At 42.1% G+C, this 115,343-nt stretch carries 101 protein-coding genes and 1 pseudogene (1 of these 102 running past the window's edge); 76 read left to right on the top strand and 26 right to left on the bottom strand.

Annotation, left to right across the window (positions count from 1 at the left end; all coding sequences use genetic code 11):
• The 4 genes in view from smc to ftsY are tightly spaced (each overlapping or abutting the next) and all read left to right on the top strand, a layout consistent with a single transcriptional unit that may run on beyond the window.
• Window positions 1-3,190: the 3' portion of a chromosome segregation protein SMC gene (smc, locus tag I2F76_RS08760; RefSeq protein WP_155169943.1), read on the top strand. The gene continues 347 nt to the left of window position 1, outside the view; 3,190 of the gene's 3,537 nt are visible here — the last part of the coding sequence; its start codon lies off the left edge, out of view; the stop codon is at window positions 3,188-3,190.
• The gene (locus I2F76_RS08755) at window positions 3,180-3,986 is read left to right on the top strand and encodes a Cof-type HAD-IIB family hydrolase (RefSeq protein WP_155169941.1); all 807 of its coding nucleotides are present in this window, start codon (window positions 3,180-3,182) and stop codon (window positions 3,984-3,986) included. The genes smc and I2F76_RS08755 overlap by 11 nt, the downstream gene beginning before the upstream one ends.
• Window positions 3,983-4,804: a Cof-type HAD-IIB family hydrolase gene (locus tag I2F76_RS08750; RefSeq protein ID WP_125826493.1), complete on the top strand. Its 822-nt coding sequence runs from the start codon at window positions 3,983-3,985 to the stop codon at window positions 4,802-4,804. Before I2F76_RS08755 ends, I2F76_RS08750 begins: the two co-directional genes overlap by 4 nt.
• On the top strand, window positions 4,805-6,436 hold the full coding sequence (gene ftsY, locus I2F76_RS08745; protein ID WP_195487684.1) for a signal recognition particle-docking protein FtsY: 1,632 nt from the start codon (window positions 4,805-4,807) through the stop codon (window positions 6,434-6,436).
• A gap of 91 nt (window positions 6,437-6,527) precedes the next feature.
• Here the strand turns inward: ftsY and zwf are convergent, their stop codons facing one another.
• The 4 genes from zwf to I2F76_RS08725 all read right to left on the bottom strand — a co-directional run bounded on the left by zwf (window position 6,528) and on the right by I2F76_RS08725 (window position 10,054).
• Window positions 6,528-7,994, bottom strand: coding sequence for a glucose-6-phosphate dehydrogenase (zwf, locus tag I2F76_RS08740; protein WP_023918710.1), 1,467 nt, complete (start codon window positions 7,992-7,994; stop codon window positions 6,528-6,530).
• 193 nt (window positions 7,995-8,187) lie between these two features.
• On the bottom strand, window positions 8,188-9,003 hold the full coding sequence (locus I2F76_RS08735) for a TIGR03943 family putative permease subunit (protein ID WP_195487683.1): 816 nt from the start codon (window positions 9,001-9,003) through the stop codon (window positions 8,188-8,190).
• On the bottom strand, window positions 9,000-9,905 hold the full coding sequence (locus tag I2F76_RS08730; RefSeq protein ID WP_070846006.1) for a permease: 906 nt from the start codon (window positions 9,903-9,905) through the stop codon (window positions 9,000-9,002). Before I2F76_RS08730 ends, I2F76_RS08735 begins: the two co-directional genes overlap by 4 nt.
• A complete protein-coding gene (locus I2F76_RS08725) occupies window positions 9,905-10,054 on the bottom strand; it encodes an SPJ_0845 family protein (protein WP_173018898.1) in 150 nt (49 codons plus the stop codon). Before I2F76_RS08725 ends, I2F76_RS08730 begins: the two co-directional genes overlap by 1 nt.
• Before the next feature lie 154 nt (window positions 10,055-10,208).
• On the opposite strand from I2F76_RS08725, the gene I2F76_RS08720 reads away from it, so the two are divergent.
• The 8 genes from I2F76_RS08720 to I2F76_RS08685 all read left to right on the top strand — a co-directional run bounded on the left by I2F76_RS08720 (window position 10,209) and on the right by I2F76_RS08685 (window position 16,262).
• Window positions 10,209-12,335: a Tex family protein gene (locus I2F76_RS08720; protein WP_195487689.1), complete on the top strand. Its 2,127-nt coding sequence runs from the start codon at window positions 10,209-10,211 to the stop codon at window positions 12,333-12,335.
• Window positions 12,322-12,774, top strand: a complete 453-nt coding sequence (locus I2F76_RS08715) for a SprT family protein (protein WP_195487682.1) — start codon at window positions 12,322-12,324, stop codon at window positions 12,772-12,774. The genes I2F76_RS08720 and I2F76_RS08715 overlap by 14 nt, the downstream gene beginning before the upstream one ends.
• 74 nt (window positions 12,775-12,848) lie before the next feature.
• Window positions 12,849-13,130 carry a PspC domain-containing protein gene (locus I2F76_RS08710; RefSeq protein WP_013903896.1) on the top strand — a complete coding sequence of 94 codons (282 nt, stop codon included), beginning with the start codon at window positions 12,849-12,851 and terminating at the stop codon, window positions 13,128-13,130.
• 12 nt (window positions 13,131-13,142) lie between these two features.
• Window positions 13,143-13,511 (top strand): hypothetical protein, encoded by a 369-nt coding sequence (locus tag I2F76_RS08705; protein WP_195487681.1) that lies wholly within the window; start codon window positions 13,143-13,145, stop codon window positions 13,509-13,511.
• Window positions 13,512-13,690: 179 nt separating this feature from the next.
• Entirely contained in the window at window positions 13,691-14,623 is a 933-nt protein-coding gene (gene hprK / locus I2F76_RS08700) for an HPr(Ser) kinase/phosphatase (RefSeq protein ID WP_049507438.1), read from the top strand.
• The gene (gene lgt, locus I2F76_RS08695) at window positions 14,620-15,402 is read left to right on the top strand and encodes a prolipoprotein diacylglyceryl transferase (protein ID WP_195487680.1); all 783 of its coding nucleotides are present in this window, start codon (window positions 14,620-14,622) and stop codon (window positions 15,400-15,402) included. The genes hprK and lgt overlap by 4 nt, the downstream gene beginning before the upstream one ends.
• Window positions 15,403-15,405: 3 nt before the next feature.
• Window positions 15,406-15,789: a DUF948 domain-containing protein gene (locus I2F76_RS08690; protein WP_134974102.1), complete on the top strand. Its 384-nt coding sequence runs from the start codon at window positions 15,406-15,408 to the stop codon at window positions 15,787-15,789.
• Between the two features lie 14 nt (window positions 15,790-15,803).
• Entirely contained in the window at window positions 15,804-16,262 is a 459-nt protein-coding gene (locus tag I2F76_RS08685) for a YtxH domain-containing protein (RefSeq protein ID WP_195487679.1), read from the top strand.
• A 130-nt stretch (window positions 16,263-16,392) separates the two neighbouring features.
• Here the strand turns inward: I2F76_RS08685 and I2F76_RS08680 are convergent, their stop codons facing one another.
• On the bottom strand, window positions 16,393-16,695 hold the full coding sequence (locus tag I2F76_RS08680; protein WP_195487678.1) for a DUF3270 family protein: 303 nt from the start codon (window positions 16,693-16,695) through the stop codon (window positions 16,393-16,395).
• 129 nt (window positions 16,696-16,824) lie between these two features.
• Here I2F76_RS08680 and I2F76_RS08675 point away from each other — a divergent pair, with 129 nt between their 5' ends.
• Together I2F76_RS08675 and I2F76_RS08670 are read left to right on the top strand one after the other, a co-directional pair.
• Complete coding sequence (locus I2F76_RS08675; protein ID WP_195487677.1) at window positions 16,825-17,754, top strand: peptidase U32 family protein; 930 nt, start codon at window positions 16,825-16,827, stop codon at window positions 17,752-17,754.
• Between the two features lie 96 nt (window positions 17,755-17,850).
• A complete protein-coding gene (locus tag I2F76_RS08670; RefSeq protein ID WP_003002878.1) occupies window positions 17,851-19,137 on the top strand; it encodes a peptidase U32 family protein in 1,287 nt (428 codons plus the stop codon).
• A 243-nt stretch (window positions 19,138-19,380) separates the two neighbouring features.
• Here the strand turns inward: I2F76_RS08670 and I2F76_RS08665 are convergent, their stop codons facing one another.
• Together I2F76_RS08665 and I2F76_RS08660 are read right to left on the bottom strand one after the other, a co-directional pair.
• A complete protein-coding gene (locus I2F76_RS08665) occupies window positions 19,381-20,751 on the bottom strand; it encodes an MFS transporter (protein WP_195487676.1) in 1,371 nt (456 codons plus the stop codon).
• Between the two features lie 40 nt (window positions 20,752-20,791).
• Window positions 20,792-20,917 carry a 3-hydroxyacyl-ACP dehydratase gene (locus I2F76_RS08660; protein ID WP_013903887.1) on the bottom strand — a complete coding sequence of 42 codons (126 nt, stop codon included), beginning with the start codon at window positions 20,915-20,917 and terminating at the stop codon, window positions 20,792-20,794.
• 102 nt (window positions 20,918-21,019) lie between these two features.
• Here I2F76_RS08660 and I2F76_RS08655 point away from each other — a divergent pair, with 102 nt between their 5' ends.
• Window positions 21,020-21,349, top strand: a complete 330-nt coding sequence (locus I2F76_RS08655) for a winged helix-turn-helix transcriptional regulator (protein ID WP_195487675.1) — start codon at window positions 21,020-21,022, stop codon at window positions 21,347-21,349.
• A 263-nt stretch (window positions 21,350-21,612) separates the two neighbouring features.
• Here I2F76_RS08655 and I2F76_RS08650 read toward each other — a convergent pair whose 3' ends face one another.
• Window positions 21,613-21,945: a hypothetical protein gene (locus tag I2F76_RS08650; RefSeq protein ID WP_003008097.1), complete on the bottom strand. Its 333-nt coding sequence runs from the start codon at window positions 21,943-21,945 to the stop codon at window positions 21,613-21,615.
• Window positions 21,946-22,035: 90 nt separating this feature from the next.
• Here I2F76_RS08650 and I2F76_RS08645 point away from each other — a divergent pair, with 90 nt between their 5' ends.
• The 3 genes from I2F76_RS08645 (at window position 22,036) to I2F76_RS08635 (ending at window position 24,296) form a co-directional block, all read left to right on the top strand.
• Window positions 22,036-22,248 (top strand): YdbC family protein, encoded by a 213-nt coding sequence (locus tag I2F76_RS08645; protein WP_003002541.1) that lies wholly within the window; start codon window positions 22,036-22,038, stop codon window positions 22,246-22,248.
• A gap of 161 nt (window positions 22,249-22,409) precedes the next feature.
• On the top strand, window positions 22,410-23,552 hold the full coding sequence (locus I2F76_RS08640; protein WP_021153584.1) for a 5-methyltetrahydropteroyltriglutamate--homocysteine S-methyltransferase: 1,143 nt from the start codon (window positions 22,410-22,412) through the stop codon (window positions 23,550-23,552).
• A gap of 12 nt (window positions 23,553-23,564) precedes the next feature.
• Window positions 23,565-24,296: a cyclase family protein gene (locus I2F76_RS08635; RefSeq protein ID WP_003015569.1), complete on the top strand. Its 732-nt coding sequence runs from the start codon at window positions 23,565-23,567 to the stop codon at window positions 24,294-24,296.
• Between the two features lie 193 nt (window positions 24,297-24,489).
• On the opposite strand, the gene gorA is transcribed toward I2F76_RS08635, so the two are convergent.
• Complete coding sequence (gorA, locus tag I2F76_RS08630; protein ID WP_195326761.1) at window positions 24,490-25,839, bottom strand: glutathione-disulfide reductase; 1,350 nt, start codon at window positions 25,837-25,839, stop codon at window positions 24,490-24,492.
• 179 nt (window positions 25,840-26,018) lie between these two features.
• On the opposite strand from gorA, the gene I2F76_RS08625 reads away from it, so the two are divergent.
• From I2F76_RS08625 to lysS, 4 genes are all read left to right on the top strand, one after another.
• Window positions 26,019-27,176, top strand: a complete 1,158-nt coding sequence (locus I2F76_RS08625) for an efflux RND transporter periplasmic adaptor subunit (RefSeq protein ID WP_003008081.1) — start codon at window positions 26,019-26,021, stop codon at window positions 27,174-27,176.
• On the top strand, window positions 27,160-27,855 hold the full coding sequence (locus I2F76_RS08620) for an ABC transporter ATP-binding protein (RefSeq protein WP_195487674.1): 696 nt from the start codon (window positions 27,160-27,162) through the stop codon (window positions 27,853-27,855). The genes I2F76_RS08625 and I2F76_RS08620 overlap by 17 nt, the downstream gene beginning before the upstream one ends.
• Window positions 27,855-29,198 (top strand): ABC transporter permease, encoded by a 1,344-nt coding sequence (locus I2F76_RS08615; RefSeq protein WP_195487673.1) that lies wholly within the window; start codon window positions 27,855-27,857, stop codon window positions 29,196-29,198. Before I2F76_RS08620 ends, I2F76_RS08615 begins: the two co-directional genes overlap by 1 nt.
• 268 nt (window positions 29,199-29,466) lie before the next feature.
• On the top strand, window positions 29,467-30,957 hold the full coding sequence (gene lysS, locus I2F76_RS08610; protein ID WP_003016025.1) for a lysine--tRNA ligase: 1,491 nt from the start codon (window positions 29,467-29,469) through the stop codon (window positions 30,955-30,957).
• 36 nt (window positions 30,958-30,993) lie between these two features.
• On the opposite strand, the gene I2F76_RS08605 is transcribed toward lysS, so the two are convergent.
• The 3 genes from I2F76_RS08605 to I2F76_RS08595 all read right to left on the bottom strand — a co-directional run bounded on the left by I2F76_RS08605 (window position 30,994) and on the right by I2F76_RS08595 (window position 33,129).
• On the bottom strand, window positions 30,994-31,617 hold the full coding sequence (locus I2F76_RS08605) for a histidine phosphatase family protein (RefSeq protein ID WP_151191498.1): 624 nt from the start codon (window positions 31,615-31,617) through the stop codon (window positions 30,994-30,996).
• A 22-nt stretch (window positions 31,618-31,639) separates the two neighbouring features.
• Window positions 31,640-32,113, bottom strand: a complete 474-nt coding sequence (locus tag I2F76_RS08600; RefSeq protein WP_049497416.1) for an aminoacyl-tRNA deacylase — start codon at window positions 32,111-32,113, stop codon at window positions 31,640-31,642.
• Window positions 32,114-32,253: 140 nt separating this feature from the next.
• A complete protein-coding gene (locus I2F76_RS08595; protein WP_049497418.1) occupies window positions 32,254-33,129 on the bottom strand; it encodes a GH25 family lysozyme in 876 nt (291 codons plus the stop codon).
• 248 nt (window positions 33,130-33,377) lie between these two features.
• Here I2F76_RS08595 and ftsW point away from each other — a divergent pair, with 248 nt between their 5' ends.
• The 4 genes from ftsW to tpiA all read left to right on the top strand — a co-directional run bounded on the left by ftsW (window position 33,378) and on the right by tpiA (window position 39,882).
• Window positions 33,378-34,619, top strand: a complete 1,242-nt coding sequence (gene ftsW / locus I2F76_RS08590; protein WP_195487672.1) for a cell division peptidoglycan polymerase FtsW — start codon at window positions 33,378-33,380, stop codon at window positions 34,617-34,619.
• 38 nt (window positions 34,620-34,657) lie between these two features.
• A complete protein-coding gene (ppc, locus tag I2F76_RS08585; RefSeq protein ID WP_195487671.1) occupies window positions 34,658-37,483 on the top strand; it encodes a phosphoenolpyruvate carboxylase in 2,826 nt (941 codons plus the stop codon).
• 279 nt (window positions 37,484-37,762) lie between these two features.
• On the top strand, window positions 37,763-38,959 hold the full coding sequence (tuf, locus tag I2F76_RS08580; RefSeq protein WP_003008055.1) for an elongation factor Tu: 1,197 nt from the start codon (window positions 37,763-37,765) through the stop codon (window positions 38,957-38,959).
• A 164-nt stretch (window positions 38,960-39,123) separates the two neighbouring features.
• Window positions 39,124-39,882 (top strand): triose-phosphate isomerase, encoded by a 759-nt coding sequence (tpiA, locus tag I2F76_RS08575; RefSeq protein ID WP_003002560.1) that lies wholly within the window; start codon window positions 39,124-39,126, stop codon window positions 39,880-39,882.
• A gap of 75 nt (window positions 39,883-39,957) precedes the next feature.
• Here the strand turns inward: tpiA and I2F76_RS08570 are convergent, their stop codons facing one another.
• From I2F76_RS08570 to I2F76_RS08555, 4 genes are read right to left on the bottom strand one after another with little or no spacing between them, the layout of a single operon-like run.
• A complete protein-coding gene (locus tag I2F76_RS08570; protein WP_195487670.1) occupies window positions 39,958-41,193 on the bottom strand; it encodes an aminoacyltransferase in 1,236 nt (411 codons plus the stop codon).
• 5 nt (window positions 41,194-41,198) lie between these two features.
• Window positions 41,199-42,410, bottom strand: a complete 1,212-nt coding sequence (locus I2F76_RS08565) for an aminoacyltransferase (protein ID WP_195487669.1) — start codon at window positions 42,408-42,410, stop codon at window positions 41,199-41,201.
• A 3-nt stretch (window positions 42,411-42,413) separates the two neighbouring features.
• Window positions 42,414-43,220 (bottom strand): sugar-phosphatase, encoded by an 807-nt coding sequence (gene yidA / locus I2F76_RS08560; RefSeq protein WP_195487668.1) that lies wholly within the window; start codon window positions 43,218-43,220, stop codon window positions 42,414-42,416.
• Window positions 43,210-44,520 (bottom strand): HD domain-containing protein, encoded by a 1,311-nt coding sequence (locus I2F76_RS08555; protein ID WP_195487667.1) that lies wholly within the window; start codon window positions 44,518-44,520, stop codon window positions 43,210-43,212. The genes yidA and I2F76_RS08555 overlap by 11 nt, the downstream gene beginning before the upstream one ends.
• Before the next feature lie 115 nt (window positions 44,521-44,635).
• On the opposite strand from I2F76_RS08555, the gene I2F76_RS08550 reads away from it, so the two are divergent.
• The 3 genes from I2F76_RS08550 (at window position 44,636) to I2F76_RS08540 (ending at window position 48,698) form a co-directional block, all read left to right on the top strand.
• Entirely contained in the window at window positions 44,636-45,019 is a 384-nt protein-coding gene (locus I2F76_RS08550; RefSeq protein WP_155169457.1) for a DUF1934 domain-containing protein, read from the top strand.
• A gap of 205 nt (window positions 45,020-45,224) precedes the next feature.
• A complete protein-coding gene (locus tag I2F76_RS08545) occupies window positions 45,225-47,909 on the top strand; it encodes a cation-translocating P-type ATPase (protein WP_195487666.1) in 2,685 nt (894 codons plus the stop codon).
• A gap of 120 nt (window positions 47,910-48,029) precedes the next feature.
• Window positions 48,030-48,698, top strand: a complete 669-nt coding sequence (locus I2F76_RS08540) for an MIP/aquaporin family protein (protein ID WP_195487665.1) — start codon at window positions 48,030-48,032, stop codon at window positions 48,696-48,698.
• 30 nt (window positions 48,699-48,728) lie between these two features.
• Here the strand turns inward: I2F76_RS08540 and I2F76_RS08535 are convergent, their stop codons facing one another.
• Window positions 48,729-49,586, bottom strand: a complete 858-nt coding sequence (locus I2F76_RS08535) for a metallophosphoesterase (RefSeq protein WP_195487664.1) — start codon at window positions 49,584-49,586, stop codon at window positions 48,729-48,731.
• Between the two features lie 175 nt (window positions 49,587-49,761).
• On the opposite strand from I2F76_RS08535, the gene prfB reads away from it, so the two are divergent.
• The 3 genes from prfB to ftsX all read left to right on the top strand — a co-directional run bounded on the left by prfB (window position 49,762) and on the right by ftsX (window position 52,513).
• A protein-coding gene (gene prfB, locus I2F76_RS08530) for a peptide chain release factor 2 (RefSeq protein ID WP_195487663.1) occupies window positions 49,762-50,857 on the top strand; the annotation gives its coding sequence in 2 pieces (ribosomal slippage) (window positions 49,762-49,833 and window positions 49,835-50,857; 1,095 coding nt in all).
• A 44-nt stretch (window positions 50,858-50,901) separates the two neighbouring features.
• Window positions 50,902-51,594: a cell division ATP-binding protein FtsE gene (gene ftsE, locus I2F76_RS08525; RefSeq protein ID WP_195487662.1), complete on the top strand. Its 693-nt coding sequence runs from the start codon at window positions 50,902-50,904 to the stop codon at window positions 51,592-51,594.
• Window positions 51,587-52,513 (top strand): permease-like cell division protein FtsX, encoded by a 927-nt coding sequence (gene ftsX, locus I2F76_RS08520; RefSeq protein WP_070588819.1) that lies wholly within the window; start codon window positions 51,587-51,589, stop codon window positions 52,511-52,513. The genes ftsE and ftsX overlap by 8 nt, the downstream gene beginning before the upstream one ends.
• A 69-nt stretch (window positions 52,514-52,582) precedes the next feature.
• On the opposite strand, the gene I2F76_RS08515 is transcribed toward ftsX, so the two are convergent.
• Complete coding sequence (locus I2F76_RS08515) at window positions 52,583-53,224, bottom strand: MBL fold metallo-hydrolase (RefSeq protein WP_195487661.1); 642 nt, start codon at window positions 53,222-53,224, stop codon at window positions 52,583-52,585.
• Between the two features lie 118 nt (window positions 53,225-53,342).
• On the opposite strand from I2F76_RS08515, the gene I2F76_RS08510 reads away from it, so the two are divergent.
• The 9 genes from I2F76_RS08510 to I2F76_RS08470 all read left to right on the top strand — a co-directional run bounded on the left by I2F76_RS08510 (window position 53,343) and on the right by I2F76_RS08470 (window position 64,998).
• Window positions 53,343-55,805, top strand: a complete 2,463-nt coding sequence (locus tag I2F76_RS08510) for a bifunctional DnaQ family exonuclease/ATP-dependent helicase (protein ID WP_195487660.1) — start codon at window positions 53,343-53,345, stop codon at window positions 55,803-55,805.
• Window positions 55,802-56,782 carry a YeiH family protein gene (locus I2F76_RS08505; protein ID WP_195487659.1) on the top strand — a complete coding sequence of 327 codons (981 nt, stop codon included), beginning with the start codon at window positions 55,802-55,804 and terminating at the stop codon, window positions 56,780-56,782. The genes I2F76_RS08510 and I2F76_RS08505 overlap by 4 nt, the downstream gene beginning before the upstream one ends.
• Window positions 56,783-56,815: 33 nt before the next feature.
• A complete protein-coding gene (locus tag I2F76_RS08500; RefSeq protein ID WP_195487658.1) occupies window positions 56,816-58,045 on the top strand; it encodes an FtsW/RodA/SpoVE family cell cycle protein in 1,230 nt (409 codons plus the stop codon).
• 19 nt (window positions 58,046-58,064) lie between these two features.
• Window positions 58,065-58,616: a DJ-1 family glyoxalase III gene (locus I2F76_RS08495; protein ID WP_195487657.1), complete on the top strand. Its 552-nt coding sequence runs from the start codon at window positions 58,065-58,067 to the stop codon at window positions 58,614-58,616.
• A 164-nt stretch (window positions 58,617-58,780) separates the two neighbouring features.
• Window positions 58,781-59,344 (top strand): HAD-IA family hydrolase, encoded by a 564-nt coding sequence (locus tag I2F76_RS08490; RefSeq protein WP_195487656.1) that lies wholly within the window; start codon window positions 58,781-58,783, stop codon window positions 59,342-59,344.
• 12 nt (window positions 59,345-59,356) lie between these two features.
• Complete coding sequence (gyrB, locus tag I2F76_RS08485) at window positions 59,357-61,306, top strand: DNA topoisomerase (ATP-hydrolyzing) subunit B (protein ID WP_195487655.1); 1,950 nt, start codon at window positions 59,357-59,359, stop codon at window positions 61,304-61,306.
• 86 nt (window positions 61,307-61,392) lie between these two features.
• Entirely contained in the window at window positions 61,393-63,117 is a 1,725-nt protein-coding gene (ezrA, locus tag I2F76_RS08480) for a septation ring formation regulator EzrA (protein ID WP_195487654.1), read from the top strand.
• Between the two features lie 112 nt (window positions 63,118-63,229).
• Window positions 63,230-63,898: a phosphoserine phosphatase SerB gene (gene serB / locus I2F76_RS08475; protein ID WP_195487653.1), complete on the top strand. Its 669-nt coding sequence runs from the start codon at window positions 63,230-63,232 to the stop codon at window positions 63,896-63,898.
• Complete coding sequence (locus I2F76_RS08470; protein WP_195487652.1) at window positions 63,883-64,998, top strand: glycerate kinase; 1,116 nt, start codon at window positions 63,883-63,885, stop codon at window positions 64,996-64,998. Before serB ends, I2F76_RS08470 begins: the two co-directional genes overlap by 16 nt.
• Before the next feature lie 43 nt (window positions 64,999-65,041).
• Here the strand turns inward: I2F76_RS08470 and I2F76_RS08465 are convergent, their stop codons facing one another.
• The gene (locus I2F76_RS08465; RefSeq protein ID WP_195487651.1) at window positions 65,042-65,494 is read right to left on the bottom strand and encodes a DUF1694 domain-containing protein; all 453 of its coding nucleotides are present in this window, start codon (window positions 65,492-65,494) and stop codon (window positions 65,042-65,044) included.
• 210 nt (window positions 65,495-65,704) lie between these two features.
• On the opposite strand from I2F76_RS08465, the gene eno reads away from it, so the two are divergent.
• Window positions 65,705-67,009: a surface-displayed alpha-enolase gene (gene eno, locus I2F76_RS08460; protein ID WP_003018962.1), complete on the top strand. Its 1,305-nt coding sequence runs from the start codon at window positions 65,705-65,707 to the stop codon at window positions 67,007-67,009.
• A gap of 102 nt (window positions 67,010-67,111) precedes the next feature.
• Here the strand turns inward: eno and I2F76_RS08455 are convergent, their stop codons facing one another.
• Window positions 67,112-67,297 carry a hypothetical protein gene (locus I2F76_RS08455; RefSeq protein ID WP_195487650.1) on the bottom strand — a complete coding sequence of 62 codons (186 nt, stop codon included), beginning with the start codon at window positions 67,295-67,297 and terminating at the stop codon, window positions 67,112-67,114.
• Window positions 67,298-67,392: 95 nt separating this feature from the next.
• Window positions 67,393-68,403, bottom strand: coding sequence for a lactonase family protein (locus I2F76_RS08450; RefSeq protein ID WP_195487649.1), 1,011 nt, complete (start codon window positions 68,401-68,403; stop codon window positions 67,393-67,395).
• A 165-nt stretch (window positions 68,404-68,568) separates the two neighbouring features.
• Here I2F76_RS08450 and I2F76_RS08445 point away from each other — a divergent pair, with 165 nt between their 5' ends.
• The 3 genes from I2F76_RS08445 (at window position 68,569) to budA (ending at window position 71,752) form a co-directional block, all read left to right on the top strand.
• Window positions 68,569-69,744 carry an AI-2E family transporter gene (locus I2F76_RS08445; RefSeq protein WP_195487648.1) on the top strand — a complete coding sequence of 392 codons (1,176 nt, stop codon included), beginning with the start codon at window positions 68,569-68,571 and terminating at the stop codon, window positions 69,742-69,744.
• Entirely contained in the window at window positions 69,734-70,963 is a 1,230-nt protein-coding gene (locus tag I2F76_RS08440; RefSeq protein ID WP_195487647.1) for a tetratricopeptide repeat protein, read from the top strand. The genes I2F76_RS08445 and I2F76_RS08440 overlap by 11 nt, the downstream gene beginning before the upstream one ends.
• 72 nt (window positions 70,964-71,035) lie before the next feature.
• Window positions 71,036-71,752, top strand: coding sequence for an acetolactate decarboxylase (gene budA, locus I2F76_RS08435; RefSeq protein ID WP_195189484.1), 717 nt, complete (start codon window positions 71,036-71,038; stop codon window positions 71,750-71,752).
• A gap of 296 nt (window positions 71,753-72,048) precedes the next feature.
• On the opposite strand, the gene I2F76_RS08430 is transcribed toward budA, so the two are convergent.
• Window positions 72,049-73,710, bottom strand: a complete 1,662-nt coding sequence (locus I2F76_RS08430; protein WP_045759654.1) for an Rqc2 family fibronectin-binding protein — start codon at window positions 73,708-73,710, stop codon at window positions 72,049-72,051.
• Window positions 73,711-74,224: 514 nt separating this feature from the next.
• On the opposite strand from I2F76_RS08430, the gene trpX reads away from it, so the two are divergent.
• The 7 genes from trpX to I2F76_RS08395 all read left to right on the top strand — a co-directional run bounded on the left by trpX (window position 74,225) and on the right by I2F76_RS08395 (window position 83,030).
• On the top strand, window positions 74,225-75,226 hold the full coding sequence (trpX, locus tag I2F76_RS08425; RefSeq protein WP_031574527.1) for a tryptophan ABC transporter substrate-binding protein: 1,002 nt from the start codon (window positions 74,225-74,227) through the stop codon (window positions 75,224-75,226).
• A 122-nt stretch (window positions 75,227-75,348) separates the two neighbouring features.
• Window positions 75,349-75,768, top strand: a complete 420-nt coding sequence (locus I2F76_RS08420) for a chromosome partitioning protein ParB (RefSeq protein WP_195487646.1) — start codon at window positions 75,349-75,351, stop codon at window positions 75,766-75,768.
• A 315-nt stretch (window positions 75,769-76,083) separates the two neighbouring features.
• Window positions 76,084-77,130: a phenylalanine--tRNA ligase subunit alpha gene (gene pheS, locus I2F76_RS08415; RefSeq protein WP_031574521.1), complete on the top strand. Its 1,047-nt coding sequence runs from the start codon at window positions 76,084-76,086 to the stop codon at window positions 77,128-77,130.
• 2 nt (window positions 77,131-77,132) lie between these two features.
• Window positions 77,133-77,657, top strand: a complete 525-nt coding sequence (locus tag I2F76_RS08410; RefSeq protein WP_031574518.1) for a GNAT family N-acetyltransferase — start codon at window positions 77,133-77,135, stop codon at window positions 77,655-77,657.
• Window positions 77,658-77,730: 73 nt separating this feature from the next.
• Complete coding sequence (gene pheT, locus I2F76_RS08405) at window positions 77,731-80,136, top strand: phenylalanine--tRNA ligase subunit beta (protein WP_195487688.1); 2,406 nt, start codon at window positions 77,731-77,733, stop codon at window positions 80,134-80,136.
• A gap of 184 nt (window positions 80,137-80,320) precedes the next feature.
• Window positions 80,321-81,550 (top strand): hypothetical protein, encoded by a 1,230-nt coding sequence (locus I2F76_RS08400; RefSeq protein ID WP_229289732.1) that lies wholly within the window; start codon window positions 80,321-80,323, stop codon window positions 81,548-81,550.
• Window positions 81,537-83,030, top strand: a complete 1,494-nt coding sequence (locus tag I2F76_RS08395; RefSeq protein WP_195487645.1) for a hypothetical protein — start codon at window positions 81,537-81,539, stop codon at window positions 83,028-83,030. Before I2F76_RS08400 ends, I2F76_RS08395 begins: the two co-directional genes overlap by 14 nt.
• Before the next feature lie 403 nt (window positions 83,031-83,433).
• Here I2F76_RS08395 and I2F76_RS08390 read toward each other — a convergent pair whose 3' ends face one another.
• The gene (locus I2F76_RS08390; RefSeq protein WP_049482275.1) at window positions 83,434-83,904 is read right to left on the bottom strand and encodes a GNAT family N-acetyltransferase; all 471 of its coding nucleotides are present in this window, start codon (window positions 83,902-83,904) and stop codon (window positions 83,434-83,436) included.
• A gap of 236 nt (window positions 83,905-84,140) precedes the next feature.
• Here I2F76_RS08390 and I2F76_RS08385 point away from each other — a divergent pair, with 236 nt between their 5' ends.
• From I2F76_RS08385 to I2F76_RS08335, 11 genes and pseudogenes are all read left to right on the top strand, one after another.
• Entirely contained in the window at window positions 84,141-84,449 is a 309-nt protein-coding gene (locus I2F76_RS08385) for a hypothetical protein (protein WP_049482296.1), read from the top strand.
• Between the two features lie 13 nt (window positions 84,450-84,462).
• Window positions 84,463-84,672: a helix-turn-helix transcriptional regulator gene (locus tag I2F76_RS08380; RefSeq protein WP_023918610.1), complete on the top strand. Its 210-nt coding sequence runs from the start codon at window positions 84,463-84,465 to the stop codon at window positions 84,670-84,672.
• Window positions 84,669-85,448: pseudogene (locus I2F76_RS08375) on the top strand (DUF3169 family protein). Before I2F76_RS08380 ends, I2F76_RS08375 begins: the two are co-directional and overlap by 4 nt.
• 11 nt (window positions 85,449-85,459) lie before the next feature.
• Window positions 85,460-86,353 (top strand): ABC transporter ATP-binding protein, encoded by an 894-nt coding sequence (locus tag I2F76_RS08370; protein WP_049482268.1) that lies wholly within the window; start codon window positions 85,460-85,462, stop codon window positions 86,351-86,353.
• Window positions 86,350-87,564 (top strand): ABC transporter permease, encoded by a 1,215-nt coding sequence (locus I2F76_RS08365; RefSeq protein WP_195487644.1) that lies wholly within the window; start codon window positions 86,350-86,352, stop codon window positions 87,562-87,564. Before I2F76_RS08370 ends, I2F76_RS08365 begins: the two co-directional genes overlap by 4 nt.
• A gap of 97 nt (window positions 87,565-87,661) precedes the next feature.
• The gene (locus I2F76_RS08360; RefSeq protein WP_195487643.1) at window positions 87,662-88,585 is read left to right on the top strand and encodes an aldo/keto reductase; all 924 of its coding nucleotides are present in this window, start codon (window positions 87,662-87,664) and stop codon (window positions 88,583-88,585) included.
• A gap of 148 nt (window positions 88,586-88,733) precedes the next feature.
• Window positions 88,734-89,309 carry a TetR/AcrR family transcriptional regulator gene (locus I2F76_RS08355; protein WP_195487642.1) on the top strand — a complete coding sequence of 192 codons (576 nt, stop codon included), beginning with the start codon at window positions 88,734-88,736 and terminating at the stop codon, window positions 89,307-89,309.
• A complete protein-coding gene (locus I2F76_RS08350; protein WP_049522584.1) occupies window positions 89,306-89,986 on the top strand; it encodes an ABC transporter ATP-binding protein in 681 nt (226 codons plus the stop codon). The genes I2F76_RS08355 and I2F76_RS08350 overlap by 4 nt, the downstream gene beginning before the upstream one ends.
• A 3-nt stretch (window positions 89,987-89,989) precedes the next feature.
• Window positions 89,990-91,135: an FtsX-like permease family protein gene (locus I2F76_RS08345; protein WP_195487641.1), complete on the top strand. Its 1,146-nt coding sequence runs from the start codon at window positions 89,990-89,992 to the stop codon at window positions 91,133-91,135.
• Window positions 91,136-91,520: 385 nt separating this feature from the next.
• Window positions 91,521-93,266: an ABC transporter ATP-binding protein gene (locus I2F76_RS08340; protein ID WP_045759643.1), complete on the top strand. Its 1,746-nt coding sequence runs from the start codon at window positions 91,521-91,523 to the stop codon at window positions 93,264-93,266.
• Complete coding sequence (locus I2F76_RS08335; protein WP_195487640.1) at window positions 93,256-95,124, top strand: ABC transporter ATP-binding protein; 1,869 nt, start codon at window positions 93,256-93,258, stop codon at window positions 95,122-95,124. The genes I2F76_RS08340 and I2F76_RS08335 overlap by 11 nt, the downstream gene beginning before the upstream one ends.
• Window positions 95,125-95,422: 298 nt before the next feature.
• Here the strand turns inward: I2F76_RS08335 and I2F76_RS08330 are convergent, their stop codons facing one another.
• Window positions 95,423-95,905, bottom strand: coding sequence for a glutathione peroxidase (locus I2F76_RS08330; RefSeq protein WP_195487639.1), 483 nt, complete (start codon window positions 95,903-95,905; stop codon window positions 95,423-95,425).
• Between the two features lie 159 nt (window positions 95,906-96,064).
• Here I2F76_RS08330 and rexB point away from each other — a divergent pair, with 159 nt between their 5' ends.
• From rexB to I2F76_RS08310, 4 genes are all read left to right on the top strand, one after another.
• A complete protein-coding gene (rexB, locus tag I2F76_RS08325; protein WP_195487638.1) occupies window positions 96,065-99,331 on the top strand; it encodes an ATP-dependent nuclease subunit B in 3,267 nt (1,088 codons plus the stop codon).
• Window positions 99,328-102,993 (top strand): helicase-exonuclease AddAB subunit AddA, encoded by a 3,666-nt coding sequence (gene addA / locus I2F76_RS08320; protein ID WP_195487687.1) that lies wholly within the window; start codon window positions 99,328-99,330, stop codon window positions 102,991-102,993. The genes rexB and addA overlap by 4 nt, the downstream gene beginning before the upstream one ends.
• A gap of 3 nt (window positions 102,994-102,996) precedes the next feature.
• The gene (locus I2F76_RS08315) at window positions 102,997-103,314 is read left to right on the top strand and encodes a DUF4298 domain-containing protein (protein ID WP_195487637.1); all 318 of its coding nucleotides are present in this window, start codon (window positions 102,997-102,999) and stop codon (window positions 103,312-103,314) included.
• A gap of 505 nt (window positions 103,315-103,819) precedes the next feature.
• Window positions 103,820-105,742, top strand: a complete 1,923-nt coding sequence (locus I2F76_RS08310; protein ID WP_195487636.1) for an LPXTG cell wall anchor domain-containing protein — start codon at window positions 103,820-103,822, stop codon at window positions 105,740-105,742.
• Between the two features lie 44 nt (window positions 105,743-105,786).
• Here I2F76_RS08310 and I2F76_RS08305 read toward each other — a convergent pair whose 3' ends face one another.
• Window positions 105,787-105,957, bottom strand: a complete 171-nt coding sequence (locus I2F76_RS08305; protein WP_003002781.1) for a DUF3042 family protein — start codon at window positions 105,955-105,957, stop codon at window positions 105,787-105,789.
• Window positions 105,958-106,040: 83 nt separating this feature from the next.
• Between I2F76_RS08305 and miaA the strand changes: the two genes are divergently transcribed.
• The 9 genes from miaA to I2F76_RS10595 all read left to right on the top strand — a co-directional run bounded on the left by miaA (window position 106,041) and on the right by I2F76_RS10595 (window position 114,200).
• On the top strand, window positions 106,041-106,928 hold the full coding sequence (miaA, locus tag I2F76_RS08300; protein WP_195487635.1) for a tRNA (adenosine(37)-N6)-dimethylallyltransferase MiaA: 888 nt from the start codon (window positions 106,041-106,043) through the stop codon (window positions 106,926-106,928).
• Entirely contained in the window at window positions 106,921-108,168 is a 1,248-nt protein-coding gene (hflX, locus tag I2F76_RS08295) for a GTPase HflX (RefSeq protein ID WP_195487634.1), read from the top strand. Before miaA ends, hflX begins: the two co-directional genes overlap by 8 nt.
• Window positions 108,152-108,781, top strand: coding sequence for a cystathionine beta-lyase (locus I2F76_RS08290; protein ID WP_195487633.1), 630 nt, complete (start codon window positions 108,152-108,154; stop codon window positions 108,779-108,781). The genes hflX and I2F76_RS08290 overlap by 17 nt, the downstream gene beginning before the upstream one ends.
• Before the next feature lie 3 nt (window positions 108,782-108,784).
• A complete protein-coding gene (rnz, locus tag I2F76_RS08285; protein WP_003011107.1) occupies window positions 108,785-109,714 on the top strand; it encodes a ribonuclease Z in 930 nt (309 codons plus the stop codon).
• A gap of 1 nt (window position 109,715) precedes the next feature.
• Window positions 109,716-110,471 (top strand): SDR family NAD(P)-dependent oxidoreductase, encoded by a 756-nt coding sequence (locus I2F76_RS08280; protein ID WP_155124763.1) that lies wholly within the window; start codon window positions 109,716-109,718, stop codon window positions 110,469-110,471.
• 10 nt (window positions 110,472-110,481) lie between these two features.
• Window positions 110,482-111,192 (top strand): class I SAM-dependent methyltransferase, encoded by a 711-nt coding sequence (locus I2F76_RS08275; RefSeq protein WP_195487632.1) that lies wholly within the window; start codon window positions 110,482-110,484, stop codon window positions 111,190-111,192.
• Between the two features lies 1 nt (window position 111,193).
• A complete protein-coding gene (locus I2F76_RS08270; RefSeq protein ID WP_155124765.1) occupies window positions 111,194-111,598 on the top strand; it encodes a GNAT family N-acetyltransferase in 405 nt (134 codons plus the stop codon).
• 238 nt (window positions 111,599-111,836) lie between these two features.
• Window positions 111,837-113,315 carry a hypothetical protein gene (locus I2F76_RS08265; RefSeq protein WP_229289731.1) on the top strand — a complete coding sequence of 493 codons (1,479 nt, stop codon included), beginning with the start codon at window positions 111,837-111,839 and terminating at the stop codon, window positions 113,313-113,315.
• A gap of 198 nt (window positions 113,316-113,513) precedes the next feature.
• A complete protein-coding gene (locus I2F76_RS10595) occupies window positions 113,514-114,200 on the top strand; it encodes a hypothetical protein (protein ID WP_229289730.1) in 687 nt (228 codons plus the stop codon).
• Window positions 114,201-114,255: 55 nt separating this feature from the next.
• Here the strand turns inward: I2F76_RS10595 and I2F76_RS08250 are convergent.
• Window positions 114,256-115,343 (bottom strand): Spy0128 family protein (locus I2F76_RS08250; RefSeq protein WP_195487630.1); only part of this gene is annotated, 1,088 nt, incomplete at its 5' end.

The following is a 115,343-nucleotide window of genomic DNA, read 5'->3' as shown; positions in this document are numbered from 1 at the left end:
CAAGAAAGTACGTCTCAGAGATGTTCATGATTTGTTCATGGATACGGGATTGGGACGTGATTCCTTCTCCATTATCTCCCAAGGTCGGGTAGAGGAGATCTTTAACTCCAAACCGGAAGAACGCCGGGCAATCTTTGAAGAAGCTGCAGGTGTCTTGAAATTTAAGACGCGGCGCAAGGAAACCGAGACCAAACTCAACCAAACCCAGGAGAATTTGGACCGTCTGGAGGATATCCTCTATGAATTAGAAGGACAAATCCAACCTCTTGAAAAGCAAGCGACTGTCGCTCGTCGTTTCTTGGAATTAGACCAAGAACGGCAGGTTCTCTTGCTAGATGTTTTAGTTGCTCAAGTCGATCTGACAAAAGAGCTCTACGAAAAGGCTGATCAAGAAGAAAAAGCCATTCAAGAACAGTTGGCTTCTTATTACCAACGTCGTCAGGTCTTAGAAGAAGATAATGTACGCATCAAGAAAGCCCGCCATCAGTTGGATGAAAGCTTAGCTGAGGACCAGGCCAGCTTACTTGAGGTCACTCGTTTGATCAGTGATTTGGAAAAGCAAATCGAAGTAGCTAAGTTGCAATCGAGTCAAGCAGCCCATAGTCGTAGGGAAAATCTTGAGCGTCTGGATGCTATTTTGGCCCGTCTGGAAGAAGCGAAAAATGAGCTGGCTCAAAAACAAGAGACGCTAGCTGTGCTTCAACAAAGACTGACAGAGAACCGTCAGCAACAAGAAGAGTTGGAAAAAGAATTAGCCAACTACGAAGAAGATCCGGAACAAGTCATTGAGCATCTACGAGAGCAGTATGTCGCGCTCTTGCAGACAGAGGCTGAAAAATCGAATGAGCGAACAGCCATTGAGAGCCGGATCCAAGCACTCTTGCAAGAATCAAGCCATCGTCAAGAGGATTTGACCAAGGCACAAACAAACTTTGAAACTGCCAAGGAAAAAGAAGTCCGACAATTGGAAGAGTTGGAGCAGGCACAAGCGACGGTCAAAGGCCTATTAGCAGAATACCAAGAGCAATTGGTAAAAGTGGAGCAGGCCAAAGCTGCCTACCAAGAGGCTCAAGCGGCCATGTTTGACTTGATGGATGAGAGCAAGAATAAGCGGGCGCGGATCAATAGCTTGGAAGCTATTCAGAAGAACCATAGTAACTTCTATGCAGGAGTCAAGAGCGTTTTGCAAGAAGCAGAACGGTTAGGAGGCATCTGTGGGGCTGTTAGTGAGAATTTGAGTTTCTCAAAAGACTACCAGACGGCGCTTGAAATTGCTCTGGGAGCTAGCAGCCAACAGATCATTGTCGAAGATGAAAAGGCTGCAACGCGAGCGATCGATTTCTTGAAACGCAATCGCTTGGGACGGGCAACTTTCCTTCCGCTCACGACGATCAAAGCTCGTCAACTATCCCCTCGGAATCTAGAATTGATTCAAGCCAGTGCAGGATTTCTAGGAATTGCGAGTGACTTAGTGACCTATGAGCATCGTTTTGAACAGATTTTCCAAAACCTGCTTGGCGTAACGGCTATCTTTGACACGACGGAGCATGCGCGTGAGGCGGCTCGTAAAGTCAACTATCAAGTTCGGATGGTGACCTTGGATGGGACCGAATTGCGGACCGGAGGATCGTATGCCGGTGGTGCCAATCGCTCTCAAAATACGGTCTTTGTCAAACCAGAATTAGATAGTTTGAAACAGGAAATGCAAGCTCTGGATGCTCGTTTAAGAGAAGCAGAGCAGGAGGCCGAGACCAAGGACAATCTGCTTAAGCAAGCGCAAGAATACTTGGCCTCTATTCAAAGCCAGGGTGAGCAAGCGCGTCTGGAGCAACAGCGGGCCCAATTGGCCTACCAACAAAGCCAAGAGCAACTGAAAGAAATTCAGGAACTCTTAGAGGCTTTGAAGTCAGAATTGGCAACAGATGCGACCCAGTCTCTTCAAGAAGAGCAGGAGTCCCTTACTGAGCAATTGGCAGCCATTGAGCTTCAAAAAGAAAACTTGAATCGCGACATTGAAACCATGAAGTCGGATAAAGATGTCCTGCAACAAAAAGTACAAAACCTGCAAGAGCAATTGGCAGAACTGCGACTCCAACAGACGGAATATAAAAGCCAACAAAGCTACGAGCAAACAGATGCTCGGCGTTTGGAAGAAACAATCTCCCGGTTGGAAGTAGAGGAGCATCAGTTGCAATTGCTGATTGAACAAGGCGAGGCTCAAGTTCAGACAGTCGATGTGGAGCAGCTAGCCAACCAATTGACGCAGGCTCAAGCCAAGAAAACGGACTTGGAACAAGGGGTTATTCGGAAACGCTTTGAGCTGGATGATTTGGAAGGCCAGGCCGAAGATGTGGCAGAACAGATGGAACAAGCGCGCAAGAAAAATGAAGAGTGGATTCGTCAACAAGCCAAGGCTGAAGCGACACGTGAAAAGCATGCAGACCGCTTGAACAAGCTCTTAACGCAAATTACTGATGAATTCATGCAAAGCTTTGACCAAGCCAAAGAACAGGCTAAACCGGTTGAAAATCTTGCGGCAGCTGAGAACCAGCTCAAGAGTATCGAAAAAGACATTAAGGCACTTGGTCCAGTCAATGTGGATGCGATCGACCAATACGATGAAGTGAAGGGACGCTTTGATTTCCTTTCTAGCCAGCGGGAGGATGTCTTAGCCGCGAAAAACATGCTTCTGTCGACCATCAACGACATGAATGACGAAGTCAAGGAACGCTTTAAATCAACCTTTGAAGCCATTCGTGAATCTTTTAAAGTTACTTTCCGTCAAATGTTTGGAGGGGGTTCTGCTGATTTGATTCTGACAGAGCCAGATCTTCTGACAGCTGGGGTTGAGATTTCTGTGCAGCCACCTGGTAAAAAGATCCAATCCTTAAACCTCATGAGTGGTGGAGAAAAAGCCTTATCAGCTTTGGCCCTCTTGTTCTCGATCATTCGTGTCAAGACCATTCCATTTGTCATTCTGGATGAGGTAGAGGCTGCTCTGGATGAGGCCAATGTCAAGCGCTTTGGTGATTATCTCAACCGCTTTGATAAGGAAAGCCAATTTATTGTCGTGACGCACCGGAAGGGAACCATGTCAGCTGCAGATTCCATCTATGGAGTGACCATGCAGGAATCTGGGGTTTCTAAAATCGTCTCAGTAAAATTGAAAGACTTAGAAAATGAAGAATAAAGATATTAAATTGATCGCTACGGACATGGATGGAACCTTTTTAAATGACCAACATCAGTACGATCAAGACCTTTTACGCAAGGTGTTAGCAAGCTGCAAAGAAAAAGACATTTATTTTGCTGCTGCGAGTGGCCGTGCCCTCCTTTCGCTCAAATCCCTCTTTAAAGGGTTTGAAGACCAGATGATTTTCATTGCTGAAAATGGCAGCGTGGTTGAATTTCATGGAGAAGACCTCTACGAAGCGACCATGTCCAAAGACTTTTATTTGGGTGTTTTTGAAGCTCTGAAATCTTCCCCTTATGCAGATCCTGATAAACTGCTTTTGACAGGGAAAAAGGGAAGTTATGTCTTGGAAACAGTAGATCCCGACTATCTGGCCTTGAGTCAGCACTACAATGAAAACATTCAAAAAGTGAAAAGCCTAGTGGATATTCAAGATGAAATCTTCAAATTGACCACCAACTTTGATGCAGCTCTTGTGCTTGAAGGTGAACAATGGGTCACTGAGAATATTCCTGGTGTCAAAGCGATGACGACAGGTTTTGAATCGATTGATATTGTCCTCGATTATGTCGATAAGGGAGTGGCGATTACTGCCTTAGCGGATAAACTAGGGATTTCGATGGATCAGGTGATGGCTTTTGGAGATAACCTAAATGACCTTCATATGATGCAGGTCGTGGGCCATCCTGTAGCGCCAGAAAATGCACGTCCTGAAATCTTAGCGATTGCTGAAACAGTCATCGGCCACCATGCGACTGGCTCTGTCTTGCGCTACATGGAGGAAATTGTATGAGTAAGATTTCCTTGATTGCGCTGGATTTAGATGGGACCCTTCTCAATTCGGAAAAAAAGATCTCCCCTCGCAATAGAGCAGCTCTCGCTGCTGCACAGGCCCAAGGTGTCAAGGTGGTTCTAACCACTGGTCGCCCCTTGAAAGCCATGGATTTTCTTTTGGAAGAATTGGGAACAGCAGGCCTCAAAGAAGAGTATACGATTACCTTCAACGGTGGTCTAGTGCAGCGAAATAATGGAGAGATTCTCTCAAAAGTGGTCTTGGCACCAGAAGATGTCGCAACCATCCATGATGAAACAGCTCGTCTCGGCCTTCCGCTGGATGCGATCAGTGAGGGAACGGTTTATGAGATTTATTCGGAACGGAAGTCCCTCTATTCCCATTACAATCCCTACCTGAATTTTATTGAGACAGATTTTAAAGACCTGCCATCCACGATTTCCTACAACAAGTGTGTGACAGCCGTTGATCAAGAATTTTTAGATGTGGCGATCAAGCAGATCAGGCCGGACTTATTTCAAGACTATGAAATTTTTAAATCTCGGGAAATGTTGCTGGAATGGTGCCCCAAAAATGTTCACAAGGCAACAGGTTTAGAAGCATTGGCAGCCATTTTGGGTCTTACATCTGATCAAGTCATGGCCTGTGGAGATGAGGCCAATGACCTGTCTATGATCCAGTGGGCTGGACTAGGGGTTGCTATGGGCAATGCGGTCCCAGCAGTGAAAGAGGTGGCGGCGCTTGTTGCACCCGTGACCAATGACCAAGACGCTGTCGCATGGGCAATTGAAAATTATGTGCTAAAGGAGAGTGAATAAATGGGATTATTTGATCGATTATTTGGAAAGAAAGAAGAAACTGAAAAAGTGCTTCCGTCTACTGAAGAAGTGACGGAAAGTAATGAGATTGAAGAAGTTGTCAAAGAGGAGCCGACGACGGCTGTCTCAAATGACAAGGAAGAGCAAAAAATCGCTGATATGGAGGCTTACTACCAAGAGCTTAAAGCGCGGATTGCAGCCACTCATCAACCTGTTTCAACCGTCACTCAAGAAGAGTCACCAGAGGAACCTCTTCTTGAAGAAAATGTGACTTCAGAGACTCATAAAGACCAAACAGCGGGAGAGGAGTCTCCGGTTGTCTTTGAATCCGCTCAAACAGAAACAACTCCTGAAGAAGTTTCACCTGTAGCTGATGAAACGGAGACGGAGCCTCTTGAAGAAGTGAAAATTGAAGCGGAAGAAACTGAAGATGGTGAGGAAGCAGATGGGGCTAACGGTTCAGAAATGGAAGAAGAGTCACCAATTGCCTCTCCATCATCTGACGCTGAGCCAGTAGAAGTGAGCACGACAGAAGAGAAGGTTCCAGAACCTGAAGTGTCAGAAGCGATCGCTGAAGTGGAGGAAACTTCAGAAGTAGCGGAAGCCGAGTCTAGCTTTCCTGAAGGAGAAGCTGCATCAGCTATTGAGGAAAGAACTGTTGAAGAGGCAGAGGAGCCAATTCAAGATGAGGTCGCACCTCAGCAAGAAACCATCCAGGAAAAATATGATCGTAGCTTGAAAAAGACACGGACTGGATTTGGAGCACGCCTCAATGCCTTCTTTGCAAACTTCCGTTCAGTCGATGAAGAATTCTTTGAAGAATTGGAAGAACTCTTGATCATGAGTGACGTTGGGGTTCAAGTTGCCTCTAATTTAACCGAAGAGTTGCGCTATGAAGCACGTTTGGAAAATGCCAAAAAACCAGATGCTCTCAAGCGCGTGATTATCGAAAAATTGGTAGACTTGTATGAAAAGGATGGCCAATTTAATGAAGCCATTCGTTTTCAAGACGGTCTTACGGTCATGCTCTTTGTTGGGGTCAATGGAGTTGGTAAAACAACCTCTATCGGGAAGTTAGCCCACCGCTACAAACAAGAAGGCAAGAAAGTCATGTTGGTTGCAGCAGATACTTTCCGTGCAGGAGCAGTAGCTCAACTGGCAGAATGGGGACGCCGCGTAGATGTTCCAGTTGTGACAGGTCCTGAAAAATCAGATCCTGCTAGTGTCGTCTTTGATGGAATGGAACGCGCGATCGCTGAAAACATTGATGTTCTGATGATTGATACAGCTGGTCGTCTGCAAAACAAGGACAACCTCATGGCCGAGCTGGAAAAAATCGGTCGCATTATCAAGCGTGTGGTACCTGATGCTCCGCATGAAACCTTGCTAGCCCTCGATGCATCAACCGGTCAAAATGCCTTGGTGCAAGCTAAAGAATTTTCAAAAATTACACCTGTGACAGGAATTGTATTGACCAAGATCGATGGAACGGCTCGAGGTGGGGTCGTCCTTGCGATCCGTGAAGAGTTGGACATCCCAGTGAAGTTGATTGGATTCGGAGAAAAGATTGATGACATCGGACCATTCCACTCAGAAAACTTCATGAGAGGCCTCTTGGAAGGCTTGATTTAAGAGTCAAATAGAAAAAGACAAATTGTTTAAAAGACAATTTGTCTTTTTGTTTCCTTGCGCTATCAAAAAAACCACCCGAAGGTGGCTTTCCTTAATTCTTAGGTTCAGGTTTCCAAACCCATTCGGCTCCGTATTCTGCAAGGAGATCATCGGATGCAGTTGGTCCCATGGATCCAGACTTGTATTCATAGAGCGGTGCTCCATTTTCGGCCCATAGTTTTTCAATCCGGTCAATCAATTGCCATGAAGCACGGACTTCGTGCCAGTGGCTGTAATTGGTTGAGTCATTGTTCAAAACGTCGAAAATTAATTTTTCATAAGGCTCTGGTGAAGCCCCAGTTGCAGTCGCATCTGTTTCATAATCAAAGGAAATTGGTGCGATGCTGAATTTTTCTCCGACCTCTTTTCCGTTGATGCTCAATGAGAAACCTTCATTTGGTTGGATATAAATTGTCAAGACATTTGGTTGCAAGCTATGTCCAAAGATGGAGTCGGTTTGCTTGAAGACCACATTGACCATGGTTCCTTTTTGCGTCAAGCGTTTTCCGGTACGGAAGAAGAAAGGCACACCGCGGAAGCGATCGCTATCAACAAAGAACGTACCAGAAGCATAGGTCTCCGTAGTAGATTCAGGGTCGACATTGGGCTCACTGCGATAAGAGATATCTTTTTTCCCTTTGATCGTACCTGAATGGTATTGACCACGGATAAAGAATTTCTTCAATTCGTCATCTGTTGGATTGTGCAATTGCTCAAATACTTTTACTTTTTCAGCCCGAATCGCATCCTTGGTAAAGGTAGCTGGTTTATCCATGGCAAGCAAAGACAAAAGCTGAAGGGTATGGTTTTGCACCATATCTCGAAGGGCCCCCGAGTGATCATAGTAGCCACCGCGTTCTTCAACTCCTAAGCGTTCAGCGAAGGTAATTTGGATATTGTCAATAAAATCTCGATTCCAAAGATTATCAAAAATAAGATTTCCAAAACGAATGGCAAAGATATTTTGGATCATTTCTTTTCCAAGGTAATGGTCGATACGGAAGATTTGTTCTTCATCAAAGGTTTCTTCCAATTCCTTGTTGAGCTGACTAGCCGTTTCTAGGTCTGTACCGAAAGGTTTTTCAACGATCAAGCGCTCAAAACCTTGTCCATCCACAATGCCTTCTGATTTGAGGTGTTTAGCAATGGTTCCAAAAAATTGAGGAGCCATGGACAAGAAGAAGACCTTGTTGTGTTCCGTTTGGTATTTTTCATCCAAGCTATTTTGCAATTCGCGCAGGGCGATGTAATGTTCGGTATCATTAACATCATGACTTTGGTAGTAGAAATGACTGGCGAATTCTTGGGCTTGTTGAGGGCTATCTGCCAGGTCTGTGATGGATTCTACCACGACTGATTCAAAGTATTCCTTGCTCCATGGTCTGCGGGCTGTTCCGATAACCGCAAAGTTTTCAGATAGATTTCCTGATTTATAGAGTCTAAAAAGGGATGGATAGAGTTTGCGCTTGGCTAAATCTCCACTGGCCCCGAAAATGGTTACAATAACTTTTGAAGACATTTAAGTACCTATTTCCTATTTTATTAACCATATTTTACCATAAAATCCACAAGATTTCTTTGATGGAATCGTTGTTCCGAATATTTTCCGCTTGGATTAGAGGATTTGAGAGGAAAGCATAGAAAAAGCTAGAACGAAGGAGCGTTCTAGCTTTCATGGGGTTAAGGCCTATCGAAGGAACTTAGTCTATTCATTAAAATACGCGGTAGACATAAGGATTATCTGGTTGTGTAATGGTTTGACAATCCGTCACGTGGAGGACAGGCAAGCTTTGCTTGAGCTGTTTGTGGTATTCAATGGATAAGGTTCCTTTTGCATGGATCCAGGTATTGTTTTCAAAATGTTGAGGGGCACCGGTTGTTAAAAGACCGTAAACACCCGAGTCTGCGATACAGTGGATGATCCCAAAGCGAAAGAGAAATTGACTTTCTTTGTTATTAGGGTCATTGTAAACAAAACCGGTCAACTCAATGGTCTTTCCTGCAAATTGGTCAGGATAATCATAAATCACTTCCATGACTTCCATGTAATTCTCAGTGGTCACCTGAATCACTTTTTTATCAACATATTTCTTTGCCGCCTGCTTCATTTCTGACTCATAGGCAGATTTGGTAAAATAGCTACTAGTATCTGGTTTGAGATACTGGGTTGTTGTCCCTTCGTCCTGCTGGATTTCCTTGGAAGATCCAGCCGCAACCGGGAAGTGGTAGCCTTTGGCAGAGACTGTTTGGGAATCCAGTGTCACTGTAGGAAAAAATAGCCCGACAAACAAAGGAATACAGAGCAAGAAAATACTCGCCACTTTTGCCCAGAAGCCAGAGAGATGACTGTGGATCTTCATCTGCTTGACCCAGATGATCAGCTGCACAAGAGCTAAAACAAAGGACAAGAACATGGAAATATAAGCCAAGTAAGAATAGTGTAAGTTGATGTATTGATTGAGCTTACCAGATAATTGCAGGTACATGGTGAGCTCAAAATAGCCAGCTAATATCAAGAAACGAATCATAGCACTACCCCCACAAACCAAGCATAAAGGAGCACAACTCCACTCACAATTCCGATAAATTGCCAGATAAAACGGGTCTTGAGATAATTTTTCATCATGAGGAGATTTTTGACATCAAGCATAGGCCCAATCACCAAAAAGGCAAGAACCGGCGCTACTCCAAAACTCGTCAGAAGAGAGGATCCAACAAAGGCGTCCGCCTCGCTACAAAGTGAGAGGAGAAAGGACAAGAGCATGAGAAGGAGAATAGCAATAACTGGTGTCGCGCTGATCGAAGTGAGGATCCGTGTTGGGACATAGACTTGGACGAGGCTGGCAAAGAGGCAACCAAATACCAGGTAACGTCCCGTATCAAAGAATTCATCAATGGCTTGTACCAAGACTTGGAAGAGCTTTTGACCTTTGCTCAAGTCCCTAAAATCATGTTCATGTACAGCCTTACGATGTTCTTTTTGGATCGAATCTGTCTGAATAAAACCAAGAAAGATCCCTAGCACCGTTGCGACCAATAAGGAACCAAGGGCGCGGTAGAGGGCCATCTTGACAGAATTCCCAAAGGCTGAGTAGGTCGCAAAGAGAACGATAGGATTGATGACCGGTGCTGTCACCAAAAAGGGAACAGCAGTATAACTTGGAACTTTCTTTTCTAGAAAGCGATTGATAATGGGAACAATCCCACATTCACAGGAAGGAAAGATAAAGCCGATAAAGGTCCCAAAGAAGATCCGCCCAAATTTATTCTTGGGAAGAAAGCGGTAGACCCTCTCGGGGGTGATATAGACCTCAATAATCCCTGAAATGATACTTCCGATTAGGACAAACGGTAGGGCCTCGATAATAATCGAGAGAAAAATAGCCCCAGCCTGCAAGACGCTAGAGGGAAGGTGTTGAAAGAATGTCATTACTTAGCCTTCTTTGCTTCTTTAGTGGTAGCAGTTTCTGCCTTCTTTTTTTCTTCGGGGAATTCGACTGTTTTTTCTACATCTGGAAAACTTGCAAAGTTTTCAAACATTTTATCAAGATCATCTGTTTTTGAGAATTTAATAGCCATTGTTGGGCCTCCTTTTTATTTTCTTTCATTATAACAAAAAGGAAAGAGCAAGGGGGAAATGGAGCATAAAAGACAAGGAGGAAGCTTCTATCAAACCCTATCAAATAGGTGGCTAGAAGCCTTGGCTACGGTAAAATATGCTATAATAGAAGCTATGGATAAATATGAAAAAATAGCCCAAGAATTGGGTGTTAGCTTAAAACAAATCGATACCGTATTGAGTCTGACCGCAGAAGGCTCAACCATTCCCTTCATTGCCCGCTATCGAAAAGATATGACGGGAAATTTAGATGAAGTAGCGATCAAGGCCATTATTGACCGGGACAAATCGTTAACGGCTCTAGCTGAACGAAAGGAAACTGTCCTTGCTAAGATTGAGGAACAAGGCAAATTGACAGAGGCGCTCAAGCAGGCTATTGAGGCCGCTGAAAAATTAGCGGATGTCGAAGAGCTTTATCTCCCATATAAGGAAAAACGGCGGACCAAGGCGACGATTGCCCGAGAAGCAGGACTTTTTCCTTTGGCACGTCTCATTTTGCAAAATAGTCCAGACTTGGAAGCAGAGGCTCAGAAATTTACCTGTGAGGCCTTCCCAACTGAAACAGCGGCTTTAGCTGGTGCAGTGGATATTCTGGTAGAAGCTATTTCAGAGGATACCCAATTACGGGCCCTCACCTATCAAGAAATTCATGGGCATTCCCTCATGACGTCAACCTTGAAGGATGAAAGCTTAGATCCTAAGAGAACCTTTGAAATCTATTATGATTTTTCTGAGAAGATCAAGAATATGCAAGGCTACCGGACTCTAGCTCTCAATCGTGGGGAAAAATTGGGCGTTCTCAAAGTCGGATTCGAGCACCAACTGGATCGGATCATTCGTATTTTTGAGGCTCGTTTTAAAACTAAAAATGCCTATGTGGATGAGGTTATTCAACAAGCGGTTAAGAAAAAAATCGTTCCTGCGATTGAACGTCGGATTCGGACAGAGTTGACGGAGGTGGCAGAAGACGGGGCCATTCAATTGTTCTCTGAGAATCTACGGAATCTATTGCTCATTCCTCCGTTAAAAGGGCGCGTGGTCCTTGGATTTGACCCAGCCTTTCGGACTGGTGCTAAACTAGCCGTTGTCGATGAGACAGGAAAGATGCTCGCTACCCAGGTTATCTATCCAGTTGCTCCTGCAAAACCAGCTCAGATCGAGCAGGCTAAAAAGGATCTGTCCTCCTTGATCAAGGAGTTCGGAGTAGAAATTATTGCGATTGGAAATGGAACCGCCAGCCGTGAAAGTGAGGCCTTTGTCGCAGAGGTCCTCCATGACCATCCAGGAGTTCGCTATGTTATTGTCAATGAAAGCGGAGCCTCTGTCTACTCAGCTAGTGAGTTGGCCCGTCATGAGTTCCCAGAGCTAACCGTTGAAAAACGCTCGGCCATCTCGATTGCCCGCCGCTTGCAAGATCCGCTAGCAGAATTGGTGAAAATCGATGCCAAATCCATCGGTGTCGGTCAATACCAACACGATGTCAATCAGAAAAAACTGACAGAAAGCTTGGATTTCGTGGTAGATACCGTAGTCAACCAAGTTGGGGTCAATATCAATACGGCTAGTCCCTCTCTCTTAGCGCATGTAGCAGGACTCAATAAGACCATCTCTGAAAATATTGTGAAATACCGGGAAGAAGAAGGAATGATTCTTTCACGAGCGCAAATAAAAAAAGTCCCTCGTCTCGGTGCCAAGGCTTTCGAGCAGGCGGCTGGATTCTTACGCATTCCTGAAAGTAAAAACATCTTGGATAATACCGGCGTTCACCCTGAAAGTTACAAGGAAGTTGAAAAACTTTTTCAACTTCTTGAAATTACCGACCTCGATGCATCAGCTCAGGAAAAATTAAAAGCTGTGAACATCGAGGAGATGTCTACTCAGCTGGATCTGGGACCAGAAACTCTGAAAGATATCATTGCCGATCTCCTAAAACCAGGTCGCGATTTGCGGGATTCCTTTGATGCACCTGTGCTCCGTCAGGATGTCTTGGATATTAAAGACTTGCATATTGGCCAAAAATTAGAAGGGGTTGTGCGCAATGTGGTTGACTTTGGAGCCTTTGTCGATATTGGCATTCACGAAGATGGCTTGATTCATATCTCCCATATGAGCAAGCAGTTTATCAAGCATCCAAGCCAGGTCGTCTCAGTAGGTGATTTGGTTACCGTCTGGGTGAAGAAGATTGATGTGGAACGCGAAAAAGTCAATCTCAGTTTGGTAGCTCCGAATGAATCTGACTGAGTATGTACGCCAAGTATCCCTAGAAGATTTTGGTAGGGAATTCCGCCATCAAGCAGTGTGGAATCCGCGTCTCCAAACCACCGGAGGCCGTTTCTTTCCTAAGGATCGGCATCTTGATTTCAACCCCAAGATTTATCAGACTTTAGGATTAGAGACCTTTCGGAAAATCGTCCGCCATGAGCTCTGCCATTACCATCTTTACGACCAAGGAAAAGGCTATCGCCACAAAGATCTAGCCTTTAAACAGCTCCTTCAGCAAGTGGATGGACTTCGATTCACACCACCGCTACCAGAAAAATCGAGAAAAAAGCGAGTTTATCTCTACCGATGTTCTCATTGTAGACAAGAGTATAGGCGAAAGCGAAAAATCGATCTGAAGAAATATGCTTGCGGTCGCTGTCGCAGCCACCTGCAATTCCTTGAAATGAGACAAGAGTAAGAATCGGTCTTTAGGCGGATCTCTTTCCAGTTCGACTCTGCTAAAATAGGTCTAACTAGAAAGAGGAAAATCAAATGACAGCATCATTTTACAAATTAAAACGACATCGCCTGGTTTCAGGTGTGCTAGCTGGCTTAGCCGATAAATTTGGTCTTAGTGTAACTCTCCTACGCTTCTTGTTTATTCTTTTTACGGTTTCTCATGCCTTTATCGGTGTGATTATCTATTTACTGTTAGATACGACCTTACCTTATAAGGACGAGGAGGAGCAGGAAATGTTTGACTATGGCCCTCGACCTCGTCGAAGAAAAGAGGCTGAACCCATCCATGATCAGAATGATAGTCCATTTTTCTAAAAGGAGATCCGAGTGAAGCAGAAGTTCTATTCCCTTGCTTTTATTCTATATCTCTTCTTCAGTTTTATAGGACAGTTTTTCATTTTAAATCGTTTTTTTGGGGAAGGAGTTGGAACAGTTTTGATGGGAATGCTCCTTTTTCCACTGGGCATTTGGAATAGTCTCTTCTACCTCTTGTTTCTGCCAACAGAAATGGCTAGAAAGCCACAAATTTATCGGTTTTCGATTTTATTTCTGCCGGTTTTGTATCTGGTTTTCTCCTTGTTGGGGGGAGGTCCTTTCGCCTTTATGCACGGCTTGATCGCATTTCCTTCAAATGCGGTGGTCTATGCGGTCTCTATCGGAATCAAATCTATGATTAAAGATTTCTTGCAAGGCTGAAGGCTGGAGCATTCTTCAGATGTTACCATCATTTTCTAGAGGTTAGAGACATTTGTCTTGGCCTCTTTTTAGTCGCATTAAAAAGGAGTTGAAAATGGATCTTTCAAATGACACTTCAGTCTCTCGTCTGAAGAGAAAATCTGCTATAATAGAGAGAGAATTTTAAAAGGGAGAATGATATGGCAGTTACTGTTCGCGATATACAGGAAAAGCTTCGTCTGTCAGTTGTTTATGGGGATGATAACCTCTTAAGCAAGGAAATTACGACTGCGGACATCTCACGTCCAGGTCTTGAAATGACGGGCTATTTTGATTATTACACACCTGAGCGGATTCAGCTTGTAGGAATGAAAGAATGGTCCTACCTGGTGAAGATGAGCTCTCACAACCGTCATCAGGTCCTGCGCAAGATGTTCCAGCCAGAGACACCTGTCATCATTGTCGCGCGGAATTTAGAAATTCCAGAAGAAATGTTGCGAGCTGCGGAAGAAAAGCAACTAGCCATTTTGAAGAGCAATGTTGCAACGAGTCGTTTATCTGGAGAGCTTTCTAGCTATTTAGATAGTCGGCTAGCAGAACGTACGAGTGTACACGGTGTCTTGATGGATATTTATGGGATGGGTGTCTTGATCCAAGGAGATAGCGGAATCGGAAAAAGCGAGACAGGTCTGGAACTTGTCAAACGGGGTCACCGCCTCGTAGCAGATGACCGAGTCGATATCTATGCGAGAGACGAGATGACCCTTTGGGGAGAGCCAGCTGAAATCCTACGCCACTTACTAGAGATCCGTGGTGTCGGGATTATCGATGTCATGAGTCTCTACGGTGCCAGTGCCGTCAAGGATTCTTCACAAGTCCAAATCGCTGTTTACTTGGAAAATTATGCTAAGGATCAGGTTTATGATCGTTTGGGTAATAATGCAGAAGAGTTAGAAATCGGTGGTGTGACCATTCCTCGGATTCGCATTCCTGTGAAGACTGGTCGGAACATTTCGGTCGTGATTGAAGCAGCAGCTATGAATGTTCGGGCCAAAGAAATGGGCTATGATGCTACCAAAACTTTTGAAGAACGTTTGTCCCAGTTGATTAGTCAAAATGAGGTGAAGGAATGAATCCAGTAGCCCTTCAATTAGGTCCGATCAGTATTCGTTGGTATGCAATTTGTATTGTCTCTGGCTTGATTCTAGCTGTTTATCTTTCCATGAAAGAAGCGCCCCGTAAAAAAATTGATCCAGATGCTATCATTGATTTCATTTTGATCGCCTTTCCGCTTGCGATTTTGGGGGCCAGACTCTATTACGTTATTTTCGAATGGGGTTACTATAGCCAGCACCTTGGTGAGATTTTTGCGATCTGGAACGGAGGAATCGCGATTTATGGTGGCCTCTTGACAGGTGCCCTTGTCCTCTATCTATTCTCTCGTAGACGCTTGATTGAGCCAATTGATTTCTTAGATATTGCGGCCCCAAGCGTCATGATTGCACAGAGTATTGGTCGCTGGGGAAACTTCTTTAACCAGGAAGCTTATGGAGCTGCTGTTAAAAGTCTCAACTACCTGCCCTCTTTTATTCGAGATCAAATGTATATAGATGGTAGTTACCGTCAGCCAACCTTCTTATATGAATCCATTTGGAATCTGCTAGGATTTCTCTTGATCTTGATTCTTCGTAGGAAGCCCCAATTTTTGCGGCAAGGTGAGGTCACAGCCTTTTACCTTATCTGGTATGGTTTTGGTCGGATGATCATCGAAGGAATGCGGACGGATAGCTTGATGTTTGCAGGCTTACGTGTTTCCCAGTGGTTGTCGATGATCCTGATTCTAGTTGGACTTGCCATTATCCTTTACCAACGTCGCAAAAAAGCCCCTTATTATGTAGAAGCAAAGGAGTAATATATGTTTATTGAAATTGCCTACGGCCTCTTAGGCCTTGCCTTAGTAGCGCTTGTCATTTATATGATTTTTTTCCTCTCAAAGATTGGAAAAGTTGTAGATGAGACGCAAAAAACCATCCAAGTTTTGACATCAGATGTCAATGTCACCTTGCATCAGACCAATGATCTATTGGCAAAAGTCAATGTTTTAACGGATGATTTGAATCAAAAAGTTGCAACGATTGACCCACTCTTTACAGCCGTGGCGGATCTTTCAGAGTCTGTTTCAGATTTGAATGATCAAGCCCGTCAATTGAGTGTCAAAGCTGTATCAGCTGGTGGAAAAACAGTGAAAGCCTCTATCGGATTAAAAGCGATTCAGATGGCTTCAAAATTATTTAAATAGAATCGAGGAAGAATATGGGACGTTTATCTAGTTTATTAATTGGTGTGATTTCAGGTGCTTCAGCAGCCTACTATTTATCAACTGAGCAAGGAAAGAAAGTCACTAAAAAAGTGGTGCGCTTCGTAAAAGATTATCAAGAAGATCCTCAAGAAGTACATGAATCTGTGAAACAAACCGCTAAGGATGTTTCAAAACAAGCAGCAGAAGTGATCCAACAAACCAAAGAAAAAGTTGGTTCTGGAGAAATTACGACAGGAACTGTTTTGGAATCTGTCAAAGAAAAAACGCAAGATGTGGTTGAAAAATCTCAAGAAGTCTATCACTCATTTAAGGATAAACTTCAAAAAGAAAATCTAAGTGGCAATGACTTGGTTCAATCCATTCGCAAACAAACAGAATCAGAAGACATCGTTTTAGAATTGGATGAAAAAGATTCTGAAGAAGCAGCTGAAGAAGATATAAAAGAAGCATAAAAAAATGAGGCTCACTGAGCCTCATTTTTTTTGGAAGGTAAGATGGCAATTGGCAGTTAAGTTTTGTCTTCCAATTGTTATTCCAATTAAAAAAATTCGAGTAAATAAAAAAATCAGGAAAACCTGATTTTTATTTTTTTCGTTTATTGTAGTAAATTCGGAATCCTTGAATACTAGCAAAGCTAGAACCAATCGCTAAAGCAAACGCAAAGAAGGTATTCATTTTTGTTGCTAAAAAGATAAAACTAAATACAACCGTCAACACACAGAAAACAGCGATATTCAAAAAATATAGCAATTCACTTAATTGAGGCGCGGGTTCAACTTCAGGAGCATAGTCCTGAATAGGGGTTTCTTGGGTTTGTTGGGTTTGTTTGGTTAATTCGATATAATCGAATTCTTCATCATAGTGTCTTAAATTTCTTACGGGCATTTTCTCTCTCCTAACAGTACTCTATTATTCTATCATGAATTCAGGTATATAAATGTTACAAAAATGTTACAAATTTTACAAAATGAATAAATTTTTCTAGAATATCGGAATTTTTGTTATAATGGTTCTATGAAAAATATTATTATTACAGCAACAGCAGAGAGTGTTGAGCAAGCGCAAGCCCTGATTGATGCAGGGGTTGACCGAATCTATGTCGGTGAAAAAGATTACGGATTACGATTGCCTCAAACTTTAAGCTATGACGAAATAAATCGAATTGCCCAACTTGTCCATGCTGCTGGCAAAGAATTGACAGTAGCTGTAAATGCACTCATGCACCAATCGATGATGGATTCAATCAAGCCTTTCCTAGATTTTCTAAAGGAAATTCAGGCTGATTATATTACTGTCGGAGATGCGGGCGTTTTTTATGTCTTGAAACGAGATGGCTATCCATTCAAAACCATCTACGATGCATCAACCATGGTTACTTCTAGTCGCCAGATCAATTTCTGGGGAAAACAAGCAGGAGCTTCTGAGGCTGTTTTGGCTCGTGAGATTCCATCTGCCGAATTATTCGTAATGGCTGAGAATCTTCAGATTCCAGCAGAAGTCTTGGTCTATGGTGCTAGCATTATCCACCATTCGAAACGACCTCTTCTTCAGAATTATTACAACTTTATCAAGACAGAAGAATCTGTGACCAAAGATCGCGATCTGTTCTTAGCTGAACCAGGAGATCCCAATTCCCATTATTCAGTCTATGAAGACAAACATGGAACCCATATCTTCTCAAATAATGACTTGAATATGATGACCAAATTGTCTGAGTTGGTAGAACATGGCTTTGATCATTGGAAACTCGATGGTGTCTACTGTCCGGGTGAAAACTTTGTCAAGATTACAGAGTACTTTGTCAAGGCCCGTGAGTTGATTCAAAATGGAACATTTACACAGGATCAAGTCTATCTGTTTGATGAAGAAATCCGCAAATTACATCCAGCTAATCGTGGTTTGGATACTGGTTTCTATGATTATGAACCTGATCGTGTAAAATAACAAATAATACTAGGGCTTCTTCGTTTGTGAGTTTTCCTTTTTCAGGGAACGAAGAGGCTATTCATCATATCGACAATCTTGTAAATTGGAGAAAACATGACAAATACAAAAAAACGTCCAGAGGTTTTGGTACCTGCTGGAACATTAGAAAAATTAAAAGTTGCCGTTAATTATGGGGCAGACGCTGTGTTCGTTGGTGGACAAGCCTATGGTTTGCGTAGCCGTGCCGGAAACTTCACCATGGATGAGCTTCGTGAAGGAATTGAGTATGCTCATGCCCGTGGAGTGGATGTGCACGTGGCTTCGAACATGGTAACTCATGAGGGAAATGAACAAGGGGCTGGTGAGTGGTTCCGTGAATTACGAGATATGGGACTTGACGCCGTGATCGTCTCAGACCCGGCCTTGATTGAAATCTGTGCAACCTATGCACCTGGCCTCAATATCCACTTGTCTACACAAGCTTCTGCAACCAACGTGGAGACCTTCCATTTCTGGAAAGAATATGGCTTGACCCGTGTCGTCTTGGCCCGTGAGGTATCCATGGAAGAGTTGGCAGAGATCCGTAAGCGTACTGATCTTGAGATCGAAGCTTTCGTTCATGGAGCCATGTGTATTTCCTATTCCGGACGTTGTACCCTTTCTAACCACATGTCTGACCGGGATGCCAACCGTGGTGGCTGTTCTCAATCTTGTCGTTGGAAATACGATCTCTACGATATGCCATTTGGCCAAGAACGCAAGAGTATCAAAGGGCAAGTCCCAGAAGAATACTCTATGTCAGCCGTGGACATGTGTATGATCGAAAATATTCCAGACATGATTGATAATGGGGTTGATAGCTTGAAGATCGAAGGTCGGATGAAATCTGTCCATTACGTATCAACAGTTGCCAACTGTTACAAGGCAGCTTGTGATGCCTATATGGAAAGCCCAGAAGCCTTTTATGCCATCAAGGATGATTTGATCAATGAATTGTGGAAAGTCGCTCAACGTGAATTAGCAACTGGATTCTACTACCAAACACCGACTGAAAATGAACAATTGTTTGGGGCACGTCGTAAGATTCCTCAATACAAATTTGTAGGAGAAGTGGTGGACTTTGATCCATCTACCATGACAGCGACGATTCGCCAACGGAATGTCATCAATGAAGGCGACCAAGTGGAATTCTACGGACCAGGCTTCCGTCATTTTGAATGCCAGATCCAAGACTTGCATGATAAGGATGGAGTGAAGATTGATCGCGCGCCAAATCCGATGGAACTTCTCACGATCACCGTCCCACAAGAAGTCAAGCCAGGAGATATGATTCGTTCTTGCCAGGAAGGTTTAATCAATCTCTACTCAAAAGATGGGGCAAGTAAAACTGTTCGAGTATAACAAAAAAAAAGAGAGGGTTAAACCTCTCTTCAGAATATAGACAAACTCTATTAGGACTAGAAAATCTTCTCTTTTAGAGTTTGATTACCATATAGTAAAAACTCTTTGAATGCCTATATAATAGCATTTGTAAGAGTTTTTTTCTTTATATAATTATGAAAAAAGATTGAAGAAAATTGTCCAAATGGACTTTTCCTTCAATCTGTATAATCAACTTTTAAATTGAATGCATTCTGTTTGGTTTTATTCTTTTCCATAAAGGTAACGACTAGCAATTAACCAAGTAGCAATATACATTATCACGTTAACCAAAAATGCGACAACGATAACCATATTCCAATTATGGGATAAATTAGTAGTTAGAATCCCCATAATTGTTGTACCAAAAAGTCCACCAATCTGTTTGTTAGCGTTTAGAGTAGCACCAGCAATTCCAGATAATTCTTGACCAGCAGCTTCCATAAGAATGGTAGTAGTCGCTGGAGTTAACACTCCGATACCTAGACTCATTAAAGAAAATAAAGGGATTAGGATGTATAGTTGAATTTCATGAAAAAGGACTCCAATTCCATAAATTCCTGCTGCTCCTACAATGGCAAAAATAATTGAGACAGTAGCGAGGCTTCCCACGGAAAATCGTTTTACAGCACGTGCGTAAAATAAATTACCAATAATTAAGACAATCATTCCTGGTAGAATGAGGAGTCCAGAAACCATTGAGGAGAAGTTTAAATAAGTTTGAAAATAAAGTCCTAGCACCAAAACAATACCATATAATGAAATGTTAACTACTAAACCTAACAGATTAGAGACAATAAACTTAGCATTTTTTAATAGTTGGTGGGGAACAATAGGTGCTTTACTTTTTTTATCGTGGACTACTAAACCAATAGTAAATAATATAAACAGGAGAAGAAACAATAAAAGATTTAGGTTACTATAGCCATATTGATTCCCTTCAACAAGGTAAATACCTAGACTTCCGATAGTTGCAACAAGAAATATATTACTGAAAATGTCAATTCTAGTCTTTGGATTGGCAATATTGTTTTTCACAAGAAGTAATATTGAAATTACTGTCAAAATTCCCAATGGAATATTGATTAAGAAAATACCCCTCCATCCGAAGTAGTTAATAATTAGTCCACCAATAAAAGAACCAGTACCGGTTGCAACAGAAATAATTGCTGTCCAAATTCCTAACATACGTGCTCTTTTAGTAGAATCAGGGTATGAAATGAATAAAAGTGCTAATGAACTAGGCATAAACAAAGAAGCACCGAAACCTTGAACGAATCTAAGTATGATTAATGTTTCAATATTTGGTGAAAAAGAGCACCCAAATGAGGCAAGTGTAAAAATTGTCATTCCAAATAATAAAATTCGTTTAGCACCATATTTTGTTGTTAGATTTCCTGAAAGTAGGAGTAAAGAGCCTAAAGCTAGTGTATAGGCGTTAATAATCCAAATGGATTGCTCTAATGAGACGCTCATAGCTGTTTCAATATGGGGAACAGCAAGAACCACTCCGGTTGTATCTAGGACCGCCATAATGTATCCTAGTGAAAGAATAAAAAGTAGATAAGCTGGCGCTTTTGTATTTGTTTTTTTCATCAAGCTTCCTCCGTTATTTCATCAAACCAATTTTCATTTATCAATCAAAAGCAATATATTTAACTTTCTGAAAATATTTTACTTGAGTATATCCAGTGCCAAAGTATCTTCCATCAGCGCAACCGAGAATATCTTTGATACGGTCAAACTTAGTTGTAATATCCATAGTAATTTCCCCTTTCAAATGATATAATTAGCTTATCATGTAATAATTTCTGAAACAAGAAGGGAAAAAAAGTATAGTAACTATCAAAAAAGGAGGAAATGAATGGAGACTTGCAAGAAGCAATCTTTGAAAAAATCAATTTGTCCAGAAAGAAGGGTCTTGAATTTACTAAAAGGTAAATTTACTCTTGAGATCTTATCTGAAATTATTGATGGTAATATACATTATAGTAGTCTTTTGCGTAGTGTAGAAGGTATTAATCCTAGAATATTAGCTCAACGATTACATGATTTTGAGCAAGAAGGTATTTTATCAAGAAAAGTTTTACCGACATCGCCTCCACAGGTTGAATATAAAATGACAAAAAAAGGTATTGCTCTAAGAAGTATCGTTGAAGAAATGAAAAAATGGGAGCATACTTATGGTGATTAGAGATTAGATTGAATTTACATAATTTATTACTAATATTTTTCTTTAAATAGATAATGTAATTATGAAAGATTTGGTGACCTTTTTAATCAAGGCAACGTCAATACTAGTAGTATGTACTGGAACTTTAACTTTTTACTAGGTTCAAAAGTTAAAGTTAAAATTTGATAGAATTTTTTTGATACTCTAATAAATTTAGAAATGAGATTAAAAGTAATAAAAACAAACGCCAAAAATGACGTTTGTTTTCAATATAAAAGAGAGGGTTAAACCTCTCCTTTTTGTTGAGCGATGCGAATATTATTGGGGACCAAACTGATTTTCTGGATCTCAGAAATCCGAATAATCGTGGACATACTCTTTTTAAAATTTTTCACGATCAGTTGTCGGCGTTCTTGGTCATACTTGACAATGTCGCCTGTAAAACTCTTATTTGAAAAAATAACATGTACCCCTTGTTTTTTTCGCAATGCTTGTTGAATGATGTCAATAATTCTCTCATCTTCTAATGGGGCAGGGGTACTGACTTTTCCATTGAAAAATTCATTTGCTCGGTCTTTAACGATCTCGAGAAATTTTTTCATAGCTAAATTCTCCATAACTTGATACAATATATTATAGATAATTTAAACGATTTTGTAAATGATTTACGAATATTAGAGATGAGAAGGCAAGAAAGGAGTCGTGAAATGGCAGAATTTTCATTCCAAATCGAAGAACATTTGCTGGTCTTGTCAGAAAATGACAAGGGTTGGACCAAAGAATTGAACCGTGTGAGTTTTAATGGTGCTCCTGCTAAGTATGATATCCGGACCTGGAGTCCCGACCATACAAAAATGGGGAAAGGCATTACACTCACAAACGAAGAGTTCCAAGTCATGCTCGATGCATTTAAAAATTAAGAAAAGGGGTCCTTCAAGGACTTCTTTTTTTGTTATAGTCTAAGGCTATATAGATATCAAAGATATTAGATTATCCCAAACCCTTGTTTATCAGGTGTTGGACTGCTATAATGGTTGCATTGATGAATTAATGTAAAACTTATAGGAAAGAGGGAATCATATTGACACATACACATGCACCTTATCGCGTAGACCATGTTGGTTCATTTCTTCGTCCAGCTACTTTGGTTCAGGCTCGTGAAGATTTCGCAGCTGGAAAAATCAGTCAGGCTGACTTAACAAAAGTAGAAGATCAGGCGATTCGTGACCTCGTTGAAAAAGAAATTGCCGCTGGTCTGAAGTCAGTAACTGATGGAGAATTCCGCCGAGCTTATTGGCATTTGGATTTCTTCTGGGGCTTTGGGGGCATTGATCATGTCCAAGCTGCTCAAGGCTATCAATTCCATGATGAAACAACCAAGGCGGACTCAGCGCTTGTCGTTGGAAAAATCACAGGAGCCAATCATCCATTTGTAGAGCATTACAAGTTCTTGCGGGATCTTGTGGCAGATGTAGATGGTGTAGAGGCTAAATATACCATTCCAGCACCTGCACAATTCTATTTTGAATTGATCCGTGATGCAGAACATGTAGAACAATTGAATACCATCTATCCTGATTTTGCGGCTGTTCGTGAAGACATCAAGCAAGCCTATCTTCAAGTGATTCAAGATTTGTATGATGCAGGTCTTCGGACTCTTCAAGTAGATGATTGTACTTGGGGTGTCTTGGTAGATGATAATTTCTTGACGGCTTGGGGAGCAGCTCAAGGCAAGTCAAAAGATGAGGTTCGCCGGGAACTCGCTGATCTCTTCTTGACCTTTAACAACGATGTCTACCAAAATGTTCCAGCTGGTTTGACCGTCAATACGCACGTTTGTCGTGGGAACTTCCATTCCACTTGGGCGTCATCAGGTGGCTATGCGCCGATTGCCAAAGAACTCCTTGGAGAAGAAGCCGTTAATGCTTACTTCCTAGAGTTTGATACCGATCGGGCTGGTGGTTTTGAACCACTTGCAGAAGTAACCCCTGGTAAAGGAGTGGTGTTAGGCCTCTTGACATCTAAGAGTGGTCAACTGGAGAATAAGGACGAAGTGATTGCTCGTATTAAAGAAGCGAGTCAGTATGTACCGTTGGAAAATCTTTACCTGTCTACTCAGTGTGGCTTTGCTTCGACAGAAGAAGGAAACATTTTGACAGAAGAAGACCAATGGAAAAAAATCGGTTTGATTAAGGAAATTGTCGCTGAAGTTTGGGGCGAATAAGGAGGAAGAAACATGTCAGATTTACTAAGTATTTATAAAGAATTGCAAGCTAAAAAATGGGTGGACTTGAGTCACCAAATCAATGCGGAAAGTCCACACTTCCCAGCCCTTCCTGCTTTGCAACAAGAAGATCTTTTCACATTAAAAGATGGTTTCCATGTTCAAAAATTTACAGTGGTTGGTCAATACGGAACGCATATTGATGCACCGATTCACTTTGTAGAAGGGGGTCGTTGGTTGGATGAGATTGACCTCAAAGATCTCCTCTTGCCACTCTATGTTATCGACAAGTCTAAAGAAGTTGCTGCCAATCCAAACTTTATCTTGAGTAAACAAGATATCTTAGACTTTGAGGCAGAGCATGGACAAATTGCTGAGGGTGCTTTTGTTGCCTTCCGTAGTGATTGGTCAAAACGTTGGCCAGATCAAGATGCTATGCGCAATCTTGATGAAAATGGGGTTCAACAAAGTCCAGGATGGAGCCGTGAAGCCTTGGAATTCTTGATTCATGAACGCCATGTTAAGGCTGTGGGTCATGAAACCTTTGATACCGATGCAGGTATTCCAGCAGCAGAGCATGGCTTGGTCAATGAATACTACCTCTTGGAACAAAATATCTACCAAGTTGAAGTCTTGAACCAATTGGACCAAGTTCCAGCTGTAGGTGCTTTGATTTCGATTGCTTTCCCTCACTGGGACAAGGCAACTGGTTCACCTGTCCGTGCCATTGCCATCTTACCATAAACAAAGAAAAAGAGAGTGGGACAGAAATCGGTAATTTGATAGAATTCGATTTCGTCGTCCCACCTCCGCACAGTTGAGTAGGGCTGTAAAAGCTGATGAAATCAGCGTATTAGAGCCCACTCAACCACTGCGTCTTGCTCGACAATCCAAAAACAATTGAGAGGCTAGGACTTTTGTCCCAGCCTCTTATTTTTTATCTCATAGTTACAAATTCTTCGGATCCGGTTGGGTGAATGGCGACAGTTGCATCGAAATCGGCTTTTGTCGCTCCCATCTTGATAGCAACTGCAAATCCTTGGATCATTTCATCGACTCCGTAGCCAAGACCATGAAGGCCAACGACCCTTTCCTCGGGACCAGCAGTGATGAGTTTGAATTTTGCTTGCTGGCGGTGTTGGGTTACAGCAGTGTACATGGAAGCAAATTGAGAAGTATAGACTTTGATATTCTCTTTACCATAAGTTTGCTGGGCTTCTTCCTCCGTTAGGCCAACGGTTCCGATAGCCGGGTGAGAAAAGACAACAGTCGGGATGTTTGTATAATCCATTTTGGCATTGACTTTTCCATTGAATAGTCGTTCAGAAAGAGTGCGTCCAGCTTTTATAGCGACAGGAGTTAATTCTTTTTCTCCTGTGACATCCCCAAGAGCATAGATTCCTGGAATAACTGTATTCTGGTATTCATCCACTGCAATGAATCCTTTTTCATTTAAGGTGACGCCTGCAGCTTCTAGATTGAGATCCTGGACATTTGGTTTTCGTCCTGTTGCCCAGATAACATGATCTGCCACGTGGCTGGTCATATCCTCAAAATAAATCTTCACACGACCGTCTTCTAATTTTTCAAGCTTCATGGGAACCTTGTGTTTGTGAAGCGGAAGGTTTTGTTTTTCCATTTCTTCCATTAAGCCATCGACAATGTAGGAATCAAACTTTCTTAATGGACGATCACCGCGAACGAAGAGATCGGTCTGAACACCAAGGGCATGGAGCACACCGGCTAGTTCCACTGCGATGTAGCCAGCTCCAATAATGGCAACAGATGTAGGAAGTTCTTCCCAAGCAAAGACATCATCAGAAGTTTCGCCAAATTCAGCTCCAGGAACAGAAGGAATAAAGGGATGGGCACCGGTCGCAATTACGATATGCTTGGCCTTAATGGTTTCTCCATTTACCTCAACCGTATGAGCATCCACAAAACGGGCACGTCCTTCAATTCGTTCAACCCCATTGCGTTTGAAACTGCCATCATAGGAATTACGGGAACGGTCAATATAGGCTTCGCGATTTTTTCTTAAGGTTGCAAAATCAAATTTTGTCTGTTCAGAAGTAAATCCATAGTCTGGTCCATAATCGCGAATTGCTTCTGCAATTTGTGCACCATACCACATAATCTTTTTAGGCACACATCCTCTGTTGACACAGGTGCCACCCAATTGTTTTTCTTCAATGACAGCAGCGCGCGCTCCGTACTCTCCAGCCCGGTTCATGGTAGCGATTCCTCCACTACCTCCACCGATTGAAATAATATCAAATTCTTTCATGTTTTCCTCCTAAATGGGACTTCAGTTTGATTGTAATATCAACTGTTACAAAAGTCAAGGGTTTAGCATGTTACCAAGCATTTAAATTTCATGTTGCCGTGTCAATTTTAGATAGAAAAGTAAGGAAATATGGTATACTATGGTATAGAATAAAACGCTTTCTTTGATGGAGAAAAACGATGAAGAAATTGAAAAAATGGCAACTATTTGCAGCTGCAGGTGCAGCTATTGCGGTGATTGGAACAGGAAGTGTGATGGTGTTTTCGCACCCAAGTACTCCTGATCAAGCAATCACGAAAGAAACTCCAATGGTGCAAACGGTCAAGGATGGATCGATCGCTTCTTCAGTCTTGTTAACTGGGAAAGTCACTGCCAACCAGGAGCAGTATGTCTATTTTGATGGAACCAAAGGGGATTTGCAGTCGATTTTGGTCAATGTAGGAGATCAAGTGACGGCCGGTCAGCCAATTGTTCAGTATAGTAGTACAGAGGCCCAAACCGCTTATGATGCAGCCGTTCGTGCTGTCAATAAGGCAGATCGTCAGTTAAATGACTTACTGACAAATGGTGTGACCATTGATACGACAGGCGATGAAGAAGCAGATGCCAAATCAGCTTCGCAGACCCAGCGAACAGTCGATTCTCAAGCTAGCGATTTACGAGATGCTAAGTCGGATGCGGTCGATAATATGAACAAGGCTAAGGCTCTTCTGGATGCGACAACAGTTAGGAGTAATACAGATGGTACCGTGGTCGAAGTCAATAAAGATGTTTCAAAATCGACTACAGGGACCAACCAAACTCTGGTTCACATTGTGAGCAACGGAAATTTACAAGTCAAAGGGGAATTGTCTGAATACAATTTGGCCAATATTTCTGAAGGTCAGGAAGTGGTCCTCACTTCCAAGGTTTATCCGGATAAAACCTGGACAGGAAAGATTTCTTATGTAGCCAACTATCCGACTGACGCGGGTCAAGCAGGTGCCAATGCAGCAGGTGGAACACAAGGAAGCGGAGGAGCCAAGTACCCATTCACAGTAGATATTACCAGTGAAATTGGAGAACTCAAACAAGGCTTTTCTGTCAATATTGAAGTCAAAAGTTCTACTCAACATCCCCTTGTTCCCGTGACAAGTGTCATGGCTGATGGGGACACGAGTTATGTATGGACGGTCGAAAATGGCAAGGCTAAGAAAGTAAAAGTAACGCTTGGTAACGCCGATGCTGAAAACCAGGAAATCTTGTCAGGCTTGAAGAAAGATGCTCAAGTTATTGTGAATCCTAATGAGAAACTGGAAGATGGAAAAGAGATCGGAAAATATGACAAAATTGATTGAACTAAAAGGAATCAATAAAACCTATAAAAATGGGGATCAGGAACTTCGTGTCTTAAAAGACATCGATTTAGAAGTCGAAGAGGGAGAATTTATGGCCATTATGGGTCCATCTGGCTCAGGGAAATCGACCTTGATGAACGTCATTGGCTTGTTGGACCGCCCGACCAGTGGAGAGTATTTCCTAGAAGGTCAGGAGGTTGGAAATCTCAGTGAGAAAAAATTAGCACGTGTTCGAAATGAACAGATCGGTTTTGTCTTTCAACAATTCTTTCTTCTCTCCAAGCTCAATGCCTTTCAAAATGTAGAACTGCCTCTCATTTATGCAGGAGTTCATCCTGCTAAACGGAAGGAATTAGCTGAGCAGTACCTTGAAAAGGTAGAGCTCCATTCTCGCATGCACCATTTGCCTTCAGAGCTCTCAGGGGGTCAAAAACAGCGGGTTGCGATAGCTCGAGCTCTCGTCAATCAGCCAGCCATCGTCTTAGCAGATGAGCCGACTGGAGCCCTAGATACCAAGACAGGGGAGCAAATAATGGACTTGTTAACCAAGCTAAACCAAGAAGGAAAAACCATTATCATGGTTACACACGAGCCAGAAATTGCAGCCTTTGCGCATCGTCGCATCGTCATTCGTGATGGAGTGATCTCCTCAGATAGCAAGCTGGAAAGGGGGACCTAATGCAAAATTGGAAATTTGCGATCAGCTCAATTATGAGCCATAAATTACGGTCTTTCTTGACCATGGTGGGGATCATTATTGGGGTCGCTTCTGTGGTTGTCATCATGGCTCTGGGAGATGGTATGAAAGCTGGTGTCACCAAGACCTTCACCAAGGACCAAGAGTATGTACAAATCTCTTATTCTCCCAACAAGAGTGGCTATGTGACTGGGATCAATATTGGCCCTTCTGATGATACTGGAGAAGGAGAAGGCGGAGGCGAAAGTGGCCCTGCAGCTGAAGACCGAGGGATGGCTGCTCCATCGGATATCGATGGGGAAAACGCTGAAGATGTTGATGGTCAAGTCCAAGAAGCACCACCAGTTGTGCAAGAATCTTGGGTTAAGGAATTAACCAAGATTCAAGGCATCGATGGTTACTATGTTAGCAATACCTCCAATGCAACCATTGCTTTTCAAAAGAAAAAAGCAGAAGGGGTAAACATCCAAGGAGTAAATGAAACCTATTTTTCTGTCAAAAAGGTTGAGCTCTTATCTGGACGAAAATTAACCCCTTCAGACTATAGTAATTTCTCCCGGGTGGTGCTCCTTGATGAAGGATTGGCCCAACAATTATTTGGAACGGAGAATCCACTGAATCAGGTGGTCTCTGTTGGGGATAACAATTATCGCGTCGTTGGTATTTTCAAGGATCCAAATGCAGGAACAGCTCTTTACGGAGCTTCCTCAGGTGGAAGTGCCTTGATGGCCAATACCCAACTCGCCTCTGAATTCGGAACGGATGAAATTCAAAATATTGTCGTCCATGTGCCAGATGTGAAGCAGATTAAAACCGTTGGGATTGAGGCTGCTCAAAAGTTAACAGAACTTTCAGGTGTTCGCCAAGGAGAATTTCAAATCTTTAATTTGGATAGCATCCTAGAGGAAACCAAAAAAGTAGTAGGAATTATGACGTCAGTGATCGGTGCCATTGCAGGGATTTCCCTTTTGGTTGGCGGGATTGGAGTCATGAATATCATGTTGGTTTCTGTGACAGAGCGGACGAGAGAAATTGGTCTTCGCAAAGCATTGGGAGCAACTCGAGGTAAGATTCTGGTTCAATTTTTGATTGAGTCGATGGTCTTGACCATCATTGGTGGGCTGATTGGACTTGGACTTGCTTATGGTGTGAATAGCTTGATTACTACACTCGCAGCAGCCTCCCTAGAAGGCCCACCGATTATTTCCTTAAATGTCGCTATCGGCAGTATTATTTTCTCTGCTTTTGTAGGCATCATCTTTGGAATTTTACCAGCGAATAAGGCTTCTAAGTTAAATCCGATCGAAGCACTGCGTTATGAATAAAAATAGGAGCGAGTCAGGATGAATGGTTTAAGATTCTCCACGCTCCTTTTTGCTGCTGTTGTTGAATAGTTTGTCGAAACCTTTTCAATTATCTCGCCCTGTACAGGTTAAACAGTTTAAGCAGTCAACGACAGTTTTCGGATATTATTTGAGTATAGCTTCGAGAGGTTACATTTTACCTAGCCTTATTTTTGTTTAATTGGTAAATATTAGTGAATTTCTGGTCCAAATATGATAGAATAGGGGAGAATAACTTAGGAGGTTCCAAATGACTACTGAACACATGGAAGAATTGAATGACCAGCAGATTGTCCGTCGTGAGAAAATGGCGGCCCTTCGTGAACAAGGAATCGATCCATTTGGGAAGCGATTCGAACGCACTGCAAATTCAGGTCAATTAAAAGAAAAATATTCAGAATTAGATAAAGAACAACTCCACGACTTGAACGAAACAGCTATTATTGCTGGTCGTCTCGTAACAAAACGTGGAAAAGGAAAGGTTGGCTTTGCCCATCTTCAAGACCGTGAAGGTCAAATTCAGATCTACGTTCGTAAGGACGCTGTTGGAGAAGAAAACTACGAAATCTTCAAAAAAGCAGACCTTGGTGATTTCCTTGGTGTTGAAGGGGAAATCATGCGCACAGACATGGGTGAACTTTCGATTAAAGCAACTCATATCACTCACTTGTCAAAAGCCCTTCGTCCCTTGCCTGAAAAATTCCACGGACTTTCAGATGTTGAAACCATCTATCGCAAACGTTATTTGGATTTGATTTCAAACCGTGAAAGCTTCGAACGCTTTGTAACCCGTTCAAAAATCATCTCTGAAATCCGTCGTTATTTAGATGGTCAAGGATTCCTTGAAGTGGAAACACCAGTGCTTCACAATGAAGCTGGGGGTGCGGCTGCTAAACCATTTATCACTCATCACAATGCACAAAACATTGATATGGTGCTTCGTATCGCGACGGAGCTTCACTTGAAACGTTTGATTGTTGGTGGGATGGAACGTGTTTACGAAATCGGACGGATTTTCCGTAACGAGGGAATGGATGCTACTCACAACCCTGAATTCACTTCGATCGAAGTGTATCAAGCTTACGCTGATTTCCACGATATCATGGACTTGACAGAAGGTATCATCCAACATGCTGCGAAAGCTGTCCATGGTGATGGTCCAATCGACTACCAAGGAACAGAAATCAAAATCAACGAACCATTCAAACGGGTTCACATGGTTGATGCGATCAAAGAAATCACAGGTGTTGACTTCTGGCAAGACATGACCTTTGAAGAAGCTGTAGCACTTGCAAACGAAAAACATGTACCAGTTGAAAAACACTACACAGAAGTGGGACAAATTATCAATGCCTTCTTCGAAGAATTCGTTGAAGAAACCTTGACACAACCAACTTTTGTTTACGGTCACCCAGTAGCAGTATCTCCATTGGCTAAGAAAAATCCAGAAGATCCACGCTTCACTGACCGTTTCGAACTCTTCATCATGACCAAAGAGTATGCCAATGCCTTCACGGAATTGAATGATCCGATCGATCAATTACAACGGTTCGAAGCGCAAGCGCGTGCCAAAGAATTGGGAGATGACGAAGCTACAGGCATCGACTATGACTATGTTGAAGCCCTTGAATATGGTATGCCACCAACAGGTGGACTTGGAATTGGTATTGACCGTCTCGTTATGTTGTTGACCAATGTGACAACGATTCGCGACGTCCTTCTCTTCCCAACTATGAAATAAGCTAAAAGAAAACACTGATCGCAAGATCAGTGTTTTTTAGTCTTCCATATAAGAGGTGTCGTTCCAAGTATCTAAGTGATAGTGCTCAAAATCATCTGTTGTTAGAATCGTCACGCTGGCATTATCTAGTCCGCCATTTTTGCGGAGTTCTCCTGTTTCATAACCAAGCAAGGTTCGAATAGAAGCTGTCAAATTAGCCCCATGTCCAACGATGAGAACAGTATCGAGCTCTTTTCCTTTCAGGCTTTTTACAAAATCACAGGTACGTTTAGTTGTTTCATAGACAGATTCTGCATCAAAGATTTCATTTTGAAAGCGGGCGAGGTTATGGCGAAAGGCATCCATTTGTTGGGGATAGATAGCTGAAATGGTAGAAATTTTAGCCCCTTCCAGTTTTCCTAAATTCCACTCACGAAGAGCAGGCGTTGCTTGCAATTCTAGAGGTGTCTCCAATTGATCGAGGATGATCTGTGCGGTATGGACTGTTCGTGGCAGATCACTTGCAAAGGCTGCATCAAAAGGAACACTAGCTAGGTGCTTTCCTAATTTTTCAAGCTGATGAATGGAGGCTGGTAACAGCGGAGAATCGCCATTTGATCCCTGAAAACGTCCTTCTTCATTCCATTCTGTCCGTCCGTGTCGAATAAAATATAGTTTCACAATCTTGTCTCCTTCTCTGTCATTATTCTAAAATATCTGCAAAAGTCGCTTGTACGAAGTCTGCTAGAAGTTGTGGTTTGATTTGAATACTATGGCCGATTTCCCCAGCAGATACGATCATGCTCTCTAACTGAAGGGCTGATTCATCGATAAAGATTGGGAAAGGATGCTTTTGACGAATGCCCACCGGATTATTGGCACCATGAATATAACCTGTGGTTTTTTCGAGATCCTTTTGAGGAATCATAGCCACTTTCTTATTTCCCGATAATTTGGCCAATTTTTTCTCTGAAAGATGCTCCGTAATAGGAATGATCCCAATCACGGGCCCCGTTTTATCTCCTTTGAGAGCTAGGGTTTTGAAAATAGTAGAGCGATCAATCCCTTCTGGTAAGATCCCTTCTAAAGCGTTGATTTGTAGGCCTACGTGCTCAATTTTTGCTTTTGTCAAGATCTGCTCGACCAAGGTTTTTTTTACTTTATTTTTTTTTGCCATGGCTTTCTCCTTTTCTCTTTTTCTCTACAAAATCAGATTTCATTAGACCATTATAACATATAATAGCGGCAATATTGCCTTCTCCTGAAAAATAGAAAACAGCAGAAAAAGTGAAGATCACTTGATCTGCTGTTTTAAGGCTATGAGGAAGAGTTATCTTTTTGTACCTTGAAAAGTTTCCGATAAATCGCTTCTTGGTCTTGCGTCGGAGCAATTTGGTTGAGATCCAAGTAGTGTGAGAATCCATTTAATTGCCCTTGAGAGGTATATTGATGCAAGTCGTATTCCGTGTTGGTATCTGGTGCAGCATTATAGTAGCCATCATCAAATCCATAAGTAGGAATCCAAAGAGCCGTAAATTTATCAGTGGAGATACTGTGTTCTTCCATGAAGTAAGTTCCGATATAGAGTCCAATATTTTTTGCACCCAAAGCTTGTAGTTTTGCTCGGAAAGCTTCAACGCCTGCATTCATATCCTTCATGGTTTTTTCCTCAACGTCTAACCAATAGTAGGTCGGTTTGTAAGGAGAAGCAGCCTTGTAAAATTCTTCTGCTTCTTTTTCCATTTCTTTTTTATCCTTAGCAGCGACATAAGCATAGACTGCGACAGGGATATTTCGTTTTTGGAATTCTTGGATATGGGTTTTAAAAGATTTATCCAGACCATTTAAGTAGGTTGCTGCATTTTCCTTTTTCGCTTGAGCCCCACTATGGACACGAACGATTACACCTCCCACATTTTGGGAGAGGACATCGTAATCAATTTCACTAGGCAATTGCCAGCCTGAAATATCAATGATCGGGCGGCCAACCAGTTCTGGATTGATGTCTTCTTCTTTTTTAGAAGAAGAGCTTGCAGTAGTTGTTTTTCGAGGTGTATTGGAGTTCGGAATGGTTTTGGTTGTTTCTTGTCGCTCTCTGGCTTGTAGATCGGCAATCGTTCGTGAAAGAACGAGAAAAGAAATGATACCGATAAAAAAGACCAAGAGAACAACGGGTTTTATCCTTTTTCTCATACAGAAACATTTTACCGTAAAAAAAACGAAAAGGCAAAACTTAATGCTTAAAAGATGCTGATTTCAGCCATTATTTTCAAAAAAAAGGAATCTTTTCATCGAAAAAGGATAAAAATATATGAAAATAAGAAGAATGATTAGAATATTTCTTGAAAATTGGGAAGAAGCCGAATCTTTTCTGGACTTTTCTTGGTTTTGCTTCTTAAAAATGATATAATGAAGGTTGAACATTAGGAATATGGTGAATTATGAAAATTGAAAAAAGACATCTTTTAAATTATTCCATCCTCATTCCCTATTTGATTTTATCCATCATTGGCTTGATTGTTGTCTATTCGACAACAAGTGCCTTGGCAATTCAAAGTGGAGTGAGTTCGATTCGGATGGTACGGACACAGGGGCTCTTTTTCATCCTAAGTCTTCTAACCATCGCCTTGATTTATAAATTTAGCCTAAACTTCCTTCGAAATAAAAAGGTGCTGGCTTTTGTCATTTTTATTGAAGTGATTTTGTTGATTCTGTCTAGGTTTATCACAGATACGGTCAATGGAGCTCACGGTTGGTTGACCATTCCTGGAGGGTTTAGTATCCAGCCAGCTGAATACCTTAAGGTGATCTTAGTCTGGTATCTGGCCTTGATCTTTTCGAAACGACAAGATGAAATCCGTGATTATGATTATCAAGCCTTGACCCATAATGAATGGATTCCAAGGAATTTAAACGATTGGCGTTGGCTGACCTTGATTCTGATTGGAATCGTTGTGATTATGCCGGACTTGGGAAATGCGACGATCTTGGCCTTAACGGTCTTGATCATGATTACGGCTAGTGGAGTGGGTTACCGTTGGTTTACCTCTTTACTTGGTTTAGTTGTTGGGGTATCCACCATTGTCCTTGGTTCAATATGGATCATCGGTGTGGATCGTGTCGCTAAAATTCCTGTCTTTGGTTATGTGGCCAAACGTTTTAGTGCCTTCTTTAACCCCTTTAATGACTTGTCTGGCGCAGGTCACCAATTAGCTAATTCTTACTATGCCATGAGTAACGGTGGTTGGTTTGGCTTGGGGCTAGGAAATTCCATTGAAAAACAAGGTTACTTACCAGAAGCGCACACAGACTTTGTGTTTGCCATCGTGATTGAAGAATTAGGTTTTGTTGGAGCTAGCTTGATCCTTGCTCTCCTATTTTTCTTAATTCTTCGGATCATTTTAGTCGGTATTCGAGCAAAGAATCCTTTTAATTCGATGATGGCCATTGGGATCGGTGGGATGATCTTAGTGCAAACCTTCATTAACATCGGAGGAATTTCTGGTTTGATTCCGTCTACAGGAGTGACCTTCCCCTTCTTATCCCAAGGGGGAAATAGCTTATGGGTCTTATCCGTAGCGATTGCTTTCGTTTTGAATATCGATGCTAGTGAAAAACGGGCTAAGATGGAACAAGAAGGCATGGTTTTTGAAGAAAAAGGTAAAATCAAACCTTATTATTAAAAGGGAATTGTTGAATGGCTATTCAAAAAGGAGAAAAAATGGTCTTACAAAAATTAGAGAACTTCACAAATAAAGATATTATCAAAGAAGAAGCCGAAATCTTAACCAATTTATTAGATGATATTACGAAAAATTTGGTTCGTCCGGAAACCTTTGATAAAATTACGCAGTTGAAGGATCTATCAAAAACACAGAACTATCGTGAGTTGAATCAAATAGTGGAACAATTGACAAATGAAGAAATGACAGTGATTTCACGTTATTTTGCCATTTTACCACTCTTGATTAACATCTCAGAAGATGTCGATTTGGCCTATGAAATCAATCATTTGAATAACGTGGATGGTGAATACCTCGGAAAACTTTCTTCAACCATTAAAGAAGTTGCAAAAAATGAAGATGCACAAGAAATTCTTGAAAATCTCAATATTGTACCTGTTTTAACAGCCCATCCAACTCAAGTGCAACGAAAAACCATGCTGGATCTAACCAATCATATTCATGCTCTTCTTCGTCAGCACCGGGATGTTAAAGCTGGTTTAATGAATGAGAATAAGTGGTATAACAACCTCCGTTGTAATATCGAAATCATGATGCAAACGGATATGATTCGTGACAAAAAATTGAAGGTTACTAATGAAATCACCAACGTCATGGAATATTACAATAGCTCCTTCTTGCAAGCTGTTCCAAACCTGATGTTGGAATACAAACGCTTGGCAAAAGAGCATGGATTAGAGCTTGAACAACCACGTCCGATCACAATGGGTATGTGGATCGGGGGAGACCGGGACGGGAATCCATTTGTAACAGCTGAGACCTTGAAGCGTTCAGCAACTATTCAAAGTGAAGTCATTTTGAACTATTACATCGAAAAGATTTCAAAATTATACCGTCATTTCTCCCTTTCAACGAGTCTTTCTAAAACAAGTGAAGCAGTAGCTGAAATGGCCGCCCTATCCAGTGATACATCCGTCTTTCGTGAAAAAGAACCTTACCGTCGGGCTTTCCACTATATCCAGTCAAAATTGATCCAAACCTTGGTCAATTTAAAAGAATGGACTATGGTTGGGGAAACTAGAGAAGATCGTTATGCTGTCGAGAGGTTATTAGGAGCAAATGCTCATCAACAAGGGCCAGTTTCTGATTATATCGGCAATCGTATCTCTGGGGCTCTAAAGAAAATTTCTGAGAAAGAAGCTCCAGCTTATGCATCAGCTCAAGAATTTAAAGAAGACCTTGAAAAGATAAAAGATTCCTTGTTAGAAAACAAATCAGAGTATTTGATTTCTGGTGAATTTGCAGAACTTCTAGAAGCCATCGATGTTTTTGGATTCTATCTGGCCTCTATTGATATGCGCCAGGATTCGAGTGTGCATGAAGCCTGTGTGGCAGAATTGCTGAAATCAGCTGGAATTAATGACCATTATTCTGATTTATCAGAGGATGAAAAGTGTCAAGTTCTCTTGAAAGAACTTTTAGAAGATCCACGTATTTTATCAGCAACTCATGCTGAAAAATCTGAACTGCTTGAAAAAGAATTAGCGATTTTCCAAACGGCCCGTGAATTGAAGGATCGTTTAGGAGAAGAAGTCATTCGTCAAAACATCATTTCTCATGCAACCAGTGTGTCAGATATGTTGGAATTGGCTGTGATGTTGAAAGAAGTGGGCTTAGTCGATACGGAAAAAGCTCGTGTGCAAATCGTGCCTTTGTTTGAAACCATCGAAGATTTGGATCACTCAGAAGAAACCATGAGAAGTTACTTGTCTCTTCCGATTGCCAAACGTTGGATTGCTTCTAAGAACAACTACCAAGAGATTATGTTAGGTTATTCTGATTCCAACAAAGATGGTGGATACTTGTCTTCTTGCTGGACCCTCTTTAAAGCCCAACAACAATTGACCGCTATCGGAGATGAGTTTGGAGTGAAGATTACCTTCTTCCATGGTCGTGGTGGTACTGTTGGTCGTGGTGGAGGTCCTACTTATGAAGCCATCACGTCTCAACCATTGAAATCCATTAATGACCGTATCCGCTTAACTGAGCAAGGGGAAGTAATCGGCAATAAATATGGAAATAAAGATGCTGCTTACTACAACCTTGAGATGCTCGTCTCTGCAACCATTAACCGAATGATTGCCGAACAAAAGAGTCCATTCTCTATGTTTGATCGTTTCGGGGAAGTCATGGATAAAGTCGTGAATCGCAGTTACGATATCTATCGTGATTTGGTCTTTGGAAATGAGCACTTCTATGACTACTTCTTTGAATCAAGTCCGATCAAAGCAATTTCAAGCTTTAATATTGGTTCACGTCCTGCTGCTCGTAAGACCATTACAGAAATCGGTGGTTTGCGTGCTATCCCATGGGTCTTCTCATGGTCACAAAGTCGGGTGATGTTCCCTGGTTGGTACGGAGTAGGTTCTAGCTTTAAGGAATTTATCGATGAGGATCCTGAGAATATCGAAACCCTTCGATACATGTATAAAAACTGGCCTTTCTTCCAATCTCTCTTGTCAAATGTGGACATGGTCTTATCCAAAGCCAACATGGACATTGCCTTTGAGTACGCCCAATTGTGTGAAGAAGAAGAAGTTCGTAATATCTATCAGATCATCTTACATGAATGGCAATTGACCAAGGACATCATCTTGATGATTGAAGAGCAAGACGAGTTGCTCGCTGAAAACCCTTATCTGAAAGAAAGTTTAGATTATCGGATGCCGTACTTTAACGTTTTGAACTATATTCAGTTAGAATTGATTCGACGTCAACGGACCGGAGAATTATCAGCCGATCAAGACAAGCTAATCCATATCACCATCAACGGTGTGGCGACAGGATTACGTAATTCAGGTTAAAAAAATCGGAACGACTGTTCCGATTTTTTTATTCCCTGAACCCAAAGAAGCAAAAGGTACAGAAAGGCTTAAATAGCAGATTTTAAATGAGAATTTTCAAAGCTAGATCAGGATCTTTCAGCAAGCTGATAAAATAAAAGAAAAGAAGAGGAATAATTAAGAAAATATAGGTAAAAGGCTTGCAATTTTATCTAAAATTCGATAGAATAGTAAGGAAAGTTAGACTGTATTGCCTACTGTCTATCTATAAAATATATTTTATTGGAGGCTTTTACTCAAATGGCAAAAGAAAAATACGATCGTAGTAAACCGCACGTTAACATCGGTACAATCGGACACGTTGACCACGGTAAAACTACCCTAACTGCAGCAATCACAACTGTTTTGGCACGTCGCTTGCCTTCATCAGTTAACCAACCTAAAGACTATGCGTCTATCGATGCTGCTCCAGAAGAACGCGAACGCGGTATCACCATCAACACTGCACACGTTGAGTACGAAACTGCTAAACGTCACTACGCTCACATCGACGCTCCAGGACACGCGGACTACGTTAAAAACATGATCACTGGTGCCGCTCAAATGGACGGAGCTATCCTTGTAGTAGCTTCAACTGACGGACCAATGCCACAAACACGTGAACACATCCTTCTTTCACGTCAGGTTGGTGTTAAACACTTGATCGTCTTCATGAACAAAGTTGACTTGGTTGACGATGAAGAATTGCTTGAATTGGTTGAAATGGAAATCCGTGACCTTCTTTCAGAATACGATTTCCCAGGTGATGACCTTCCAGTTATCCAAGGTTCAGCTCTTAAAGCTCTTGAAGGTGACTCTAAATATGAAGATATCATCATGGAATTGATGGATACTGTTGATGAGTACATCCCAGAACCAGAACGCGATACTGACAAACCATTGCTTCTTCCAGTCGAAGACGTATTCTCAATCACTGGACGTGGTACAGTTGCTTCAGGACGTATCGACCGTGGTGTTGTTCGTGTCAACGATGAAATCGAAATCGTTGGTATCAAAGACGAAATCCAAAAAGCAGTTGTTACTGGTGTTGAAATGTTCCGTAAACAACTTGACGAAGGTCTTGCAGGGGATAACGTTGGTGTGCTTCTTCGTGGTATCCAACGTGATGAAATCGAACGTGGACAAGTTATCGCTAAACCAGGTTCAATCAACCCACACACTAAATTCAAAGGTGAAGTTTACATCCTTACTAAAGAAGAAGGTGGACGTCATACTCCATTCTTCAACAACTACCGTCCACAGTTCTACTTCCGTACAACTGACGTAACTGGATCTATCGAACTTCCAGCTGGAACTGAAATGGTAATGCCTGGTGATAACGTGACTATCGACGTTGAGTTGATCCACCCAATCGCCGTTGAACAAGGTACTACATTCTCAATCCGTGAAGGTGGACGTACTGTTGGTTCAGGTATGGTTACTGAAATCGAAGCTTAATTCGATCTAGTTCCCAGATTAACAATTATATAGACAGACAGAAAACCCCGTGAAGACGGGGTTTTTATTTTGGTAAAAAGTAAAATGAGCTTGTGCAACCTTTCATTATGACGAAAATTATGGTAAAATAGATAGTATAAAATTAGAAAAAAGAGGTATGTGAAATGTCACGTAAACCATTTATCGCTGGTAACTGGAAAATGAACAAAAATCCAGAAGAAGCAAAAGCATTCGTTGAAGCTGTAGCATCAAAACTTCCTTCAGCTGACCTTGTTGAAGCTGGTATCGCAGCTCCTGCAGTTGACTTGACAACTGTTCTTGCTGCTGCTAAAGGTTCAAACCTTAAAGTTGCTGCCCAAAACACTTACTTTGAAAATGCTGGTGCCTTCACTGGTGAAACTAGCCCACAAGTTTTGAAAGAAATCGGTACTGACTACGTTGTGATCGGTCACTCAGAACGTCGTGACTACTTCCATGAAACTGATGAAGATATCAACAAAAAAGCAAAAGCAATCTTTGCGAACGGTATGCTTCCAATCATCTGTTGTGGTGAAAGCCTTGAAACTTACGAAGCTGGTAAAGCAGCAGAATTTGTAGGGGCTCAAGTTTCAGCTGCTCTTGCTGGATTGACTGCAGAACAAGTGGCTTCAACAGTTATCGCATACGAACCAATCTGGGCGATCGGTACTGGTAAATCAGCTTCACAAGACGACGCACAAAAAATGTGTAAAGTTGTTCGTGACGTTGTAGCTGCTGACTTTGGTCAAGAAGTGGCTGACAAAGTACGTGTTCAATACGGTGGTTCAGTGAAACCTGAAAACGTTGCTGAATACATGGCTTGTCCAGACGTTGACGGAGCTCTTGTAGGTGGTGCATCACTTGATCCAGAAAGCTTCTTGGCATTGCTTGACTTCGTTAAATAATGACATATAAAAAGGCGAGAGGTTTCTCGTCTTTTTTATAGTAGAAAAGACCAGCTACAAAGCTGGTCTTTTAAGTTAGGAACGTCCTAATAGTTTCTTAACGAGAGAAATCAGTTTGTATTTCAGAGGACTTGGGTAATAACGGAAGGTCCCCATCTTACGGACGATGTAGCCGTTGAAGTTTTGTTTGAAACGAAGAACACCGTCTGACCCGTCAAAGATTCCTTGAATACCAAGGAAGTTATATCTTGGGATACCACGTTTGATGGTTTCAAGCATCATATATTCCTGGAGAACAGCAGGAGCATAGAACTTATTAAATTCTGTATAAGAGCCACTGAATAAATAGGTGGATTCTTGTGGCATATAGACGAAGAGGCTACCTGCAAGAATGACGTCTTGATCTCCATATTTTTCAATATATTCTTTTGCGTCCCTCTTTCTCACCTCAAAGGTATCAAACTGGCTAGAGAATTCACGAAGTTGATTTTGTTTTTTCTCTGAATTGGGGTTGACTTCAAGATCCTTCTGTAATTTCTCAATCTTCTGTGCTAGTTTTCCTTGGTCTTTTTCAAGATTCGTGTAGTAATGGTGGAAGTTCAGTGTTGCGATCATGAAATCTGCATTGTCGCCAAAACTGTCATAGAAAGTTTGGTAATAATCCAAGGTCTTATCCTGATAGTCGCGACGGTCACTGGTAGAGGAAGTAATATCCTTAAAGAGTTGCAGTTCATCTCGGTTTAATCGTTTCAGTTCAATACCGAAAGATTTGGCTTTCTTGACAAGTGGCTTTCCTTTTTTACTGAAGCTCTTGAGAAGATTTTTCTCGGTGATACCCTCCATATCTTTCACATAATGCCAATCACCTTCTCCACCTGGATAACCTGTTGTTAAACCATCATGCTGATAGCCCAATTTTTTTAGGGTATCCATAAAATGGGTTTGCTCTTCACTGGTTGGATTGCCGTCACTGTCAAAGGTTTGATAGGTATCATAGGGCTTGATAACGAGTTCAATAGCCCCATTTTCTTTCGCATAGTCTTTTAAGGCTGCATAGAAGGGTTCTAGCATAGCTTCCTCTTGGTAAAGGGGGCCAGAATTGATTTCCATATGGAGACCACCTGTCATAGGAAGACTGTACAAGATTGCTGCCACTTGGACTTGATCTTCTTGCTTCCAAGCGATAAATTGGACGGTATTTCCTCGCTTTTCAAGCAGATCTGCCATTTCAGCAGACTGGATAAAAGAGCGATGGGAGACAGTATTTGCAAATGAGGTAAATTCTTCTTTTGAAATTGTCGTAAGAGTCATGTAACTTATTTACTCCTTAATTTTTTCCGGATCTTGTAAGCTGTGTTAACAAGTGGATAGAGTGGACTTGTTGGAAGGTTGAATTCCCCAACAAATTCTTCAATAATAGGATTAAATTTAGATTTAAAATGATAGAGTCCACCATCTAGTGAATTTTCAATGCCTCCCATATTTTGCCAAGAAGCACCACGGTCGAAAGCGTGTTGGGCAGTTTCATACCAGGTGAGGATGGCGGGTTGGTAACGGCGGAATTCTTCATCCATCCCTGCATAAACATTTTCAGATGTCCCACCGAATTCAAGGCTTAAGGTACCAGATAAAGGAACGACCTTTTTACCTGCCTGGAGATGGTGCTCAAGAAATTGCAGTTCTTCCTCTATACGCTCTTTTTCTTTTTGATTGTTCTCAACTTTGCCAGGCTTTGTTTTTTCGGTGAATTTTTCAGCCTCGGCCTTGTTTTTTTCAAGATCTTTTGTAAGGGAGGCTTTCCGTTCTGTGAGATCAAGAGTAGACAAAGTAATGTAGGATTGTCCTTGGTAGGTCGTGAGCAGTTTTTCGTAGTAATCTTTTCCACGTAAATGAATGCTTTTACGTGCTTCTGTCTTTTTCATGAGAGAAGCAAAGTCCTTTAACAATTCAGTCCCGCCAAATTGGACTTGGATCCCTTTGTTTCGAGCAGTTCGGATGGCTTGTCGAGTAGATTTTGAAAGGTCTTGTTCGGTGAAAAACTCTTTGTGGATATTCGCTTGAAAGCGTGGTTGGATATTTTCTGCCAGATCACTTGTTCGGCCAGTCCATTCAACCCCTTCTTTAGTTAAGGTATCGATCACCGCTTGTACATCAGTGGTTTCCGTATTTTCTTGTCCAATCAAGTGTTTGCTCAAGAAAAGACTTGGATCAAATTTAACAAACAAGGCCTTGTGTTGTTTGGCTATCTTTTTAAGGGATTGGATCACATATGAAACCAGCTCCTTGTTTTGGTAATCCATAATAGGGCCTCGAGGAATGTAGAGCATGGAAAAGCCAAGTGGCAGGGGTTGAATCAAGATGCTTGCAACAGCGACTAATTGATCTTCTTGATAAAAACCAACACGTTCATTTCCCCAATTATCTTTAATTTTTGCCCATGAACTGCTTTGTAAGAGATTGGTTTGGTCACTCTGAATAACAAAGTCATCATGCTCACTAGCAGAAATTCCTAGCTGGTAATGGTACATTTCTTATAATACCCACTTTCTAATGGCGTATGCAACGCCAGATTCATCATTTGATTTGGTAATAGTTGTAGCAATTTTTTTAAGAGCTGGATTGCCATTTTCCATAACGACAGCATGTTCCACGACTTCTAGCATGGAACGGTCATTTTCTTCATCTCCGATAGCCATGGTTTCTTCTTGCTGGATTCCAAGTCGTTCAGCTAGATGAAGAACAGCTGATCCCTTATTAGTTGTTTTCCCTAGAATTTCTAAATAAAAAGGGGCTGATTTGACCATGGTGAAGCGGTCCTTGAATTCTTTAGGGATTTTTGCAATCGCAGCATCTAGAATATCTGGTTCATCGATATACATGGCCTTGACAAATTCTTTCTCACGAACTTCTTCAGGCGTCCGGTAATAAAGGGGCATGTTGACCAGTTGAGATTCATGAATGGTGTAGCGTCCGATATCTCGATTGCTGGTATAGATGCCGTCTTTAGTAATAGCATGAGAGTGGATTTTGAGTTTGTTAGCAAGAGACTCGATATCGAGATAGTCCTCATAATGTAAAAGGTCCTTGATGAGTTCTTTTCCAGTAGCGGTTTCTTGAACCAGACCACCATTAAAGGTAATGACATAGTCTCCAGGATCCATCAAATGGAGTTCTTTTAAAAGTTTTGAGACCCCTGCGATAGGGCGACCGGTTGTGATAACGATTTTAACGCCTGCGGCTTTAGCATCTTGAATGGCTTCAAATACAGAAGGTGTGATCTCTTTTTTTGAATTGAGAAGTGTACCGTCGATATCGATCGCAACTAATTTAATGGACATCCGTCTCTCCTGTAAAATAATCATTGGTAATATAGGAAGTGAATTCCTCTACCTGCTTACTGAAAAGTCCATTAACCTCCAGCATTTCTTTGGGGAAATAGAAGCGGTTGTCCCCATAGCGTGTTCCTGCAAGAGCAGCGACGAGTGGTGACAATTGAGACAATTCTGCGAGACTCCCATCTTTTCGAATCATCTCGATCTGGGTCCGCGGTTTTTCAAGCTCTGGTCGATAAATATCGTAGGGAAGGTCGAAATTTTGATGAATAGCGGTGTAGTAGGTTGGATTAAACCCAACCTCTTTAATCAAATTTTCAAGGATTGCTAAGTCTTTTCGCTTATCTTCTGTAAATAGAATCGATTTAAAGACTTTCCGATTAATATAGCGCTGAGCAAGATCAGACAAGATGGTATCCGGACTATCCATCCAGACTTGGAAATAGGTATTCATCACACCGTCATCTAGATTTAGGTAGTCTTGAATGGTGACCTCTTCTTCAAAAAATGGAATCAAGCGAGGTGAAGTCAGTTGAAAATACTCTTTCTGATCTGGATAAATGGTTCTAGCTCGTTTGAGTAGATTTTGAAGGAGGACTTCCATGGCACGAGTAGCCGGGTGGAAGTAGACCTGCATATACATTTGGTAACGGCTGACCACGTAATCCTCGACAGCGTGCATGCCATTTTGTTGGAAGACAATGCCATTTTCAATCGGTCGAATGACGCGCAAAATACGGGTCAAGTCAAATTTTCCATAGGAAGCACCCGTAAAGTAGGCATCCCGCAGTAAATAATCCATCCGGTCCACATCAATTTGACTAGAAATCAATTGCACCACTTGTTTATTGGGATAGGTATGATCAATGACGCTGGCTACACGATTTGGGAAATCAGGTGCTACCTGTAAGAGGATTTGATTGACCTCCGTCTCTGGGCTGGTGATGATCAGCTGGGTCATTTTTTCATGATCGGTCCCAAAGAGTCCTTCGAAGGTATGGGAATAGGCACCATGTCCAATGTCATGAAGAAGGGCGGCTGTCATGGTCAGTAAGTTTTCATCAGAATTCCATTGCTCTGCATACTTTTCCTCAAAAATAGACAGAATCCGTCTTGAAATTTCATAGGCACCAAGACAGTGAGAAAAACGACTATGCTCCCCACCGTGGAAGGTAAAACCAGATGTCCCCAGTTGTTTGATGCGGCGTAGTCGTTGAAATTCTTTACTATTAATTAATTGATAAATGATGGGATGATCCACATGAACGTAATCATGCACGGGATCGCGAAAGACTTTTTCATTCATGGGTCTATTATAGCAAAAAAAAGCCTATTTTGCGATCTAGAGGCTAATAGGGGCAGTCAAAATGCGTAAAATTTGATAGAATAGTAAGGCAAGAAAAGAAGAGAAGGAGACAAAGATGCAGATTCGCATTCAAAATACCATTCGATTTGGAGAAGAAATGGAAATCGTTGATCAGTACTATCAAGGTGAATGGAAGGAAAAAGCAGGTTTTCAATATCTCTTATATACCAATGAAGAAGATGAAAAGGTTGCTTTGAAATTTTCCAACGATGAATTGGTCATGACACGATTCTCAAGTCCTAAATCCATCATGCGTTTCTACAAAAAAGAAGATGGTGGGGCAATCATCCCAACTCCGATGGGCATTCAGCAGTTTTTGATTACAACAGACCTCTTTCAATTAGAAGCAGGTCATTTGCAAGTCTCTTATCGCTTGTTAACTCTCGATGGAGAACAGGAATTTGCTAATTATCAATTACTGGTGGAATGGGAAGAATAGACCTCATTAAATTATTAGAGATCCCGCTTGCTTTATTCTATAAAAATGGTATAATGAAACCACTCAAGGGAGTAGCTGGCGGATTTCCCGCGATAGTGTCGTCATTCCGAATTATTTCCGGCACTATATTAAACAGCGAGACTTATTTTTTTAAAAAACAGGTCTCTTTTTTTTGTAAAAAGAGGCCAAAAAGGAGGAGACTGTTTTGTCAAAAGAACAAAATAAAGATTTGTTTTACACGCAATCTTCTGAGGAAGTCCTAAAGAACTTGGACTCATCTGTCGAAGGTTTGTCAACCGCCCAGGCTCAAGAACGCTTAGCGACTTATGGTCGTAATGAGTTGGAAGAGGGCGAAAAACGTAGCCTACTAGCTAAATTCCTTGATCAATTTAAGGATTTGATGATTATCATCTTGCTTGCGGCAGCGGCACTTTCTGTGATTACAGAAGGAATGGACGGTCTAACGGATGCCATTATCATCTTGGCCGTTGTTGTCTTGAATGCTGCCTTTGGTGTTTACCAAGAAGGGCAAGCTGAAGCAGCCATTGAAGCGCTGAAAAATATGTCTAGCCCGATGGCCCGTGTTCGTCGTGACGGTCATGTCATTGAGATTGACTCAAAAGAATTGGTGCCTGGGGACATCGTCTTGCTAGAAGCAGGGGATGTCGTGCCTGCTGATATGCGCTTGTTTGAAGCAGCTTCCCTTAAAATCGAAGAAGCAGCTCTTACAGGGGAATCTGTCCCAGTTGAAAAAGATGTGACAGGACTTGTTGAAGCAGATGCTGGTATTGGGGACCGCGTTAATATGGGTTACCAAAACTCAAACGTAACTTACGGTCGTGGTATTGGTGTCGTGACTAACACTGGTATGTATACAGAAGTTGGTAAGATTGCGGATATGTTGGCTAATGCCGATGAGACAGAAACACCATTGAAGCAAAGCTTGGAACAATTATCTAAAGCCTTGACTTACTTAATCGTTGTGATTGCTGTTATCACTTTCTTGGTTGGTGTCTTCGTTCGTGGTGAACATCCGTTGGAAGGCTTGATGGTTGCGGTAGCCCTTGCGGTTGCGGCGATTCCAGAAGGTCTTCCTGCCATTGTAACCATCGTTCTATCTTTGGGAACGACAACCCTTGCTAAACGCAATTCAATCGTTCGTAAATTGCCAGCCGTTGAAACACTTGGTTCAACAGAAATCATCGCATCTGATAAAACAGGTACCTTGACCATGAACCAAATGACGGTTGAAAAGGTTTATACCAACGGTCAATTGCAAAGCTCGGCAGCTGAGATTGCTGCTAGCAACAATACCCTTCGCATCATGAACTTTGCCAATGATACCAAGGTAGACCCATCTGGCAAATTGATTGGGGACCCAACTGAGACAGCCCTTGTACAGTTTGGTTTGGACCACAATTTTGATGTCCGTGACGTCTTGAAGGATGAGCCACGTGTGGCTGAATTGCCATTTGACTCAGACCGTAAGCTCATGTCTACTATCCATAAGGAAGCAGACGGTTCTTACTTTATCGCTGTTAAAGGTGCCCCTGACCAATTGCTCAAACGTGTGACACGTATTGAAGTCAATGGGGAAGTTCGCCCTATCACAGAAGAAGACAAGAAAGCTATTCTTGCTACCAACAAAGACTTGGCTAAACAAGCCCTTCGTGTCTTGATGATGGCTTATAAGACAAGCAAGGAAATCCCAACCTTGGAATCTGAAATTGTTGAGTCTGACCTCATCTTCTCTGGTTTGGTCGGCATGATTGACCCTGAGCGTCCAGAAGCAGCAGAAGCTGTTCGTGTCGCTAAGGAAGCAGGTATCCGTCCGATCATGATCACGGGTGACCACCAAGATACAGCTGAGGCCATTGCCAAACGTCTCGGTATCATCGATCCAAATGACACAGAAGATCACGTCTTTACAGGAGCTGAGTTGAATGAACTCTCTGATGAAGAATTCCAAAAGGTCTTCAAACAATACTCTGTTTATGCTCGTGTATCACCTGAACACAAGGTTCGGATCGTAAAAGCATGGCAAAAAGAAGGTAAAGTTGTTGCCATGACAGGTGACGGAGTCAACGATGCGCCATCACTTAAGACAGCTGATATCGGTATCGGTATGGGGATCACTGGTACAGAAGTTTCTAAGGGAGCTTCAGACATGGTCCTTGCAGATGATAACTTTGCAACCATTATCGTAGCGGTAGAAGAAGGACGTAAGGTCTTCTCAAATATCCAAAAATCTATCCAATACCTCTTGTCTGCCAATATGGCTGAAGTATTCACCATCTTCTTTGCAACCCTCTTTGGTTGGGATGTGTTGCAACCAGTACACCTTCTCTGGATTAACTTGGTAACAGATACCCTACCAGCTATCGCTCTTGGGGTGGAACCAGCTGAACCAGGTGTCATGACCCACAAACCTCGTGGACGTAAATCTAACTTCTTTGATGGCGGAGTCTTCGGAGCTATCCTCTATCAAGGGATCTTCCAAACTATCTTGGTACTTGGTGTTTACGGTTGGGCCATTCTCTTCCCAGAGCACCAAGGTCATGCAGAGATGCATGCAGATGCCCTTACTATGGCCTTTGCGACTCTCGGTTTGATCCAATTGCTCCATGCCTTTAACGTCAAGTCCGTTTACCAATCGATCTTTAAAGTGGGACTCTTCAAGAACAAGACCTTTAACTGGTCTATTCCAGTAGCCTTTATTCTCTTAATGGCGACGATTATGGTACCTGGATTCAATAAACTCTTCCACGTTTCAAACTTGAGTTTGACGCAATGGTTGGTGGTTGCTGTAGGTGCAATTATGATCGTGTTCCTTGTTGAGATTGTCAAAGCTGTTCAACGATCTCTTGGTAAAGATAAAAACGCGATTTAAGCATAAAAAGTCATCTTCGGATGGCTTTTTTATCTGACAGAAAATGACTAGGCATATTTCTTGAGGCAAGAGTCGATTTTTGATAAACTAGACAACAGTTTTAAGAAAGGAAACTTGATTATGAAAAAGTTTATTGCTGAAGTCATCGGCACATTTATGCTCGTCTTTATCGGGACTGGAGCAGTTGTTTTTGGGAATGGGACAGAAGGACTTGGGCATTTAGGAATTGCCTTGGCATTCGGTTTGTCAATTGTTGCAGCTGCATACTCCATTGGGACTGTTTCTGGTGCTCACTTGAACCCAGCTGTTTCCATTGCTATGTTTGTAAACAAACGCTTGTCTTCAAAAGACTTGGTCAACTACATTGTAGCGCAAGTAGTGGGAGCTTTCATTGCGACTGCTTCTGTCTTCTTCCTTTTGTCCAATTCAGGTATGTCAACAGCTAGTCTTGGTGAAAATGCCTTGGCTAAAGGAGTGACTCCATTTGGCGGTTTCTTGTTTGAAGTGATTGCTTCCTTTATCTTTATCTTGGTCATCATGACAGTGACATCAGCTTCTAAAGGAAACGGGAAAATCGCTGGTCTTGTGATCGGTTTGAGCTTGACCTTGATCATTCTTGTTGGTTTGAACATTACAGGTCTTTCTGTTAACCCAGCTCGTAGCTTGGCACCTGCCCTCTTTGTTGGTGGTGCAGCACTTCAACAAATTTGGATCTTTATCTTGGCTCCAATTGTGGGAGGAATTCTCGCAGCAATCGTTGCAAAAAATCTCTTAGATACAGAAGAGTAAAAAATTGGTCCCAGAGGGGCCAATTTTTTATTATAGTTCAAGGATGGTCATGGCTTGAGAAAATTCATGAGCCAGTTGTTTTTTCTTGTATGCTTTAAATTCAGGAAGGTCTTTGATTCTGCGATAGCGTTTGTAGGGATCGTATCGTTTTGGAAAATCATATTCAGGAAAAGCTTCGAAAAATTGTTTGCAAAGATCCCATTCTCGGACATAGCCTAAAGGTCTGGCATGATAGGTGATCGTGTCAATCGTTGTTGCTGGCATTCGGTGGTGGCTATGACCAAAAATCGCCTCTCTGACAGGATATTGTCTAAAGAGTTCATGAAAGGCTTGGCTCCCTAGAAAAGCATTAAAGCGTTCAAAATAAGGGTGGCGCAGGAGAAACTGACTATGAGGCACAAAGTGCATAGCGATGATCAAGGGTTGATCCACTTGCATGAGTTCTGTTTCGAGCTCTCGCAACAGACGTTGGGTAATGGCTGGATCAGATCCCATTCGTTGGAGGCGTCTATCAAACCAAAACAGATTCTTGGTTTGGAGATGTTTTTGGGGAGAGAGAGTAGGAACAAAGCTGTAGTCATACCAGCCGGAAAAGGCAAGGAGTGTATGCTTTGAAAAAGGAATCTTTTGAAATTCAAAAGGACTTATGGCGTTTTCTGATAGCCCAAGCATATCATGGTTCCCCAGACTGAAGGTTACGGGGACTTGGTGTTGAAGTTGGGCTATAAAATCTTGTGAGATCTTTTCAAAGCCATTGGCAATATCTCCTGCGATATGGAGGTGTTGAATCTCTTCTTGCTTGAAAAGGGTGATGAGGGTCTCTATTTCTTCTTGGCCAAAGAGGTTTGAATCAATATGTAAATCGGACATAAAAGCTACTCTTGTCATGCTAACAAGTCTAGCATATCTGGCTCTTTTTTTCTAACAATTAGGTTACAAATAAATAGAAAAACGCTGAAAATCAGCTGGATTCGCAATGGTCAACTAGCAGTTCCAATATTGAAAGGTGGGCAAATAGTGAAGGTTATGATATAATAGACTAGATACATAGAAAGAGGTACTTATGGACATTTCAGAAATTCGTCAAAAAATTGACGCAAATCGTGAAAAATTAGCTTCTTTCAGGGGGTCTCTTTGACTTAGAGGCATTGGAAGAAGAAATTGCCATTTTAGAAAATAAAATGACAGAACCTGATTTTTGGGATGATAACATTGCTGCGCAAAAGACATCCCAAGAATTAAATGAACTCAAGCAGACCTATGAAAATTTCCATCAAATGGTGGATCTCTTTGATGAGTCAGAAATCCTGTTAGACTTTTTGACCGAAGATGATTCGGTCAAAGAAGAATTGATTGAGAAGTTGGAGGAGCTGGATAAACGTATGACCAGCTATGAGATGACCTTGCTATTGTCTGAACCTTATGACAATAATAATGCCATCTTAGAAATCCACCCAGGTTCAGGAGGGACAGAAGCTCAGGACTGGGGCGACATGCTTCTTCGGATGTATACTCGTTTTGGAAATGCCCACGGCTTTAAAGTTGAAGTCTTGGACTATCAGGCTGGAGATGAGGCCGGAATCAAGTCTGTGACTTTATCCTTTGAAGGGCCACATGCATACGGTCTTCTGAAATCTGAAATGGGGGTACACCGTTTGGTTCGAATCTCTCCATTTGATTCTGCTAAACGACGTCACACCTCCTTTACTTCTGTTGAAGTCATGCCTGAATTAGATGATACCATCGAAGTCGAAGTTCGGGATGATGATATCAAGATGGACACCTTCCGCTCTGGTGGAGCTGGTGGACAAAACGTCAATAAGGTCTCTACAGGGGTACGCTTGACCCACATCCCGACAGGAATTGTTGTCGCATCTACTGTGGACCGGACCCAATACGGAAACCGTGATCGAGCAATGAAGATGTTGCAAGCTAAACTCTACCAATTGGAGCAAGAGAAAAAGGCTGCAGAAGTAGACTCTCTTAAAGGGGATAAAAAAGAAATCACCTGGGGAAGTCAAATTCGCTCCTATGTCTTTACCCCTTATACCATGGTTAAGGACCACCGGACCAACTACGAAGTAGCACAGGTGGACAAGGTAATGGATGGAGATATTGATGGCTTTATTGATGCCTATCTCAAATGTCGTCTCCAATAAGCTTGAGAGAATCACCCAGAAAAGAATGAAAGGAATTTCATTACATGTCAATGATTGAAATGAAAGATGTTGTCAAAAAGTATGACAACGGGACAACAGCCCTTCGCGGGGTAACGGTCTCAATTGAACCAGGAGAATTTGCCTACATTGTAGGACCTTCTGGTGCAGGGAAGTCGACCTTTATTCGACTCTTATATCGTGAAGTCAAACACGATAAAGGAAGCTTGAAAGTGGCTAATTTTGATTTGGATAAAATCAAAAAACGCGATATTCCTATGTTGCGACGCAATGTGGGAGTGGTCTTCCAAGATTATAAATTGCTTCCAAAGAAAACCGTTTATGAAAATATTGCTTACGCAATGCAAGTTATCGGTGAGCGCCGTCGCAATATTAAAAAGCGTGTGATGGAAGTTTTGGATCTTGTCGGATTGAAACACAAGGTCCGCTCATTCCCGAATGAATTGTCCGGTGGGGAGCAACAACGGATTGCGATTGCTCGTGCGATCGTCAACAATCCGAAAGTCTTGATTGCGGATGAGCCAACGGGGAACTTGGACCCAGATAATTCATGGGAAATCATGAATCTTTTGGAGCGGATTAATCTGCAAGGGACCACAGTATTGATGGCGACTCACAATAGCCAGATTGTAAATACTTTACGTCACCGTGTCATCGCGATTGAAAATGGTCGTGTAGTGCGTGATGAAGCGGAAGGAGAGTACGGATACGATGATTAGAAGATTTTTCCGACACTTAATCGAATCGCTTAAAAGCTTGAAACGAAATGGTTGGATGACGATGGCAGCGGTCAGCTCGGTTATGATTACCCTTAGCTTGGTTGCTATTTTCGCCTCTGTGATTGCCAATACCATTAAGCTTTCAGATGATATTCAAAATAGTGTGCGGGTTGTAGTATACATGCGCAAGGATATTCAAGATCAGAGCGAGCAGATTGAAAAAGACGGTCAAACCGTGACCAATGAAAACTACCATAAGGTCTATGATGCTCTGACAGCCATGAAGCATGTCGATAAGGTTGATTTTTCTAGCAAGGAAGAACAGTATGATAAACTGATCAAAACGGCTGGGAACAACTGGAAGATTTTTGATGGAGATGCCAATCCTCTCTATGATGCTTATTATGTAGAGACAACAGCTCCTAAATATGTGAAGCAAGTCTCAGCAGATGCTAAAAAAATTGAAGGAGTTTCTGAGGTTAAAGATGGTGGGGTCGATACCCAACGCTTATTTGCTCTTGGAACCTTCATCCGAAACTGGGGCTTGATTGGTGTAGCTTTATTGATCTTTATCGCAGTCTTCTTGATTTCAAATACCATTCGGATTACCATCATTTCACGTAGTCGTGAGATTAAGATTATGCGACTGGTAGGAGCAAAAAATGGCTATATTCGTGCACCATTCCTTTTAGAAGGTGCTTGGATCGGTCTCTTGGGAGCCTTGGTTCCTTCAGCTTTGGTCTTCTATGTGTATAATGTTGTCTATACATCTATGAACAATAACTTGGCAGATCAAAACTTGTATCTCTATAGTCCTCATCTCTTGGTACCGATCATGGTCGGTGGCCTCTTTGGATTAGGAATTTTGATTGGGGCGATTGGTTCTTCAATCTCCATGAGACGTTTTCTTAAGATATAATAAAAAAGCAAGTTCGCACTTGCTTTTTTTGTCTACTTTGATGAGGACAGGAAGGATGATAAAGACTCTTTAGGATTGTCTAAAGAAGGGATTGAACATCTTCTCGTGACCAATAGAAGTTTCAGGGCCATGCCCGGGATAGACAGTGTAGGAAGATGGAAGGGTAAAGAGCTCTTCTCTGATACTGCTAAGCAACTGTGCCGCGTTCCCTGTTGGAAGATCGGTCCGTCCAATGGTTTCGCGAAAAAGGGCATCACCGGATAGAACCAGGTGATCCTCGGGAAAGACGATAGAGACTCCTCCTGCAGAGTGGCCTGGTGTCTCCAGAACATAAAAGTGGAAATCAGCTATTTGGTAATCGGAGCGAATTTCATAAAGGAAGTCGGCCTCCTGACAGACTACATCTTCTAAATCCGCATGACGATCCAAACCAGATAAATTATCGAGAGGAGAAGACAACCAACCGGCTTCTGCCGAATGGACATAGACTGGTGGGAAATGATACTTCTGACGGGCCTTTTCAAGACTCATAATGTGATCGTAGTGGGTATGGGTTAAAAGAATGGCTACAATTGGTTTTCCAATGCGATCTATTTGTTTTTGAATGGTCGCCCAGTCGCTACCTGGATCGACAAGAATAAGGGAGTGTTCATTTTCAAGGTAGTAGGTATTTTCATAAGCTACAGGATTTACAGTACGATAGATTTTCATAAGGACTCCTTTCTAGAATAGTGTATCAAATTGTCAGGAAAATAACAGGATTGAAGTCATCGATAAAGGAGAAAAAAATCTGCATAGCTGGCTCAAACGTGATATAATTTTAAGTGCTATGACAAGACAGAAACGGAAATACGCCATTGTGGATCTGGAGGCAACCAGTGCTGGGAGCAATGCTAAGATCATTCAGGTTGGGATCGTTATTATCGAGGATGGCCTAATTACCCAATCCTATGAAACAGATGTAAATCCCCATGAACGATTGGATGAGCACATCAAACAATTGACCGGACTAACAGATGCTCGCTTACGCAAAGCACCAGAGTTTGCACAAGTGGCAAAGGAAATTTTTGAATTAATAGAAGATGCCGTCTTTGTGGCCCATAATGTCAAATTTGATGCGAATTTATTGGCAGAAGCCCTCTTTTGGGAGGGATTTGAGTTAACGACCCCTCGGATTGATACGGTTGAATTGTCTCAAGTCTTTTACCCAACTCTAGAACGCTATAATTTGGGGGCGTTAGCATCTGAGCTCGGTATTGACTTGCACCATGCTCACTCCGCCTTGGCAGATGCCATGGCTACGGCCCAATTACTTTTGAAATTGAGAGAAAGAATTGTCGCATTTCCGAGAGGTTTTGTTGAAAATCTCTTATCGATGGCAGATTGTTTGATTTATGAATCGCGACTCTTAATCGAAGATGCGCTTGAAGACAGTACTCTCTTTTTACCCTCCCATTTGAAAGAAGTTCATGGACTCTATTTGCGAAAGCCACAGCAGTTCCTAAAAAGTCACCAGTTATCAGAGCAATTTGATTTCAATATGCAGTTATTAGGAATGGAAGCTTATCTGGAGCAACAACAGTTTGCCTCCTATGTGGAAAAAAGTTTGCAGCACTCCCTCCCAAGTTTTATCGAGGCGCCAACGGGAATTGGGAAGACCTATGCCTATCTGTTAACGCTTTTGGCCAAAACTTCTAAGCGCATTCTTGTGAGTGTTCCAACTAAAATTCTTCAGGATCAAATTATGAAGAAGGAAGGAAAGACCATCCAAGATCTTTTCCAAATTCCCTTTCATAGCCTGAAAAGTCCCAAAGATTACATCCAACTTGATAAATTTTATGAGACCTTACAGAGTGAGTCAGATAATGGGATGATCCGACGTTTTAAAATGCAATTGTTAGTTTGGCTGACGATGACAGAGACTGGAGAGTTGAGTGAAATCGGTCAGCTCTACCGTCATCTCCATTTTGTAGCTGATATTTGCCACGATGGTCAATTGTCGAAACGTTCACTATTTTATCAGGAAGATTTCTGGCGTCTCGGTCAAGAAAAAGTGAAAACTAGCCGGGTGATTCTGACCAATCATGCCTATCTCTTAACCCGTCTGGAAGATGATAAGAGTTTACTTCAAGAATCTGTTCTGGTAGTGGATGAAGCGCAGAAACTCTTCTTTGCTTTAGAGCAGTTTTCACAGAGAGAAGAAACCTTGCAATCTCTTCTTTTAAGCTTGCAACACGCCATCGAAGAGGAAAAAGATCTTCTGCAGCGACGATTGCTAGAGAGTATTCAATTTGAGTTAAATGCCTGCTCCAAAGAAGTTCAACAAGGGAAAACAGCTGTTTTATCAGATTCAACGGTAGCAAAAATACGACAGGATGTATCGGAGTTAAAAAACAAATCTTTAGAGAATCTAAAGGAATTGTTTGATGAACGTTACCAAATTTTTTGGTTAGACAAAGAAGTGGTTGAAAGCCACCAGAATCTTCGTCTCCATGGAGGAGTCGAGGATTTACTATCCTTTAAGGAGTTTGTACCTGAAGAAGTGCCGGCGCTCTTTGTATCAGCTACAATTGCGATTAGTCGCAAAGTGAACCTGCCTTCTTTGTTAGGATATGAGGAACAACAACTTTATCAAGTGCCTACACAAGTCAAACAGCACCAGGAATTGCTGGTGCCGACTGATTTTCCAGATGTGGTTTCTTTATCTCCAGCAGCCTATGCAGACGAGATTTGTCAGCTTGTTGAAAAACTCCTTCCTCTAAGAAAGCCCATTTTTCTTTTGTTTACTTCAAAAGAATTGTTACTGCAGACATCTAATGCATTGAAGGTTCCTCATTTGGCTCAGTATCGAAACGGTGATGCAGCTAATATTAAGCGCCGATTTGACCGAGGTGAAAGCTCTATTTTATTAGGAACGGGAAGCTTCTGGGAGGGAGTCGATTTTTCCCAACAAAAAGAAGTGATTCAAATCATCACGCGCCTTCCTTTTGACAATCCAAAAGATTATATGGTTCAAAAACTGAATAATCATTTAAGAGAGCAAGGAAAGAATCCATTTTATGACTACAGTTTGCCAGTTGCTATTTTGAGATTGAAACAAGCGATTGGAAGAACCAGTCGTACTCAAGATCAAGAATCTTTGGTGCTGTTATTAGATAATCGAGTGGTGACCAAACGATATGGAAAACAGATTTTAGATGGGCTAAAACAAGTCTTGCCTCTTCAGACAACTCTGAGGGGGCAACTAGTGGATCAAGCCCGGCTCTTATTTGAGAGGAATACAGAAAAATGAAAACAAAAAGTTTAGGAGTTGCTATAGCTGCAGGATTTGCTCTTTGCGCTATGTTTTTAGGGAACATGTTTCCCATCATTGGATCAAGTGTTTTTGCCTTAATTTTAGGAATTGCCCTTAATGAATTTTTGGATTTACCAGAGAATTCACGACCAGGCTTGAACTGGTCCGGTAAGAAATTGTTGCAGTATTCGATTATCTTTATGGGATTTAGCTTGCCCATTGCAACAGTAGCCTCTACTGGTCTTTCATCTTTAAAGATTAGTCTGCCAACGATAACCGTTGCCTTTCTTGCAGCTATTATTTTTGGGAAAGTCTTTCATCTGAAATCTCATCTACGGACCTTAATTGGGTTTGGTACGGCCATTTGTGGTGGATCAGCCATTGCAGCAGCAGCGCCGATCATTGAAGCTGATGAAGAAGAAATTGCCCTATCTATGTCAACTATCTTCTTCTTCAACATTTTAGCTGTCTTTATCTTTCCAGTATTAGGGCATTTATGGCATATGTCTAATTTCCAATTTGGCCTCTGGTCAGGAACAGCCATTAACGATACGTCATCTGTTGTGGCTGCAGGTTTTTCATACAGCAAAGCTGCTGGTGAAATGGCAACAATTGTAAAATTATCAAGAGCTCTCATGATCGTACCGGTATGTCTTGGATTAATCGGTTTGAAATTGTATCGCACAAAACAACAAGGAATCCAAAAAGGGATGTTGAAAAAAATCGTACCTTGGTTCATCGTTTGGTTTATTGTTGCTTCAATTCTTTCTTCAATTGGGGTAGTTCCAAAAGTCGTTATTCCTTATCTAAAGGAAATTTCACAACTCTTTATGGCTATGGCCTTGGTTGGTATTGGTAGCAAAGTTTCTTGGAAACAATTTCGTTCAGCTGGAGCAACCCCATTATTGGTGGGCTTAATTGCCTGGTTCTGTGTAGCGGGTTCTAGTTTGATTCTGCAAATGTTACTCTATTAATCCATCATTGAATCTTTACAGAAAGGAACGTGAATGAAGAAAAATCATTTTTGGACAATCCACCTGGATTATTCGATCATTGGGATTGTCTTCACCCTACTTATGATTGGGATCTTATCCGTTTATGTGGCGGTTTCTCATGATTATCCCAAAATGGTTTGGCCTTTTTTGGGGCAGCAATTGGCTTGGATTGGTGTGGGATGTGTTATTTGCCTGATTGTAACGATTTTTAGTACGAAATTTCTTTGGAAAATCACACCCTTTCTTTATCTATTAGGTTTGGCCTTGATGGTTCTTCCTCTTGTTTTTTATAATCTCAACTTGGTGGCTTCGACTGGTGCTAAAAACTGGGTGGCTTATGGGAACATCACCTTATTTCAGCCTTCAGAATTTATGAAGATTTCCTTCATTCTGATGCTGTCACGTTCCATTGTCCGATTTTTTCAAAGAAATAAGGGACGTGAGCGATTGTTACGACAAGATTGGTTTTTGATTTTAGAGTTGATCATCTATACCATCCCAGTCTTTGCCTTATTGGCCCTCCAGCATGACTTGGGAACAGCCTTAGTATTCTTGGCCATCTTTGCGGGCTTAGTGCTCGTTTCAGGAGTTTCTTGGAAAATAATCTTGCCGGTCATCTTGCTTCTAGCAGGTGGGTTAGCAGGATTTCTCTTTCTCTTTCTATCAGAAGGGGGTCGGGCTTTTCTGCACCAGCAAGTAGGGATGCCAACCTACCAAATGAACCGTATTTTAGCCTGGTTAAATCCTTTTGACTATGCACAAACAACCACCTACCAGCAGGCGCAAGGACAGCTAGCCATTGCCAGTGGTGGCCTCTTTGGTCAAGGATTTAATGTCTCTAATTTATTGGTTCCCGTAAGGGAAAGTGATATGATTTTTACAGTAGTAGCAGAAGACTTTGGCTTTGTTGGAGCTCTTGTGCTGTTGATTTTATATGTGTCCCTGATTTACCGTATTTTAAAAATCACCCTCCAGTCCAACAACCAATTTTATACCTATATTTCTATTGGATTTATTATGATGCTGGTCTTTCATATTTTTGAAAATGTCGGAGCGGTAACGGGCCTTCTCCCCTTGACGGGGATTCCTCTCCCCTTTATCTCACAAGGAGGTTCCTCTATTATTAGTAATCTGATTGGTATTGGTCTAGTACTCTCAATATATAATCATAGTAGTAAAAAGAAAGGACCAGAAGAAGAGGTTCCAATCCGTAAAAAAGTAGTCCTTAAAAAGGCGCAATAGTTAGAAAGAAGGAATGAAAATGAAAAAAGTAGCAACGATTTTAGCAAACGGTTTTGAAGAAATTGAAGCCTTAACAATTGTCGATGTTTTGAGACGTGCTGGGATCGACTGTGACTTGATTGGTATGGAAGAAACAGTCACAGGTTCTCACCAGATCACAGTTGAAGTTGACCGCTTGTGGAATGGAGACTTATCTGATTATGATGGGATTTTCTTACCCGGTGGAATGCCGGGAGCAGCGAATTTGAGGGATAATGAAGAATTGATTACAGCTCTTCAACAAGAAAGTGGCAAAGGGAAAACCATCTCTGCGATTTGTGCAGCGCCAATTGTCTTGGCTCGCGCTGGCCTCTTAAAAGATAAAAACTATACGTCTTACGATGGTTTTGAAGAAGAGATTCAAGATGGACACTATCAGAAAGAAACTGTAGTAACAGATGGAAATCTCATCACCAGTCGCGGACCTTCAACTGCGCTAGCCTTAGCTTATACCTTGGTGGATCATTTTGGAGGAGATGCCCAAAGCCTTCGTCATGGAATGCTCTATCAAGACGTCTTTGGAGATGCCTAAAAGGGTTCTTTTGAACACCATTTTTCTGCTGAAAGATAACATTTTATGACAGAAAAAGCCCTCTCTTTGATTTGAAACAAAATGACTTTAAAAACTGGCTAAAATCCCCCCTAAATGAGGGTTTTAGCTTATTTTTTTTGTTCATTTATGGTATAATATTGACTATGAATTATCATGATTTTATATGGGATCTTGGTGGAACGCTCTTGGATAATTACGAAACGTCCACAAATGCCTTTGTAGCGACATTGAAGGACTTTCACATCCAAGCCGATCATGATTCTGTTTATGCAGCGTTAAAAATCTCAACACAGGATGCTATCCATACCTTTGCGCCTCATATTCCTAATTTTCGTACGGAATACAAGAAAAAAGAAGCCTTAGGTTTGCAAGATCCGGTTTTATTTGATGGAGCAAAAGAGTTACTAGAAGAGATTCAAGCACATGGAGGACGTCATTTTTTGGTATCTCATCGAGATCGCCAAGTTTTGACCCTTATTGATCAGACGGGCATTGCTCCCTTCTTTACTGAGATTGTAACAGCAGACGAGGGCTTTCCTCGCAAGCCAGATCCAACCTCGATGCTCTATTTGAAAGAAAAATATGGCATTCAAGATGGTCTGGTCATTGGAGATCGTCCGATCGATATAGAAGCTGGGAAGGCGGCAGGGCTGACAACTTATTTATTTGATACCATGCCCCACTTACACCAGTTTATATTTGAATAGAAAAGGGAAATTATGACAGAGGATAAACAGCAAGAAATTCAAGCGCAAGAATATGATGCCAGTCAGATTCAGGTCTTGGAAGGACTAGAAGCCGTTCGCATGCGTCCGGGGATGTATATTGGATCTACCTCAAAAGAAGGTCTTCATCATCTGGTCTGGGAAATTGTAGATAACTCGATTGACGAAGCCTTAGCCGGTTTTGCTAGCCATATTGAAGTTTTCATTGAAAAAGACAATTCGATCACGGTTGTCGATGATGGTAGGGGAATTCCAGTGGATATCCAAGAAAAGACGGGTCGACCTGCCGTTGAAACTGTCTTTACCGTGCTCCACGCGGGAGGAAAATTCGGCGGAGGTGGCTACAAGGTTTCTGGTGGTCTTCACGGGGTAGGGTCATCTGTTGTCAATGCCCTTTCCACATCCCTCGATGTTCGCGTCTATAAAAACGGCAGTATCCATTACCAAGAGTATCGTCGTGGACAAGTTGTGGATGATTTGAAAGTCATCGGGGAGACAGATCGGACAGGGACAACCGTCCACTTTATTCCAGACCCAGAAATCTTCACGGAAACCACCGAGTATGATTTTGAAAAATTAAATAAACGGATTCAAGAGTTAGCCTTTTTGAATCGTGGCTTGCGTATTTCTTTGACGGATAAGCGAGAAGGCTTGGAGCAAGAAAAGCATTACCACTACGAAGGTGGGATCTCTAGTTACGTCGAATACATCAATGAAAACAAAGATGTCATCTTTGATAAACCCATCTACACAGATGGTGAAATGGATGATATTACCGTTGAAGTAGCTATGCAATATACCACAGGCTACCATGAGACGGTCATGAGTTTTGCGAATAACATTCATACCCATGAAGGTGGGACGCATGAACAGGGCTTCCGTACAGCTCTCACTCGTGTGATCAATGATTACGCTAAGAAAAATAAACTCTTAAAAGAAAACGAAGACAATCTAACTGGGGAAGATGTTCGAGAGGGCCTAACAGCAGTGATCTCTGTTAAACATCCAAATCCACAGTTTGAAGGACAAACCAAGACCAAACTTGGAAATTCAGAAGTTGTTAAGATTACCAATCGACTCTTTAGTGATGCCTTTTCTGATTTCCTTTTGGAAAATCCGCAAATTGCTAAGAAAATCGTTGAAAAAGGGATTTTAGCGGCGAAAGCTCGCGTAGCTGCTAAGCGAGCGCGTGAGGTGACCCGTAAGAAATCGGGACTTGAGATTTCTAACCTGCCTGGTAAATTGGCAGACTGTTCTTCAAACAACCCACAAGAAACAGAACTCTTCATCGTCGAAGGGGATTCAGCCGGTGGATCTGCAAAATCTGGTCGAAATCGGGAATTCCAAGCGATTTTACCAATCCGTGGTAAGATCTTGAACGTTGAAAAAGCAAGTATGGATAAAATTCTAGCCAATGAAGAGATCCGTAGTTTATTTACTGCTATGGGAACTGGATTTGGTGCAGAATTTGATGTTACAAAAGCGCGTTATCAAAAATTAGTCATCATGACCGATGCCGATGTCGATGGCGCTCATATCCGAACCCTTCTATTGACCTTGATCTATCGCTATATGAAACCAGTCTTGGAAGCGGGATATGTTTATATTGCGCAACCACCAATCTATGGGGTCAAAGTCGGTAGTGAAATCAAAGAATATATCCAACCTGGTGCCAACCAAGAAGCCGAATTAGCTGCAGCTTTGGAACGCTATTCAGAAGGTCGCTCAAAACCAACCATCCAACGTTATAAAGGTCTTGGAGAAATGGATGATCACCAATTGTGGGAAACAACCATGAATCCAGAACACCGCTTGATGGCACGGGTATCAGTAGACGATGCTGCGGAAGCAGATAAGATATTTGATATGTTGATGGGGGATCGGGTGGAACCGCGTCGTGAATTCATCGAAGAAAATGCTGAATATAGTACACTCGATGTATAAAATTTACTGAACGCTTCCCATTAATGGATATTTTATGGTATAATGACAAGGATTACGTGCAAGTAATACGATGAAGGAGTTTTTATATGTCTAGTGGACTAATTGCTCTCATCTTTGTTGTAGCCCTTATCTTGATTGTCGGATATGTGGTTGCAGTAATTTTGAGAAAACGAAATGAAGCCTTACTGGCAGCACTGGAAGAACGAAAAGAAAGATTATACAACCTTCCAGTCAACGATGAAGTAGAGGCTGTAAAAAACATGCATTTGATTGGTCAAAGTCAAATTGCATTTCGTGAATGGAATCAAAAATGGGTAGATTTATCCTTGAATTCATTTGCTGATATCGAAAACAATCTCTTTGAAGCGGAAGGCTATAATAATTCTTTCCGTTTCATGAAGGCCAAACAAGCCATTGACAATATCGAAAGTCAGATCCAATTGATCGACGAAGATATCAAGGCGATTCGCAAAGCCCTTTCTGATCTTGAAGAGCAGGAACAAAAGAATAGCGGTCGTGTAGTTCATGCCTTAGATATGTTCGAGGAACTTCAAAAAGAAGTTACTTCGGACCCAGAACGTTATGGTAGTGCTCTTCCTGAAATTGAAAAACAAATTGGAAATATCCAAGCTGAGTTTTCACAATTTGTAACCTTGAATTCTTCAGGTGACCCTGTTGAAGCGGCTGAAATCCTAGATACAGCTGAGAATCATATCGTAGCCTTAAAACAAATTGTTGAACGAGTGCCAGAAATTGTCACTGCCCTTCAGTCAAAACTTCCAGATCAATTGGAGGATTTAGAAAGTGGCTACCGCAAACTTTTGGAATCTGGCTACCACTTCACTGAGACAGATATTGAATCCCGTTTCCAACAGTTGCATGCTTCCTTGAAGAACAATATGGCCAATGTATCTGCCCTTGAATTGGACAATGCCATTTATGAAAATGAACAAATTCAGGAAGAAATTGATTCTTTGTATCACATCTTTACACGTGAAATTGAATCACAAAAAGTTGTGAAGAAGTTAGTGAAACAACTGCCTGGCTATTTAAAACATGCAAAAGATAATAACAGCAATCTTGCGGCAGAAGTGGAACGTCTTGGTAAAACATTTGTCCTGAATGAAGGCTTCAGCCAACAGTTAAAAGAGTTGGAAGCTGAGCTATCTTCACAAGAAAATGTGGTAGAAGATGCCTTGAAAGATTCATCTGAAACTCAAAAAGCCTATTCCATCATGGAAGAAGAGTTGGAAGCTATTGAGGCTCGTCTGAAAGAAATCGAAGATGAGCAAATCAACTTAAGTGGATCTCTTTCAAAAATTGAAAAAGACGATGCCAATGCTCGCCAAAAAGCAAATATCTATGCAAATCGTTTGCATGCTATTAAACGCTATATGGACAAGCGCAACTTGCCAGGAATTCCACAGGAATTCTTAGAGCTATTCTTCACAGCAAGCAACAATACAGAAGCTTTGATGGATGAATTAGAAGGCGAAAAAATTAACATTGAATCAACCAATCGTTTGTTGGAAATTTTAACTAACGACATGAATGAATTGGAAGAAGCAACTTATCGTATTGTGCAAAATGCGACTTTAACAGAGCAGTTGTTGCAATACTCAAATCGCTATCGTTCCTTTGATGATCATGTGCAGGCAGCCTTTGACGAGTCACTCTATATTTTCGAAAGAGAATATGACTATGCAGCTTCCTTCAAAGTCATCTCAGATGCTTTGGAAATGGTAGAAGCTGGTGTAACCGATCGCTTTGTTACTTCCTATGAAAAAACTCGGGAGCAAATTCGCTTCTAATAACAGAAAAATGACCTTTTAGGAGGTCATTTTTTTATCTTCAAATCATCATTGAAACTTGAAATTTAAACCCTATTTTTGTATAGTAAGGGAGAAATAAGAAAGGAAAGCGATGAAAGAAGTAACAGGTCTCCTCCTTATGGATGTAGATGGAACTTTGATCCAACAAGAAGGAATTGATTTACTAGCTCAAGAAGCTGGCGTGGGACAAAAAGTAGCAGAGATCACGGCACAAGCAATGAATGGCGAGCTGGATTTTTCAGCATCTTTAGAGGCGCGTGTCGCTTTATTGAAGGGATTAGAGGCCTCTATTTTTCCGAAAATTATAGAGCAGATGGACGTTACACCGGGAGCTAAGATCTTAATCACGGAACTTCATCAAAGAGGTTACAAGGTTGGCCTTGTTTCAGGGGGATTTCATGAAGTCATCGATCCTATCGCGAGGTCTTTAGGAATTGATCTGGTTCGTGCTAATCGTTTGCAGACTTTTGATGGCCGTCTGACAGGGAAAGTTCTCGGTGAGATTGTCACATCTAAAAAGAAAAAAGAGACCCTGCTGACCTGGGCAAAGGAACATTGCATAGAGCTAGATCAGACCATCGCTATTGGGGATGGTGCCAATGATCTTCTCATGATAAAAGCATCTGGAATTGGAATTGCCTTTATGGCAAAGCCAATTGTATCTGCACAAACCCCTTACCGAATTGAGAAAAGAGATTTGAGATTGGTGTTGGACATTATTGATAGGCACAGAAAGGAAAGAGCATGCATATCCTACTAGCACCGGATTCATTTAAAGAATCCTTATCCGCCAAACAAGTAGCAGAAGCCTTAAAAAAAGGATTTCAAGAGGCTCTACCAGATGCAACTTTTGACCTCCTTCCCATAGGGGATGGTGGCGAAGGAACCATGGATACACTTGCTGTCGTTCTAAATTTAACCAAGAAGTATACTCAGGTAACAGGACCATTTGGGAAGCCTGTTTCAATGGCTTACTACCAAAAAGATGAGATGGCATTTTTTGAGATGGCCTCTCTTGTTGGCTTAGGCTCTATCCCAGCTGAGAAACGCAATCCACTAGAACTAGAGACACGAGGAATTGGTGAACTGATTTTGCAATTGGTTGACCAAGGGGTTAAAACGATCTGTGTGGGAATTGGTGGTTCGGCGACCAATGATGGTGGGATTGGGATGGCAGCCGGATTAGGGGTAGCCTTCTATGATGACCAAGGTCATCTGCTTCGTCCTGTAGGTGCTTCGATCGGTCGTGTGGCTAGAATAGATACCAGTGCGGTTCCAAAAGCTATACAAGGCATCGAGCTCCAGGTCTTAACGGATGTCACCAATCCTCTCTGTGGCAGTCAAGGAGCAACCTATATCTTTGGTGGGCAAAAGGGATTGAATCCCCTTCTGTTTCCAGCTGTCGACCAGGCTATGCAGGATTTTTACCAGCTAGTTGATCCCCGAATCTTGTCTATGGCTGGCGCTGGAGCTGGAGGTGGCATGGCTGCAGGCTTGATCGCTTTTGCGGGAGGTCAGATTTCATCAGGAATTGAGAAAAGTTTGGATCTAATCGACTTCGATCGTAAGGTTCAAAAAGCAGATCTGGTCATCGTGGGAGAAGGTAGGATGGACCTCCAATCTCTGTCTGGAAAAGCTCCTGTCGGGGTAGCCAAACGAACGCCAGAGAAGATCCCAGTGCTTGCTATTTGTGGTAGCTTAGCGGAGGATTTGCCTGCTTTACCTAGTCATCACATTGAAGCTGCCTTCTCTATCGTACCTGGTCCTTGTGAGGTAGCAGATGCACTCGCTCATGCTGAAAGGAATCTGATTTCTTGCGCTCGAAATATTGGGAACCTTTTGAAAATGAAAGCAAACTAAAAAACCAATTGAGAAGGAAATTCCTTTTCAATTGGTTCTTTCTTTAGCCAAAGAGGCGTTTCCAAAATGATTTTTTTTCAGGTGCTGTGCTCTCTTCTTTCTTTTCAAACAAATTTGGATACTGGAGGCTGATATCGGTTGGAGAAATTCCAGATGGATGATCAGTATGGATGATGAGACCAAAGGGAGAGTGGCGACAGTCATCCGAAACGATGCTTGCTACAAGACCAAGATCCTTGGTTTTTTTCAAATATTGTAGCTGGCTGCTTTCATCTAAAACTGGGGAGATCTTGACCAAAACAGGATGAAAGCGATCTGAAATATCAGTGAGGATTGTCGAATACTGCTCCAGGTACATCTTGTCCCTTGCCTCCTTCAAGGTGCATGAAGCAATCACCCGCTCCTCATAAGTCTCCAAAAATCGACGCTGCTCATCCGGATTGAACCGAGTAGGCCCTGCAGCTTTTTCCATAATAGTTTTATTAATATCTGTCATAAGCATAGTATAGCATAAAGCGAAGCGGAAGAGTAGAGGAATGCTAAAAAATTAAATATGATGGGAAGATAGAAGAAAAAAGAAACTGGAACCGTTTTCTTGTTAAAAACTTCTCAATTTTCGTAGATTTCCTTGTTTTTTCTTGAAAAAATAGCCTAATTACGATATGATAGAGGAGTAAAAAATATAACTCAATAAGGAGAGTAAGAAATGTCAATTATTACTGATGTTTACGCTCGCGAAGTCCTAGACTCACGCGGTAACCCAACACTTGAGGTAGAAGTTTATACTGAATCAGGTGCTTTCGGACGTGGTATGGTTCCATCAGGAGCTTCTACTGGTGAACACGAAGCTGTAGAACTTCGCGACGGTGACAAATCTCGTTACGGTGGTCTTGGAACTCAAAAAGCTGTTGACAATGTAAACAACATCATTGCTGAAGCAATCATCGGCTACGATGTTCGTGACCAACAAGCTATTGACCGTGCAATGATCGCTCTTGACGGTACTCCTAACAAAGGTAAATTGGGAGCAAACGCAATCCTTGGTGTGTCTATCGCTGTAGCTCGTGCTGCTGCTGACTACCTTGAAATCCCACTTTACAGCTACCTTGGTGGATTCAACACTAAAGTTCTTCCAACTCCAATGATGAACATCATCAATGGTGGTTCTCACTCAGATGCTCCAATCGCTTTCCAAGAATTCATGATCGTACCTGCGGGTGCACCTACATTCAAAGAAGCTCTTCGTTGGGGTGCTGAAATCTTCCACGCACTTAAGAAAATCCTTAAAGGTCGTGGTCTTGAAACTGCCGTTGGTGACGAAGGTGGATTCGCTCCTCGTTTCGACGGAACTGAAGATGGTGTAGAAACTATCATCGCTGCTATCGAAGCTGCTGGTTATGTTCCAGGTAAAGACGTATTTATCGGATTTGACTGTGCATCATCAGAATTCTACGATAAAGAACGTAAAGTTTACGATTACACTAAATTCGAAGGTGAAGGAGCTGCTGTCCGCACTGCTGCTGAACAAATCGACTACCTTGAAGAATTGGTAAACAAATACCCAATCATCACTATCGAAGATGGTATGGACGAAAACGACTGGGACGGATGGAAAGCTCTTACTGAACGCCTTGGTGGTAAAGTTCAATTGGTTGGTGACGACTTCTTCGTAACAAACACTTCTTACCTTGAAAAAGGTATCGAAGAAGGTGCTGCTAACTCAATCCTTATCAAAGTTAACCAAATCGGTACTCTTACTGAAACATTCGACGCTATCGAAATGGCGAAAGAAGCTGGTTACACTGCCGTTGTATCACACCGTTCAGGTGAAACTGAAGATTCAACAATCGCTGATATCGCAGTTGCAACAAACGCAGGACAAATCAAGACTGGTTCACTTTCACGTACAGACCGTATCGCTAAATACAACCAATTGCTTCGCATCGAAGATCAACTTGGTGAAGTAGCTGAATACCGTGGATTGAAATCATTCTACAACCTTAAGAAATAAGCTAGTTTACTAGACTAAAAAGATCCTTGAGTTTTCTCAAGGATTTTTTTGTTATCGAGCCAAACAAAAACTCCTCAACTACAGCGTTGAGGAGTCGTGTTATTAGAACAAGCCTTTGATTTTGTCCAAGGCACCGCTGACCATTTCATTTCCAGAAAGAAGCCCTTTTGCTTGTTCAAGGTAGTCACCGAGGTTGTCTTTGTTGTCTTCAACAAATTTCTTTGCAGCGTCGAAATCTTTCTTTTCGATCATTTCTTTTACTTGGTTAAATAAGTCCATTGGATTCATGCTTGGATCTCCTAAAATATAAGTTATGAAATCAGGCTTGCGCCTTTTTCTCATTTATTTAATCATTTTTTTAGAGCTTTGACAACTAAAACGACTTAATGAAAAACCGTACAAACTGCCTCTGGAACATAGAAGTCGTCGGATAGAAGGGTCAATTTTCCGCTAGCTAGATCCCGCTTGAAGACGCTTGCGTTTGGTGAATCTTGATGGGCTGCGATCAAATAGTTTTGATCAGGACTAAGTGTGAAATCACGTGGATTGAGCCCTTGACTTGGAACAATTTCAATCAGTTCTATGCTGCCATCAGCCACAACTTTGAAGACAGCGATGGAATTGTGAGCACGGTTAGATGCATAAAGGAATTTTCCATCGGCTGAGAGCTTGATGGCTGATGCCCATTTTTGTCCCTCGTAGTCGGATGGAAGAGTAGAGACGGTTTGGAAGTGTTCGAATTCACCCATGCCGTCATAAAAGAGGACGTCGATTGTAGCATTTAATTCATTGATGAGATAAGCAGTCTTGTAGTGGGAATGAAAGACAAGGTGACGAGGTCCTGCACCTGGAGCTGTTTGGTACTGATTGATCAGGGTAAGTTTTCCTTCCTCACTGACATCATAGACATGCAAACTGTCTGTTCCTAGGTCACACGTGATCAGGTACTGATCTGGCGTAAGGTCTGCATAGTGAGCATGAGGACTTGCTTGATTGGCGTGGGGACCACTTCCTTGGTGAGTGTCCTGATCGACAAAGGACAAACGCCCATCTGCCTCTAGCTTATATACGAGAACTTGCCCTTTGTGATAGTTAGCTCCATAGACTAGTTGACGGTTTTCATCGACAGAGACATAGCAGAGTGGAGCCCCTTCTTCGACAACGTGATTGAGCGGCTGAAAATCGGCTGTAAAACTAGCGATTCCCCCTTTTCCATCTTCAGCTCCGACACTATAAAGATTGCCTTTTTTAGAAAAAGCTATATAGGTTGGATTGGGCTCAGCTACCACTAGTTCAAGATGGCTCAATGCCCCTGTTTCAGGGTCGAATTGTGCCTTGTAAATTCCTTTGGATTCTTTTTTGGTATAGGTACCGAAATAAATTGATTGAGACATAGATCACCTCGTAAGATTTGTTAGGTTTATTATATCAAAGGTCCTATTGGAAGGCAATTGCTAGTTGAAGAAGGGAGTAGTCTTTCTGATTTTACTAGTTTTTTCGTAACTTCACGCTCAAAAAATGCTAAAATAGATACATGTTGAAATGAAAAGGAGTTTTCCGTGGATAATAAAGAAAAACAGTTTAGTATGTCCTGGTTTTTTAGATGGTTTTTAGACAACAAGGCTATTACCGTATTTTTAGTTACCTTGCTCTTGGGTCTGAATCTCTTGGTCTTGAGTAAGATCACCTTTATTTTTATTCCGATTTTTGAGTTTGCAGGAGCTGTCATGCTGCCAGTCATTATTTCTGGTTTGCTCTATTACTTGCTCAATCCTATTGTCGACTTTCTTGAAAGAAAAGGTCTTAAGCGGATTTATGCGATTTCCTTAGTCTTTTTCTTGATTGCAGTCCTCTTAATCTGGGGTCTGGCTGTCGTGATTCCAGCTGTCCAACGACAAGTGGTGAGTTTCTTTCATAACCTGCCAACTTATTTGGAAAAGGCCAATGCAACCATCGATGATTTTCTAGATAATCGCGTCTCCTCTGATATCAAACCTCAGTTAGATGAGATCACCAAGGAATTGTCTGCAAACATTACTTCTTGGGCCAGTTCGATCTCTGGGCGGGCTGTCAATTGGGTCAGCAACTTGATCGGAGTGGCTTCGCAAGTTATTGTTGCCTTGATCATCATGCCTTTTATTGTCTTTTATCTTCTTCGAGATGGAAAAAATTTAAAGGGCCACATTGTTCGCTTTTTACCGACTAAGATTCGTAAATCGGCTGAACAGGTTCTCTCAGATGTCAATACCCAACTCTCCAACTACGTTCGAGGGCAAATTACGGTAGCCATTGTCGTCGCCATTATGTTCATCATCTTCTTTAAGATCATTGGCTTGCGCTATGCGGTGACACTAGGGATCTCTGCAGGGATCTTGAATTTGATCCCATACTTGGGTAGTTTCTTAGCCATGTTACCTGCCTTAGTATTGGGCTTGGTAGCAGGGCCAGAGATGTTTATCAAGGTCTTGATTGTATTTGCAGTGGAGCAAACCATTGAAGGACGTTTTGTATCACCGTTGGTTTTGGGAAGCCAGTTAAATATCCATCCGATTACCATTTTATTTGTGCTCTTGACGTCAGGATCTATGTTTGGAATCTGGGGAGTTTTCCTTGGAATTCCAGTCTATGCATCTGCTAAGGTGGTGATCGGAGCTATCTTTGAATGGTATAAGGTCGTCAGTGGCTTGTATGAAGAACACAATGAAATAGAAGAGGAAACACACAGTGAGTCATAGTCAACAAATGGTAGAAGCTCTCGATCGGCAAGAGCTAGAAGAGGCAGAAGTTCAATTTCAACAGGCCTTGGTAGAAGATAGTGAAGCACAATTATTGGATTTAGGTCAATATCTTGAAAGTATCGGTTTTTACCCTCAGGCAAAAGAGGTTTACGAACAGATTGCAGAAACCTATCCAGAAGTGTATTTGAGTTTAGCAACCATCCTTGCAGAGGAAGGCCAAATGGAAGAGGCCTTTGCTTATTTAGAAGAAATTGGACCTGAATCAAACTGGTATGTGGCCAGTCTCTTGGTTAAGGCGGATCTCTATCAGATGGAAGGCCTAGCAGATGTAGCGCGTGAAAAATTAGTTGAAGCTGCTCATTTGTCTGATGATCCGATCATTCAATTAGGGCTAGCTGAAATTGATCTGGAATTGGAACGCTATCAAGAGGCTATCCAAGAGTATGCCCAGTTAGACAATCGGGAGATTTTGGAAGCAACAGGAATTTCCACCTATCAACGGATTGGTTTTGCCTATGCCAATCTTGGTAAGTTTGAAGCAGCTGTTCCTTTCTTAGAGAAAGCTCTGGAGATTGAGTTTGATGACCAGATTGCTTACGAATTAGCGACCCTATTGTCTGACCAAGAAGAATTCCAAAAAGCCCTGATCTACTACAAACAAATTGATACCTTGTCGCCTGATTTTGAGGGCTATGAGTATGGTTATGCCTTGGCTTTACAGGCTGAAAATGACCGTGAAAAAGCGCTTGAGATTGCTAAACAAGGGATCCAGAAGAATCCATTTGATGCCCAATTGAAGCTCCTTGCTTCTCAGCTTTCTTATGAACTCCACCAACCTGAGCAAGCAGAAGCTTATCTATTAGAGGCTAAAGAAGTGGCAGATGATATAGAAGAGATTGCTCTTCGCCTGACCACCCTTTATTTGGAACAGGAACGCTTTGACCAAGTCTTGGATTGGCAAAATGAAGAAGTCGAAACGGTTGTCACCCGTTGGAACATTGCCCGTGCTTTGGCTGCCTTGGAGAAAACAGAAGAGGCCGTCTCAGCCTACCAAGAGCTCTATGAGGATTTAAAGGACAACCCAGAATTCCTCGAAGCCTATGTTTATTTGTTGCGTGAGGCTGGAGATGTGACGAAGGCGCGTGAAGTGGCTAATCAGTATTTGGCGATCGTACCAGACGATGTGCAGATGCAAACCCTCTATGATAGCCTCTAATCAAAACCATATCGTGAAGATTCGGAATAGTTTGTGGTATACTGGTAGAAGATAGAATGAGGAGAGAAAAACATGGAACCAGTGAAACTTTTTCAATATAATACCTTAGGTGCCCTAATGGCGGGTCTGTACGGGGGGTCATTTACGATAGGAGAACTCTTAGAACATGGGAACCTCGGAATTGGGACGCTGGATTCTATTGATGGAGAGTTGATCGTATTAGATGGTAAGGCATATCAGGCCAAGGGATCTGGCGACCATCCTGAAATTGTTGAAGTTTCTCCGGATGCCAAGGTTCCTTATGCAGCAGTCGTTCCTCACCAAGCAGAAGTGATTTTCCGCCAACGTTTTGAAATGACAGACGAGGAATTGGAAGCTCGTATTGAGTCTTATTATGATGGGGAAAATCTTTTCCGCTCCATTAAGATTCATGGTGACTTTGCCAAGATGCATGTCCGTATGATTCCAAAATCAACACCAGAGATGAAGTTTGCAGAGGTTGCAACCCATCAGCCAGAGTATACACGAGAAAATGTCACTGGAACCATCGTCGGTTTTTGGACACCAGAAATTTTCCATGGCGTGAGCGTGGCTGGTTATCATTTGCACTTTATCTCAGATGACCACACCTTTGGTGGCCATGTCATGGATTTTGTCATCACAGAAGGAATTGTAGAGGTGGGGGCCATCGATCAGCTGGATCAACGTTTCCCAGTTCAAGACCGTCAGTACCTCTTTGCTAAATTCAATGTTGATGAGGTCAAAGAAGACATCAATAAAGCAGAATAAAAAGGTTGAGCATCGCTCAACCTTTCGTATTGAAGATAATGTTATTTAAGAAACTTTCCTTAGGTGAGAACGGACGTCAGCGAACTTCAAAGAAGTTCCATGACTTAGTTTTGGACCTAAGGTTCCAAAACTCCCGAGTGCTAGAAACAAGATTGTTTCTAGCACTTTTCTCACGGCGGAAAGTTTCAATATATGTTGAATGATCCTAAAAGTAGACCTCATTTTTTTCAGCATACGTAGAACAATTTGTCTACATTCTAAAAGGTTGAGCGTCGCTCAACCTTTTATATTTGAAATCAGTCCGTTAGTTTCATGGCTTTGATTTTTTCTTCTTCTGGGGTGACCCGCAGAGTCTTTTGGCCTGTGTAGGTGACAAAGCCGGGCTTTCCACCAGTTGGTTTATTGAGTTTCTTAGCTTCGATCATATCTACTTGGACCAGGTTTGAGAGACGGGCCTTGGAATAGTAGGCGGCCAACTCTGCAGCATCGGTCTTCACTTCATCCGATGGATTTAGATTTCCTGTAATGACGACATGACTTCCCGGGATATCTTTTGCATGGAACCAGAGCTCGTCTTTTTTAGCGATCTTAAAGGTCAGTTCATCGTTTTGCAGATTATTGCGACCCACTAAAATGATGGTTTTGCCATCACTAGCCAGGTATTTTTCTGGTTTTTTCCGTTTATGGATTTTTTCTCGGTTGCGCCGTTTGATAAAGCCGGTCTGGATTAACTCTTCACGAATCTCTGCCACCTCAGCCAGGCTCGCTTGAGAAAGGGCCGTTTCAACCGTTTCAAGATAAGAAATGGTTTCCTTGGTTTCTTGAATGAGGATGGTCAAATGTTTAACGGCTTCTTTTAACTTCTGGTAGCGTTTGAAGTAGCGTTGCGCATTTTGGTTGGGGGTCAGAGCCTTATTGAGTTGGATGGTGATGGGTTCGTTGGTATAGTAATTGTCCAGGACAACCTGGTCTTGGTCGTTTGGTACCTGATGGAGGAAGGTGGTCAGTAATTCTCCTTTTTGGCGGAATTCTTCCGCATTGTCGGTCGCCGCTAACTCCGCTTCTTGTTTGGCTAATTTTTTTCGGTTCTTTTCAAGATCGTTTTCGACCTTGCGGATCAATTCACTAGCCTGTTGTTGCACCCGATCGCGCTCAGCCTTGTCTCGGTAATAGTCATCTAGCAGATCGGAAAGTGTCTCAAAGGTTTGACTAGTGGCATCTTCAAAGGGAATAGCCGAGAAGGATTTGGTCGTTAGGCGTGGCTCAGTTGGAGCTTGGAAAAAGGCACGGAAGGTTTTTAATTTTTCATCCGTCTCAAGTCGCTTGGCCAATTCTTGAGACGTATCTCGCCCCAAACCTTGGAAACATTTTTGAAGGTTCTTTGGGCTTAACTCTTCTTTGTGAAGAAGGGCAAAAAGGGCTTCATCTCCAATTGTAAAAGGATTAACCGCGTCTGTTTTCGGAGGGGCTACATAGATTGATCCAGGAAGAATGGTCCGGTAGCTATTTTGTGAGAAGCCGACATGTTTGATGGCCTCGATGATTTTATTGCTGGTCCGGTCTAGGAGAATAATATTACTGTGCTTGCCCATGATTTCGATCATTAAGCTGACAGAAATGGCATCTCCAATTTCGTTTTTATTGGAGACACGGATTTCGAGAATCCGGTCGTTCTCCAATTGCTCAATCCCTTCGATGACAGCGCCTTGAAGATATTTACGCATGACCATAATAAAGGTATTAGGAAAGGCAGGATTTTCAAAGTTGGTTTGGGTCCGTTGGATCCGTCCGAAAACAGAATGGGCAGAGAGTAAGAGTTTTTGGTTTTTCCGATTGCCTCGGATTTGGAGTACCAATTCTTGCTCGAAAGGTTGATTAATTTTTTGAATGCGACCACTTAAGAGTTCGGCCTTCAATTCTTGCACCATATGGTGTAAAAAAAATCCATCAAAAGACATGGGATTCCTCATCATTCTAGCTGTTATTCTAGTAAATTATATCAAAAATAGAGCGGAAATCCCAGAAAGAAGCAAGGGGATGTAATATAGAAAATGCGAACGTTTCCAAAAAAATACTGAAAAAGTATTGACTTTTTTGAAAGAAAACTTTAAAATGTAAGAAATTAGAAAAGTAGTAAATGAAAGTTTCAAGAGAGCCCACGGTTGCTGAGAGTGGGTAGCGGCAGTTTATGAAATTGGACTAATGATGAGATGAATTTGAAACAATAAAAATTCGGTTGGCACACCTTATCGTGCAACTTGTTGCTAGACAAGACAGAGATATGGGGGGAGACTATCCTTTTCCCATAAGTGAGGTGGCACCGCGATGACACGTCCTCACATAGCTTTTGCTATGTGTGGGCGTGTTTTTTGTTTTAGATGAGAAGGGAGAAAAGATATGAAGAAACGATGGCGTCGCATTCTTTAGAGGATGAAAAATAGAAGAAAATGAAAAAATAGAAGAGGTAGTAAAATGAAAAATAAACGGTTAATGGGAATTATTGGTTTGATTGCAGCAGCAGTCATTGGGACAGCGATCTATTCAGCTACAGCTGGTAAGGACAACAAGGCAGCAACTAGCAATGAAAAGGCAAAAGTTGGGGTCTTGCAGTTGGTCAGCCACCCTTCGCTTGATTTGATCTACAAGGGGATTCAAGATGGTCTAGCTGAAGAAGGCTATGACAAGGACAAAGTGGACATTGATTTCCTCAATGCAGAAGGGGACCAAAACAAGGTTGCAACTATGAGTAAGCAATTGGCAGAAAAAGATAATCAAGTCTTGATTGGGATTGCAACCCCATCTGCTCAAGGTTTGGCTAGTGCAACCAAAGACAAACCAATTGTCATGGGTGCTGTAACCGATCCAGTCGGTGCAAACTTGGTCAAAGATTTGAAAAAACCAGGTGGCAATATCACTGGGGTATCTGACCACAATCCTACTGAGCAACAGTTGAAATTGATCAAAGAGTTGACTCCAAACGTAAAAACAATCGGGGTTCTTTACTCAACCAGTGAAGACAATTCTAAATCTCAAGTAGAAGAATTTACAAAATTGGCTGAAAAAGCAGGCTACAAGGTGGTTCCGTATTCAGTTCCTTCTACAAACGAAATTGCTTCAACAGTATCGGTTATGTCAGGTAAAGTGGATGCTATCTGGGTTCCAATCGACAATACCATCGCATCAGCATTCTCAACTGTTGTTGAAGCCAATAAAGATGCTAAAAAACCAATCTTCCCAAGTGCGACAGCCATGGTAGAAGCTGGTGGCCTTGGTTCAGTCGTTGTCGACCAACATGATCTTGGGGTAGCAACTGGTAAAATGGCTGCGAAGATCTTGAAAGGTCAAAAACCTGCAGACACACCTGTTGAAATCTTTAGCCAAGGAAAATCTGTCATCAATAAAAAAGTCGCAGATGAATTGGGCATTACTATTCCAGAATCTGTCTTGAAAGATGCTGGACAAGTCATTAAATAAAAAGAAAACGAATCACAAGAATGGCAGGGGAATTTGGCTTTGGCAGGTCTTAAAATCGTGACCTTTAACAATATCTACAGTGCTCACAACCAACTATGTTACTCATGGTAGAGGAGAAAGATATGGAAGTTAAGATAACAGACCTTCATCCGACCCAACTATACTTATCAGAAAAGAAGTTACAAGCTATCCAGATGCTTGATCAGTCGGCAGAAATCATCAATATGGATCCAATTAGTATTCTTACATTTGGAAATCGCTTCTTGATTACAGACGGGCATCACAGGGCTTATCAGGCTTTATTGGCAGGTCGGGATACGATTTCTGCTGAGTTTGATAGAGATGGTGGCGATGACTTGTATGCTCTCTATGCGCAAGCTTGCGAGGAAAGAAAGATAGACTCTGTCTTGGATTTAAAAAATCGTATCTTACCTCAAGATGAGTATGAAGCAAAATGGTATAACTGGTGTGATGGTTTTAACCAAGCAGCAACTCTTCTATTGAAAAGGAATGCAGATGAAACCGACCAGGCAAATAGATAATGCATTACGTCCTGTTCCTTCTTCTATTGAAATTAGTCTCATCTAACTTGTTTTTTAACTAAAAATCTGATAAACTAGATAGTAATTGAATAGAAATCTGCAAGACTAGTACCTCAAGGGAAGTGCGACAGGGAGAAGAGCCGTGACTGAAAGCTCTTTGCATGAAAGCTGGGTGAATTCACTTGCGCAAGGATTTAGAAATTAAGGTCTGGTTTACAGATAAAAAACGGATGGTACCGCGTGTCAACGCTCCGAATGAGGGTGTTGGCACGCGGTTTTTTTCTATGTCTGTAGGTGGACCATGATGGAGGAAATATGTCAACGATTGAAGAACAACTAAAAGCGCTTCGAGAAGAAACGCTGGCAGCCTTGAAGCAGATCTCTGCTGAAAATAAAAAAGAGATGCAAGAACTACGGGTCTCTGTTCTTGGGAAGAAAGGATCTCTGACGGAAATTCTTAAAGGGATGAAGGATGTCTCTGCTGAGATGCGTCCGGTTATTGGAAAACACGTCAATGAAGCCCGTGATGTCTTGACGGCTGCCTTTGAAGAATCAGCCAAACTCTTGGAAGAAAAGAAAGTCCAAGCTAAACTAGCTAGCGAAAGCATCGATGTGACCCTTCCAGGTCGTCCAGTTGCTAGTGGTTACCGTCATATTTTGACCCAAACCAGTGAAGAAATCGAAGATATCTTTATCGGGATGGGGTATCAAGTCGTTGACGGCTTTGAAGTGGAGCAAGACTATTATAACTTTGAACGGATGAATCTGCCTAAAGATCACCCAGCGCGGGATATGCAGGATACCTTCTATATCACAGAAGAAATCTTGCTTCGGACCCATACTTCACCTGTACAGGCGCGGGCTATGGATGCGCATGACTTTAGCAAGGGACCATTGAAGATGATCTCTCCAGGGCGGGTTTTCCGTCGGGATACGGATGATGCGACCCACAGCCACCAATTCCATCAAATCGAAGGCTTGGTCGTTGGGAAAAGCATTTCTATGGCCGACCTTCAAGGAACGCTTCAATTGATCGTGCAAAAGATGTTTGGTGCAGAACGTCAAATCCGTTTGCGTCCTTCTTACTTCCCATTCACTGAGCCATCTGTTGAGGTCGATGTCTCTTGCTTCAAATGTGGTGGAGCGGGATGTAACGTATGTAAGAAAACTGGTTGGATTGAAATCATGGGAGCCGGTATGGTTCACCCACGGGTCCTTGAGATGAGTGGGATTGATCCAACAATCTATTCAGGATTTGCCTTTGGACTTGGTCAAGAGCGTGTGGCCATGCTTCGTTACGGAATCAATGATATCCGTGGCTTCTATCAAGGAGATGTTCGCTTCTCAGAACAGTTTAAATAATCATGTTAGTTAGAGTAAAAATCGATCAATTAGAGACCTTACGTGACCTAGAAGTGGAAACCTATGGGGATACCTTTGGTCCCTATATTGTTGAGGAAGATTTGGAAGATTACTTCTCTACTGTGCTCTCTTTGGAGCAAATCGAGAAGGATCTGCTAGATCCAGAATCTGAAACCTATTTTGTCCTCAATGAAGATCAAGAAATCTGTGGTTTTCTCAAGATCAACTGGGGTCAGGCGCAGACCGAGCCAGTAGAGATGGATAAGTCCTTTGAGATCCAACGGATCTATGTCAAGAAGGAATGTCAAGGGGCTGGTTTCGGCAAGGAAATGTTTACCTTTGCGCTGGATCAAGCCAAGAGTCGTGGCTTTGAGTGGGCTTGGCTAGGTGTATGGGAACGCAACTTTAAGGCGCAAGATTTTTACTACCGCTTTGGATTTGAACGATTTAGTGAACACCAGTATATCACCGGAGATACCGTGGATACAGACTGGTTGTTGCGCAAGCATTTGAAGGATAATCCGTAAGCTTAATTGTGGGTTCAAATTGAGAGAAAGGAATTGAGAAGATCTCACCTAGTGGGATCTTATGATCGGAATTATGTTAGTATCATATAAATGGTTAAAACAATTGGTGGACGTGGATGTGCCATCAGAAGAGTTGGCTGAAAAAATGTCAACCACAGGGATCGAGGTAGAAGGTGTGGAATCACCTGCTGCTGGTCTCTCAAAAATTGTCGTCGGTGAAGTCTTGTCTTGTGAAGATGTACCCGAAACACACTTGCATGTCTGCCAAGTTAATGTGGGTGAAGAAGAAGCGCGTCAAATCGTCTGTGGAGCACCAAATGTGCGAGCAGGCATCAAGGTGATGGTGGCTCTTCCAGGTGCTCGCATCGCAGATAATTACAAGATTAAAAAAGGGAAAATCCGTGGGTTGGAGTCGCTCGGAATGATCTGTTCACTTGGTGAATTAGGGATTTCTGACTCCGTTGTACCGAAAGAATTTGCAGATGGCATCCAAATCTTGCCTGAAACTGCTGTTCCAGGTGAGGAAGTCTTCTCCTATCTAGACTTGGATGATGAAATCATCGAGCTTTCTATCACTCCAAACCGTGCAGATGCTCTTTCGATGCGTGGGGTAGCACATGAAGTAGCAGCCATCTATGACAAGGCAGTCAACTTCAAAGACTTTACCTTGACCGAAACAGACCAAGCTGCAGCAGATGCTCTTTCAGTCAGCATTGATACAGACAAGGCTCCTTATTATGCAGCTCGTATCTTGGACAATGTGACCATTGCACCAAGTCCACAATGGTTGCAAAACCTCCTCATGAATGAAGGTATCCGTCCCATCAATAATGTGGTTGACGTGACCAACTATATCCTGCTTTACTTTGGTCAGCCTATGCATGCCTTTGACTTGGATACCTTTGAAGGAACTGATATCCGTGTACGTGAAGCGCGTGCTGGTGAGAAATTAGTGACCTTGGATGGGGAAGAGCGTGAGTTGGAAACAAGTGACCTCGTGATTACGGTTGCTGACAAAGCAGTAGCCCTTGCAGGTGTCATGGGGGGAGAGGCTACAGAAATCTCTGAAAAGTCTACTCGTGTCGTCCTTGAAGCAGCTGTCTTCAATGGCAAATCGATCCGTAAGACCAGCGGTCGCCTCAACCTTCGTTCTGAATCATCTTCTCGTTTTGAAAAAGGCATCAACGTGGCAACTGTTAATGAAGCCCTTGATGCGGCAGCAAGCATGATTGCTGAATTGACTGGTGCAACCGTGCGTAAGGGCATTGTTTCAGCAGGACAGTTGGACACTTCTGATGTAGAAGTTTCTTCTACTCTTGCAGACGTGAACCGTGTCCTTGGAACAGAGCTTTCCTACGCGGATGTCGAAGATGTCTTCCGTCGTCTTGGTTTTGGCCTTTCTGGAAATGCAGAAAGCTTCACAGTGAGCGTTCCTCGTCGCCGTTGGGACATCACTATCGAAGCGGACCTCTTTGAAGAAATTGCTCGGATTTATGGTTATGACAAATTACCAGCAACCCTTCCAAAAGATGACGGGACAGCCGGTGAATTGACAGCGACACAAAAATTACGTCGTCAGGTTCGGACTATTGCTGAAGGGGCTGGTTTGACAGAAATCATCACTTATGCTTTAACAACTCCTGAAAAAGCCGTTGAATTTGCGACTGCGCCAAGCAATTTAACAGAGCTCATGTGGCCAATGACTGTGGATCGTTCAGTCCTCCGTCAAAATATGGTTTCAGGTATTTTAGATACAGTTGCCTACAACGTAGCGCGTAAGAACAAAGATTTGGCCCTCTATGAGATCGGAAAAGTCTTTGAACAGACAGGCAATCCAAAAGAAGACTTGCCAAATGAAATCAACAGCTTTGCTTTTGCTTTGACAGGTTTAGTTGCTGAAAAAGACTTCCAAACTCCAGCTGTTCCAGTTGACTTCTTCTATGCTAAGGGAATCTTGGAAGCCCTCTTTGCTCGCTTGGGTCTTGAAGTGACTTATACAGCAACACAAGAAATCAAGAGTCTCCACCCAGGACGTACAGCCTTGCTCTCACTTGGTGACCAGGTGATTGGGGTCTTGGGGCAAGTGCATCCTGTAACAGCTAAGTCTTATGATATCCCAGAAACCTATGTGGCAGAATTGAACTTATCTGCTATTGAAGCAGCTCTTCAACCAGCCGCAGCCTTTGTGGAAATCACCAAATTCCCAGCTGTGAGCCGTGATATCGCCCTTCTCCTCAAAGCAGAAGTGACTCACCAAGAGGTAGTCGATGCCATTCAAGCTGCTGGCGTGAAACGCTTAACAGCTATCAAACTCTTTGACGTCTTCTCCGGTGAAAAACTAGGACTTGGCATGAAGTCTATGGCCTACAGTTTGACCTTCCAAAATCCAGAAGATAGCTTGACGGATGAAGAAGTCGCACGCTACATGGAAAAAATCCAAGCTTCACTTGAAGAAAAAGTCAATGCAGAAGTGCGGTAAATCGTAAAAACATGAAACAGTTGAGAATTTCTCAGCTGTTTTTTTGAAATCAAATAATTATAATGATTGTCTATTCTGAGTTTATTATTCTTTAATATATTGACTAAATAATTATTTTATTAGATAATTAGGTTATTAATAATTAGTGTTTCATAATTGGTCACTACTATGAATGGAGTTTATTATGGATTTATTTAATCAAATTGGGAAAATGACATCTGATTTAGCTAATGGCATTGTCAAAGAAACAGGAAAAGTATTAAATGATGCAGGGAAAATTGCAGGAGATGTTACGAATAATATTGCAGGAGTAACGGGTGATGTTGCTAGAAATACAGGAAAATTTGTTGGAGAAGTTTCTAATAATGTTATAAAAACATCTAGTGATGTAGTACAAAATACAGGAAAATTTGTAGGCGAGGTGACTGATAACGTGGTGAAAGTCACAGGTGATGTCGTTACTGAAACAGGAAAGATTGCAGGAAATGTAGTGAATCAAGTCGGAAAATCTGCCAATAATATAAAAGAGCAAGTTAACTCTGTTGATTTATTTAATGATAAATTACGAAGGAAAGCAGTAGATGAGTTTAATCAATCTGTTTCAAAATATGAATTAAAATCAAAAGAGCTAATACATTCATCGAATGAATTGTATAATGTTAGAGAAGAAGCTGTGGAAGTCGTAGGAATTCTTGAGAAGAGAATTAGTGAATTAGCTAACTCTCCGAAAGAATTTAAAACAAATTTGCAAATGATAAAACATGAAATCCATAACTTTCAAGATAAGAAGGACCAGATAAAGAAAGCGGAGTTTGATGCTAAAGCTGCAGGCGGTAGTAGTGCTGCAACTGCATCTCTAAGTGCATTGGGAGTGGCTGTTGCAACATTAGGACCTACTGCAGCTATGGGTATTGCAACTACTTTTGGAGTAGCTTCAACTGGTACAGCAATTTCTAGTTTATCAGGAGCGGCAGCAAGCAATGCAGCTTTAGCATGGCTAGGAGGAGGAGCATTAGCAGCTGGTGGAGGTGGAATGTCAGCAGGTAATGGTTTGCTTGCTCTAGCAGGACCAGTTGGATGGACAATTGCTGGACTAATGTTAACTGCGTCAATTGGAGCAGGTGTGTATGCAAATTTTAAAAATGATGAAGCGATTAAAGAGGCAACTGAACAGAGGAAGAAGGTTGAATTTTTAATTAAAAGCACTCAAAAATCTAATGAAGAAATAAAGAAAATGATAGAATTCACGAAAAAACAGATTTTAGAGTTAAGTGAATTAAATAAAAATTTTACTGGAAATGATTATAGTTTATTTACTGATAATGAAAAGTATTTGGCAGGAATTCTAGTAAATTCAACACTTTCGCTTGCGCAGTTAGTTAATAAGGAAATCGTTATAGATGAAAATAAATAATGAATATATCCTGAATGAAGGGATTGCATATTATATTGATTTTTTAAATCATTTAAGATTGGAAGAATTATCGACCTCTTTAGAAAAAATAATACAAGCCAATAAAGATGAGTTATTAGAATTAGCAAAACATAATTTAAAAGCTAAAATTAGTCTAGACAAAGCTGAAGAAGAGATAAATAAGTTAATCCTTAATAATAGGGGAGGTAGTCGAGGATTACATGGATTCATTGCTGAGTTTGCGGAAGAAGGGGTCACAAATGCTTATAGAGCTTTTGAAGGAATGAGGAAATTAGCAAAAGTTTTAAATGATAATGGTCCAGCAGATTTAAATTTCGGAAAAAATCAAGTACAGATGAAATTTTACGATAATGTTTGTAAAGAATTGAAACAGGCTGCAAATTATCGAAATATGAAAATGATGATTCCGAAAGATCATGTTAAATTGATAAATAAAATTATGAATGGTGATGAATATATTACTTTCAATGGTAACCGACTGACAAAAAACACTATTGATAGAATTAAACTCTTAATAAGTGAAGAAAATAAAGCTAGACATGTGACATCTCATACTAAATGGTTAAATGCATCAAAATTGAATTATAAGGAAGTGCAGACTAAAAGTATTCGAAAAACACTATCTGCTATTAGAAAAGATATTTCAAATAAATCTGCTGAAAGAAGAGAATTAATTAATAACAATACTAATTTAGAGAAAAAAACCGCCTATATAAAATCGTTGCCTAGTTTAAAAGAGGCAAATCGTGCCGCTACAATTTCTTCAATAGTACAGGGAGGATTTAGTCTAAGTTCTAAATTGATACAGAAGTATCAAGAAGGCAAAGATATTTTGACATTCACTGATGAAGATTGGATAGACTGCGGAATGAGTGCAGGAGATGGTATTATGAAAGGTGGTATCTCATCTTATTCTATCTATGGGTTAACAAATGTTTGTGGAATGTCGGCTTCTAGTGCAGGCGCTATTTCGGCTGGAACATTTGGAATTATTCGACTTATACTTGATTATAGGATAGGAAAATTGAATGATGATGACTTTATTAATTTAGCATTATTTAATGCGATTGATGCAACAGGAGCTGCTTTAGGAGCATGTTTAGGGCAAGCGATTATTCCGATTCCTGTGGTAGGACCTGTAATTGGATCTATTGCAACAAGTATTATATTAGATATAGGTAAACAATTTTTGAGTAATCGTGAACGTAAGATGATTGAAGAGTATAACTCAAAAATGCAACATTATCTAAATAAACTAGATTTAAAATATCAAGAAATTTTTAATGAGATAGTTGAAAAGTATAAAAAACTAGGTGAGTTACAGAACTATGCTTTCGATGTTCAAATAAATATTTCCTTAAGACTTGAATATTCAGTTCAATTAGCGAGAGAATTGGATGTTGATGATAGTAATCTTTTACATAATATAAGTGAAATTGATGATTTTTTTTTGAGTTAGATTGTTTAATCTAATCATAAAATAGTAAGATTAACAAAGAAATTGTTTGTTTATGTTTGAAAGGTTAGTCAATGATAACTTCCATCAAGTTTTTTGAGGTTTCATGCCCTGCCTTTGATAGTAGTGTAGGGCTCTCCTTTATAGTCATTCCAGAAATGGAGTATTAGGTTGTAGCAACCGATTTTCTTGGCATAGTTGACAGGGAATGAATACAATTGATTGCCAATCTTTTGCCTCGAGCTACTTGATCTACACAAAAGAGGTTTTAATCAGACGAAGAAGTCGCACGCTACATGGAAAAAATCCAAGCTTCACTAGAAGAAAAAGTACACGCAGAAGTGCGGTAACAAATGTGTATAGGAAAAACCGTTGATGAGATGCATCAACGGTTTTTTGATCAGTTTTATAAGATGGTTTCCATGACTGTTTCTTGAGGCTTCATTCCCTGTCTTTGATAGAAGCGAAGGGCTCTTTCATTGTCATTCCAGACATTAAGTGTCATGTTGTAGCATCCGATTTCCTTGGCATAACGAAGGGCAAACTGATAAAGTTGATCGCCAATTTTTTGTCCACGCGTTGCTTGATCGACACACAAGTCCTCGATGAAGATGGTTTTTATCGGATGAAGAACAGGATTGTCAGATACTTCTTTAATAGTGACAAAGAGATGCCCTAGGATTTGGCCATCTTCATTTTCATAGACGAAAATCGGTGTCTGCTCTTGCGTCATTAACTTTTCCAATTCTTCTTCACTATATTTTCCGCCACTTTCCTTGAAAATATCGGGACGAGCTTGGTGGTGAACGGAAAGAATCTGTTCTAAGAGACCAATCAAAGCAGGAATATCTTTTGGTTGCGCTAAACGAATCGTCATGTAGGTTCTCCTTAGTCGTATTTTCTATATTATAAAAATTTTTTACAGAGCTTGTCAATGGAAAAAGGATCGCTAAAAGGTGCGCAAATGCGGGCATTTTATTTCTTACCTCAAAATATCTATGTCAACCATCCTGCTATTTTTGACAAATATTTTTATTTTTTTGACAAATATACTTGTCAAAAAGAAAAAGAAGTGTTACAATGATTTTAGTTGAAAGAAGGGGAGGGTTTCTTATGGACGCCATTTGGATTCTCTTTATCCCTTTTCTAGTTATATTTTATACAAGCTCAGAAAAGAAGATAAAAAGGTTGAACAAACGCATCAAAAGATTAGAAAAACAAGTGAAAGGAAATCAAGACATGTCTAGACTTTTAGAAGAATTGAAAGGCCAAACGGCTACTGTTACAGTGAATGGTTTTGGAACCGAATATGAGATTATGGATATCGATGAAGATTGGGTGAAATTGAGCCGTGAGAATAAGAAAAAAGAGAAGGAAACCAAATTAGTTCGCATCGAAGATATTCAAGGTATTCAACTATAAGGGGGCGAAAGCCATGATCTTAAAAAATCGACTGAAAGAGCTGAGGGCGCGTGATGGGCTCAACCAATCCGAGCTAGCAAAGCTAGCAGGGGTCTCGCGTCAGTCCATCAGTCTCTTGGAGCGAGGGGAATACACCCCTTCGGTTATCATTGCGATCACCATCGCCCAGATTTTCAAGGAACCGGTGGAAAATGTTTTTAGTCTAGTAGAGGAAGAGGAATGAGTATGAAAAAGAAATATAAAGAAAGGTCAGCGCGTTACCGTTTTTGGAGAAACATAGGTATGCTCCTTTTAGGATTAATCATTGGCTTTTTGACAGGTTATTTTGGTTCAGATCATCCTATTGAAATCCAAAAGCTATTTGATCGAGATATGCTCTATATAGGGTCAATCATTTTATATCTGGTGAGCTTCGGAATTGCGTCTACTTATCTATTGTCGTCTCGCCAGTCTTATCAGATGATGGAGGAGACAGAAGATGAGGATGAGGCCTAACATTATGAAGGCCAAACGAGAAGGCTTTATGACTTGGCCGCGATATTTAAAGGCGTCATGATTGTTCCCTATCTATTAGTGATTTACTTCTCTTGCCAAAAACTAGTCTATGAAGAAAAACTAACAGGTACCCTTGGAAAATACACCATCCCGCTTGTTTTCCTTGGCTTGCTCCTTCTCACTTTTGGACTGGAACATCAGTTTCGAAAGATGTTTAAACAGATTTATGGAAAAGCGATCCCACGCAATGCTAGTGGGGCAGAAGTCCGTGAATTAATGATGAGCATGATGGATGAAGCAGAAAAACAAATTTGCTATGAGGAAAACTTCGATATTGTCTTTAAGTTAAGCAATTATGTCTTACCGATTTCTTTAATGGCGATATTCTTAGTTGGCATTACATTCCAGGCAGATATCTTGTTAGCATTAGTAGTTGTATCACTGATTTATGTTTATATCTTGGTCTCTCAGTACAAGATTACCAAACGTTATTATAAAGAGTAAAGGAGTCATTCATGTTAGAAATTAGAAATTTAGAAAAAAGCTTTGGCAATAAGCAGGTCCTCTTTGGAGTGGATCTAACAGCTCAACAAGGTCATATTCTTGGTTTGGTTGGGAAAAATGGAGCCGGAAAAACCACCATTTTCCACAGCATCCTGCGCTTTTTGGACTACAGCGGTGAGATCCGCCTAGATGGCAAAGCGATTACGCAAGAAACTTACAAAGAAATTGGTTATTTGCCGGAAGAGCGTAGTCTCATGCCAAAACTCACGATTTTTGAGCAGGTCCGCTATTTGGCTGCCTTAAAAGGAATGAGCACTGCCGAGGTCAAGGAAAAATTACCGACCTGGATGGAAAAACTTCAAGTAAAAGGGAAATTAACCGATAAAATCAAGAGTCTCTCAAAAGGGAACCAACAGAAGGTGCAACTGATCATCACCTTGATCCATGAGCCTAAATTGATCATTTTAGATGAACCCTTTAGTGGCTTGGATCCGGTCAACACAGAAGTGCTCAAGCAGGTCATCTTTGAAGAAAAAGAGCGTGGGGCCACCATTATCTTTTCTGACCACGTCATGACCAACGTCGAAGAGTTGTGTGATGATATCCTAATGATCCGTGATGGTTCGGTGGTCCTTTCAGGGCCTGTCCAAGAGGTCCGGAATAGCTATGGCAAGACTCGCCTCTTTGTCTCTAACGACTTTAGCAAAGAAGAGTTAGAAGCTCTGCCACACGTGACCAAGGTCAGCATGACCAAGCAAGGGACTTGGAAGCTGATCTTGGATGATGCGTCAGCGGGTCCAGAATTATTTGATCGCTTAACCAAGGGCCACTACCTTGCGACCTTTGACCACCAAGCCCCAACTATTGATGAGATCTTTAAACTTGAATCAGGAGTAGAAGTATGAAACAGATGTTTGTCGTAATGAAAGAAACCTATATCAGACAAGTGAAATCATGGAGTTTTCTCTTCATGGTCTTCGGTCCCTTCCTCTTTTTAGGGTTGGGCGTTGGAATCGGTTATCTAACGGATTCTTCTACAGATGCGAAGAATCAGGTGGCCTTGGTGACCGAAGTGCCAGCTGTCAAAGAAAGCCTCAAAGGAACCGATGACTTGACCTTAGACTATAAAGATGAAGCTGCAGCTAAAAAAGCCATCAAGGATGAGAAAGCAGCTGCTTACCTAATGGTTGATGAAAAAGATGGCCAGCTAGAAGCGACTTATGTGGGTGACCAAGCCATGAAAACAGATTTAAAATCGCTTGTCACTGCGAAATTAAGCCAGGTCCAACAAGGGATCAATCTAGCGCGTGCCAATCTAAGCAAAGAGCAGCTGACAGCCTTGTCTCAACAGGTTTCTCTCAAAGAAAAAATTGATGAGAAAAAAGAAGGCTTGAAAATGGTGCAAACCATGGTTGCAGGTGGTCTAGGAATGTTGCTTTATATGATTTTGATCTTCTACTCGAGTATCACAGCCCAAGAAGTGGCTAGTGAAAAGGGAACTAAGATCATGGAAGTGGTCTTCTCTAGTATTAAAGCAACCGACTATTTCTTCGCACGCATGCTCGGACTCTTCGGAGTGATTTTTACCCATATTTTTGTCTATGTAGTTGGGCTAGTAGCTGTTTGGATCTTTAGAGCAGATATCCCAGTTGTCAAGGATATTCTTGCTCCAAACTCTCCAATTACCCAACACCTAGCAGAAGCGATCTCGCTTAATACCGTCTTCTTCATTATCCTTGGGATCTTTATGTATGTGGTGCTCTCTGCCTTCTTAGGCTCAACAGTTGCACGACCTGAAGATTCAGGAAAAGCGATTTCGCCACTAATGATGTTAGTTATCTTTAGCTTCCTTGGGGTAACCACCTTGGGAAGTGCCGGTGATGTCTTCTTATTGAAGATCGGTTCGTACATTCCTTTCATCTCAACCTTCTTTATGCCTTTCCGTACCATCAATGGCTATGCGACTGGTCTTGAATCTTGGGCTTCTTTGGGAATTGCGGTCCTCTTTACCATCGTGGGAACAGTGCTTATTGCCCGTATCTATGCGAGCTTAATCCTCCAGACCGATGACCTCGGACCGTGGAAGACCATCAAACGTGCTCTCAGCTATCGCTAATCAAATAAGCTCTCAGTTACAGCTGAGGGCTTTTTGATTTCAAATTGACTTTTGAAATCCTTTTCACTACAATAGAACTACAGAAAAGGAGGCGGACATGAACTATATTGAGTTTGCTGAAAATGAGCGTCTGTCCACGATTGTCCTTGGGATGATGCGGATCAGTCAGATGAGTGAAGATGAGGTGGAGGCCTTGGTGGAGGCAGCTTTGTCGATTGGGATCAACACTTTTGATCTGGCGGATATCTATGGCGATGGCCAGTGTGAGGTCCTGCTGGGTAAGGTTCTCAAGCGTCGTCCGGATCTTCGGGACCAGATGTGGATCCAGTCCAAGTGTGGGATTCGCAAAGACGGCTTTACCTATTTTGATTTTTCCAAGGACTATATTTTGGACTCCGTCAATGGCATTCTCGAGCGTTTGCAGATTGAGCGCTTAGATAGTCTTCTCCTTCATCGACCGGATGCTCTCATGGAGCCTGAAGAGGTGGCGGCAGCTTTTGATCAGTTGGAGCAAGCGGGCAAGGTCCGTCATTTTGGGGTGTCTAATCAAAATCCTATGATGATGGAATTGCTTAAGACGGCTGTCAAACAACCTCTCAAGGTCAACCAGTTGCAGTTGAGTGCAGCCTTTACGCCGAGCTTTGAAGCTGGTTTTCATGTCAACATGGAAGGGCCTAAAGCAGCCGTGCGAGATGGCAGTGTCTTTGAGTATTGTCGCTTAACTGATACGGTGATTCAGGCCTGGTCTGTTCTCCAGCATGGCTATTTCAAGGGGAATTTTGTCGGTAAAGAAGAGTTTGCGGCTCTCAATCACGTCCTTACTGACTTGGCGAAAAAATACCAGGTCACACCGACAGCTATTGCCCTCGCTTGGGTCCTTCGCTATCCAGGTAAGGTGCAGGCCGTCATCGGAACGACCAAGCCCAAGCATGTCCTTGAAGCAGGGAAAGCAGCAACAGTCACTTTGACGCGCAAGGAATGGTACCAAATCTACTTGGCGACGGGAAATGATTTGCCTTAGAATCTTGTTAGTAAACCAGATTCCACTCTTATCGGTGGTCTGGTTTTTTGTTTTGTGATTTTCAGATTTTTCTTGACAAGTCTTTCTTTTTTATGATATCCTTTATGCAACAAGTGTTGCGCAACGAATGTTGCGCGAAAGGAGTCTTATGCCACCAAAGGTTAAATTCAGTAAAGAGGCTATCATTGGGACAGCTTTACAATTGGTGAGAGAAGAGGGAATGGCTAGTTTAACGGCTCGAGCATTAGCGGAACAACTGGGAGCCACACCGAGAGTCATTTTTGGGCAATTTGCTAATATGGCTGAGTTACAAGCAGAGGTTATTGGTGCTGCGGAAATGGTCGTGGTGGAGTATATTCGCAAGGCCTTAGAAGATGAAAAGCCTTTCCGATCTGTCGGGGTTGCTTATATCCTTTTCGCCTCAAAAGAGCCCCAACTTTTTCAATTGCTTTTCCAAAATCCTAGCAAAGATCCGATTCGTCGCTTTCAAGATTTTCTTCCCATGAAGGATCATAGTTACCAATTGGTTCTGGATTCGATTGTTGCAGACTATCCTTTGACTGTAGAGGAAGCTAGTCGCTTGTACCAGCATCTATTTATCTACTCACACGGGATAGCCTCTATGGTTGCTTCTGGTATTTATCAGTTCGGCATGGAAGAAGTGATTGGATTACTGACAGAGGTTTGTCAATCTCTCATCAAAGAAATGGTAGGAAAGAAATGATTCAACTAGAAAATGTGCACAAAAGTTACGGCCAAACCAAGGTTTTAAAGGGGATTGATTTGCAGATTCAAGACCAGGATGATGTGGTTATCCTCGGTCCTTCTGGATCGGGGAAATCAACTCTCTTAAATGTGTTATCAGGCTTAGAAAAGGTAGATGAGGGGCATATCCTCATTCAAGGACAAGATTTGTCTCAACTCACGGATGCTCAATTGACGGCCTTTAGACGGGAGAAGATTGCCTTTATTTTCCAGCAGTATTATCTATTGCCGAATCTAACGGTTAGACAAAATGTAAAGATGGGGGCAGACCTAGCAAACAATCATGATTTTTTGCAGATCATCGAGGATTTGGGACTTGGCGATAAGCTGGACAAGTATCCGAGTGAATTGTCGGGTGGGGAACAGCAGAGAGTGTCCATTGCTCGGGCCTTGGCCAAAAAGCCAGAGATTCTTTTCTTAGATGAGCCGACGGGAGCCCTGGATGAAGAAACAGGGCGCAAGATTCTCGACTATATCTGGAAATTAAAGGAGAAGCTTGGCTTTACCCTCATCATGGTGACGCACAACCAAAATATTGCGGATATGGCTAAAACCATCATTCGTGTCAATAGTGGCAAGATTACCCAAGTTGTGACCAATGATCAACCTCAGACTGCTTATGAGATTGGATGGTAAGCCATGTTTTCAGTAAAAGATATTCGAAAATTAGTTGTCGTCAGTATCATTGGGGCTTGTGCGGTCTTTGTGGCCAATCTCTTCTTGAATTTTTACCTGGATATCGAGCAGTTGGAGATTTCGAAAACCAATCCCATCATTCAGACCTACTATGATGCCCAGGTTTCGCTTTCCTGGATGGTGGCCATGGTCAGTGGAGTCGTCTTGTCCTTGACGTCGGTCCTTCTCATGTGTTTTTATATCAAACAATTTGTCGATGATCACAAGGAACAATTAGGGATTTTAAAGGCTTTGGGCTATAGCAATGGCCAGTTGGCGAAACGGTTTTGGGCATTTGGACTCAGTTTTGGAGCTGGAGCGCTTCTTGGCTATCTCGCTTCATTTCTCATGATGGGACATTTTTACAACTTTCGTAATGAGAAGGGGATCCTGCCAGAAATCACCATTCATTTTCATTGGCAGCTCTTGCTTGCTTTGGTGATCCTGCCAACGAGCTTCTTTATGGTTCTTGCGATTGGTTATGCTAGAAGACAACTACAAACGCCAGCACTTCGCTTATTGAAAAAGTCCCCAAGTCCAATCAAGGTCAAAAGGAGAAAGAGGGTTCCTAAGAAAGAGAAAGACTTCCTAAAAGAGCTATCCTCGTCACTGGTATGGGGGAGAAAATCGATCTTGTTTTTTGTAGTCTTTGGCTCCATGTGTTTTGCGGCCATGGTCCAATTGTCCTTTGGCCTCAAGGATTACACAGATGACATCATCCAAACCATGATGATTATGATTGGTTTGATCCTTTCTTTCTCGATTCTCTTTTTGTCATTGGGGATTGTCGTCTCAGAAAGTCGTGAAACCTTGGCTCTTATGAAGGCTTTTGGCTACACCGATCGTGAATGCCAAAGTCATATTCTCGCTCCCTATCGTTTCTGGGCTTATCTAGGATTTGTTCTTGGGACGGTTTACCAATACGGTATCATGGAAATCTTGATCGGTGTGATCAAAGATACGGTTCCTGAAAAGATTGAGCATCACTTTGATGGGAATGTGTGCTTTTGGACCTTGCTTGGTTTTGCGGTGGTTTATGAAAGCCTCTTTTATCTATCCAACAGAAAACTCCAAAAGCAAACCATCAAAGAAGTGCTCTTAGCAGAATAAATAGAAAAGAGAGTGGGACAGAAATTGGTAATTCGTTAGAATTCGATTACGTCGTCCCACCTCCGCACAGTTGAGTAGGGCTGTAAAAGCTGATAAAATCAGCGTAGTATAGCCCACTCAGCCACTGCGTCTTGCTCGACAATCCAAAAACAATTGAGAGGCTAGGACTTTTGTCCCAGCCTCTTTTGTACTGGATAAACAGAAAAACGGATGCTGTCTAAAAATCTTGCATTTTTTTGCAATTTAGGTTACAATGAAGACTATAAAAAATGCGTAATCCCTAGGGTCTTTCCCTCAGGGAATTTTGTGTGTTTTGACCTATTTTCGATGGAAAGAAGCTTTGCTTCTACCGCAGGAAAAAGTATGAATAACATTGGAGGTAATAATGATTCGATCCTTAATTTCCGAGATCAAAGAATTTAAGAAGCCCTCGATTTTGGCTTCCTTGTTCATGGTCTTTGAAGTCATGTTTGAGATTTCGATTCCCTTTGTCATGGCGAGTCTTTTGGACCAGGGTGTTCAACAAAGAAACATGAACAATATTTTGTTTTACGGTGGGCTCATGCTGGTCTGTGCCTTTTGCTCCCTCTTTTGTGGGATGCAGTCTGCCCGTTATGGCGCCTATGCATCGGCTGGTTTTGCTAAAAACCTTCGTCGGGCCATTTTCAAAAAGGTTCAAACCTTCTCATTTGAGAATATTGATCAGTTCTCATCAGGTGGGTTAGTCACTCGGATGATGACGGACGTGACCAATGTGCAAAATGCCTATCAAATGGTGATCCGGATCTGTGTACGGGCACCGCTCAATTTGATCTTTGCCATTGTGGCTTGTTTCTTGATCAATCCGGAAATGGCCATGATCTTTGTCTATGTGACCATCTTTTTGGCAGCTGTCTTAAGCATCATCATGAAGATTGTGTATCCGCTCTTCACAGAAGTATTTGAAGCTTATGACAATCTCAACAACAGCATTCAAGAAAACATCACCAATATGCGAGTGGTGAAGTCCTACGTTAAGGAAGCAGATGAAACCGTTAAATTCAAAAAAGCTTCACGCCGGATTTATAACATGTTTATGAAGGCTATCCGTGTCGTTGTCTTGAGTAGCCCAGCTATGATGCTTTCCATGTATGCTTCTTTCCTTTTGATCTCTTGGATTGGGGCTCATCTGATCGTTGGTGGCCAACTCTCCACTGGGAATCTGACTTCTATGTTTAGCTACACCATGACCATTCTCATGTCGCTCATGATGTTTATGATGATCTTTGTCATGTTGTCGATTTCCATGGCCTCTGTCGAGCGGATCAATGAAGTCTTGACGACCAAAACGACGATTGACTCTCCAGAAAATGGGATCAAAGAAGTTGCTGATGGCTCCATCAACTTTGAGGATGTGACCTTTGCTTATACCGATGAAAATGGCGACAAGACCCATGTCTTACAAGGGATTAATCTTTCTATTCGTTCAGGGGAAGTGATTGGTATCTTGGGAGGAACAGGATCAGGAAAATCAAGCTTGGTGCAGTTGATTCCTCGTCTCTATGATGTCGAGTCTGGTCGGGTGACAGTAGCAGGCCACGATGTCAAAGAATACGATCTTGATTCCCTTCGTAAGCAAGTGGCCATGGTTCTTCAGACCAATGTCCTTTTCTCTGGTACGATTAAAGAAAATATGCGCTGGGGAAATAAGGATGCGACAGATGAAGAGATCATCGCAGCTTGTAAGATTGCCCAAGCCGATGAATTTATTCAAGATTTCAAAGAGGGTTATGACACCATGATTGAGCGTGGGGGATCCAATGTCTCTGGTGGTCAACGCCAGCGTCTTTGTATCGCGCGTGCCCTTCTTATGAATCCGAAGATCTTGATCTTGGATGATTCGACTTCAGCGGTCGATACCAAGACGGATAGTTTGATCCGTCAAGGATTGGCAACCAGCTTGAAAGAGACCACCAAAATCATCATTGGTCAACGGATTTCCTCTATTCAAGATGCAGATCGCATCATCGTGATGAATGATGGTCAAATCGATGCGATCGGTCGTCACGAGGAATTGCTTGCGACCAATGCCATCTACCAAGAAGTATATGAAATGCAAACACAAGGGAAAGGAGAAGCAGATGAAAACTAAGAAAAAAGCAAATCTAGGCTCTATCCTTCGCCTGCTCGACTTCCTTTGGAAAAACTACAAGGTATCCTTGATTGTTTCCTTTATCTTAATCATTCTATCATCTCTTGCGACGGTCAATGTAACAGCTTCGATTCAGTCCCTGGTCGATGTCTATGTAGAGCCTATGCTAACGTCAAACAGCCATGATTTCGGACCGCTCTTGTCCTTCTTAACACGGGTCGGTTTGATTTGTTTGATCGGGGTCCTTGCTAACTATGGCTTTACCTTGATTATGGCGACCGTTTCACAAGACTCACTTAGAAGTCTTCGAAATCAGTTGTTTGCCCGCATGCAAAAACTGCCCGTTCGTTACTTTGATACCCACCAACACGGGGACATCATGTCTATCTATACCAATGATATTGATGCTCTTCGCCAAGCGATTGAACAATCCATTCCTCAACTCTTATCCTCAGCGATTACCATCCTTGGGGTAACGTTTACCATGCTGACGGTTAGTCCACTCTTGTTCTTAATTGTTCTTTTCATGGTCATCGTCATGGTCTTTATCATCAAGGATGTCTCTGGCAAGTCAGGTCGTTACTTCGGGGCCCAACAAAAGAACTTGGGGATTGAGAACGGCTTTATTGAAGAAATGATGTCTGGTCAAAAAGTGGTCAAGGCCTTTGTACATGAAAGAGAAAGCATTGAGGATTTTGATCGCATCAATGATCAACTCTTTGAATCTTCCTACCAGGCCAACCGCTATGCCAATGTCCTCATGCCGATTCTTGGGAACTTGGGAAATGTTTCCTTTGTTCTGACAGCCTTGATCGGTGGGCTCTTTGCGCTAAACGGCGTCGGTGGTTTAACCATTGGTGGTCTCATGGCCTTTCTGCAATTGAACCGTTCCTTCACAGGTCCGATTGCCCAGGTCTCTCAACAATTGAACTTTGTCCTCATGGCCTTGGCTGGTGGAGATCGTGTCTTTGATCTTTTAGACGAAGAAGAAGAAGTCGACCAAGGAAAAGTGACGCTGGTCAATTATGAACTGGTCGATGGAGAAATGGTTGAAACTGATCAGAAAACCAACAAATGGGCTTGGAAACACCCTCGTCCAAATGGGGATTATCAGCTTGTCAAGATGGTCGGAAATGTGGTCTTTGATGATGTTGATTTCTCTTATGATGGGAAGAAACAAATCCTTCATGGCATCAACTTGTACGCGGATAAGGGGCAAAAAGTGGCCTTTGTCGGAGCGACTGGTGCAGGAAAGACAACTATCACCAACTTGATCAACCGCTTCTATGACATCCAGTCAGGAATGATTACTTATGATGGAATTGATATTAAATTGATTGAGAAAGATTCTCTGCGTCGTTCCCTCGGAATCGTTCTTCAAGATACTCACTTATTCACTGGTACGATTGCGGAAAACATCGCTTATGGCCGTGCTGATGCAACACGGGAAGAGATCCTTGAAGCAGCTCGGATTGCTAATGTGGATTCCTTTGTTAAGCACTTGGATCAGGGCTATGAGACAGTCTTGACAGATGATGGGGCTGGCCTTTCAAATGGTCAACGACAATTGATCGCCATTGCCCGTGCAGCCCTTGCCAATGCGCCTGTCTTGATCCTGGACGAAGCGACGTCTTCGATTGACTCACGGACAGAGAAGATGGTGCAAGAAGGGATGGACCGCTTGATGGAAGGTCGGACTGTCTTTGTTATCGCTCACCGTCTATCGACAATTGTCAATTCCGATGTCATCATGGTGATGGACCACGGGCGCATCATCGAACGAGGCAACCATGCTTCCTTGATGGCAGAACGTGGCACCTATTACCGCTTGTACACCGGTGGACTTGAAATTGATTAAAGAAAAAAAGCTTGAGCGTTAGCTCAGGCTTTTTTGGCTTTTGGATAATGACTTCTTAGAAACTTTCCTTAGGTGAGTACGGACGTCAGCGAACTTCGAAGAAGTTCAATGACTAATTATTGAGCCCCTTCGCTCTTTAATTTCTGGGCTCAGGCTAAAACAGTTTCCCAAACTGTTTTACTCTCAAAATTCCTGAGTGCCTGAAACGTTATTGTTTCAGGCACTTTTCTCACAGCGGAAAGTCTCGAAAATAAATATTCATTCATCAGAAAGCTTGAGTTCACGCTCAGGCTTTTGCTTATTTCTCAAGTAATTCTTGGATTACGTCTCCCATAGCAGCTGGTTCTGTTTTGGAGGAGAAGCGTTGGGCGACTTGGCCTTGTCGGTCGATGACAAATTTTGCAAAGTTCCATTCGATGCGTTTGCCCAGTGGTCCAGTTGCTTGGCTTTTGAGCCAGTCATAAAGAGGAAGGGCTTCTTTACCATTGACCTTGGCTTTGGCGAATCGTGGAAAGGTGGTCTGGTAGTTGAGGCTACAGAAGCTATTGATTTCTTCTGCAGTTCCTGGAGCTTGCCCCATGAATTGGTTACAAGGGATGTCTAGGATTTCAAGCCCCTTATCTTGGTAGCGCTGGTAGAGATCTTGCAATCCTTGGTATTGCGGGGTTAGGCCACAGCCTGTTGCTGTATTGACCACGATGAGGACCTTACCTTGGTAGTGGGAAAGAGAAATTTCTTCCCCTTGCTGGTTTTCTAAAGAAAAATCATAAATGCTGGTCATCGGGATCATCCTTTCTGTTTCTTTAGCTTTTATTGTAGCACAAATGTCCTAAAATTGGGGCAAGAGGAGCATGACTTCTTGCTTTAGTCCCTCCTGTGAAAATGATATAATAAGAAGATAATAAGCTCTCAAGAAAGTGCCCAAAGGAGAACGGATCGGATGAAATTACTCTATACGGATGTTCGGACCCCCTTGACCCAGGTCCTGACACAAGAAGCCGTAAGGTTAGTAGAAGATGGCAAGCGTGTATTTTACATTGCACCCAACTCTCTTTCCTTTGAAAAAGAAGCCAAGGTCCTGTCCTATTTAGAAGCTCAGGCTTCTTTTGCCATAACCGTTACGCGCTTTGCTCAAATGGCCCGTTATTTCATCCTGAATCAAGTTTTTGAGGAGCAAGCCTTAGATGACATCGGACTGGGCATGTTATTTTTTAAAGCCCTTTCCCACATGAAGGAGCAGGATCTTAAAGTTTACGGAGCCCTGCGCAAGGATCCTCAGTTTATCCAGCAACTGGTTCAGCTCTACCATGAATTACAGACAGCCCAGATGGATTTTACAGATTTAGAGTTGCTCGGGGAAGCTGAAAAAAGAGGGGACCTCTTGGCGATTTTTGAAGCTGTCTCTGAGATGCTGGTCCAGCACCAGTATGAATCCCAGTCCAAGATTGCCGTTTTCCTCAACCAGGTTGAAGAGGGGTACTTGGAAGAGCAATTGAAGGATGTGGCGATCGTCGTCGATGGCTTCACGCGTTTTTCTGCGGAAGAAGAGGCCTTGATTGGTCTCCTTCACCGAAAAGGAGTGGAGATTGTTATCGGGGTCTATGCCAGTGAAAAAGCCTATCGAGCAAGCTTCAGAGAGGGCAATCTCTATCAGGCTAGTGTTGACTTTCTGCTCCAGCTGGCTAAGACTTTTCAAGTTCAGCCTCAGTATTGTGGGCAAGCCATCGAAGATTCCTTTAGTCGCATGACCCGCATGTTAGAAGCGCGCTACGATTTTTCACAAGTGGAAGATGAGCTGGAGAACCAAGATCGAACCGCTGTTCAACTCTGGCAAACCAATACACAAAAAGAAGAGTTGGAATTTGTCGCTAAATCCATCCGTCAGCGCCTTCATGATGGGGCGCGCTATCGCGATATTCGGGTCTTGCTAGGCGATGTAGAAGCTTATCAACTGCAACTCAAGACCATTTTTGATCAGTATCAGATCCCCTTTTACTTAGGACGAAGTGAGGCCATGGTCCACCATCCCTTGATTCAGGTCATTGAATCGCTAGGGCGGATCAAGCAGTTCAATTACCAGACAGAAGACGTCATCAATCTGTTGAAAACGGGTCTGTATAGTAATCTGGCGCAAGCAGAAGTCGATGCTTTTGAACAGTATCTTCGCTTTGCGGAAGTAAAGGGTGTTGCAAAATTTCAAAAGCCTTTTACCAGCAATCGTCAGGGTAAGTTTCATCTAGAAGAGCTCAATGCCCTCCGAGAACGCGTCGCAGAACCTTTAGCTCCTTTCTTTTCACAGCGCAAACAAAAGGTGAACCATCTCTTAATGGCCTTTACAGAGTTTCTGCAAGAGGCTCAGCTTTCTCAGAATCTACAAGCTTTGATCAAGGATCTAGCTCTGGAAGAGCAGGAGCGCTATGACCAGGTCTGGAAGGCCTTCCTCCACGTCTTAGAAGAATTGAATCTGGTTTTTGAGGATCAAGAACTGTCAGTGGATGACTTTTTAGCTCTTGTCTTATCCGGCATGCAATTGTCACAATACCGGACAGTTCCTGCTACGGTCGATGTAGTGACGGTTCAGTCCTATGACTTGATTGAACCCTTGACAGCCCCTTATGTCTACGCGATCGGGCTGACCCAGGAACGTTTTCCAAAGATCGCGCAGAATACCTCGCTTCTCAGTGAAGAAGAACGACAACAGCTCAATGAGGCCACCCAAGAAGGAGCAGAGCTCCAGGTGGTGACCAGCGAAAATCTCAAGAAGAATCGCTTTGTGGCGGTTTCGCTACTCAATGCAGCGACCAAGCAGTTGGTCCTATCGGCCCCTAGCTTGGTGAATGAAACGGAAGATAGTGTCTCTCCTTATCTTCTAGAATTGGCCAAGGAGCCTATTGCCATCGAGTGGAAGACCAAACAAGCCCAAGCTTCGAGTGATGATATCGGGACCTACCGAGCCCTCTTAGCGCGCGTGATCGAACTCCATCAAGAAGAAATTACGAGTGAGTTGTCTCCTGAAGAAGCCAGCTTTTGGGGTGTGGCCGTGCGGGTCTTGCGAAAGAAATTGGCCGCTGAAGGCATCCAGATTCCTCAAATTTCAACGGAATTGAAGAGTCGCCAGCTCCAGTCGGATACGCTTCAAGCGCTCTATCCAAAGGGCAAAGCCTTGACTTTATCTGCTTCTGCCTTGAATGAATACTACAAGCACCAGTATGCCTTTTATCTGCGCTATGTCTTGGGCTTACAAGAAGATGAGACGATCCGGCCAGACGCTCGCAGTCATGGGAATTTCTTGCACCGAATCTTTGAAAAAGTCTTAAAAGACAGCTCCGATCAAGCTTTTGATCAGCGCTTAAGCGAGGCGATTCGAGAAACCAGCCAAGAAGCAGAGTTCCAGCAATTGTATGGAGAAAATGGAGAGACCGAGTTTATTCGAAACTTGCTTCTTAATACCGCTAAAACAACGGGGCGTGTCCTCGCCCAGCAAAATGGCATCGAGACCATTGGTGAGGAGACCCTCTTTGGAGGGAGCGCTCACACCTCTTATCCTTTATCTGATGGCAGGCTCTTACAGCTACGAGGAAAGGTGGACCGAATTGACCAATTACGAGAACAAGGAGCTCTTGGCGTTGTGGATTACAAGTCGAGCTTGACGCAATTCCACTATGACAAGTTCTTTAATGGTCTGAATTCTCAATTGCCAACCTATCTCTCTGCCATTCAGGATCTGAAGGAATACCAAGAGGAACAAGGGATTTTCGGAGCCATGTATTTAGAAATGGGAGATCCCCTAGTGGATCTGAAAAAGACCAAGACAGTAGAGGACGCCATCAACCAAACTATGAAAAGTCAACAGTACAAGGGGCTCTTTATGGCAGATCAGGCCCCTTATCTGGGCGAAGCCTATGATAAGAATAAGGCTATGATGCTGAGTAAGGAAGAACTGGACTTGCTTCTCTTGTACAACGCTTATCTCTATAAAACAGCAGCAGAAGGGATCCTCAAGGGGCAATTTGCCATCAATCCCTATAGTGAAAATGGGCGCAATATCGCACCATTTGTGGAGCAGTTTAAATCCATCACGGGATTTGAAGCCGATCGTCACCTAGGTCAGGCACGGTTCTTGACCAAACTAGACCAAAAAGGAATACGCGGTGAAAAGGTGAAAGCCGCTTGGATCGAGAAGATGAAGGAGGTCTTGAACAAATGATCAAACAAGCATTTTTGACAAGAGAAGAAATCAAGGCCCTTCAGGCCCAAGAGGCAGCTTCTACCAAAGAGCAAAAGCGGACGCCAGAACAGATCGACGCCATCTATAGTTCGGGGACCAATATCCTGGTGTCAGCCTCTGCTGGATCAGGAAAGACCTTTGTCATGGTGCAGCGGATACTGGATCAGATCCAGCGAGGCATTTCGATTAAGGAGCTCTTTATCTCGACCTTTACGGTCAAGGCAGCAGGAGAGCTCAAGGAGCGTTTGGAAAGTGAACTTGGAAAAGCCTTGCAAGCAAGTGATGACTCAGAGCTCAAGCAACACTTGGCCCGTCAAATCGCAGATGTCGCCACCAGCGATATTGGAACCATGGACTCCTTTACCCAAAAGGTCCTAACGCGCTATGGCTATTTGCTTGGGTTGGCGCCTCAGTTTCGCATTTTACAAAACGCCAGTGAGCAACGCCTCTTACAAAATGAAGTTTTTCAAGCTGTTTTTGATCGCTATTACCAGGGAGAAAACCAAGAAGCCTTTGTGCAGATGGTCAAGAATTTCACCGGCCAGCGCAAAAATTTGACCTTGTTTAAAGAACAGGTCTACCAGATCTATGACTTTCTTCAGTCGACCAGTGATCCGGAGAAATGGCTGGAAGAGCATTTTCTAAAAGGCTATGAGGAGACCGATTTTGAACAGGTTGAAGGCGATCTAATGGAGAGCATCCAGCAGGCCCTTTATGAGGCAGAAAGCTTTTTTGCCTTTCATTTGTCCAATGAAGGCCAAGCATTTGGTAAGGCTAAATATTTGGAAGCTGTAGAAGAGGTGCTCGATCAGATTGGAAGCCTGACAGGTCGCACCAATAAAGAGCAATTGACCTCTGTCCTAAAGGCGGTCGTGGCGATTAGTCGGGCTTCAAATGGGGGAGCCTTGACCAACAGAGCCCGAAAAGAAGAGTTGAAAGAGTTAGTCACGGCTTATAACCAGGATAAAACCATACATATCAACCGCCTCAGAGACTTGGAAAATCAGCTCTATCAGCTGGAATTTCAACAAGCCTACCACCAAGAAGAAGGCCCCATGCTCTACTTGCTACGGGACTTTATCAGAGACTTTGCTCGCGCTTATCTGGAGCGAAAAATCCAAGAAAAAGCTTATGAATTTGGGGATATCAGTCATTTTGCCATTCAAATTTTAGAGCAATTCCCAGAGGTGAGACAAGCCTTTCAAGAGCGTTATCATGAGGTCATGGTCGATGAGTACCAGGATACCAACCACACCCAAGAACGGATGTTGGACTTGCTGTCAAATGGCCACAATCGCTTCATGGTGGGAGATATCAAGCAATCCATTTACCGCTTCCGTCAGGTAGATCCACAGATTTTTAATGATAAATTTAAAGCCTACCAAGAAGAAGGGGCGAAAGGGCGGTTGATCCTCCTCAAGGAAAATTTCCGAAGTCATGTGGAAGTACTAGACGCGACCAATGATGTCTTTCGCCATTTGATGGACGAAGAGGTGGGCGAGATTGACTACAATCAAACCCACTATCTGGTCGCAGGAAGCGACAAGCAGCGGATAGCCTTGCCACAACATCGGGCAGAATTTTTGCTCTATGATGGCTCCCAAGATCAGGAAGAAAAGACCGAAGACGAGGAAGCATCCCTTGGAGTCGAGACGATTTCCAAGGGAGAAATTCTCCTGGTCATCAAAGAAATTTTACGCCTCCATCGGGTGGAAAAAGTGCCCTTTAAAGAGATCACGCTCTTAACGGCGACTCGAACGCGAAATGATGAGATTCTGGAAGCCTTTGACCAGTACCATATTCCTCTTGTGGCAGATAGCGGACAGGCGCATTATCTTGAGTCAATGGAAGTGATGGTCATGTTGGATACCTTGCGGACCATTAACAATCCCTTGCATGATTATCCCTTGGTTGCTCTCATGAAATCCCCCATGTTTGACTTTGATGAAGATGAGCTGGCACGGATTTCCTTGCAGACGCTTCCAGAGCAAAAGCAAGTGGCCTTCTACCACAAGGTCCAGTTAGCCCTTGAAAAGACTGCAGAGCATGCAAATCTGATTGATGCCAAGCTCTCAGCTAAAATCGAGAACTTCCTCAAGGTTTTATCTACTTGGAGAGCTGCTGCCAAGACCCATTCGCTCTATGATTTGCTGTGGAAAATCTATGAGGATCGCTATTACTATGACTATGTCGGCGCCCTTCCAAATGGGGCCCAGCGCCAGGCCAATCTCTATGCCTTGACGCTTCGGGCCAATGATTATGAGAAGGCCAGCTTTAAGGGCTTGTCGCGCTTCATTGCCATGATCGACAAGGTGATCGAAAATGAACACGATTTGGCTAGCGTCCCTCTTGCGGCTCCAAAAGATGCCGTCCAGCTCATGACCGTCCATAAGAGTAAGGGGCTGGAATTCAAGTATGTCTTTATTCTCAATATGGACAAGGCTTTTAACCGTAAGGATCAATCGGGGCCAATCATTCTCAGTCGCCAAAAAGGGATTGGCTTTAAATATGTTGCGAACCTGCCGGTTGAGACAGAGAATCCAGCTGCTCCAAAAACCATTCGCCTGCAGATCGAAACGCCTTGCTACCAACGCAATGTGGAAGAAACAAAATTGGCCACAATTTCTGAGCAGATGCGTCTTCTATATGTCGCCATGACACGGGCTGAGCTCAAACTCTATCTGGTTGGAAAAGGCCGAGAGGACAAACTGCGTGATACCGATTGGGGGACCAGTCGCAATGGCAAGCTGGATCCGGAAAAACGAAAAGAATGGACCTCTTATCAGGACTGGCTCTTTGCTATTCAAGATGTGTTTACCAAGAATACCCTGGCCTATGACACACGTTTTGTGACAGACGAAGACTTGACACCAGACCAGCTGGAACCCATAGAGAAGGAGAAAGATTCTCGGCTTGATCAGCTAAAGGACGTCCGTCAGTCAGAGGATATTCGTCGGGCCTTGGATATCTTGGAAAATGTTGATCGGCTCAATCAGCTCTATGCTCCGGCCATTCATTTGCCAAGTGTCCGTACCCCTAGTCAGATCAAGAAATTCTACGAGCCGGTCATGGATGCCAATGGCGTCCAGATCATGGATGCAAAGACTGTGACGCCTGACTTTGAGATGCCAACTTTTGGTCAAGAAAAAGCCGTGACAGGAGCCCAGGTCGGTAGTGCTATCCATGAACTCATGCAGCGCGTGCCTCTTAAAGAAGAAATCACGCTGGATACACTGCGTCAAGCCTTGGAGCAAGTCCAAGCAGAGCCAGCGGTCAAAGCCCGTATTAAGCTAGAGGCCATCCTTGCTTTCTATGAGACACCTTTGGGGACCTTGCTTCAAAAAGAAGCCTCTCGAGTCCGGCGCGAAGCTCCCTTTGCCATGCTGAAGAAAGATCCAGCCAGTGGTGAGGACTTCGTCGTGCGGGGGATCTTGGATGGTTATTTGGTGCTAGAAGACCGGATCCTACTTTTTGATTACAAGACGGATCACTACAAGGTCCCTAGTCAATTGGTCGAACGCTACCGGGATCAGCTCGATCTCTATGCAGAAGCTCTTCGTCGTTCTTATGGCAAAGAGCAAGTAGAAAAATACCTCGTGCTTCTAGGTGGTCCCCATCTAGAAGTGGTGAAAGTGGAGTAAATCATGGCAATTGCACAGAAAAACATCGAACGGATCCAAAGAATGGAAGGTTATTTGAATGACTATGCCAAGACTTTGGAAAAAACCAAAAAAGTAGTGGATCAGCTAAGAGAGCATCAAGAAAGCTATATCCAACTGCGCGATTATTATAGTAGTCAGGTCTATTTTGATGATTTGGACTTGTCCAATCAAGCTGACTTTCCGGCAGATCTTCCTTGTGGTGTCTTGTCCGAAGATGCCGTCTATGATTTGTTAGACGAGCACTTTCAGATGGGAGTGGAGCTCTTGGAGATCGCAACGAAAATGATCAAAGAACGGTGAAATTTCAATCTAAAAGCTCCGGGAAACCGGAGCTTTTAGATTGAAGACAAACGTCATCATAGAAACTTTCCTTAGGTGAGTACGGACGTCAGCGAACTTCGAAGAAGTTCCATGACTAAATCAAGATACAAAGGGCGACTGCGGATAAAGTCAAAATAGGAAGTTTGACGAAGAATCTTTAGATTCTAGGAGAACTTATCTTTTTGACACAATCCGCAGCCCGTGTTCAATTATTTTTGAGCCCCTTCGCTCTTGAAATTCTTAGCACAGGATAAAACAGTTCCCCGAACTGTTTTACTCTCAATAATTCCGAGTACCTGAAACAGATGCTGTTTCAGGTACTTTTGTCACTGCGGAAAGAAAAATATAGTTAAATAATAGTATAGAAAATAGAAATATAGTTTTGAAGAGCCATCTTTATATGTTAAGCGTTTACAATTATAACTATATAGTGTAGAATATAGTTATTAAAAACACTACTTGTAGTATTATTTGGGAGGTTCTTATGAACAAAAAAGTTAAAAAGGTATTAGGGTATGGACTAGTGAGCTTAATGCTATGTGGTCCAGCGTTAGTTAGTAAGGTTGGTGCGGAAGAATCTGGATCTATCCAAACCACAGTCCAATTTAAAAATCATAAAGATGGTAGCCAGTCAGTTATAGGTAAGACAACGCCAAATACTAGATTAAGAATTGGTTATGATGGTACGGTAGAGACTGTATCCGATGGAGAAGGAAATTATGAATTGAAGATCCCAAGTGAGAATGCTTTTAAGAATTATGAAAGGTTTACAATTTATAAAATTAATTCTGATGGAAACTCACGTTATGATACAGATGGTGTTGCAGATACTGAAGCTCCAAGTATTCCAGATTTTCATCTTATTGCAGGAGATAAAGTTATCAATGGAGAAGCAAATTACAATGATAGAGATGGAAATGCAACATTTAAAATAATTTTACCAAATGGAGATACTAAGGAGACTTCTACTGATTCTGAAGGAAGATGGGAATTCGAATTACCTGATGTCGGTCCAGGTGAAAAAATTAAAATTATTTCAAGTGACAAAGCTGGTAATATTTTTGAAAAAGAAATTGTAGTTTCTGAAGTTGAATCTCCAGAGGTGCATAAATCAATTCAGTATAGTCCTAATTATCAAACTTTATCGGTATATACCTATCCAAATTCTACAGTATATGTATTGTTACCAGATGGTACTAAATTATCTGGTGAAACAGGAGAAAATAATTTTTATACAATTAATATTCCTGAAGAACACTATTTTTATAAAGGTGAAGGAAAAGCAGAAGTTTGGGTTTCTAAAAATAACAAATTTAAATCAAATAAAGTAGAAGTTGAAGGCTTTTCTGATGATGAATCGAATTCAAATAGTAGTGTAAAGGAATTAAATGGTACTTTATATGTAAAGAGTGATAAAAGCCAACAATTTATTGGTGTCCCAAGTACTTTTCCAAAAAATGTGTATTCCTTACTTGAACTTCCTGATGGATTTGTAATAGAAGGTAGGACAGACGATATTGGATGGATAAAATTTAATATCCCTGCGGAACATGCACTAAAGAATGGTGAAAAAGGTATTGTTACTTTTAAATCTCCAGGAGGAGTATTTAAAAACGAATTTACTGCTTATATTGTTCCGCCAGAAGTTGGAGAGATAAATAATGTCATAGAAGGAAACAATACAATTGGAGGATTAGTTAATCATCAAATAACGGATGAAAATGCACTAAATGAAAAATCAAAAGTTTTAATCATTCATGTGATACTTCCTAATGGGACAGAACGTTTAGTTGAGCCTGATAGTAAAGGAAATTGGATTTTATCAACCCAAGTATTAAAAAAAGGAGATGTCTTTAAAGTATTCACAGAAGATACAGTAGGTAATTTATCAGACACCTATATTATTAAAGTTGGAGAGACTCCATCAGTGGTGAAACCAGAAAATAATAAAGAAGAACAAAAAGTAAATAACAAACAAGGTACAAATAACGAAACTGAGAAGAAAAGTGAAAGTATAGAGAAAGGAAAAACGGAAGTTAAACCTACTGAAGAAAAAGTAACATCAAGTTCTCAGACTAGTCAAAAAGGAACAAGTAAAGAGACTGATTTGAATAGCACATCCGGTGAGAAAACTTTAAACCCAAACTCTAATGTTTCAAAAGATAAGCAAACTACTTCTAATAGTGATCGTAAAGAGAACAATGGTACAGTAGTAGGTGAGAAATCTAAATCTGGATATTCTAATAATACGAATTCAGGTTTAACTTCTTCTGTTCAGAAAGTCCAAGGTAAGCAAAACAAGTCATTACCAAATACTGGTACAGTAAATCATTTGTTTGCTATGATTTTAGGTCTTGTTTCATTTATAGTTGGATCAGTCATTTTTAGACTGAAAAGAAGCAACTAACAGATACAAAAAAAGCTCCGGTTTCCCGGAGTTTTTTCTTTTGATTAGTGTGAGACACGGCGACGTGCTGCTTTTTTGCGGTTTTCTTCGATGAAAGCTGCTTTTTGTTCTTCTGGTTCGATTACTTTCTTCTTGAATGTGTAAACTGCACCTGCGACAGCAGCAACTGTACCAGCAACACCAGTAACAAAACCTTTACCAAATCCTTTAGCCATGAGAATTTCTCCTTTTCTGAACTTTAAATATTTATGTTATAATATATGGTAACGAAAAAACGTGAATTTTGCAAGGAAAAACGATGAAAACCAAGATAATTGTGATTGTGGGACCGACTGCTGTTGGAAAAACAGCTCTTGCGATCGATTTAGCGCAAGCCCTCAATGGTGAAATTATCAGTGGCGATAGTCAACAAGTCTATCGCAAGCTAGATATTGGAACAGCCAAGGCGACACCAGAAGAGCAAGCAGCAGCTCCCCATCATTTGATCGATGTACGGGAGGTGACCGAGTCTTACTCGGCTTTTGATTTTGTAAGAGAAGCTAAGACTGCGATTGAAGAGATCACAGCTCGAGGCAAACTTCCTATCATTGCAGGTGGGACGGGTCTTTACATCCAAAGTCTGCTTGAAGGTTATCATCTAGGTGGTGAAGTTCCTCATGAAGAGATTCTGACCTATCGGGCTCAATTGGACGTTTTGTCGGACGAAGACTTGTACCAAAGGGTAGCGGAGCAAGGACTTGTGATTCCTCAGCTCAATCGCCGTCGGGCCATGCGGGCTCTTGAAATTGCATATTTTGGCCAAGAATTAGCAAACCAAGAGACAGATTATGAACCCTATATCATTTGTCTAGATGATGAACGGTCCTTGATCTATGATCGCATCAATCGTCGAGTAGATCGCATGCTAGAGGAAGGCTTGCTGGATGAAGCCCGTTGGCTCTATGATGACCATCCGGAGGTTCAGGCAGCTAAAGGGATTGGTTTCAAGGAACTCTTTCCTTACTTTAAGGGAGAGCAGAGCCTTGCGGAAGCCAGTGAGATCCTCAAGCGCAATACGCGGCGTTTTGCCAAACGGCAGCTGACCTGGTTTCGAAATCGAATGGAAGTGAAATTTTACGCCATTTCTGCCCCCCATTTCAAGGAGCAGGTTCTTGCAGATGTAAAGGAGTTTTTACAGCATGATTGAAACAGAAAAAAAACAAGAACGCATCCTTTTGGTTGGTGTGGAACTTCAAGGCATGGACAATTTTGATATGTCTATGGAGGAGTTGGCAAGTCTAGCTAAAACTGCAGGTGGAGATGTCCGGGGCTCCTACACACAAAAGCGGGAGAAATACGACACCAAGACCTTTGTCGGCTCAGGAAAACTAGAAGAAATCGCTCAAATGGTCGAAGCAGATGAGATCACGACGGTAGTGGTCAATAACCGCCTAACCCCCCGTCAAAATGTCAATTTAGAAGAAATCCTTGGGGTCAAGGTCATTGACCGGATGCAGTTGATTTTAGATATCTTTGCCATGCGGGCTAGGAGTCATGAAGGCAAGTTGCAGGTACACTTGGCCCAGCTCAAATACCTCTTGCCACGCCTTGTCGGTCAAGGGATCATGCTCAGCCGTCAGGCTGGGGGAATTGGTTCTCGTGGACCAGGGGAAAGTCAGTTGGAGTTGAACCGCCGGAGCGTTCGCAACCAAATCACCGATATCGAGCGCCAGCTCAAGGCAGTTGAAAAGAACCGGGAAACCCTTCGTGAAAAACGCTTGGAATCACCTGTCTTCAAGATTGGTTTGATCGGCTATACCAATGCAGGAAAGTCGACCATTATGAATCAGCTGACCAGTAAGAGCCAGTATGAAGCCGATGAACTCTTTGCGACTTTGGATGCCACAACCAAGAGCATCCACCTAACAGGCAATCTGCAAGTGACTCTGACCGATACGGTTGGCTTTATTCAGGACTTGCCAACAGAGTTGGTATCGAGCTTTAAGTCGACCCTGGAAGAAAGTAAGAATGTAGACCTCCTGGTCCATGTCATCGATGCTTCTGATCCCAATCATGAGGAGCACGAAAAGACCGTTCTCTCTATCATGAAGGACCTGGATATGCTAGAGATCCCTCGCTTAACCCTCTACAACAAAGCGGATAAAGTAGCGGACTTTACCCCAACCCAGACACCTTTTAGCTTGATTTCAGCTCGCTCTGAAACAGCCCGTGAGGATCTGCAGGCTTTGTTTCTAGAAAAACTGAGAGAACTCTTTGTTCCCTTTACTATTCGCGTTCCCTTTTCAAAATCCTATCGGACACATGACTTAGAGACGGTCGCGATCATTGACCAGCGAGAATTTGAAGAGGATGTCGAGGTCATTCAAGGCTATATCGCAGAGAAAAATAAGTGGAAGTTGGAAGAATTTTATGACGGATTATGTTGATTTAGCGATAAAATATGGAGGTTATACTAGCCTCGATCGGGTCTATCTGACCAATCTTTTAAGCACGATCCCTGAGGACTTACGTCTCCGTGTGATTACACCTCCGCCAAGTGTGATCAACGCTTATTTCGCAGAGCTCTACCAAAAGAAGAGTCCCAAGGAGGCCATGGATTATTTCTTGGACTTGAGCCGAGCATTTGACTTATTCACAGTTCAGCAAAGTTTTGATGAACAAAAACCTTTTATCCGCCTCAACTTATCAGGTCAATCTTACGGTTTGGCCTACCTAAATGAAGAGATAGCCTGTGTCTTTGCTGAACATCCAGCGGCGGAAATCACCCCTTCGATTTTATTCGAAATCGCAGAGATCTTTCCGCATTGTTTGGTCTTTGAAAAAGATGGCAAGATCTGTCTGCAAGAGGCCGGCCCAGAAGTGGTCACTAAAACAGAAGCCCTCTCAGCCCTGACAGATTTGATGACCTTGGAAGATGGACGCTTGAAACTGTCAGGTTATAACCAGGAGGAGCTGCTTGAGCAGGCTCAAGCCTATCCTTTCAACCTTTCGTTCCGTTCAGAGAACCGGACGGCCATGATTTATATAGATAGAAAGTAGACAATGGACATTCAATTTTTAGGAACGGGAGCTGGGCAACCCTCAAAAGCCCGGAATGTATCGAGCTTAGCGCTCAAATTACTAGATGAGATCAATGAAGTCTGGCTCTTTGATTGTGGCGAGGCGACACAGAATCAAATTTTAGAAACGACCATTCGTCCGCGAAAGGTTAGCAAGATCTTTATCACTCATTTACACGGAGACCATATTTTTGGTTTGCCAGGTTTCCTCTCTAGTCGGGCCTTTCAGGCCAATGAAGAGCAGACGGATCTAGATATCTATGGACCAGTAGGGATCAAATCCTTTGTGATGACTAGTCTTCGCGTATCAGGCTCTCGCCTGCCTTACCGCATTCATTTTCATGAATTCGATGAACATTCTCTGGGCAAGATTTTAGAAACCGATAAATTTACGGTTTATGCGGAGGCTTTGGACCACACCATTTTCTGTGTCGGTTACCGGATCATGCAAAAAGACCTCGAAGGGACGCTCGACGCAGATAAGCTGAAGGCAGCGGGTGTTCCCTTTGGGCCGCTCTTTGGTCAGGTTAAAAATGGCCAAGATGTCACCCTGGAAGATGGGACTAAGATCATTGCAGCGGATTATATTTCAGCCCCTCGGCCTGGTAAGATTATCACGATCCTCGGAGATACCAGAAAGACTGATGCCAGCGTCCGCCTTGGAGTCAATGCGGATGTCCTCGTCCATGAGTCTACCTATGGCAAGGGTGATGAGAAGATTGCTAAGAAACACGGTCACTCGACCAATATGCAGGCAGCAGAAGTGGCGCGTGAAGCAGGGGCCAAGCGCCTTCTTTTGAACCACATCAGTGCTCGCTTCTTATCAAAAGACATCAGCCAATTGCGCAAGGATGCGTCCAGCATTTTTGAAAATGTCTATGTCGTCAAAGATTTGGAAGAAGTGGAGATCTAAGATGCGAACTATTCTCATAACAGGAGCAAGTGGAGGCTTGGCCCAAGAAATGGTCAAGCTCCTCCCTGAAGATCGGCTGATTCTCCTAGGCAGAAATCAAGAAAAACTGGAAAAGCTCTATGCCAGTCATCTTCAAGCTGAATGCATCGGGATCGATATCACTGATTCTTCAGCCGTTCAAGATTTGGTAGAAGAGCTCTATCAGCGCTATGGGCAGATCGATGTCTTGGTCAACAACGCAGGCTATGGGATTTTTGAGGCCTTTGATCGCATTTCTGACCAGCAGGTGCAGGAAATGTTTGAGGTCAATACCTTTGCCCTCATGCAGTTTTCACGCTTGATGGGTGCGCACATGAAGGCAGCAGGAAAGGGGCACATCGTCAACATCGTCAGCATGGCGGGTCTCGTCGCAACTGCCAAATCCAGCCTTTATTCGGCTACCAAGTTTGCGGCCATCGGCTTCTCCAATGCTCTGCGGTTGGAACTCATGCCTTTTGGTGTCCATGTGACGACGGTTAATCCAGGCCCCATCCGGACCACTTTCTTTGATCAGGCAGACCCAGACGGAAGCTATGTCAAAGCTGTGGATCGCTACATTTTGGAACCAGACTTTGTGGCTAAGAAGATTGTTAAAAACTTTGGAAAACCAAAACGTGAGCTCAATCTTCCTTGGCTTTTGAACCTGACCCACAAGCTCTATACCCTTTTCCCACGCATCTCGGATAAGATAGCTAGCAAGATGTTCAATTTCAAATAGGAGGAGATCGATGGCCACAAATATTCAAGCCTATTTAGAAAACCTTCGGCAACCCTGGGGACAGATCTATTATGATATCCTTTTTGAACAATTACAGGACATCAAGGGGAAGCGAGTGCTTGATTTCGGCAGTGGTTTTGGCCTTGTAGCCAACCACCTGGCGCAAGACAATCAAGTCCTTGCTGTGGAACCCAATGAGGAAATGGTGGCCTTGCGGGTCCAGGACCATCCCTACCAGCAACTCGTTGGGAGTCTGGACCAGATAGAGAGCTTTGAAGATGCCAGCTTTGATGTCATCCTCTGCCATAATGTCTTGGAGTATGTAGAGGATCGCAAGGTGGTTCTCAAGAAATTCATCCGTCTCTTGAAACCAGGAGGCTTGCTCTCTATCGTTAAGCACAATGAAGTTGGCTGCGTCCTGCAGACCGTCGTTTTTGAAAATGATACTCAAAAGGCGCTTGATCTCTTAGCAGGTCAGGATCTGGAAACCCACTCCATGGGTTTGGCACAGGCCTATGATCTCGGTGCAGCAGTAGAAGACTTAGCCCTTGAAGTCAAGGATTACCAAGGGATCCGTGTCTTTTATGCCTTGCAGGACAATCGCTTCAAGGGCCAAGAAGGCTGGCGAGAGTCTATGCTCAAGATGGAGCTGGCTGTTTGCCAAGAGTCCCCTTACCGGGATATCGCCTTCTTCCAGCACTATAGGTTAAAAAGGAGTTAAGATGTTAGATTATAAAAAAGAAATTCCAGCGATGACAGACCTACTCGAACTCTACAGCTCGGTGGGTTGGACCAATTATACCAACAACCCATCTATGCTGGAACAAGCTGTCAAAGCCAGTCTCTGGCAGTTGGCCGTCTATGATGAGAAAGAGCTCGTCGCCTACATTCGCTTGGTAGGTGATGGCCACTCGGTTATTTTTGTGCAGGACCTTTTGGTAAGACCAGATTACCAGCGTCAAGGTATCGGAAGGAAACTCTTAACAGAGGCTTTAGCGACCTTCCCTACTGTCTATCAACGGCTCCTCGTCACTGAACGTAGCGAGAAAAATCTAGCCTTTTACCAGTCTCTCGGCTTTGTCGAACTTTCAGAGCAAGCCTGTACAGGGATGATTTATATGAAATAGAGAGTGGGACAGAAATCGGTAATTCGTTAGAATTCGATTTCGTCGTCCCACCTCCGCACAGTTGAGTAGGGCTGTAAAAGCTGATGAAATCAGCGTAGTAGAGCCCACTCAACCACTGCGCCTTGTTCGACAATCCAAAAACAATTGAGAGGCTAGGACTTTTGTCCCAGCCTTATCTATTTGACTGACAAAAGGGGTGATTGATGGTAAAATGAGGATGAGATTAGGAGGAGATGGAATGAAGAAGAAAATAAAATGGGGACTTGTCTTATGTTCGGTACTTATACCAGTATGTTTGAGTGCCTGCAAACAAGGAACTGTAGAAAAACAAGGTTCTTCGAATAAAGAAGTACAGAAGAAAATCGATCGAAAAAACATTCATTTTGACAAGACAGGACCTGCAGCAACATTTGATTGGGATGCAAAGAACAGTATCAGATACATAACGTTTGAAAAACTTCCACAATATATGAGGTCAGATGATAGCGATGGTATTTCAATATATGGACAGCAACCGAATGAAGCCTCTCTATCTGAGGAAGGAAGAGTTCAAAAAGCTTTGCAGGTCGTTGAAGGAGTCTATGTAGATCCAAGGGGAATAGACACAGTAATCAAGGCCAATGGGGCAAAAAATCAAGAGGATATGTATACTCGACTCTGGAACGATTATATTATCCCTAAAATTGAAAAAAACAGTAGTACTTTTGATCCAAATACTTATGTGGAATATCTTGGTGAGAAGTACCCCCTCAAAATATATGGTCCCATGTATTTGAAGCTCATGACGAATGCATTGAGCTTTGGAAAAAAATATGAATTAAAGGGCTATGCAGTTAAGGGAAACAAAGTATTTATTCGCATTCAGGTACCAACGTACTTCCCAGAGCTTTTACCGAGAGGGAATAAATATTATAAAAATCCTAATGAGTCAGATTTCAATCAAGCCTTCTATGATTGGCTCGATGAATTCCATCAAAGGTATGCTGAAAAAGAAATAAATCGAGATGATCATATTTCCTATATCATGCTTTCAACAGTTTTACAACAGTTAGTTAACAAAAATTTCGAGGCAACCTCATTATCCGGTTATGCTTATAGTAAAACTTCGCCTACGGAATTCACGGTTGAAATGGAAGTGACAAATCAAGGTGATGTTCGAATTGATTTAAAAAACTTGGCTATTCTCTTACAAATCCCTCAACAAATGAAGGGGGATAATCAGTATGGTAAGCAAGATGAGAATAATATCTTTTGGACCATCCCATCTGGAAATAATAATGACGGACAAAAGATAAAAGAAAAATTAAAGAATTTTAATCCCAAAAATCCTGTTAAAAGTTATGCAATTGGAGAGCCAGTTGTATTTGCTAATGGCTTAGAAGTTACACTGAATAGTGTAACAGACGATCCAAATTTGGATGTTCAGGATGATCAAGACCGTATCGATACAAGGAAAAAACAACATCGATTGATCGTCGAATTCACCCTATCGAATACAACACCTCTCAGTATTGAAAATACTCCAGATTATACAAATGTAGATCTCTATGATGGCCATGGCAAATCTGCTTATATGTTGAATAATACTTTAAATTACAAACAGCCAACAGTCCTTGAAGCAGGAGAATCTGGTATATATAAAATTAACTATTTAACAGATGGGGATGGGCCGTTTACGATCGTTTATGGTGACGCCAAATGGGTCATTCAAAAATAGTCAAGATATAATAGGAATTTCTCAATTATCATTAGAATTTTCAATCGGTTCATAGGTTGTTCAGATATGACTATATAAAAAATTAATCGATTAGGTCGAATTTAGCAAGGAGGTCAGGCTATGAAGCCCAACTATTTCAAACTATTCGCAGGAATCCCACTTATTCTATGTTGCCTGTTTCTTTCCAGTTGTAAGATCATGAAACCGAGTGATTATAAAAAAGCGAAGGAAGTTGTCAGCAGTGAGCTTGCTAAGGTTGGTCTGCATGGGGATGTGGCCATAAACAAACTGGATTGGACTGCTTTGGAAATCCCAACTTATCATGTGTCTTATACCTACTCTGAGAAAACCTATGATGGACAAACAGTGACATTAGAAACGGATACGGTGTTTCATAATGATTGGACAGATACAACTAGTAACCATCTTCCAGAGTATAAGGAAGCGTACTTGAAGCAGCAATCTGTCCAAAAGAAGGAGAAGGAAATTGAGGGACAATTAAAGAAGCAATCTCTAGGTCTTCCTATTAGTTTCTTTGGTTTTTTATCGAACTCCAACCGTGATGAGAAGGAGCAAATTCTAGATAGTATCGCAAGTCAAAATCTCAAAGAAGGGAAAAAGGACTTTGCCGGTTACTATCAAATCCCTTTTCAGACCTTAATTGATCAAGAGTTAATCACTATGACCATTTATATAAAGGATGGTGTATCCGTTAAGGAAAAAGACTTAAAAGCAGCTGCAAAAAGATTAGACGCTAGCAAACTACCGGATGGTGCCTATGATTTCTACTATTCCAAAGGCAGTTATGCTGATTCCATCAGTTACTCATTCAAGGTTAAAGATGGGAAAGTTGTTTTTTATGAAGATCAAAATATTCAGAATTGAGTAACCGAATACAAGAAAAAGATCTAGTCGTGTTTGACTAGATCTTTCATGTTGCTTAGAAGTCTTCCTTCTTCTTAAGTGTCATAGAAGCAATAGCTGTAGCGATGAATGTCAAACCAGTTACAAGAAGTCCTAAATGATCTTCCGTTCCTGTTGAAGGAAGGGATCGTTTACTTTCTTTAGGCTTGTCACTAGATTTAGGAGTTTCACTAGATTTAGGTTTGTCACTAGGCTTAGGCTTATCTCCATTTGGTGATGGAGTTTTAGGTTTGCTATTACTTGGTGTTGGTATATTTGGAATATCTGTTGATGGTGGAGGTGGAAGAAGTTTATTCACCACGTTTCCTTTATCAACGACAAGGTTTGTAGCTGAAGCAAAGTCACTTGCAGAAACCTTGATGGCTGTATCTGAAAGTTGATAACCACTAGGAGCAGAGAGCTCTTTGATGACATACTCTTTAGCTTCAAATCCAACGAAGCTTGCAAGTCCGTCTTGACCAGAAATCGCTTGTGCTTGGCCTTGACCATAAGGATTTGCAACAGGTGTCACACCATCCGCTTCAAAGAGTCCAAATACCGCACCGGCAAGGTAATCACCCTTTTCATCTACCTTACGAACTCTAAGGGTGTAAAGTTTCAATTCAGGATTATTCACTGTTGGTGGAGTTGGTGGGATGACCTTATTGATAAAGGTTTTCTTCGCACCGTATGAAACAACTGCTTGGATAGCGTTTGATGCTTCATCTTTTGTGACGGTCACTGTGACATCCACTTGACCTTCGTCATATTGGATATTTGCCTGATCAGCTGGCACGACTTCTTTAATGGTATATTTATGAGTACCAATCATCGCTTCCGTGTAGGCAATCGCATCAAATGTCACTGTACCATCCGCAGCATTTTGTTTTGTTTGAAGAACAGTTCCATTTTCGTCCAAGAGGTTAAAGCTAAATTCACCACCTTGAAGGTCACGACCTTCTAAAATCTTACTTGTGGTAATTTGTTTTTCACTTGGAGTTGGAGGTGTCGGAGGTGTATACGTGTTGGTAAAAGTAGGAGTATCTTTCTTACCGTCGTATTGCACATCCGCATTCAATTGTCCAGTTTCATCTTTTGTGACAGTCACTGTTACAGTATGAACAG

It is taken from the genome of Streptococcus parasanguinis (assembly GCF_015557775.1).
GTDB classification, from domain to species: domain Bacteria; phylum Bacillota; class Bacilli; order Lactobacillales; family Streptococcaceae; genus Streptococcus; species Streptococcus parasanguinis_AA.
This window is presented reverse-complemented; position numbering and strand designations above follow the sequence as displayed.

What these genes read in the sequence shown, in the direction of transcription:
- I2F76_RS08755 (WP_155169941.1), top strand. Translation starts at nt 3,180, where the DNA reads ATGAAGAATAAAGATATTAAATTGATCGCTACGGACATGGATGGAACC.
- I2F76_RS08750 (WP_125826493.1), top strand. Translation starts at nt 3,983, where the DNA reads ATGAGTAAGATTTCCTTGATTGCGCTGGATTTAGATGGGACCCTTCTC.
- ftsY (WP_195487684.1), top strand. Translation starts at nt 4,805, where the DNA reads ATGGGATTATTTGATCGATTATTTGGAAAGAAAGAAGAAACTGAAAAA.
- zwf (WP_023918710.1), bottom strand. Translation starts at nt 7,994, where the DNA reads ATGTCTTCAAAAGTTATTGTAACCATTTTCGGGGCCAGTGGAGATTTA.
- I2F76_RS08735 (WP_195487683.1), bottom strand. Translation starts at nt 9,003, where the DNA reads ATGATTCGTTTCTTGATATTAGCTGGCTATTTTGAGCTCACCATGTAC.
- I2F76_RS08730 (WP_070846006.1), bottom strand. Translation starts at nt 9,905, where the DNA reads ATGACATTCTTTCAACACCTTCCCTCTAGCGTCTTGCAGGCTGGGGCT.
- I2F76_RS08725 (WP_173018898.1), bottom strand. Translation starts at nt 10,054, where the DNA reads ATGGCTATTAAATTCTCAAAAACAGATGATCTTGATAAAATGTTTGAA.
- I2F76_RS08720 (WP_195487689.1), top strand. Translation starts at nt 10,209, where the DNA reads ATGGATAAATATGAAAAAATAGCCCAAGAATTGGGTGTTAGCTTAAAA.
- I2F76_RS08715 (WP_195487682.1), top strand. Translation starts at nt 12,322, where the DNA reads ATGAATCTGACTGAGTATGTACGCCAAGTATCCCTAGAAGATTTTGGT.
- I2F76_RS08710 (WP_013903896.1), top strand. Translation starts at nt 12,849, where the DNA reads ATGACAGCATCATTTTACAAATTAAAACGACATCGCCTGGTTTCAGGT.
- hprK (WP_049507438.1), top strand. Translation starts at nt 13,691, where the DNA reads ATGGCAGTTACTGTTCGCGATATACAGGAAAAGCTTCGTCTGTCAGTT.
- lgt (WP_195487680.1), top strand. Translation starts at nt 14,620, where the DNA reads ATGAATCCAGTAGCCCTTCAATTAGGTCCGATCAGTATTCGTTGGTAT.
- I2F76_RS08690 (WP_134974102.1), top strand. Translation starts at nt 15,406, where the DNA reads ATGTTTATTGAAATTGCCTACGGCCTCTTAGGCCTTGCCTTAGTAGCG.
- I2F76_RS08685 (WP_195487679.1), top strand. Translation starts at nt 15,804, where the DNA reads ATGGGACGTTTATCTAGTTTATTAATTGGTGTGATTTCAGGTGCTTCA.
- I2F76_RS08680 (WP_195487678.1), bottom strand. Translation starts at nt 16,695, where the DNA reads ATGCCCGTAAGAAATTTAAGACACTATGATGAAGAATTCGATTATATC.
- I2F76_RS08675 (WP_195487677.1), top strand. Translation starts at nt 16,825, where the DNA reads ATGAAAAATATTATTATTACAGCAACAGCAGAGAGTGTTGAGCAAGCG.
- I2F76_RS08670 (WP_003002878.1), top strand. Translation starts at nt 17,851, where the DNA reads ATGACAAATACAAAAAAACGTCCAGAGGTTTTGGTACCTGCTGGAACA.
- I2F76_RS08665 (WP_195487676.1), bottom strand. Translation starts at nt 20,751, where the DNA reads ATGAAAAAAACAAATACAAAAGCGCCAGCTTATCTACTTTTTATTCTT.
- I2F76_RS08660 (WP_013903887.1), bottom strand. Translation starts at nt 20,917, where the DNA reads ATGGATATTACAACTAAGTTTGACCGTATCAAAGATATTCTCGGTTGC.
- I2F76_RS08655 (WP_195487675.1), top strand. Translation starts at nt 21,020, where the DNA reads ATGGAGACTTGCAAGAAGCAATCTTTGAAAAAATCAATTTGTCCAGAA.
- I2F76_RS08650 (WP_003008097.1), bottom strand. Translation starts at nt 21,945, where the DNA reads ATGGAGAATTTAGCTATGAAAAAATTTCTCGAGATCGTTAAAGACCGA.
- I2F76_RS08645 (WP_003002541.1), top strand. Translation starts at nt 22,036, where the DNA reads ATGGCAGAATTTTCATTCCAAATCGAAGAACATTTGCTGGTCTTGTCA.
- I2F76_RS08635 (WP_003015569.1), top strand. Translation starts at nt 23,565, where the DNA reads ATGTCAGATTTACTAAGTATTTATAAAGAATTGCAAGCTAAAAAATGG.
- gorA (WP_195326761.1), bottom strand. Translation starts at nt 25,839, where the DNA reads ATGAAAGAATTTGATATTATTTCAATCGGTGGAGGTAGTGGAGGAATC.
- I2F76_RS08625 (WP_003008081.1), top strand. Translation starts at nt 26,019, where the DNA reads ATGAAGAAATTGAAAAAATGGCAACTATTTGCAGCTGCAGGTGCAGCT.
- I2F76_RS08620 (WP_195487674.1), top strand. Translation starts at nt 27,160, where the DNA reads ATGACAAAATTGATTGAACTAAAAGGAATCAATAAAACCTATAAAAAT.
- I2F76_RS08615 (WP_195487673.1), top strand. Translation starts at nt 27,855, where the DNA reads ATGCAAAATTGGAAATTTGCGATCAGCTCAATTATGAGCCATAAATTA.
- lysS (WP_003016025.1), top strand. Translation starts at nt 29,467, where the DNA reads ATGACTACTGAACACATGGAAGAATTGAATGACCAGCAGATTGTCCGT.
- I2F76_RS08600 (WP_049497416.1), bottom strand. Translation starts at nt 32,113, where the DNA reads ATGGCAAAAAAAAATAAAGTAAAAAAAACCTTGGTCGAGCAGATCTTG.
- I2F76_RS08595 (WP_049497418.1), bottom strand. Translation starts at nt 33,129, where the DNA reads ATGAGAAAAAGGATAAAACCCGTTGTTCTCTTGGTCTTTTTTATCGGT.
- ftsW (WP_195487672.1), top strand. Translation starts at nt 33,378, where the DNA reads ATGAAAATTGAAAAAAGACATCTTTTAAATTATTCCATCCTCATTCCC.
- ppc (WP_195487671.1), top strand. Translation starts at nt 34,658, where the DNA reads ATGGTCTTACAAAAATTAGAGAACTTCACAAATAAAGATATTATCAAA.
- tuf (WP_003008055.1), top strand. Translation starts at nt 37,763, where the DNA reads ATGGCAAAAGAAAAATACGATCGTAGTAAACCGCACGTTAACATCGGT.
- tpiA (WP_003002560.1), top strand. Translation starts at nt 39,124, where the DNA reads ATGTCACGTAAACCATTTATCGCTGGTAACTGGAAAATGAACAAAAAT.
- I2F76_RS08570 (WP_195487670.1), bottom strand. Translation starts at nt 41,193, where the DNA reads ATGACTCTTACGACAATTTCAAAAGAAGAATTTACCTCATTTGCAAAT.
- I2F76_RS08565 (WP_195487669.1), bottom strand. Translation starts at nt 42,410, where the DNA reads ATGTACCATTACCAGCTAGGAATTTCTGCTAGTGAGCATGATGACTTT.
- yidA (WP_195487668.1), bottom strand. Translation starts at nt 43,220, where the DNA reads ATGTCCATTAAATTAGTTGCGATCGATATCGACGGTACACTTCTCAAT.
- I2F76_RS08555 (WP_195487667.1), bottom strand. Translation starts at nt 44,520, where the DNA reads ATGAATGAAAAAGTCTTTCGCGATCCCGTGCATGATTACGTTCATGTG.
- I2F76_RS08550 (WP_155169457.1), top strand. Translation starts at nt 44,636, where the DNA reads ATGCAGATTCGCATTCAAAATACCATTCGATTTGGAGAAGAAATGGAA.
- I2F76_RS08540 (WP_195487665.1), top strand. Translation starts at nt 48,030, where the DNA reads ATGAAAAAGTTTATTGCTGAAGTCATCGGCACATTTATGCTCGTCTTT.
- I2F76_RS08535 (WP_195487664.1), bottom strand. Translation starts at nt 49,586, where the DNA reads ATGACAAGAGTAGCTTTTATGTCCGATTTACATATTGATTCAAACCTC.
- ftsE (WP_195487662.1), top strand. Translation starts at nt 50,902, where the DNA reads ATGTCAATGATTGAAATGAAAGATGTTGTCAAAAAGTATGACAACGGG.
- ftsX (WP_070588819.1), top strand. Translation starts at nt 51,587, where the DNA reads ATGATTAGAAGATTTTTCCGACACTTAATCGAATCGCTTAAAAGCTTG.
- I2F76_RS08515 (WP_195487661.1), bottom strand. Translation starts at nt 53,224, where the DNA reads ATGAAAATCTATCGTACTGTAAATCCTGTAGCTTATGAAAATACCTAC.
- I2F76_RS08510 (WP_195487660.1), top strand. Translation starts at nt 53,343, where the DNA reads ATGACAAGACAGAAACGGAAATACGCCATTGTGGATCTGGAGGCAACC.
- I2F76_RS08505 (WP_195487659.1), top strand. Translation starts at nt 55,802, where the DNA reads ATGAAAACAAAAAGTTTAGGAGTTGCTATAGCTGCAGGATTTGCTCTT.
- I2F76_RS08500 (WP_195487658.1), top strand. Translation starts at nt 56,816, where the DNA reads ATGAAGAAAAATCATTTTTGGACAATCCACCTGGATTATTCGATCATT.
- I2F76_RS08495 (WP_195487657.1), top strand. Translation starts at nt 58,065, where the DNA reads ATGAAAAAAGTAGCAACGATTTTAGCAAACGGTTTTGAAGAAATTGAA.
- I2F76_RS08490 (WP_195487656.1), top strand. Translation starts at nt 58,781, where the DNA reads ATGAATTATCATGATTTTATATGGGATCTTGGTGGAACGCTCTTGGAT.
- gyrB (WP_195487655.1), top strand. Translation starts at nt 59,357, where the DNA reads ATGACAGAGGATAAACAGCAAGAAATTCAAGCGCAAGAATATGATGCC.
- ezrA (WP_195487654.1), top strand. Translation starts at nt 61,393, where the DNA reads ATGTCTAGTGGACTAATTGCTCTCATCTTTGTTGTAGCCCTTATCTTG.
- serB (WP_195487653.1), top strand. Translation starts at nt 63,230, where the DNA reads ATGAAAGAAGTAACAGGTCTCCTCCTTATGGATGTAGATGGAACTTTG.
- I2F76_RS08470 (WP_195487652.1), top strand. Translation starts at nt 63,883, where the DNA reads ATGCATATCCTACTAGCACCGGATTCATTTAAAGAATCCTTATCCGCC.
- I2F76_RS08465 (WP_195487651.1), bottom strand. Translation starts at nt 65,494, where the DNA reads ATGACAGATATTAATAAAACTATTATGGAAAAAGCTGCAGGGCCTACT.
- eno (WP_003018962.1), top strand. Translation starts at nt 65,705, where the DNA reads ATGTCAATTATTACTGATGTTTACGCTCGCGAAGTCCTAGACTCACGC.
- I2F76_RS08455 (WP_195487650.1), bottom strand. Translation starts at nt 67,297, where the DNA reads ATGAATCCAATGGACTTATTTAACCAAGTAAAAGAAATGATCGAAAAG.
- I2F76_RS08450 (WP_195487649.1), bottom strand. Translation starts at nt 68,403, where the DNA reads ATGTCTCAATCAATTTATTTCGGTACCTATACCAAAAAAGAATCCAAA.
- budA (WP_195189484.1), top strand. Translation starts at nt 71,036, where the DNA reads ATGGAACCAGTGAAACTTTTTCAATATAATACCTTAGGTGCCCTAATG.
- I2F76_RS08430 (WP_045759654.1), bottom strand. Translation starts at nt 73,710, where the DNA reads ATGTCTTTTGATGGATTTTTTTTACACCATATGGTGCAAGAATTGAAG.
- trpX (WP_031574527.1), top strand. Translation starts at nt 74,225, where the DNA reads ATGAAAAATAAACGGTTAATGGGAATTATTGGTTTGATTGCAGCAGCA.
- I2F76_RS08420 (WP_195487646.1), top strand. Translation starts at nt 75,349, where the DNA reads ATGGAAGTTAAGATAACAGACCTTCATCCGACCCAACTATACTTATCA.
- pheS (WP_031574521.1), top strand. Translation starts at nt 76,084, where the DNA reads ATGTCAACGATTGAAGAACAACTAAAAGCGCTTCGAGAAGAAACGCTG.
- I2F76_RS08410 (WP_031574518.1), top strand. Translation starts at nt 77,133, where the DNA reads ATGTTAGTTAGAGTAAAAATCGATCAATTAGAGACCTTACGTGACCTA.
- pheT (WP_195487688.1), top strand. Translation starts at nt 77,731, where the DNA reads ATGTTAGTATCATATAAATGGTTAAAACAATTGGTGGACGTGGATGTG.
- I2F76_RS08400 (WP_229289732.1), top strand. Translation starts at nt 80,321, where the DNA reads ATGGATTTATTTAATCAAATTGGGAAAATGACATCTGATTTAGCTAAT.
- I2F76_RS08395 (WP_195487645.1), top strand. Translation starts at nt 81,537, where the DNA reads ATGAAAATAAATAATGAATATATCCTGAATGAAGGGATTGCATATTAT.
- I2F76_RS08390 (WP_049482275.1), bottom strand. Translation starts at nt 83,904, where the DNA reads ATGACGATTCGTTTAGCGCAACCAAAAGATATTCCTGCTTTGATTGGT.
- I2F76_RS08385 (WP_049482296.1), top strand. Translation starts at nt 84,141, where the DNA reads ATGGACGCCATTTGGATTCTCTTTATCCCTTTTCTAGTTATATTTTAT.
- I2F76_RS08380 (WP_023918610.1), top strand. Translation starts at nt 84,463, where the DNA reads ATGATCTTAAAAAATCGACTGAAAGAGCTGAGGGCGCGTGATGGGCTC.
- I2F76_RS08370 (WP_049482268.1), top strand. Translation starts at nt 85,460, where the DNA reads ATGTTAGAAATTAGAAATTTAGAAAAAAGCTTTGGCAATAAGCAGGTC.
- I2F76_RS08365 (WP_195487644.1), top strand. Translation starts at nt 86,350, where the DNA reads ATGAAACAGATGTTTGTCGTAATGAAAGAAACCTATATCAGACAAGTG.
- I2F76_RS08360 (WP_195487643.1), top strand. Translation starts at nt 87,662, where the DNA reads ATGAACTATATTGAGTTTGCTGAAAATGAGCGTCTGTCCACGATTGTC.
- I2F76_RS08355 (WP_195487642.1), top strand. Translation starts at nt 88,734, where the DNA reads ATGCCACCAAAGGTTAAATTCAGTAAAGAGGCTATCATTGGGACAGCT.
- I2F76_RS08350 (WP_049522584.1), top strand. Translation starts at nt 89,306, where the DNA reads ATGATTCAACTAGAAAATGTGCACAAAAGTTACGGCCAAACCAAGGTT.
- I2F76_RS08345 (WP_195487641.1), top strand. Translation starts at nt 89,990, where the DNA reads ATGTTTTCAGTAAAAGATATTCGAAAATTAGTTGTCGTCAGTATCATT.
- I2F76_RS08340 (WP_045759643.1), top strand. Translation starts at nt 91,521, where the DNA reads ATGATTCGATCCTTAATTTCCGAGATCAAAGAATTTAAGAAGCCCTCG.
- I2F76_RS08335 (WP_195487640.1), top strand. Translation starts at nt 93,256, where the DNA reads ATGAAAACTAAGAAAAAAGCAAATCTAGGCTCTATCCTTCGCCTGCTC.
- I2F76_RS08330 (WP_195487639.1), bottom strand. Translation starts at nt 95,905, where the DNA reads ATGACCAGCATTTATGATTTTTCTTTAGAAAACCAGCAAGGGGAAGAA.
- rexB (WP_195487638.1), top strand. Translation starts at nt 96,065, where the DNA reads ATGAAATTACTCTATACGGATGTTCGGACCCCCTTGACCCAGGTCCTG.
- addA (WP_195487687.1), top strand. Translation starts at nt 99,328, where the DNA reads ATGATCAAACAAGCATTTTTGACAAGAGAAGAAATCAAGGCCCTTCAG.
- I2F76_RS08315 (WP_195487637.1), top strand. Translation starts at nt 102,997, where the DNA reads ATGGCAATTGCACAGAAAAACATCGAACGGATCCAAAGAATGGAAGGT.
- I2F76_RS08310 (WP_195487636.1), top strand. Translation starts at nt 103,820, where the DNA reads ATGAACAAAAAAGTTAAAAAGGTATTAGGGTATGGACTAGTGAGCTTA.
- I2F76_RS08305 (WP_003002781.1), bottom strand. Translation starts at nt 105,957, where the DNA reads ATGGCTAAAGGATTTGGTAAAGGTTTTGTTACTGGTGTTGCTGGTACA.
- miaA (WP_195487635.1), top strand. Translation starts at nt 106,041, where the DNA reads ATGAAAACCAAGATAATTGTGATTGTGGGACCGACTGCTGTTGGAAAA.
- hflX (WP_195487634.1), top strand. Translation starts at nt 106,921, where the DNA reads ATGATTGAAACAGAAAAAAAACAAGAACGCATCCTTTTGGTTGGTGTG.
- I2F76_RS08290 (WP_195487633.1), top strand. Translation starts at nt 108,152, where the DNA reads ATGACGGATTATGTTGATTTAGCGATAAAATATGGAGGTTATACTAGC.
- rnz (WP_003011107.1), top strand. Translation starts at nt 108,785, where the DNA reads ATGGACATTCAATTTTTAGGAACGGGAGCTGGGCAACCCTCAAAAGCC.
- I2F76_RS08280 (WP_155124763.1), top strand. Translation starts at nt 109,716, where the DNA reads ATGCGAACTATTCTCATAACAGGAGCAAGTGGAGGCTTGGCCCAAGAA.
- I2F76_RS08275 (WP_195487632.1), top strand. Translation starts at nt 110,482, where the DNA reads ATGGCCACAAATATTCAAGCCTATTTAGAAAACCTTCGGCAACCCTGG.
- I2F76_RS08270 (WP_155124765.1), top strand. Translation starts at nt 111,194, where the DNA reads ATGTTAGATTATAAAAAAGAAATTCCAGCGATGACAGACCTACTCGAA.
- I2F76_RS08265 (WP_229289731.1), top strand. Translation starts at nt 111,837, where the DNA reads ATGAAGAAGAAAATAAAATGGGGACTTGTCTTATGTTCGGTACTTATA.
- I2F76_RS10595 (WP_229289730.1), top strand. Translation starts at nt 113,514, where the DNA reads ATGAAACCGAGTGATTATAAAAAAGCGAAGGAAGTTGTCAGCAGTGAG.